The 111,089-nt window shown below is 44.9% G+C and carries 123 protein-coding genes and 1 riboswitch; of the genes, 3 read left to right on the forward strand and 120 right to left on the reverse strand.

From position 1 onward, the window contains the following. Positions 1-176: 176 nt before the first annotated feature. The 110 genes from ACKX14_RS06115 to pta all read right to left on the reverse strand — a co-directional run bounded on the left by ACKX14_RS06115 (position 177) and on the right by pta (position 101,348). Positions 177-2,306 carry an FtsK/SpoIIIE family DNA translocase gene (locus ACKX14_RS06115; RefSeq protein ID WP_422445704.1) on the reverse strand — a complete coding sequence of 710 codons (2,130 nt, stop codon included), beginning with the start codon at positions 2,304-2,306 and terminating at the stop codon, positions 177-179. 85 nt (positions 2,307-2,391) lie between these two features. After that, the gene (locus ACKX14_RS06120; RefSeq protein WP_422445706.1) at positions 2,392-2,604 is read right to left on the reverse strand and encodes a YlzJ-like family protein; all 213 of its coding nucleotides are present in this window, start codon (positions 2,602-2,604) and stop codon (positions 2,392-2,394) included. A 10-nt stretch (positions 2,605-2,614) separates the two neighbouring features. Beyond that, positions 2,615-3,343 carry a ClpP family protease gene (locus ACKX14_RS06125; RefSeq protein ID WP_422445708.1) on the reverse strand — a complete coding sequence of 243 codons (729 nt, stop codon included), beginning with the start codon at positions 3,341-3,343 and terminating at the stop codon, positions 2,615-2,617. Between the two features lie 90 nt (positions 3,344-3,433). After that, positions 3,434-5,101, reverse strand: a complete 1,668-nt coding sequence (locus tag ACKX14_RS06130; RefSeq protein ID WP_422445710.1) for a ribonuclease J — start codon at positions 5,099-5,101, stop codon at positions 3,434-3,436. Between the two features lie 26 nt (positions 5,102-5,127). Further along, a complete protein-coding gene (locus tag ACKX14_RS06135) occupies positions 5,128-5,394 on the reverse strand; it encodes a YlmC/YmxH family sporulation protein (protein WP_422445712.1) in 267 nt (88 codons plus the stop codon). Positions 5,395-5,445: 51 nt separating this feature from the next. Beyond that, positions 5,446-5,895: a dUTP diphosphatase gene (gene dut, locus ACKX14_RS06140; RefSeq protein WP_422445714.1), complete on the reverse strand. Its 450-nt coding sequence runs from the start codon at positions 5,893-5,895 to the stop codon at positions 5,446-5,448. Continuing rightward, entirely contained in the window at positions 5,888-7,084 is a 1,197-nt protein-coding gene (gene alr / locus ACKX14_RS06145; protein WP_422445716.1) for an alanine racemase, read from the reverse strand. The genes dut and alr overlap by 8 nt, the downstream gene beginning before the upstream one ends. A 70-nt stretch (positions 7,085-7,154) precedes the next feature. Next, on the reverse strand, positions 7,155-7,877 hold the full coding sequence (locus tag ACKX14_RS06150) for a polysaccharide deacetylase family protein (protein ID WP_422445718.1): 723 nt from the start codon (positions 7,875-7,877) through the stop codon (positions 7,155-7,157). Between the two features lie 140 nt (positions 7,878-8,017). Beyond that, positions 8,018-10,123, reverse strand: coding sequence for a polyribonucleotide nucleotidyltransferase (locus ACKX14_RS06155; protein WP_422445720.1), 2,106 nt, complete (start codon positions 10,121-10,123; stop codon positions 8,018-8,020). 113 nt (positions 10,124-10,236) lie between these two features. Further along, positions 10,237-10,506 (reverse strand): 30S ribosomal protein S15, encoded by a 270-nt coding sequence (gene rpsO, locus ACKX14_RS06160; protein WP_422445722.1) that lies wholly within the window; start codon positions 10,504-10,506, stop codon positions 10,237-10,239. A 122-nt stretch (positions 10,507-10,628) separates the two neighbouring features. Beyond that, complete coding sequence (locus tag ACKX14_RS06165) at positions 10,629-11,561, reverse strand: bifunctional riboflavin kinase/FAD synthetase (RefSeq protein WP_422445724.1); 933 nt, start codon at positions 11,559-11,561, stop codon at positions 10,629-10,631. A 14-nt stretch (positions 11,562-11,575) separates the two neighbouring features. After that, positions 11,576-12,466, reverse strand: a complete 891-nt coding sequence (gene truB / locus ACKX14_RS06170; RefSeq protein ID WP_422445725.1) for a tRNA pseudouridine(55) synthase TruB — start codon at positions 12,464-12,466, stop codon at positions 11,576-11,578. Next, entirely contained in the window at positions 12,463-13,434 is a 972-nt protein-coding gene (locus ACKX14_RS06175) for a DHH family phosphoesterase (RefSeq protein WP_422445727.1), read from the reverse strand. Before ACKX14_RS06175 ends, truB begins: the two co-directional genes overlap by 4 nt. Before the next feature lies 1 nt (position 13,435). Further along, complete coding sequence (gene rbfA / locus ACKX14_RS06180) at positions 13,436-13,807, reverse strand: 30S ribosome-binding factor RbfA (RefSeq protein WP_422445729.1); 372 nt, start codon at positions 13,805-13,807, stop codon at positions 13,436-13,438. Positions 13,808-13,829: 22 nt separating this feature from the next. Beyond that, a complete protein-coding gene (gene infB / locus ACKX14_RS06185; RefSeq protein ID WP_422445731.1) occupies positions 13,830-15,830 on the reverse strand; it encodes a translation initiation factor IF-2 in 2,001 nt (666 codons plus the stop codon). Beyond that, positions 15,808-16,152 carry a L7Ae/L30e/S12e/Gadd45 family ribosomal protein gene (locus tag ACKX14_RS06190; protein ID WP_422445733.1) on the reverse strand — a complete coding sequence of 115 codons (345 nt, stop codon included), beginning with the start codon at positions 16,150-16,152 and terminating at the stop codon, positions 15,808-15,810. The genes infB and ACKX14_RS06190 overlap by 23 nt, the downstream gene beginning before the upstream one ends. Beyond that, the gene (gene rnpM, locus ACKX14_RS06195) at positions 16,149-16,415 is read right to left on the reverse strand and encodes an RNase P modulator RnpM (RefSeq protein WP_422445735.1); all 267 of its coding nucleotides are present in this window, start codon (positions 16,413-16,415) and stop codon (positions 16,149-16,151) included. Before rnpM ends, ACKX14_RS06190 begins: the two co-directional genes overlap by 4 nt. Next, on the reverse strand, positions 16,405-17,478 hold the full coding sequence (gene nusA / locus ACKX14_RS06200; RefSeq protein WP_422445737.1) for a transcription termination factor NusA: 1,074 nt from the start codon (positions 17,476-17,478) through the stop codon (positions 16,405-16,407). The genes rnpM and nusA overlap by 11 nt, the downstream gene beginning before the upstream one ends. Before the next feature lie 3 nt (positions 17,479-17,481). Beyond that, entirely contained in the window at positions 17,482-17,931 is a 450-nt protein-coding gene (locus ACKX14_RS06205) for a ribosome maturation factor RimP (protein ID WP_422445939.1), read from the reverse strand. A 156-nt stretch (positions 17,932-18,087) separates the two neighbouring features. Beyond that, positions 18,088-22,371: a PolC-type DNA polymerase III gene (locus tag ACKX14_RS06210; RefSeq protein ID WP_422445739.1), complete on the reverse strand. Its 4,284-nt coding sequence runs from the start codon at positions 22,369-22,371 to the stop codon at positions 18,088-18,090. 17 nt (positions 22,372-22,388) lie between these two features. Then, positions 22,389-23,057: an MgtC/SapB family protein gene (locus ACKX14_RS06215; RefSeq protein ID WP_422445741.1), complete on the reverse strand. Its 669-nt coding sequence runs from the start codon at positions 23,055-23,057 to the stop codon at positions 22,389-22,391. Continuing rightward, positions 23,058-23,702 carry a glycosyltransferase family 2 protein gene (locus ACKX14_RS06220; RefSeq protein ID WP_422445743.1) on the reverse strand — a complete coding sequence of 215 codons (645 nt, stop codon included), beginning with the start codon at positions 23,700-23,702 and terminating at the stop codon, positions 23,058-23,060. A 254-nt stretch (positions 23,703-23,956) separates the two neighbouring features. Continuing rightward, on the reverse strand, positions 23,957-25,393 hold the full coding sequence (gene proS, locus ACKX14_RS06225) for a proline--tRNA ligase (RefSeq protein ID WP_422445745.1): 1,437 nt from the start codon (positions 25,391-25,393) through the stop codon (positions 23,957-23,959). Between the two features lie 274 nt (positions 25,394-25,667). After that, positions 25,668-26,747, reverse strand: a complete 1,080-nt coding sequence (ispG, locus tag ACKX14_RS06230; RefSeq protein WP_422445747.1) for a flavodoxin-dependent (E)-4-hydroxy-3-methylbut-2-enyl-diphosphate synthase — start codon at positions 26,745-26,747, stop codon at positions 25,668-25,670. 15 nt (positions 26,748-26,762) lie between these two features. Further along, complete coding sequence (gene rseP / locus ACKX14_RS06235; RefSeq protein WP_422445749.1) at positions 26,763-27,767, reverse strand: RIP metalloprotease RseP; 1,005 nt, start codon at positions 27,765-27,767, stop codon at positions 26,763-26,765. Positions 27,768-27,786: 19 nt separating this feature from the next. Beyond that, a complete protein-coding gene (gene ytvI, locus ACKX14_RS06240) occupies positions 27,787-28,860 on the reverse strand; it encodes a sporulation integral membrane protein YtvI (RefSeq protein ID WP_422445751.1) in 1,074 nt (357 codons plus the stop codon). Continuing rightward, the gene (locus ACKX14_RS06245; protein ID WP_422445753.1) at positions 28,857-29,672 is read right to left on the reverse strand and encodes a phosphatidate cytidylyltransferase; all 816 of its coding nucleotides are present in this window, start codon (positions 29,670-29,672) and stop codon (positions 28,857-28,859) included. The genes ytvI and ACKX14_RS06245 overlap by 4 nt, the downstream gene beginning before the upstream one ends. 13 nt (positions 29,673-29,685) lie before the next feature. Beyond that, positions 29,686-30,426 carry an isoprenyl transferase gene (locus tag ACKX14_RS06250; RefSeq protein ID WP_422445755.1) on the reverse strand — a complete coding sequence of 247 codons (741 nt, stop codon included), beginning with the start codon at positions 30,424-30,426 and terminating at the stop codon, positions 29,686-29,688. 49 nt (positions 30,427-30,475) lie between these two features. Further along, positions 30,476-30,715: a hypothetical protein gene (locus ACKX14_RS06255; RefSeq protein ID WP_422445757.1), complete on the reverse strand. Its 240-nt coding sequence runs from the start codon at positions 30,713-30,715 to the stop codon at positions 30,476-30,478. 20 nt (positions 30,716-30,735) lie between these two features. Then, complete coding sequence (gene frr / locus ACKX14_RS06260) at positions 30,736-31,257, reverse strand: ribosome recycling factor (protein ID WP_422445941.1); 522 nt, start codon at positions 31,255-31,257, stop codon at positions 30,736-30,738. A gap of 42 nt (positions 31,258-31,299) precedes the next feature. Next, positions 31,300-32,013: a UMP kinase gene (gene pyrH / locus ACKX14_RS06265; protein ID WP_422445759.1), complete on the reverse strand. Its 714-nt coding sequence runs from the start codon at positions 32,011-32,013 to the stop codon at positions 31,300-31,302. A 102-nt stretch (positions 32,014-32,115) separates the two neighbouring features. Further along, positions 32,116-32,733, reverse strand: coding sequence for a translation elongation factor Ts (gene tsf / locus ACKX14_RS06270; RefSeq protein ID WP_422445761.1), 618 nt, complete (start codon positions 32,731-32,733; stop codon positions 32,116-32,118). A gap of 72 nt (positions 32,734-32,805) precedes the next feature. After that, a complete protein-coding gene (gene rpsB, locus ACKX14_RS06275; RefSeq protein ID WP_422445763.1) occupies positions 32,806-33,507 on the reverse strand; it encodes a 30S ribosomal protein S2 in 702 nt (233 codons plus the stop codon). A gap of 142 nt (positions 33,508-33,649) precedes the next feature. After that, the gene (locus ACKX14_RS06280; protein WP_422445765.1) at positions 33,650-34,708 is read right to left on the reverse strand and encodes an AI-2E family transporter; all 1,059 of its coding nucleotides are present in this window, start codon (positions 34,706-34,708) and stop codon (positions 33,650-33,652) included. A 288-nt stretch (positions 34,709-34,996) separates the two neighbouring features. Beyond that, positions 34,997-36,088, reverse strand: a complete 1,092-nt coding sequence (gene mnmA, locus ACKX14_RS06285) for a tRNA 2-thiouridine(34) synthase MnmA (RefSeq protein WP_422445767.1) — start codon at positions 36,086-36,088, stop codon at positions 34,997-34,999. 3 nt (positions 36,089-36,091) lie between these two features. Next, positions 36,092-36,469: a Fe-S cluster assembly scaffold protein NifU gene (gene nifU / locus ACKX14_RS06290; protein ID WP_422445769.1), complete on the reverse strand. Its 378-nt coding sequence runs from the start codon at positions 36,467-36,469 to the stop codon at positions 36,092-36,094. Beyond that, positions 36,462-37,652, reverse strand: coding sequence for a cysteine desulfurase NifS (gene nifS / locus ACKX14_RS06295; RefSeq protein WP_422445771.1), 1,191 nt, complete (start codon positions 37,650-37,652; stop codon positions 36,462-36,464). The genes nifU and nifS overlap by 8 nt, the downstream gene beginning before the upstream one ends. 25 nt (positions 37,653-37,677) lie before the next feature. Further along, positions 37,678-38,130 carry an RrF2 family transcriptional regulator gene (locus tag ACKX14_RS06300; RefSeq protein ID WP_422445773.1) on the reverse strand — a complete coding sequence of 151 codons (453 nt, stop codon included), beginning with the start codon at positions 38,128-38,130 and terminating at the stop codon, positions 37,678-37,680. 116 nt (positions 38,131-38,246) lie between these two features. Continuing rightward, positions 38,247-38,534, reverse strand: coding sequence for a hypothetical protein (locus ACKX14_RS06305; protein WP_422445775.1), 288 nt, complete (start codon positions 38,532-38,534; stop codon positions 38,247-38,249). A gap of 9 nt (positions 38,535-38,543) precedes the next feature. Beyond that, positions 38,544-40,067 carry a DUF342 domain-containing protein gene (locus tag ACKX14_RS06310; protein ID WP_422445777.1) on the reverse strand — a complete coding sequence of 508 codons (1,524 nt, stop codon included), beginning with the start codon at positions 40,065-40,067 and terminating at the stop codon, positions 38,544-38,546. Positions 40,068-40,097: 30 nt separating this feature from the next. Next, positions 40,098-40,838 (reverse strand): FliA/WhiG family RNA polymerase sigma factor, encoded by a 741-nt coding sequence (locus ACKX14_RS06315; RefSeq protein WP_422445779.1) that lies wholly within the window; start codon positions 40,836-40,838, stop codon positions 40,098-40,100. Positions 40,839-40,855: 17 nt separating this feature from the next. Beyond that, entirely contained in the window at positions 40,856-41,320 is a 465-nt protein-coding gene (locus tag ACKX14_RS06320; protein ID WP_422445943.1) for a chemotaxis protein CheD, read from the reverse strand. Then, positions 41,307-41,948: a chemotaxis protein CheC gene (locus ACKX14_RS06325; protein ID WP_422445781.1), complete on the reverse strand. Its 642-nt coding sequence runs from the start codon at positions 41,946-41,948 to the stop codon at positions 41,307-41,309. The genes ACKX14_RS06320 and ACKX14_RS06325 overlap by 14 nt, the downstream gene beginning before the upstream one ends. Positions 41,949-41,962: 14 nt before the next feature. Continuing rightward, complete coding sequence (locus ACKX14_RS06330) at positions 41,963-42,418, reverse strand: chemotaxis protein CheW (protein ID WP_422445783.1); 456 nt, start codon at positions 42,416-42,418, stop codon at positions 41,963-41,965. Positions 42,419-42,432: 14 nt separating this feature from the next. Further along, positions 42,433-44,421: a chemotaxis protein CheW gene (locus ACKX14_RS06335; RefSeq protein ID WP_422445785.1), complete on the reverse strand. Its 1,989-nt coding sequence runs from the start codon at positions 44,419-44,421 to the stop codon at positions 42,433-42,435. Positions 44,422-44,469: 48 nt separating this feature from the next. Beyond that, entirely contained in the window at positions 44,470-45,108 is a 639-nt protein-coding gene (locus tag ACKX14_RS06340; RefSeq protein WP_422445787.1) for a flagellar brake protein, read from the reverse strand. Further along, positions 45,109-46,008: a MinD/ParA family protein gene (locus tag ACKX14_RS06345; protein WP_422445789.1), complete on the reverse strand. Its 900-nt coding sequence runs from the start codon at positions 46,006-46,008 to the stop codon at positions 45,109-45,111. Continuing rightward, complete coding sequence (gene flhF / locus ACKX14_RS06350) at positions 46,001-47,158, reverse strand: flagellar biosynthesis GTPase FlhF (protein WP_422445791.1); 1,158 nt, start codon at positions 47,156-47,158, stop codon at positions 46,001-46,003. Before flhF ends, ACKX14_RS06345 begins: the two co-directional genes overlap by 8 nt. Beyond that, positions 47,158-49,188, reverse strand: a complete 2,031-nt coding sequence (flhA, locus tag ACKX14_RS06355; protein WP_422445793.1) for a flagellar biosynthesis protein FlhA — start codon at positions 49,186-49,188, stop codon at positions 47,158-47,160. Before flhA ends, flhF begins: the two co-directional genes overlap by 1 nt. After that, positions 49,185-50,267, reverse strand: a complete 1,083-nt coding sequence (flhB, locus tag ACKX14_RS06360; RefSeq protein ID WP_422445795.1) for a flagellar biosynthesis protein FlhB — start codon at positions 50,265-50,267, stop codon at positions 49,185-49,187. The genes flhA and flhB overlap by 4 nt, the downstream gene beginning before the upstream one ends. Beyond that, positions 50,264-51,043: a flagellar biosynthetic protein FliR gene (gene fliR, locus ACKX14_RS06365; protein ID WP_422445797.1), complete on the reverse strand. Its 780-nt coding sequence runs from the start codon at positions 51,041-51,043 to the stop codon at positions 50,264-50,266. The genes flhB and fliR overlap by 4 nt, the downstream gene beginning before the upstream one ends. A gap of 17 nt (positions 51,044-51,060) precedes the next feature. Next, positions 51,061-51,330, reverse strand: a complete 270-nt coding sequence (fliQ, locus tag ACKX14_RS06370) for a flagellar biosynthesis protein FliQ (RefSeq protein ID WP_422445799.1) — start codon at positions 51,328-51,330, stop codon at positions 51,061-51,063. A 21-nt stretch (positions 51,331-51,351) separates the two neighbouring features. Further along, positions 51,352-52,119 carry a flagellar type III secretion system pore protein FliP gene (fliP, locus tag ACKX14_RS06375; RefSeq protein WP_422445801.1) on the reverse strand — a complete coding sequence of 256 codons (768 nt, stop codon included), beginning with the start codon at positions 52,117-52,119 and terminating at the stop codon, positions 51,352-51,354. Continuing rightward, positions 52,116-52,655, reverse strand: coding sequence for a flagellar biosynthetic protein FliO (locus ACKX14_RS06380; RefSeq protein ID WP_422445803.1), 540 nt, complete (start codon positions 52,653-52,655; stop codon positions 52,116-52,118). Before ACKX14_RS06380 ends, fliP begins: the two co-directional genes overlap by 4 nt. Positions 52,656-52,682: 27 nt before the next feature. Continuing rightward, positions 52,683-53,042 carry a response regulator gene (locus ACKX14_RS06385; RefSeq protein WP_422445805.1) on the reverse strand — a complete coding sequence of 120 codons (360 nt, stop codon included), beginning with the start codon at positions 53,040-53,042 and terminating at the stop codon, positions 52,683-52,685. A gap of 18 nt (positions 53,043-53,060) precedes the next feature. After that, entirely contained in the window at positions 53,061-54,146 is a 1,086-nt protein-coding gene (gene fliY / locus ACKX14_RS06390) for a flagellar motor switch phosphatase FliY (RefSeq protein ID WP_422445807.1), read from the reverse strand. Continuing rightward, positions 54,139-55,134 (reverse strand): flagellar motor switch protein FliM, encoded by a 996-nt coding sequence (gene fliM / locus ACKX14_RS06395; protein ID WP_422445809.1) that lies wholly within the window; start codon positions 55,132-55,134, stop codon positions 54,139-54,141. Before fliM ends, fliY begins: the two co-directional genes overlap by 8 nt. Before the next feature lie 18 nt (positions 55,135-55,152). Continuing rightward, on the reverse strand, positions 55,153-55,611 hold the full coding sequence (locus ACKX14_RS06400; RefSeq protein WP_422445811.1) for a flagellar basal body-associated FliL family protein: 459 nt from the start codon (positions 55,609-55,611) through the stop codon (positions 55,153-55,155). Between the two features lie 14 nt (positions 55,612-55,625). Then, positions 55,626-56,375, reverse strand: a complete 750-nt coding sequence (locus ACKX14_RS06405) for an OmpA family protein (protein WP_422445813.1) — start codon at positions 56,373-56,375, stop codon at positions 55,626-55,628. Continuing rightward, complete coding sequence (locus tag ACKX14_RS06410; RefSeq protein WP_422445815.1) at positions 56,341-57,156, reverse strand: flagellar motor protein; 816 nt, start codon at positions 57,154-57,156, stop codon at positions 56,341-56,343. The genes ACKX14_RS06405 and ACKX14_RS06410 overlap by 35 nt, the downstream gene beginning before the upstream one ends. 21 nt (positions 57,157-57,177) lie before the next feature. Beyond that, positions 57,178-57,366 (reverse strand): flagellar FlbD family protein, encoded by a 189-nt coding sequence (locus ACKX14_RS06415; RefSeq protein WP_422445817.1) that lies wholly within the window; start codon positions 57,364-57,366, stop codon positions 57,178-57,180. A gap of 91 nt (positions 57,367-57,457) precedes the next feature. Beyond that, a complete protein-coding gene (locus tag ACKX14_RS06420) occupies positions 57,458-58,702 on the reverse strand; it encodes a flagellar hook protein FlgE (RefSeq protein ID WP_422445819.1) in 1,245 nt (414 codons plus the stop codon). A gap of 77 nt (positions 58,703-58,779) precedes the next feature. Continuing rightward, complete coding sequence (locus tag ACKX14_RS06425; RefSeq protein ID WP_422445821.1) at positions 58,780-59,163, reverse strand: TIGR02530 family flagellar biosynthesis protein; 384 nt, start codon at positions 59,161-59,163, stop codon at positions 58,780-58,782. Between the two features lie 19 nt (positions 59,164-59,182). After that, complete coding sequence (locus ACKX14_RS06430; protein ID WP_422445823.1) at positions 59,183-59,572, reverse strand: flagellar hook capping FlgD N-terminal domain-containing protein; 390 nt, start codon at positions 59,570-59,572, stop codon at positions 59,183-59,185. Positions 59,573-59,583: 11 nt separating this feature from the next. Next, on the reverse strand, positions 59,584-60,912 hold the full coding sequence (locus ACKX14_RS06435; protein WP_422445825.1) for a flagellar hook-length control protein FliK: 1,329 nt from the start codon (positions 60,910-60,912) through the stop codon (positions 59,584-59,586). Positions 60,913-60,962: 50 nt separating this feature from the next. Beyond that, on the reverse strand, positions 60,963-61,532 hold the full coding sequence (locus tag ACKX14_RS06440) for a MotE family protein (RefSeq protein ID WP_422445827.1): 570 nt from the start codon (positions 61,530-61,532) through the stop codon (positions 60,963-60,965). Further along, a complete protein-coding gene (fliJ, locus tag ACKX14_RS06445; protein WP_422445829.1) occupies positions 61,532-61,987 on the reverse strand; it encodes a flagellar export protein FliJ in 456 nt (151 codons plus the stop codon). The genes ACKX14_RS06440 and fliJ overlap by 1 nt, the downstream gene beginning before the upstream one ends. Further along, positions 61,974-63,311, reverse strand: coding sequence for a flagellar protein export ATPase FliI (gene fliI / locus ACKX14_RS06450; protein WP_422445831.1), 1,338 nt, complete (start codon positions 63,309-63,311; stop codon positions 61,974-61,976). The genes fliJ and fliI overlap by 14 nt, the downstream gene beginning before the upstream one ends. Beyond that, positions 63,304-64,074 carry a FliH/SctL family protein gene (locus ACKX14_RS06455; protein ID WP_422445833.1) on the reverse strand — a complete coding sequence of 257 codons (771 nt, stop codon included), beginning with the start codon at positions 64,072-64,074 and terminating at the stop codon, positions 63,304-63,306. Before ACKX14_RS06455 ends, fliI begins: the two co-directional genes overlap by 8 nt. Continuing rightward, positions 64,067-65,074, reverse strand: coding sequence for a flagellar motor switch protein FliG (fliG, locus tag ACKX14_RS06460; RefSeq protein WP_422445835.1), 1,008 nt, complete (start codon positions 65,072-65,074; stop codon positions 64,067-64,069). Before fliG ends, ACKX14_RS06455 begins: the two co-directional genes overlap by 8 nt. A 13-nt stretch (positions 65,075-65,087) precedes the next feature. Further along, positions 65,088-66,653, reverse strand: coding sequence for a flagellar basal-body MS-ring/collar protein FliF (fliF, locus tag ACKX14_RS06465; protein WP_422445837.1), 1,566 nt, complete (start codon positions 66,651-66,653; stop codon positions 65,088-65,090). 19 nt (positions 66,654-66,672) lie between these two features. Next, positions 66,673-66,960: a flagellar hook-basal body complex protein FliE gene (gene fliE / locus ACKX14_RS06470; protein ID WP_422445839.1), complete on the reverse strand. Its 288-nt coding sequence runs from the start codon at positions 66,958-66,960 to the stop codon at positions 66,673-66,675. Positions 66,961-66,988: 28 nt separating this feature from the next. Then, positions 66,989-67,426 carry a flagellar basal body rod protein FlgC gene (gene flgC, locus ACKX14_RS06475; RefSeq protein ID WP_422445841.1) on the reverse strand — a complete coding sequence of 146 codons (438 nt, stop codon included), beginning with the start codon at positions 67,424-67,426 and terminating at the stop codon, positions 66,989-66,991. A gap of 1 nt (position 67,427) precedes the next feature. Beyond that, entirely contained in the window at positions 67,428-67,814 is a 387-nt protein-coding gene (gene flgB, locus ACKX14_RS06480) for a flagellar basal body rod protein FlgB (RefSeq protein ID WP_422445843.1), read from the reverse strand. Positions 67,815-68,001: 187 nt separating this feature from the next. Next, positions 68,002-68,092, reverse strand: a riboswitch (cyclic di-GMP riboswitch). Positions 68,093-68,185: 93 nt separating this feature from the next. Continuing rightward, complete coding sequence (gene codY / locus ACKX14_RS06485; protein ID WP_422445845.1) at positions 68,186-68,971, reverse strand: GTP-sensing pleiotropic transcriptional regulator CodY; 786 nt, start codon at positions 68,969-68,971, stop codon at positions 68,186-68,188. A 32-nt stretch (positions 68,972-69,003) separates the two neighbouring features. Beyond that, a complete protein-coding gene (gene hslU / locus ACKX14_RS06490; protein ID WP_422445847.1) occupies positions 69,004-70,410 on the reverse strand; it encodes an ATP-dependent protease ATPase subunit HslU in 1,407 nt (468 codons plus the stop codon). Between the two features lie 13 nt (positions 70,411-70,423). Beyond that, positions 70,424-70,954 (reverse strand): ATP-dependent protease subunit HslV, encoded by a 531-nt coding sequence (hslV, locus tag ACKX14_RS06495; RefSeq protein ID WP_422445849.1) that lies wholly within the window; start codon positions 70,952-70,954, stop codon positions 70,424-70,426. 14 nt (positions 70,955-70,968) lie between these two features. Next, a complete protein-coding gene (xerC, locus tag ACKX14_RS06500; protein WP_422445851.1) occupies positions 70,969-71,868 on the reverse strand; it encodes a tyrosine recombinase XerC in 900 nt (299 codons plus the stop codon). A 111-nt stretch (positions 71,869-71,979) separates the two neighbouring features. Further along, entirely contained in the window at positions 71,980-73,296 is a 1,317-nt protein-coding gene (gene trmFO, locus ACKX14_RS06505; RefSeq protein WP_422445853.1) for a methylenetetrahydrofolate--tRNA-(uracil(54)-C(5))-methyltransferase (FADH(2)-oxidizing) TrmFO, read from the reverse strand. A gap of 29 nt (positions 73,297-73,325) precedes the next feature. Beyond that, positions 73,326-75,398: a type I DNA topoisomerase gene (gene topA / locus ACKX14_RS06510; RefSeq protein ID WP_422445855.1), complete on the reverse strand. Its 2,073-nt coding sequence runs from the start codon at positions 75,396-75,398 to the stop codon at positions 73,326-73,328. A gap of 61 nt (positions 75,399-75,459) precedes the next feature. Continuing rightward, positions 75,460-76,548 carry a DNA-processing protein DprA gene (gene dprA, locus ACKX14_RS06515; RefSeq protein WP_422445857.1) on the reverse strand — a complete coding sequence of 363 codons (1,089 nt, stop codon included), beginning with the start codon at positions 76,546-76,548 and terminating at the stop codon, positions 75,460-75,462. Between the two features lie 17 nt (positions 76,549-76,565). Further along, entirely contained in the window at positions 76,566-77,096 is a 531-nt protein-coding gene (cobO, locus tag ACKX14_RS06520) for a cob(I)yrinic acid a,c-diamide adenosyltransferase (RefSeq protein WP_422445859.1), read from the reverse strand. A 139-nt stretch (positions 77,097-77,235) separates the two neighbouring features. Then, positions 77,236-78,768 carry a YifB family Mg chelatase-like AAA ATPase gene (locus tag ACKX14_RS06525; protein WP_422445861.1) on the reverse strand — a complete coding sequence of 511 codons (1,533 nt, stop codon included), beginning with the start codon at positions 78,766-78,768 and terminating at the stop codon, positions 77,236-77,238. Positions 78,769-78,786: 18 nt separating this feature from the next. Continuing rightward, positions 78,787-79,140, reverse strand: a complete 354-nt coding sequence (locus tag ACKX14_RS06530; protein ID WP_422445863.1) for a YraN family protein — start codon at positions 79,138-79,140, stop codon at positions 78,787-78,789. A gap of 1 nt (position 79,141) precedes the next feature. Further along, on the reverse strand, positions 79,142-79,780 hold the full coding sequence (locus ACKX14_RS06535) for a ribonuclease HII (RefSeq protein ID WP_422445865.1): 639 nt from the start codon (positions 79,778-79,780) through the stop codon (positions 79,142-79,144). A gap of 60 nt (positions 79,781-79,840) precedes the next feature. Next, positions 79,841-80,755, reverse strand: coding sequence for a ribosome biogenesis GTPase YlqF (gene ylqF, locus ACKX14_RS06540; protein WP_422445867.1), 915 nt, complete (start codon positions 80,753-80,755; stop codon positions 79,841-79,843). A gap of 37 nt (positions 80,756-80,792) precedes the next feature. Beyond that, complete coding sequence (gene rplS / locus ACKX14_RS06545; RefSeq protein ID WP_422445869.1) at positions 80,793-81,134, reverse strand: 50S ribosomal protein L19; 342 nt, start codon at positions 81,132-81,134, stop codon at positions 80,793-80,795. 97 nt (positions 81,135-81,231) lie between these two features. After that, positions 81,232-81,963: a tRNA (guanosine(37)-N1)-methyltransferase TrmD gene (gene trmD, locus ACKX14_RS06550; RefSeq protein ID WP_422445871.1), complete on the reverse strand. Its 732-nt coding sequence runs from the start codon at positions 81,961-81,963 to the stop codon at positions 81,232-81,234. Then, positions 81,963-82,472 (reverse strand): ribosome maturation factor RimM, encoded by a 510-nt coding sequence (gene rimM / locus ACKX14_RS06555; protein WP_422445873.1) that lies wholly within the window; start codon positions 82,470-82,472, stop codon positions 81,963-81,965. The genes trmD and rimM overlap by 1 nt, the downstream gene beginning before the upstream one ends. 50 nt (positions 82,473-82,522) lie before the next feature. Beyond that, positions 82,523-82,750 carry a KH domain-containing protein gene (locus ACKX14_RS06560; RefSeq protein ID WP_422445875.1) on the reverse strand — a complete coding sequence of 76 codons (228 nt, stop codon included), beginning with the start codon at positions 82,748-82,750 and terminating at the stop codon, positions 82,523-82,525. Between the two features lie 20 nt (positions 82,751-82,770). Continuing rightward, complete coding sequence (gene rpsP / locus ACKX14_RS06565) at positions 82,771-83,055, reverse strand: 30S ribosomal protein S16 (protein ID WP_422445877.1); 285 nt, start codon at positions 83,053-83,055, stop codon at positions 82,771-82,773. A 14-nt stretch (positions 83,056-83,069) separates the two neighbouring features. After that, positions 83,070-84,410 (reverse strand): signal recognition particle protein, encoded by a 1,341-nt coding sequence (ffh, locus tag ACKX14_RS06570; protein WP_422445879.1) that lies wholly within the window; start codon positions 84,408-84,410, stop codon positions 83,070-83,072. Between the two features lie 2 nt (positions 84,411-84,412). Continuing rightward, complete coding sequence (ylxM, locus tag ACKX14_RS06575; protein WP_422445881.1) at positions 84,413-84,772, reverse strand: YlxM family DNA-binding protein; 360 nt, start codon at positions 84,770-84,772, stop codon at positions 84,413-84,415. 74 nt (positions 84,773-84,846) lie between these two features. Further along, complete coding sequence (gene ftsY, locus ACKX14_RS06580; RefSeq protein ID WP_422445883.1) at positions 84,847-85,743, reverse strand: signal recognition particle-docking protein FtsY; 897 nt, start codon at positions 85,741-85,743, stop codon at positions 84,847-84,849. 16 nt (positions 85,744-85,759) lie between these two features. Then, positions 85,760-89,317, reverse strand: coding sequence for a chromosome segregation protein SMC (gene smc, locus ACKX14_RS06585; protein WP_422445886.1), 3,558 nt, complete (start codon positions 89,315-89,317; stop codon positions 85,760-85,762). 89 nt (positions 89,318-89,406) lie between these two features. Then, the gene (locus ACKX14_RS06590) at positions 89,407-89,667 is read right to left on the reverse strand and encodes a stage V sporulation protein S (protein ID WP_120766797.1); all 261 of its coding nucleotides are present in this window, start codon (positions 89,665-89,667) and stop codon (positions 89,407-89,409) included. Between the two features lie 90 nt (positions 89,668-89,757). Continuing rightward, entirely contained in the window at positions 89,758-90,474 is a 717-nt protein-coding gene (gene rnc / locus ACKX14_RS06595) for a ribonuclease III (protein ID WP_422445888.1), read from the reverse strand. Between the two features lie 16 nt (positions 90,475-90,490). Then, positions 90,491-91,729: a beta-ketoacyl-ACP synthase II gene (gene fabF / locus ACKX14_RS06600; RefSeq protein ID WP_422445890.1), complete on the reverse strand. Its 1,239-nt coding sequence runs from the start codon at positions 91,727-91,729 to the stop codon at positions 90,491-90,493. Positions 91,730-91,832: 103 nt separating this feature from the next. Next, a complete protein-coding gene (gene acpP / locus ACKX14_RS06605) occupies positions 91,833-92,066 on the reverse strand; it encodes an acyl carrier protein (RefSeq protein ID WP_422445892.1) in 234 nt (77 codons plus the stop codon). Between the two features lie 66 nt (positions 92,067-92,132). Further along, positions 92,133-92,873 (reverse strand): 3-oxoacyl-[acyl-carrier-protein] reductase, encoded by a 741-nt coding sequence (gene fabG / locus ACKX14_RS06610; RefSeq protein WP_422445894.1) that lies wholly within the window; start codon positions 92,871-92,873, stop codon positions 92,133-92,135. Next, a complete protein-coding gene (fabD, locus tag ACKX14_RS06615) occupies positions 92,873-93,814 on the reverse strand; it encodes an ACP S-malonyltransferase (protein WP_422445896.1) in 942 nt (313 codons plus the stop codon). Before fabD ends, fabG begins: the two co-directional genes overlap by 1 nt. Positions 93,815-93,831: 17 nt before the next feature. Then, positions 93,832-94,773 carry an enoyl-[acyl-carrier-protein] reductase FabK gene (gene fabK / locus ACKX14_RS06620; RefSeq protein WP_422445898.1) on the reverse strand — a complete coding sequence of 314 codons (942 nt, stop codon included), beginning with the start codon at positions 94,771-94,773 and terminating at the stop codon, positions 93,832-93,834. A 40-nt stretch (positions 94,774-94,813) separates the two neighbouring features. After that, positions 94,814-95,647, reverse strand: a complete 834-nt coding sequence (locus ACKX14_RS06625; protein WP_422445900.1) for a DegV family protein — start codon at positions 95,645-95,647, stop codon at positions 94,814-94,816. Between the two features lie 11 nt (positions 95,648-95,658). Continuing rightward, the gene (locus tag ACKX14_RS06630; RefSeq protein WP_422445902.1) at positions 95,659-96,648 is read right to left on the reverse strand and encodes a beta-ketoacyl-ACP synthase III; all 990 of its coding nucleotides are present in this window, start codon (positions 96,646-96,648) and stop codon (positions 95,659-95,661) included. Position 96,649: 1 nt separating this feature from the next. Further along, positions 96,650-97,651, reverse strand: coding sequence for a phosphate acyltransferase PlsX (gene plsX / locus ACKX14_RS06635; RefSeq protein ID WP_422445904.1), 1,002 nt, complete (start codon positions 97,649-97,651; stop codon positions 96,650-96,652). Further along, a complete protein-coding gene (fapR, locus tag ACKX14_RS06640) occupies positions 97,648-98,223 on the reverse strand; it encodes a transcription factor FapR (protein ID WP_422445906.1) in 576 nt (191 codons plus the stop codon). The genes plsX and fapR overlap by 4 nt, the downstream gene beginning before the upstream one ends. Positions 98,224-98,371: 148 nt before the next feature. Continuing rightward, entirely contained in the window at positions 98,372-98,554 is a 183-nt protein-coding gene (rpmF, locus tag ACKX14_RS06645; protein WP_422445908.1) for a 50S ribosomal protein L32, read from the reverse strand. Between the two features lie 17 nt (positions 98,555-98,571). Then, complete coding sequence (locus tag ACKX14_RS06650; RefSeq protein WP_422445910.1) at positions 98,572-99,084, reverse strand: YceD family protein; 513 nt, start codon at positions 99,082-99,084, stop codon at positions 98,572-98,574. A 64-nt stretch (positions 99,085-99,148) separates the two neighbouring features. Next, positions 99,149-100,339, reverse strand: coding sequence for an acetate/propionate family kinase (locus ACKX14_RS06655; protein WP_422445912.1), 1,191 nt, complete (start codon positions 100,337-100,339; stop codon positions 99,149-99,151). A 16-nt stretch (positions 100,340-100,355) separates the two neighbouring features. Continuing rightward, entirely contained in the window at positions 100,356-101,348 is a 993-nt protein-coding gene (gene pta / locus ACKX14_RS06660; RefSeq protein ID WP_422445914.1) for a phosphate acetyltransferase, read from the reverse strand. 219 nt (positions 101,349-101,567) lie between these two features. Here pta and ACKX14_RS06665 point away from each other — a divergent pair, with 219 nt between their 5' ends. Then, positions 101,568-102,824, forward strand: a complete 1,257-nt coding sequence (locus ACKX14_RS06665) for a nucleotidyltransferase (protein ID WP_422445916.1) — start codon at positions 101,568-101,570, stop codon at positions 102,822-102,824. Here the strand turns inward: ACKX14_RS06665 and ACKX14_RS06670 are convergent. Continuing rightward, entirely contained in the window at positions 102,803-103,810 is a 1,008-nt protein-coding gene (locus ACKX14_RS06670) for a YlbL family protein (protein ID WP_422445918.1), read from the reverse strand. The two genes, ACKX14_RS06665 and ACKX14_RS06670, sit on opposite strands and share 22 nt — an antisense overlap. Positions 103,811-103,922: 112 nt before the next feature. Between ACKX14_RS06670 and ylbJ the strand changes: the two genes are divergently transcribed. Further along, positions 103,923-105,182, forward strand: coding sequence for a sporulation integral membrane protein YlbJ (gene ylbJ / locus ACKX14_RS06675; RefSeq protein ID WP_422445919.1), 1,260 nt, complete (start codon positions 103,923-103,925; stop codon positions 105,180-105,182). Between the two features lies 1 nt (position 105,183). Here the strand turns inward: ylbJ and ACKX14_RS06680 are convergent, their stop codons facing one another. The 6 genes from ACKX14_RS06680 to ACKX14_RS06705 all read right to left on the reverse strand — a co-directional run bounded on the left by ACKX14_RS06680 (position 105,184) and on the right by ACKX14_RS06705 (position 109,527). Continuing rightward, complete coding sequence (locus tag ACKX14_RS06680) at positions 105,184-105,630, reverse strand: ATP synthase subunit B family protein (protein ID WP_422445921.1); 447 nt, start codon at positions 105,628-105,630, stop codon at positions 105,184-105,186. Positions 105,631-105,653: 23 nt separating this feature from the next. Beyond that, entirely contained in the window at positions 105,654-106,139 is a 486-nt protein-coding gene (coaD, locus tag ACKX14_RS06685) for a pantetheine-phosphate adenylyltransferase (protein ID WP_422445923.1), read from the reverse strand. Between the two features lie 5 nt (positions 106,140-106,144). Then, complete coding sequence (rsmD, locus tag ACKX14_RS06690; protein WP_422445925.1) at positions 106,145-106,690, reverse strand: 16S rRNA (guanine(966)-N(2))-methyltransferase RsmD; 546 nt, start codon at positions 106,688-106,690, stop codon at positions 106,145-106,147. Positions 106,691-106,950: 260 nt separating this feature from the next. Continuing rightward, a complete protein-coding gene (locus tag ACKX14_RS06695; RefSeq protein ID WP_422445927.1) occupies positions 106,951-107,175 on the reverse strand; it encodes an alpha/beta-type small acid-soluble spore protein in 225 nt (74 codons plus the stop codon). A gap of 318 nt (positions 107,176-107,493) precedes the next feature. Beyond that, complete coding sequence (locus ACKX14_RS06700; RefSeq protein WP_422445929.1) at positions 107,494-109,152, reverse strand: DAK2 domain-containing protein; 1,659 nt, start codon at positions 109,150-109,152, stop codon at positions 107,494-107,496. 21 nt (positions 109,153-109,173) lie between these two features. Further along, positions 109,174-109,527 carry an Asp23/Gls24 family envelope stress response protein gene (locus tag ACKX14_RS06705; RefSeq protein ID WP_422445931.1) on the reverse strand — a complete coding sequence of 118 codons (354 nt, stop codon included), beginning with the start codon at positions 109,525-109,527 and terminating at the stop codon, positions 109,174-109,176. A 237-nt stretch (positions 109,528-109,764) separates the two neighbouring features. Between ACKX14_RS06705 and rpmB the strand changes: the two genes are divergently transcribed. Next, complete coding sequence (gene rpmB / locus ACKX14_RS06710; RefSeq protein WP_422445933.1) at positions 109,765-109,953, forward strand: 50S ribosomal protein L28; 189 nt, start codon at positions 109,765-109,767, stop codon at positions 109,951-109,953. A gap of 29 nt (positions 109,954-109,982) precedes the next feature. On the opposite strand, the gene ACKX14_RS06715 is transcribed toward rpmB, so the two are convergent. The 3 genes from ACKX14_RS06715 to rpe form a co-directional block, all read right to left on the reverse strand. Continuing rightward, on the reverse strand, positions 109,983-110,069 hold the full coding sequence (locus ACKX14_RS06715) for a stage V sporulation protein M (RefSeq protein ID WP_422445945.1): 87 nt from the start codon (positions 110,067-110,069) through the stop codon (positions 109,983-109,985). A 13-nt stretch (positions 110,070-110,082) separates the two neighbouring features. Continuing rightward, the gene (locus tag ACKX14_RS06720; protein WP_422445935.1) at positions 110,083-110,241 is read right to left on the reverse strand and encodes a hypothetical protein; all 159 of its coding nucleotides are present in this window, start codon (positions 110,239-110,241) and stop codon (positions 110,083-110,085) included. Between the two features lie 81 nt (positions 110,242-110,322). Beyond that, complete coding sequence (gene rpe, locus ACKX14_RS06725; protein ID WP_422445937.1) at positions 110,323-110,982, reverse strand: ribulose-phosphate 3-epimerase; 660 nt, start codon at positions 110,980-110,982, stop codon at positions 110,323-110,325. Positions 110,983-111,089: the final 107 nt, after the last annotated feature.

Genomic DNA, 111,089 nt, shown 5'->3' on the forward strand with positions numbered 1-111,089 from the left:
TTGTCTTTTTTACAAAAAGTGAGCTAAATATTTTCCATTTTGTTATTTTTAGGTACTTGACTTTTTACCGCAGGACTTATCTTCTTTATTATTATATTTCCCTGGTAATAGCATATTTAACATATTTTAGATAAGATTCGCTAAACTTTCTTTTATAATTTCGACCAAATATGACGTCAACTGTTAAAATATTTTTCAAATTGCTCTCGGGTAATCAGTATTTCCCTGGGCTTTGTGCCTTCAAAACCACCGATAAAACCTCTCTCTTCCATTTGATCTATCAATCTTGCGGCTCTGGCATATCCGATTCGCAGTCTCCGCTGGAGCATTGAAATGGAAGCCTGCCCGCTTTCTATAACCAGCGACAGGGCTTCTTTAAACAATTCATCGGTGGCTTCTTCTTTTTTATCCGCTTCTATTTCCTTAAAATCCGAAAGAGTCTTTTCATAGCAGGGTTCTTTCTGCTTTTTGACGTAATCCACCAGTTTTTCCACTTCTTCTTCCGAAATATATGCTCCTTGGACTCGAACAGGTTTTGCGGCTCCCACGGGAAAGAACAGCATATCCCCTTTCCCCAATAGTTTCTCCGCTCCGGATATATCCAGTATGGTCCTGGAATCCACCTGCGAAGAAACGGCGAAGGAAATTCGAGACGGGATATTGGCCTTTATAAGCCCTGTTATGATATCCACAGATGGTCTCTGAGTAGCCACTACCAGGTGAATTCCAGCTGCTCTGGCCATTTGGGCAAGTCTGCATATGCTGTCTTCCACCTCTCTGGGGGAAACCATCATTAAATCGGCCAGCTCATCGATTATGATAAGAATTTTTGATAGAGGGCTGTCTGTCTTTATTTCATTGTAACGATTTATATCCCGAACACCTTCCTTTGCAAAGGTCTGGTAGCGATTCTCCATTTCTGAAACCATCCAGTTCAACGCTGCGGCGGCTTTTTTCGGCTCGGTAACCACCGGCGTCAGAAGATGCGGGATGCCGTTGTATACGGTAAGTTCAACCACTTTAGGGTCAATCAACATTAATTTTACTTCATGGGGAAACGCTTTGCACAGGATGCTGGAAATAATCGTATTTATGCATACACTTTTGCCCGATCCTGTGGCTCCCGCTATAAGCAGGTGGGGCATTTCCGAAAGATCGGCCACAACGGGATTTCCACTTATGTCTTTACCCAGAGCGATGGTAAGTTTGGAAGAGGATGTTTGAAACTCGGGCGAGTCAATGACATCTCTTAAAAACACACTGGAAATAACCTTATTTGGAACCTCTATGCCTATGGCGGCTTTACCGGGAATGGGCGCCTCTATTCGCACATCGGGAGCCGCCAGACTCAAAGCTATGTCGTCGGCCAGACTTACAATTCTGCTTACTTTTATCCCCGGTGAAGGCTGGATTTCAAATCTGGTGATGGCCGGACCGCAACTTACCTGTACAACTTTTGCCTGAACCCCGAAACTTTCCAGGGTCTTTTCAAGGATTTGAGCATTGTTTAAAAGCTCCTTTTCGCTGAAAGAGCTTTGTTTTGCGGTATTTCTCCGCAGCAATGAAAGGGGCGGCAATTTGTAATTTGTATCAACACCGTCGTTTCTGTTTAAGACCAGTGGTTCTTCCGCGGCGCCTTTATTTTCGGTTTTTTCCTGTTCTTTAGCGGGTGCGACTTCTGGCTTGGAGATTGTAATGGTTGGCTTTTCAAGATTTACCACTTTGTTTTTTTCGTCTTTTTCTCCGGGCAGTATGCTGATGTTTTTTCCCCGCCGCCCATTTTTAGCCTTTTGAATTAAATCAATTATGGAAATACCGGTTGAGAGGATTATCCCGATGGTCACCAGGGTAAACATGAATATATAGGAGCCTGTAACGCCAAAAAGGTTGAACAATACGGTTACCATTATTTCGCCCAGAATTCCGCCTCCCTGGCCTTTCAGGCCGAGGTCCGCACTCTGTCTTAATCTTTCAATAAAACCGTTTCCCATTATGTTTGTGTGGATTTTTATATGAATCAAGCAAATAAAAACAAGGATTATGGTTATGATCCCAAACAATCTGGGGGTCAGAGAGGGATTTTTCCTGTATGACATGCAGTATATACCCCATAATATCATAAAAATTGGGACGGCTACAGCAGCCAGACCCGAAAAGCCACGAAGGTTTTTATTTAAAAAAATCCCCAAAGCCCCGGCGGCGTTAGTATATATGGAAAAGATTCCTATTATGCCCATGCAAATCAATAGGAGGCCGTAAATCTCCCATCGCATATCTTTTTTTACAGTATGCAGAGTTTTACCCATATAATACACCTCAATGTTTAATTCTCCATTTTTTTTAAAAATCCTTTTTTAAATGAAAAACAGGCCTTACGGCCCGAGTTTGAGTCTATATCTTAAAATGGATTATCCTACCGGGAAAAAAGTTGGGATTCAAATAATCCTGGGGATTTGTGCTGAAAACCCTGACTATCCTGCCCATATTTATGTCGATGGGTTCTATCAAGAGTTTTACATTATCTATTTCTATCTCCCTGAATTCGTACTTCTTATCCATTCCTTCCAAAACCAGCTCCACAGGCATGGTCGTATAAAGCAGCATATAAATCACCCTATCCTGCTAAATTTTTTTGCTGGATGAGTTCCTGCAGTTTTTTAACAGCATGTCCGATTCCACCCACCTCATCTATAAGCCCGTAGTTGACAGCATCGGAACCCACCAGCACGGTCCCGATATCCCGTGCAAGCTTGCCGGTGCTGAACATCAATTCTCTAAACGTGGCCTCATCGATATTCGAGTGCTCCACCACAAATCGTATCACTCTGTCCTGCATTTTATCAAGGTATTCATAGGTTTGAGGGACTCCGATGACAAGCCCCGTTAGCCTGATGGGGTGAATTGTCATGGTCGCCGTTTCGGCTATAAAGGAATAGTTGCTGGCAACGGCGATGGGGACGCCGATACTGTGGCCGCCACCTAAAACCAGCGAAACACTGGGTTTGGTCATGCTGACTATCATTTCAGCTATGGCAAGGCCGGCCTCGACGTCGCCGCCCACGGTGTTTAAAATGATAAGGAGGCCTTCTATTCTTGGATTCTGCTCTATGGCCACCAACTGGGGAATTATGTGTTCATATTTGGTGGTTTTATTTTGAGGCGGTAACACTATATGGCCTTCTATCTGGCCCACAATGGTGATGCAGTGGAAATTGCTTTCAGGTTTGGGCACCTCCAATTGGCCCAACTGCTGGATTGTGTTAACCGACGCCTGAGGAGCGTTCTTCTCGCCCTGGGTTTCGGGTAAAACGGTAGAATTAAATATCCCATCATATGCCGGCATTCGTGTAGATCATCCTTCCAGAAAAGTTTTTCTTTTATATTTTTCGACTATTTGGTGTAAATATACAAAAAAAGTATGACAAAATTGCTGTCATACTTCCATAATTATTGGCAAAATCATGGGCCTTCGACGGGTTTGTTCAAAAAGAAATTTCCCGAGGGAATCCCTTACCTGGGATTTTATGGTGGACCACTCGCTTATTTCTTCTTCCTGACACTTTTTTAGGGCTTGTTTAACTTTTTCTCGAGCCTGTTCCATGAGTTCCTCCGATTCCCTTACATATACAAATCCCCGGGAAATAATGTCGGGACCCGCAACGACTTCGGCGGTTTCCCTGTCTATGGTTACAACCACTATTAAAATCCCATCTTGTGAAAGCTGCTTTCTGTCTCTCAGCACTATGTTGCCCACATCTCCGACACCCAGGCCGTCAACCAGCACCTTGCCGGCTGTAACCCTTCCGGTCATCTTTGCAGTATCCTGGGTAAACTCCAGAATCCTGCCATTTTCAGCTATAAATATATTTTCATCCGGGATGCCGACCTGTTTGGCCAGTTGAGCATGGTGGATCAGATGCCTGTATTCTCCGTGAACGGGAACAAAAAATTTGGGTCTCACAAGGTTCAACATCAGTTTAAGTTCTTCCTGGCTGGCATGCCCCGATACGTGAACTCCCGAAATGGCCTCATAAATGACATTGGCTCCCTGCTTAAAAAGGTGGTCTATGGTCCTTGCCACAAATTTTTCGTTTCCAGGTATGGGAGTTGCCGATATCATCACCGTATCACCCGGCACTATTTCTACTTTTTTGTGTTCGGACATGGCCATGCGCGTCAGAGCGGACATGGGCTCTCCCTGACTGCCCGTTGTTATGATGACAACTCTCTCCTTGGGGAGCCTGGCCAGTTCATCCAGCTCCATCAGGAGGTCTTTGGGAATGTAGAGGTATCCCAGATCAAGGGCGATATTCACCACGTTGACCATGCTTCGACCCACTACAGACACTTTTCTGTTGAACTTGTGTGCCGAGTCAAATATTTGCTGTATCCTGTGTATATTTGATGCGAATGTCGCGACAATAATCCTGCCAGGGGCTGTCCGGAAGATATCTTCTATGGTGTTTCCGACAACTTTCTCTGACATGGTATAACCCTCGCGCTCGGCATTGGTGCTGTCGGACATGAGTACCAGCACACCCCTGGACCCCAATTCGGCAAATTTGTGCAGGTCAGCGGTTCGACCGTCCACGGGAGTTTGATCAAGCTTGAAATCGCCGGTATGGCAAATCACACCAACGGGCGTGTGAATGGCAAGACCAACGGCGTCGGGAATACTGTGATTCACCCTTATAAAGTCCACCGTGAAATTCCCTATCCTGACCGTAGCGGGTGGCTTGACCACATTCATGGCTATATTTCTCTTAAACTTTGTTTCTTTTAATTTACCGTCAACAAGGCCCATGGTAAGCCTTGTCCCGTACAGGGGCGCATTTATCTGCTGAAGCACATACGGCAGTGCGCCTATATGGTCTTCATGTCCATGGGTTATTATAATGCCTCTTATATTTTCTTTGTTTTCCACAAGGTAAGTGATATCCGGAATAACAATATCTATCCCCAGCATTTCTTCTTCAGGAAACATAAGGCCCGCATCTATCACAAGAATATCTTTATCGTACTGCACCACGGTCATATTTTTGCCAATTTCACCTATACCGCCCAATGGTATAATGAGAAGTTTTTGCCCGTTTTTTGACAATAAAAAAACACCTCCAAAAAGTTGCTTTACAGCTTCCACGCCTTTTTCGAATTCTGGTTTTCCATATCGATGATAACTATATCCGGCCCGATTTTTTTTACGGCTTCCCAGGGGACTTCGGTATAGCTCCGTTCGCTCAATAAAAAGAATGCAGGTTTTTTATTTGGAATTAGCATGTAAATGATTTTGCCCGTGTTTTCATCCACCACCAGATCGGTACTGCCTATAATTCCAAGCCGCGCACCATCAAAAAGGTTTACTATTTCTTTTCCGCTCAATTCACCAAGTCTCATCTTAATTACCTCCCCTATATTTTATGAGGGGAAAGGCAATAAAATGCAAGCTTACATTCCAGTGTGGCCGAATCCGCCTTCACCTCTTAAAGTTTCATTTAACTCTTCCTTTTCATTAAACTCCGCTCTGATTACCCTGGATATCACCAGTTGCGCTATGCGATCACCCCTCTTAACAGTGAATTTTTGCTTTCCATGGTTTATTAATATTACCTTTATTTCTCCCCGGTAGTCCGCATCGATAGTCCCGGGGGCGTTTAACAAAGTAACGCCGTAATTGGCGGCCAAACCGCTTCTGGGGCGAATTTGAGCTTCGTAACCCGGAGGAAGTTCGATTATTATGCCAGTGGGAATAATTTTATACTCCCCGGGTTCAATATGCGTTTCTTCAAAAAGGTTGGCGGCAAGGTCCATTCCTGCAGCCTGTGGAGTCATATATTCTGGCAAAGGCAGATCTTCTGCCCCCTTTACTCTTTTAACACCGATTATTATTTTATCCAATTGATATTTCTCTCCTTTTACCGCCTTCATGTTCTTCATATATTTCGGCAAATTCCTGCCTCAGGTCAGTAAAAGTCCGTCCGGCCGTATGGTAGACCCGCGGCAGGTTATAGCGTAAATTAACTTTTCTTGCAGTAATTTCGACTATATCCCCGACGACAATATCTTTTAGGCCCGTGACATCGGCCATGCAGCTCTGCATGCCTATCTTCCCTATAATGTTACAGTATTGCCCGTTTATCCTGACCTTTCTGTCAAGGCTTGTAATGCCTGTACCGATTAATATTTGTTTTATGAATCCTTTCAGGCTCTCCCACAGGCCGCAAGGCTGGGAGACCTGGAGCTCCAGGCCATCGTAATATCCAAAAGGAATTACGGCCACCACAGTGGGCCTTTTAGTTTTAAACCTGTTACAATATCCCACATTATGACCGGCGGGTAACTTTTTAATAAAAACAACTTTTGAAAAAACCCTGGCCGGCTTTTGTATATCCAGAGGATGCGACGGACACAGCCCGTACATTAGATTCCCTATCCTTACCATATCCAGATGCATATCCGGATATTTTAAAGCGGCAGTACTGTTGCATGCGTGCTTCAAAGGGATATTATAACCTTCTTTTTCCAAGCGCTTTAAAACGGATTTAAATATATTAAACTGTTTCCTGGTTATGGTTTCGGAAAAAGCCGACGAAAAATGGGTGTACACTCCTTCTATATATATATTTTTAAAGCTGGTGTCTATTATTTTAAAAAATTCCACCGCATGTTCCGGTAAAATTCCAAACCTTCCAAACCCCGTATCCACTTTCAGGTGAATGCAGGCTTTTCTGTTCAATTTGACCGAGGCTTCGTTGAGGGCTTGTACCACATCAAAAGAACAGACGGTGGCGGTTAGATCATACTGTAACACCGTTTCTGCCTGTTCGGGCAAGATTACATTAAAGATAAGCACGGGAATTTTTATGCCGTTTTCTCTTAATGCAATTCCCTCTTCCAGGGTCGAAACCCCCAAATAATCCACGCCGTTTTCCACGGCACATCTGGCTACAGGTACAAGGCCGTGGCCGTAGGCATCGGCTTTAACCACCGCCAGCAGTTTGACATTCCCAATGTAATCCTTTACAGCTTTGATGTTTTTTGAGATCGCGTCCAGATCGATATCTACCCAGGAAGTTAGATCATGCATTTGTATAACCTTTCTATCATTATTTTATTATTTATTACAAGTATACATGAAATGACGGTCGATTTCAACTTCAAAATTGCTCTCCGAATAACAGTTCTCCGACTGTTGCTACTTTATACCCTTCGCGCCGCAAATTTTCAATTACTGTCGGCAGAGCTTTTACGGTGTCTTCGGTGGGGTGCATCAAAACTATTTTCCCGTTGCCGGCATGTTTCAGAATTTTGTTTACTATGTAGTTTACCCCGGGTTTCTTCCAGTCGATTGTATCGATAGTCCACATGATGACACTGTAGTTTAACGATTCGGCGGCTTTTATGGTGTTATCTGAAAATTCACCGTAAGGTGGTGCAAAAATCGAGGTCTTTTCTCCGGTAATTTTTTGGATTATTTCTTCCGCTTTTTTTATTTCCCGGAGATTCTGTTCAAGTGATAATTTTGCATGGTGAGCGTGGCTGTAGCCGTGGTTTCCAATTTCATGGCCTTTTGAATGAATTAATCTTAAAATCTCCGGGTATTTCTCCGCCCAGCGGCCTTCTATAAAAAAGGTTATCTTTACATTTTTTTCTTCAAAGATTTTCAGCATCTGTGGAATGTATTCGTTGCCCCATGCCACATTGCACGTAAAAGCCACAATCTTTTTATCGTTCGGCCCCTGGTATATGGGATTTGCCCTGTTGAAGGTTTCTACGCTGCTCGGTGTGTAAACCTTAAATAAAGTCCAGATAATTACAAAAAATACAAACAAACCGACCCCGAGGAATTTCTTAGATAATTTAAAGGTATAAAAGCCCATAACAACCGCCTTCCAATCTAAGCTCTAATAAATATTATTTTAAAAATATAAATTTATGACATAATTTTAAGCTCTGTTCGGGCTTTGAGGTGAGGTCATCGAAAAGATCATAAAAAAAACATAAACCGATGTGATTCGGTTTATGCTTCCGCCCGGCTCTTATGCTGTACACCTTCGTAAAGAACATCTTTATGGGATAGGTTTATCCGCCCCTGTTTATCGATATCCGTAACCTTGACAAGGATTTCATCGCCTATTTTAACCACATCTTCCACGCGCTTTACCCGATCCTTCGAAAGCTTTGAAATATGAATAAGCCCTTCCTTTCCCGGCAGGATTTCTACGAATGCGCCAAAATTGGTTATTCGTAAGACTTTGCCCAGATATATCTTGCCCACTTCCACATCCTGCGTGAGTTTCTGGACAATGTCCACGGCCTTTTTGCCTGCTTGTTCATCGGGTGCCGCAATATATATCCGTCCATCATCTTCTATATCAATTTTTACGCCGGTATCGGCAATGATTTTATTTATGGTCTTTCCTCCGGGGCCGATGACATCTCTTATCTTGTCGGGATCAATGGTGATGGTGAAAATCCTCGGGGCATAAGGAGACAGTTGTTTACGGGGTTCCGATATTACCGACAGCATCTTATCAAGAATGAACAGGCGCCCTTCTCTCGCCTGGGCGAGGGCCCTTCTCAGTATATCCTCATCTATTCCCTTTATTTTGATATCCATCTGGATGGCGGTAATGCCTTTTGCGGTACCCGCCACCTTAAAATCCATATCTCCCAAAAAATCTTCCATTCCCTGGATGTCGGTTAAAATTGTTATTTTATCGTCATGCTTTATCAGCCCCATGGCCACTCCAGCCACGGGGGCTTTAATTGGTACTCCCGCATCCATCAAGGCCAGTGTGGAACCGCAAACGCTGGCCATGGAAGTGGAACCGTTGGAGCTCAGGACTTCGGAAACGAGCCTGATGGTATAGGGAAATTCTTCTTCCGAAGGAATCATGGGTTCTAAAGCTCTTTCGGCCAGGGCGCCATGACCTATTTCCCTCCTGCCGGGCCCCCGCAGGACCCTGGTTTCGCCGGTGCTGTAAGGCGGAAAATTGTAGTGGTGCATGTACCTCTTCGACTCCTCAATACCCAGATCGTCAAGGATTTGAACATCTCCCAGTGCACCAAGGGTGGCTACCGTCAGGACCTGGGTTTGTCCCCTGGTAAACAATCCAGAGCCGTGAGTCCTCGGCAAAATTCCGACTTCGCAGGAAATGGGGCGTATCTGCGTACTGGTTCTGCCGTCGGGCCTTATTCCCTCATAGGTGATCATTTTGCGAACTTCTTCTTTTAAAATATTGTACAGGACGTCGGCTATTTCCTTTTCTTTTTCAGGGAAAATATCCTGGAAATGAACAAGAGTATCCTCGTTGATCTTTTCTATAAACGCCTCGCGCTCCTGTTTATCGTATATCCTTATGGCTTTCAGTATCTCCGGTGTCGCAAACTCTCGAACGGCCTTTTCCAGTTCCTCATCAACCTCGCTGATGGGGACTTCCATTTTGGGTTTGCCAATTTTTGCTATAATATCTTCCTGGAATTCCACTATCTTTTTTATTTCTTCATGCCCGAACATTATTGCATTTAACATTTCCTCTTCGGTCACTTCATTGGCGCCCGCTTCCACCATTAGAACCGCGTCTTTCGTTCCAGCCACCACCAGCCTCAGGCGGCTTCTCTCCGATTCGGCAACGGTGGGGTTTATCACGAATTTCCCATCGACAAGACCTACGGAAACAGCTCCAACGGGCCCGTCAAAAGGTATATCCGAAATACAAAGAGCCGCCGAAGCACCGTTTATGGCCACAATATCCGGGGTGTTATCCTGGTCCACCGATAGTATTGTAGCTATGACCTGCACATCGTTTCTGAAACCTTTTGGAAAAAGCGGTCTCAAGGGTCTGTCTATAACCCTTGCCGAGAGAATGGCTTTCTCGCTGGGCTTTCCTTCTCTTTTTATAAATCCTCCCGGTATCTTTCCTACGGCGTATAACCTCTCTTCATAATCCACCGTCAGCGGTAAAAAATCCACTCCTTCTCTGGGCTTTTTTGTGGCTGTGGCCGTCACCAGCACCACCGTGTCACCGTATCTTATTAGAACTGAACCGTTGGCCTGTTGGGCTAGCTTTCCCGTTTCTATAATCAGGGTCCGGCCTGCTATTTCTGTTTTAAATTGTTCCAAGAACGCGTTCCTCCCTTTTAAAAATTTGGTTTGAAAATATAATAATTTTTTATTCTACATCAAAAATATTATTTCCTTCTTTTATATAAATTTGAGCGGGGAGACCCCGCTCTTTATTTTCTCAAATCCAATTTGTCCACAAGGCTTCTATAGCGCTCGATATCCTTATCCCTTAAATAGTTCAGCAATGCGCGCCTCTTGCCCACCATCTGCAACAACCCCCTGCGAGAATGATGGTCTTTCTTATGGAGCTTCAGGTGTTCCGTCAGTTGGTTGATTCTTTCTGTAAGAATGGCAATTTGCACTTCGGGAGACCCGGTATCGTTCTCATGGGTCTTGTATTTTTCGATAATTTCTTTTTTGGCTTCCTTTGACAGAGCCATGGTGATCACCTCCTTACCTTTCAAATCCCCAGTTGCCCAGTATATCGCCGGAGCTTCGATTAACCGAGCAAGGGTTCATTTTACATATTTGATTTTATCATAGCTGCAAAAAAAAGTAAATTTTAAGATGAGAGGTTGTCCAGAATATTTTTCGCCTTAACAAAATCGCTTTTAACCTGGCAAATCAAATCTGAAACGCTGTCGAACTTTACCTCTCTTCGAATGCGGTCTATAAAAAATACCTCAATAGTTTCTCCGTAAATTTTTTGGTTGAAATTAAACAAATGCACTTCCAGAGTCACATGATTTTTGCCGAAAGTGGGTTTGGTTCCGATATTGGCCACGCCTTTAAAAGTCTTTTCCTGCCATTCAACCAACACGGCGTATACACCTGAGGCGGGTAACACTATATCCGGTGAGAAGGAGATGTTGGCTGTGGGAAAACCCAGCTTCCTCCCGACGGCGTCTCCATATACCACCGTCCCCTGGATGCCGAAAGGCCTTCCCAAAAAAGCACCGGCCTTTTTTACATCACCGTTGCTGATCAGGGACCTTATAAGAGTGCTGCTGACTATTCTCCCTTCATAGGTAACAGGAGGTATTACAACCGTATCGATGCCTTCTGCGCGGCAAATATCTTCCAATACATGGGCGGTACCTTCGCCCTTATATCCAAACCTGTAATCAAATCCCACCAATACCACTCTCGCCCTGCATTTTTCTATCAATATGTCATAAATAAAATCTTTATAATTCATTTTTGAGAATTCTCGAGTAAAAGGAACCAAAACCAAATTGTCTATCCCAAAACTCTCTATTATCTTTTCTTTCTGTTTCAGGTTCAAGAGCAGGGGGTCTGCTTTATCGGAACGCAAAATCTTTGATGGATGAGGTTCAAACGTGAGAATGGTGGATTGAAGATTTCTTATTTTTGATTGTTTGACCAGTTCTTTTATCAGTTTCTGATGGCCCAGATGGACGCCGTCAAAATTTCCCAGGCCGCAGGCGGTAGGTGTGGAAATATTTAAAGAGGATAATTCTCTGTAAATGTTCATCTTTTCCCTCAATCCTAAATAAAAGATTTGACAACGCGCACAATCGTTCGCTGATTTTTTTGTAAAACCTCGCCAATCCCCAAAAAACGGCCGTTACCGTAAACCCTGACCAGGTCGCCGGCTTTAATTTTTGCTTGATTCTGATCGACGCTATAAACCTTTCCTTTCGAGAAAAGTCTTTCGTCAATAAACGAAATTTCTATGCCGGGTATACCCTCAAGACAGCTATCGATGGGTTTAATTATTTTATCTAATTCATTGTTCAGCACATACTGTTCAATTTCTTCAAGCGTCAGTGAATTGTTTATACCAAAAGGTCCCGAACCGGTTCTAACCAGGCAGGAAAGGCACGCCCCGCAACCCAGCTCCCGACCTATATCCTCACAAAGGGTTCTTATGTAGGTCCCTTTGGTGCAGGTAACTTTAAAAATTGCTCTATCCCCACGAAAATCAAGCAGCTCCAGGGATTTTATTTCAACGGTTCTGGGCTTTCGTTCCACGGTGATACCTTTTCTGGCCAGCTCATAGAGTTTAACTCCTCTGTAATGTACAGCTGAGTACATCGGAGGAATTTGTTCGATGACTCCTGTAAACTTTTTTAAAGCTTGCTTTATTTTTGGAATATCTACACGTATCTCGCTGGTCGCTACGACATTTCCCGTTGAGTCCCCTGTATCGGTGACGACTCCCAGGATCATTTCGGCCACGTACTCTTTATCGTAATCCTCAAAAAACTGTATGGCTTTGGTGGCCTTGCCTATAAAAACGGGCAGCACTCCGGCAGCGGCGGGATCCAAAGTGCCGCCATGGCCGATCTTCTTAATTCCGATCAGTTTTCTGAGGCGATTTACCACATCGTGAGAAGTCATTCCTGGAGGTTTTAATACATTCATTATTCCCTTCAACCGGATTCCCCCGACAGATGCATGATAATGGATTTCAACACGGCATCCCTGGCTTCCCAAAGAGACGTTTTTAAAATGCACCCCGATGCCCTTGCATGACCGCCGCCGCCAAAATCCTCCGCAATTTTACTTACATCAAGCCATTCGTTTGATCTCAAACCCACTTTTATAAAGTCTCCTGTTTCCCTGAACAGGACGGCCACTTCCACTCCTTCTATTTCCCTGGCGTAGTTTATGATCCCGTCAGTGTCTTCTTCCCTGGCGCCGGAAGTTTCCATCATGCTTTTTGTTATATACATGCTTGCGACTTTTCCGTCCCCGGAAATTTCAAGGGTATCCAGGGCGGATTTCAACAAAAATATGGAGCTCAGGCTTTTTGTCTCGAAAACGCGGCGGCTAACAAAATCCGGCCGAACACCCATTTCCACTAGCTCGGCCAGGATTTTCAGTGAAAAAGGGGTCGTATTGGAGTAACGCGCAGAGCCGGTATCGGTGACAATTGATGTATACAGACATAATGCTATTTCGTAATCTATCCGAGTTATTCTTTTTATAAGACGGTAAACTATTTCACCGGCAGATGAAGCCTTGCTGTCCACCAGATTGATATCCCCGAAAAAGGAATTGCTCTTGTGGTGGTCAATATTTACTACAATATTCCCCAAATCTTTTAATGCTCTTCCAAAACCCAGCCTCTGTGTGTCACCGCAGTCAAGGGATATAACCACATCGCATTTATTTACATGCGCTCTAATAATATCATCGCTCCCAGGTAAAAACTTGTATTTTTCAGGGATGGCATCGTTGATAACCGCAAATACAATTTTCCCCTCTTTTTTTAAAGCCAGGGCCAGAGCAAGTAAAGAACCGACACTATCGCCATCAGGCATTATATGGGAGGTAATGATAAAAGTTCGATTGTCTCTAATAATACGACTTAAAATATCCAGCTCCAAATCCATATCCATTTCAGCCGTCTCCATCCCTTTCGTCGTTTGGACCGGCTATTTCTTTAAGCAGTTTTGAAATGTAAATTCCGTATTCGATGGAGTTATCGATCTTAAACGAGATTTCAGGAAGAAACTTTAGCTGAACTCTGTTAGCCAATTCCTTCCGAATAAAGCCCTCGGCATTTTTTATGCCCTCCATAACCCTGTTTTTGGTTATCTCATCGCCGTACATGCTAAGAAATATTTTGGCATGCCTGAGGTCTCGAGTTACTTCCACTTTCGTTACAGAGATTAAACCGCTTATCCTTGGGTCTTTTAAGTCTTTATTTATTATTTGGCTGACAGCTCTTTTTATCTCCTCTGCCACCCTTTCACTGCGCGAAAAGTCCACTTTATAAGCCTCCTTAAAGCCCTCATCTTTCCACAGGCTTTATTATGAAAGCTTCCAGCACATCCCGTTCCTTTATATCGTTGAATTTTTCCAGGCCTATACCGCACTCAAAACCGCTTACAACTTCTCTGACATCATCTTTAAACCTTTTCAACGAAGCTATCCTGCCCTCATGCACCACAACTCCATTCCGCAAAACGCGTATCTGGGCGTTTCTTGTGATTTTGCCTTCAGTGACGAAACAACCCGCCACGACGCCCACCGTCGGAACTTTGAACAGCGCCCTGACTTCCGCACGCCCCAGAACCACCTCTTCGTACTGAGGTTCCAGCATTCCCTTCATGGCAGCCTGAATATCATCCACCACATCGTATATTATCCTGTAAGTCCTGATGTCGATATGTTCCCTTTCCGCAAGTTTTTTTGCATTGGAGTCGGGCCTCACATTGAAGCCGATGATGATGGCATTAGACGCGGAAGCCAGCATTATATCACTTTCGGTTATGGCCCCCACTCCGCAGTGAATAATTTTTACCTGGACCTTATCTGTGGAACACTTCTCAAGGGCCTGTTTCAAAGCTTCTATGGACCCCTGGACATCGGCTTTCACAATAATATTCAGTTCCTTTACTTCCCCTTTTTGCATCTTTTCAAACAGCTGGTTCAAAGAAATCTTTTGAGGGGTGGTCAATTCTGTTTCTCTGTGAAGCTGTTTGCGGTTTTCTGCAGCTTCCTTGGCTTCTTTTTCACTCGAGACTACCCTCAATATATCGCCGGCATTGGGAACTTCGGAAAGCCCCACGACCTCCACCGGTATGGAAGGGCCAGCGGACTTTATTTTTTTGCCCCGCGAATCAAATAAAGCTCTGACCTTACCGTATGCTGTACCTGCCAGTACAGGGTCGCCGACTTTTAGAGTCCCCCTCTGGATCAGAACGGTGGCGACGGGGCCCCGCCCTTTGTCCAATTTCGACTCTATGATAACACCCCTTGCTTTTGCATTATAATTTGCCTTAAGCTCAGACATCTCAGCCACCAGCAAAATCATCTCCAGAAGGTGGTCGATGCCTTCCCTGGTTTTGGCCGAAACGTTTACAAAAACCGTGTCGCCACCCCACTCTTCGGGAATCAGGCTATATTCGGCCAGTTGCTGCTTAACCCTTTCTGGATTTGCAGTAGGTTTATCTATCTTGTTAATTGCCACTATTATGGGAACTCCGGCGGCTTTGGCGTGATTTATGGCTTCCACTGTCTGGGGCATGACGCCGTCGTCGGCGGCCACCACCAGTACCGCGATATCGGTAACTTTCGCCCCCCTGGCCCTCATGGCCGTGAAGGCTTCATGGCCGGGAGTATCCAGGAAAATAATGCTCTTGCCGTTTATCTCCACCTGAGATGCGCCTATGTGCTGTGTGATTCCACCGGCTTCCTGAGCGGTCACATTTGTTTTCCTTATGGCGTCAAGAAGCGAAGTCTTGCCGTGATCCACATGCCCCATTACAGTAACCACGGGCGGTCTTGGCTTTAAATCTTTGGGGTCGTCTTGTTCTTCGGACAGGATGTTGTCGACGCCCTCATTTTCGCGCTCCGCATCAAATCCAAACTCCTTAGCTAAATTTTTGGCAGATTCAAAGTCTATCTCGGCGTTTATATTCACCATTAAACCAAAATCCATAAGCCTTTTTATAATCTTAACGGGTTCTATGTTTAACCGGCTGCCGAGCTCTTTAACGCTTATTTTATCAGGAAGGGTTATGGTCTTCATTTTGGATTCGATCGGTTCTTCCACCTTTTTCTCTGCCTTTTCAGCTTTTACCGCCACCGCTTCACCTGTCTTGTCGGGTTTCGGTGCGTTTTTGCTGACTTCTTCGTTGATTAAATCTATTATCAATTGCGCCGTATCATCTTCCAGAGTGCTCATGTGATTTTTTACGTTCACATCCAGGTCTTCTAAAATCCAGATAAGCTTTTTGCTTGAAACACCTAGTTGTTTGGCCAGTTCATACACGCGAAGCTTTGTCAATATCCCCCACCCCCGTTAAAAAATTAATGCGCTTCAAAACTTCCTTGGCTAAACCCTTATCGGCAACTCCAACTACCTTACGGTCTTCTTTCCCTATGGCTTTGCCAAGATGGCCGGATTTACCCCATAAAATTACCTGGACTTTGTGGCGATCGCACAAATCAAAAAATTTTTTTCTGGTGTTTTCAGAAGCGTCTTCCGAAATTATTACCAGAAAAACTTTTCTTGAGCCAACGGCCCTTTCCACGGCCTCCTGACCTGAGATTATCTTTCTTGCTTTTTGTGCAATACCCAGAAGGGAAAGAACACCGTCGGCCCTCATGTTTTAGTCAAATCCTCCTTCAGACGGGCTATGATTTCTCTGGTGACATTAAAGTCCAGAGCCTTTGAGAGGCGCTCCTCCTTTAAAGCCAACTCCAGGCATTTTGGGTCCTTGCAAAAATAAGCTCCCCGCCCGGATTTTTTCCCCGTGGGGTCTATTTCTATACGGCCGTCAGGGGTCCTGACTATTCTCGTCAATTCCTTCTTCGGCTTCATTTCCCTGCAACCGAGGCACATGCGATGGGGTATCTTTTTAGGACTCATTTCCATCCCCTCTTACACTTTCTTTTGATGTGTTTTGAGAATCCGAACTTTTGATGTCGATTTTCCATCCGGTAAGTTTCGCCGCTAGCCTGGCGTTCTGGCCTTCCTTGCCTATCGCCAGAGAAAGCTGGTTTTCTGCCACCAGCACCCGCGCGATTTTAGTATTCTCTTCAACCTCCACACTTAAAACTCTGGCCGGGCTTAAGGCGTTGGAAATATATGCCGATATGTTTTTATCCCATTTAATTATGTCTATTTTTTCGCCTTTCAACTCCTCCACAATGGACTGAACCCTGGCACCTTTGGGCCCCACACAGGCACCCACCGGGTCCACATTTTCATCTTTTGAGTAAACGGATATTTTTGTTCTTGAGCCTGCTTCCCGGGCGATACCTTTAATTTCCACTATGCCTTCGTAGATTTCGGGCACCTCAAGCTCAAAAAGCCTTTTTACCAATCCAGGGTGAGATCTGGAAACCGTTATCTGAGGGCCTTTTGTGGTCTTTTTCACCTCAAGGATGTATACCTTTATCCTGTTGCCCGGCGTATACGTTTCAGTTGGAATCTGTTCATTCGGAGGAAGGATGACTTCTACTCTGCCGAGGTCTATAATCACGTTTTTCTTGTCAAACCTCTGGATTACACCTGTTACGATATCGGTTTCTCTGCCGGAAAATTCTTCGAAAATGATATTTCTTTCGGCTTCCCTTATCCTTTGCATTACAACCTGTTTGGCCGTCTGTGCGGCTATTCTTCCAAATTTTTTAGGAGTTACCTCTATGGAGATGACGTCACCTATTTTCGCCGTGGGGTTGATAGCCAGGGCATCGTTTATGTCTATTTCAAGCAGCGAATCTTTGACTTCGTTAGTGACGATCTTTTTGGAAAAAACCTTTACCTCTCCGGTATCTCTATCGATATTTACCGACACGTTTTGGGCAGACCCGTAATTCTTTTTATAAGCGGAAATTAAAGAAGCTTCCAGGGCCTCGAGCAGTATTTCTTTTGAAATACCTTTTTCTTTTTCTATCTGCTCTATGGCTTCAATAAATTCAATATTCATTTTTCACTCCCCGTTCCATTTGAATTTCAATTTGGCCGATGATATTTTATCCCTGGGAATTTTATATTCCTTCCCGTCATCCAGAGTTACGATGCCGTTTGAATAATCTTTTAATGTGCCGTTAAATACCTTTTTGCCTTCCACCGGTTGAAAGGTTTTGATTTCTACGAAGGAGCCCACAAACTTTATAAAATCTTTTTCATTTTTTAGGGGCCTTTCCACGCCCGGTGAAGACACTTCAAGAATATAGCTGCAGGGAATCGGATCTATGATATCCAGCCGCCTGCTTATTTCCTCGCTTATCTCCTGACAGTCGTCAATGGTTATACCCCCGGGTTTATCTATATAATAGCGCAAGTACCAGTGGCCCGCTTCCTTTACAAACTCCATATCCACAAGCTCAAAATTCTTTTTGTCTACCGTTTCCTGCCCTATTTTTCGCAACTTTTCCATCACATTATTTTTTAACAAACATAACCACCTCGACAAATTTCTTTTGCGCACTACAATTGCAATATTAATATTAAAGAGTGGGAATTTACCCACTCTGCGCGATGTTCCACTATTACCTCTTATACATTATAACACAGTAAAATTCCCAATGCAACATTAAAAAAGGCTTATCTGATTTGTCTCTTGAAGATTTTTAAGAACTCCGTTTCGCTTTAACATTTGAATGACGTTTTTTGTCACCCTGGTTCTCTGACGGAGGTCTTCGATTGAAGTGAATTTTCCCTTTTTTCGTTCACGATCGATATTTTGCGCGGCGGCCAAGCCCAATCCCTGCAGTGCGGTAATGGGAGGTAAAATACCGTCTTTTGTGATTTTAAATCTTTTTACGCCGGATTTATACAGGTCGATGGGGACAAATCTGATACCCCTCATGAACATTTCATTGGCAACCTCCAAAATCGTAAAAAGATTTTTTTCCTTTACGCTCAACTCCCTCTCCTTTTTTTCAAAATCCGCCATGACTTCCCTGATTTTTTTGGGCCCCTGTAAAATCAACTCCGCGTCAAAATCATCCGCCCTTACGGTAAAGTATGTGGCATAAAAGGCTTCGGGGTAATGGACTTTAAAGTAAGCTATTCTGAAGGCCATTATCACGTAGGCCACGGCATGAGCTTTTGGGAACAGATATTTTATTTTCTTACATGAGCTTATAAACCACTCGTCTACGTTATGCATTCTCAGTTTTTCTTCAAACTCGGGTTTCAATCCCTTGCCTTTTCTCACATCTTCCATGACTGAAAAAGCTATCTTCGGTTCCACTCCTTTGTTCAAGAGATAAATCATGATGTCGTCCCTGGTGGCGATTACGTCTTTTAATGTGGCCGTTTTGCTTTTAATTAAATCCTGGGCGTTATTAAGCCATACATCGGTCCCGTGCGACAGGCCGCTTATTCGCACCAGTTCGGAGAAAGTGGTAGGCCTGGTATCTTCCAGCATCTGCCTTACAAATCTTGTTCCAAATTCCGGAACCCCGAGAGTTCCCACCGATGTCCCTATATCTTCAGGCTTAAGTTTAAGGGATTCCAGCGACGAAAAAATTGCCATGGTATCCCTGTCGTCAAGCGGTATTTTTTTTGCATCGACACCGGTTTCCTCCTCCAGCATTTTTATTACCGTAGGGTCGTCATGGCCGAGAAGATCCAGTTTCAACAGCCTGCTGCTGATGGAGTGGTAATCAAAATGAGTGGTTATTACCCCTGATTCTTTATCATCGGCCGGGTACTGAATCGGTGTAAACTCAAAAATCTGCATATCCCTCGGGACAACCATCAAACCTCCCGGGTGCTGGCCCGTAGTCCTTTTGACGCCCGTAATACCGGAAACCAGCCGTTTAATTTCATAACTGGAAGCGTTTATATTTTTTTCTTCAAGGTAAGACTTCACAAAACCAAAGGCGGTCTTTTCGGCGATGGTAGAAATTGTTCCGGCTCTAAATACATATTCCCTGCCGAACAGTTCTTCGGTAAACTTGTGCGCCCTCGATTGATATTCGCCCGAAAAGTTAAGATCAATATCGGGCACCTTGTCTCCCTCAAAGCCCATAAAAACTTCGAACGGGATGTTGAACCCTTCTTTTTTCATTGGTGAATTGCATTCAGGGCAGTTTTTATCAGGCAGGTCCGGCCCCACCAGCCCCTCCGCTTTTTCCACAAAAATGGATTTTCTGCACTTTGGGCACAGGTAGTGAGGAGGCAGGGGGTTAACTTCGGTAATGCCGCACATGGTGGCCACCAGTGACGAACCGACAGACCCTCTGGAGCCCACAAGATAGCCGTCATCAATGGACTTTTTGACCAGCTTATGCGCAATTAAATATATTACCGAATATCCGTGATTTACAATGGAATTCAATTCGCGCTCTATCCTTTTTTGAACTATCTCAGGCAGTTCTTCGCCGTAAAGTTCCCGGGCGCGCTTGTAAGTCATATTTACAATTTCACTTTCGGCTCCTTCGATCTTGGGAGGATATAATTCGTCGGGCACCGGTTTTATATCGTCATCAATTTCATCGGCTATTTTGTTTGTGTTTACGACGACCACTTCATGGGCAGCTTCCGGCCCAAGGTATTCGCACTCTTTCATCATTTCGTCGGTGGTCCTTAAATATAGGCCGGATTCCTTATCGGCGTCCTGATAACCCTGGGCTGCCAGCAGTATTTTTCTGTATATTTCATCCCATTTGTTTATAAAGTGCACGTCGCCGGTCATTACAACGGGTTTGTTAAACTTTTTTCCAAGAGCGTAAATATTGATGTTTAATTCTTCAAGCCTCTTGCGGGATTTCACCGTTCCTTTTTCTATTAAAAAAGCGTTGTTGCCGATGGGCTGTATTTCCAAAAAGTCGTAAAACCTCACTATCCGCTCGATTTTCTCCCGGCTGTGGCAGTGGAGTAAGGCTTGATATAGTTCACCCGCCTGGCATCCTGATCCTATAATCAACCCCTGTCTGCGAGAGTTCAGTAAGGATTTAGGAATTCTGGGATGCCTGTAAAAATATTCGAGATGGGCCATAGAAACCAGTTCATACAGGTTTTTCAGCCCTTCTTTGTTTTTTACAAGAATGGTAGTATGGTAAGAGTTAAGATGGGCCGCACTTTTATTTAATTTTAAAATATCATTTATAGATGCAAGATTTTTTATGCCCTGTTCATCCAGTCTTGCCAAAAGCTCCTTCAAAATTAGCGCCGCCGTATTCGCGTCGTCCACAGCCCGGTGATGGGTGCCCATTTTTATGTTCAGCTTTTTGGCCAGAGTGTCCAGCCTGTGATTTTTTATATCGGTAAACATTATTTGAGAAAGGGACAAAGTATCCAACACTCTGTTTTCAAAGGGAATTTTCAGTGTTTCGCACTCCCTCCTTATAAACCCCGAATCGAATTCCGCATTATGGGCTACAAAAACGCCGTCTCCCAGGAATTTCATGAATTCCGGCAGGGCCCGCTCAATAGAAGGGGCTGAGTCAAGCGTTTCCCGGGTAATCCCCGTTAAATTTGTAATTTCCAGAGGCAGGGGTTTCCGGGGTTTTACAAAAGTGGCAAATCGGTCGACAATTTCACCGCCTTGCATCTTAACGGCGCCGATTTCTATTATTTCGTCGCCGTCAAAGGAAAGCCCTGTAGTCTCTATATCCGTCACGACAAAAACCGCATCCGACAAACTGAGGGAGGGGGGGTTTTCCATTACCGGAAATTCGTCATCGAAGATGTATGCTTCGATGCCGTATATCGGTTTTACACCGCTGTTTCTTGAAGCTTCATATATTTCCGGAAAGGCCTGAACCACTCCGTGATCCGTGAAGGCGACGGCTTTGTGGCCCCAGGCTTTAACCGTTTTAATAATATCCTTTGGCGAACATACGGCATCCATGGAACTGTAACGGGTGTGCAAGTGCAGTTCCACCCTTTTTTCAGGATAATTGTCCAGCCTTTCGGGTTTTTTGGCAATATTGACGTCCTGAGCCAAAAGTTCAAATTCGCCGGAAAATTTATTCTTCTCTATTTTCCCCCTGATTTTAAGCCAGGTACCTTCCTGCAGGCTCTCTTCCGCCATTTTTTTATCACCGGGTAAAAACACTTTTACCGCCAAGGAACCTCTAAAATCCGTTAAACCGAAGGTGACAAGGAGGTTCTTATTTTTCGTCTCGCGCTTTTCGATATTGAATATCTCACCCTCGACGATAACTTCCGCGTCTTCCTGCACGGCCTCGTGAAGGGGAATTGGTGTTCCGGAAACGGTCTTTCCTATAACAACTTCGGAATTATTTTCGGACCTGTTCCTGTTATTGGCGGAATCATTTGAGCAGTCTTTGTTATTTTGGCTCAAAACCGATTCAACTATTTTTCTGTCTTCTTCATAAAAGTCATATGGAATGTCATAGGGCTCTTCTTCTATTTTTTCCCTGAAAATCACCTTCAGATTTAAACCTAAACCTCTCAGGTAACGCTCTGCTAATGATGAGATTTTTTTCTTTTGCAGAAATTCGATTCCGTTTTTTTCCACGTATATATACAGGCTTTCTTTTTCCACTTCCCATGAACTGTTCAACATCCAGAGCCTTGCTGACGGTGCATGGGTAAAAACGTGTTTTAATAGACCTGACCAGCTTCTTTTCAATTCTTCTTTTATGTCTTTTTTAACGTCGGAGCTATGCAGGTATAAATTTAGCTTCGAACAGCCGCCGAGATTTTTAAGCAGGCAGTTTCTGAGTTTTTTTAATTCATTTTCGGAAAATTTTTGTTCTGATTTCAAATACACTTCGATTTTGCGTTCTTTAATATCCACCAGTACTCTTTCAATCCAGGCGGTGGAGATGATTTTAATCTCCTCCCCGCCGAAAGCCGTAAGGTCTTTGCTGCTAAGTAGATCTTTTAGATTTATCATATCTCTCCCTCATTTTCCTAGAGGTCGTTTTCAATATCATAAATTCCATCAATCTGAAGCAACCTGGCAATTACGTCGTTTATCGCCACATTGGAAGGGAATCTCACAAAAAGGGAAATAAGCAACTTATCGTCTTCCAGGTTCTGCATTTTTATGCTCCTTATATTTATATTCATTTCTCCGAGAACCGAGCCTATTTTGCCTATCTGGCCCGGTCTGTCCTTTATAACCAGTGAAATTTGTTGCAAAAACCTTTTTTTAATTATGTAGTTTTCAATCCGTGAAAAGGAAATCAATGTCACAAAAGTCAATAAAGTGGCCAGGATCGCTGCAAAATAAAAGCCGCTGCCGACGGCCAGGCCGATAGCCGCCACCGTCCATAAACTGGCGGCCGTGGTCAGGCCTCGAACAGTGGCTCCCTCCCGGATGATAGTCCCCGCGCCTAAAAAGCCTATGCCGCTCACCACTTGAGCTGCTATTCGGGCCGGGTCGGGACTGGCGATACCTCTGAACTCCTCGAAGATATATATGGAAACCAGCATTGTAAGCGCGGAGCCCCCGCAAACCAGGATATGAGTCCGAAAGCCGGCCGGCCTGTTGACACTCTCACGCTCAATGCCTATAACGCCCCCGAGTAAAATGGAAAGTAAAAGCCTGAGGGTCAATTCCACCTGGCTAATGGGCATTTAAAACACCTCTAGTTTGAGTTTTATAACACAAAAGATTATATCACGGTACATCTTCAACCTGGACAAAAACCCCGGGATTACCCCTCTCTTTTCCTCTTTCATCACATGTGTCAAATCCTTAAGATAGACTTGTTTTACTTTTATTTTTTCCCTCTCGGCCATAATGGTAAGGGCCATTTCAAGGCCGTAATCTTTGACCTTATACTTTTCAAGTCTGTCAAACAACTTTCTTTTGACCGCCCTTTGCCCGGAGAGAAAAGGAGTAATTTTTTGCGCCAGGTCCGTAGCCCCACGGCCGTTTTTAAAAATGCCAATGGTCATATCCACATCTCCATTAAGCACCGGCGTTAAAAGCCCGTATATGTGTTCCTCTTTTAACCCAATCAGATCCGCGTCCATCAACAGTATGACATCGGCGCTGGTGCTCTTCACCCCGGCCAAAACGGCGGCGCCCTTGCCCAGGTTTTGGGGGAGCTCCACAACGCGGACTTCAAAAGACTTTGCAACAGAAACCGTATTATCTGTGGAACCGTCGCTCACCACAATGATCTCGTCCACAATTTTTACCGGGATCAATGCCCTGATCACATCGCCTATAGTTTTTTCTTCATTGTAAGCCGGTATTACAGCCGCTACCGACATAAAGCCACCCCTTGATTTTAATTAATATGCCCGGCCATTAAAAATTTACCACAGCCTATAAAAAATATCAACAATATCCATCCGGTCTTCAAGATTCAATCTTTCAGTTGCGACTTCACCAGTACATGTCAACCGCAAGCCTTTCTCAGCTTGCTATAAAAAAGAAAAGGAACCGTTTTAATGAAATAATCTCCCTCACTTATTACTATAATAACGGTTCCTCCCGGATAATTTCGTTAAAATTCTCGTAGTTTTTAATAGGATTTCGCGAAATAAACGGTTTTGCCTGCTTCTCTGCCGCAAACTATACACCTGCCGGGCTTGTACTCCTGGTCAAAAGGTATGCAACGAAGTGTGGCTCCGGTATTTTCCTTGACGTATTTTTCACACTCTCCGCTTTCACACCAGTGGGCTTTAATGAACCCCTTTTTTTCTTCTATTACCCGTTTGAATTCCTCAAAATCATTTACTTCGGTTATATTTTCCAGCATGAATTTTTTGGCCTGCTGGAACATGTTGTTTTGAATGTCCTCCAGCAGCTGCTTTAACCTGGTACGAGCCTCCGATTCTGCTACGGACATTTTCTCGCCCGTATCCCTCCTCACCAGGACAACCTGATTTTTTTCAACATCCTTTGGACCGATTTCAAGCCGGACGGGCACACCCCTCATTTCCCATTCGTTGAACTTCCAGCCCGGGGTGTACTCATCGCGGTCATCGAGTTCAACCCTAAATTCGTTCTTTAAATTGGAATACATTTCCCGCGCCCTATTCAGAACGGTTTCCTTTTGCTGTCCGGAAATAGGCACAATTATTACTTGAATCGGGGCTATTCTTGGAGGCAGCTTTAGCCCTCTGTCATCCCCATGGGTCATAATTATGGCTCCGATAAGGCGTGTGGATACCCCCCAGGACGTCTGCCATACGTATTTTAACTGCCCGTCCCGGTCCAGGAAAGTAATATCAAACACCCTGGAAAAATGCTGGCCCAGGTTATGCGACGTCCCGGCCTGAAGGGCTTTTCCATCGCTCATCATGGCTTCGATGGTATAGGTGCGCAGGGCGCCCGCAAACTTTTCATTTTCGGATTTTCTGCCCTTGATTACAGGCACGGCCAGATCGCTCTCCACAAAATCCCTGTAAACTTCCAGCATTTTCAGGGTCTCTTCTTCCGCGTCTTCTTCCGTTCTGTGAGCGGTATGGCCTTCCTGCCATAAAAACTCCGCGGTCCTTAAGAATGGTTTGGTACTTTTTTCCCATCTGACCACATTGCACCACTGGTTGATCAGCACCGGCAAATCCCGCCAGGATTTTATCCATTTGGAATACATGCTGCAGATTATGGTCTCGGAGGTGGGCCTCACCGCTATGCGCTCCGCCAGTTCCTCCTGCCCGCCGTGGGTAACCCACGCCACTTCTGGAGCAAACCCCTCAACGTGTTCGGCCTCTTTTTTAAGAAGCGTCTCAGGAATAAACAGCGGAAAGTAGGCATTTTTATGGCCCGTGGCTTTAAAGCGGCGGTCCAAAAGCTGCTGCATGTTTTCCCAGAGGCCGAAACCGTAAGGCCTGATGACCATGCATCCACGGACGGGAGAATAATCAGCCAGTTCGGCTTTAAGTATCACATCAACATACCATTGGGAAAAATCCCTGGATTTGGGTGTAATTTCTTTTACAAACCCGTTTTCCATACTTCTTCCCCTTTCTGCAAGTATTAAAAAACCTTCGCGCTGAAGGGGCGAAGGTTTCGCGGTACCACCCTACTTTGGGATAATACTCCTTTAAATAACGGTACAACCGGCATGGCTGCGGACTCGGGAGGCGGGTTCAAAAGCTCTCGACGGTAGCCTTCTCAGCCTTTGAGGTCTACTCTCTTTGCGTCAAGCAGGCTTTTTACTATTCTCCTTCATTATCGTTTAAATCTGTTCTATTTTACGCATATTTTACCAGATGAATTTTTTTTTGTCAAATATGCTGTGAATCTATCATTTTTTGAATTTCACGTAAAAGTTCGTCCGCGGCCTCCTCTTCCGGAACCGTCCTTATGATCTGCCCCTTTTTAAAGATCGAGACTACACCGCGACCGCCGGCGATTCCTATATCGGCTTCTCTTGCCTCTCCGGGGCCGTTGACCACGCATCCCATCACGGCCACCTTCAAGGGGGCTTTGATGCCCTTTAGTTTTTCCTCAACCTTCCTTGCAATACCAATCAAATTGATCTCAGTCCTGCCGCAGGTGGGGCACGAAATAAAGTTTATCCCGTCTTTCCGCAGGTTCAGGCTCTTTAAAATCTCATATCCAACTTTAACCTCATCGACCGGATCCCCGGTCAGAGAAACCCGGATCGTATCGCCTATCCCTCTGTATAACAGCACTCCAAGCCCCACCGCCGACTTGACGGTGCCTGTGAACATCGTCCCGGCCTCGGTTATTCCAAGATGAAACGGGTAATCCACTTTTTGCGCCATCAGCTCATAAGATTTTATGGTAGAAATGACATCGGAAGACTTGAGTGAAATAACTATGTCATAAAAGCTCATTTCCTCCAGAATTTCTATGTGTCGAAGCGCGCTTTCGACCATGGCCTGGGGGGTAGGCTTTTTGTATTTTTCCAGCAGGTCTTTTTCAAGAGAACCGGAATTTACGCCGATCCTTATGGGAACACGTCTTTTTTTGGCAACATCGACAATTTTTTTAACCCTCTCCTTTCCGCCTATGTTGCCGGGATTGATCCTGAGCCCGTCGGCCCCCTGATTTATCGCTTCAATGGCCAGCCTGTAGTCGAAATGCACGTCTGCCACCAATGGAATGTGAATTTGTTTTTTAATCGCGGAAATGGCCCTGGCGCTGTCCAGGTCGGGTACTGCCACCCGGACAATTTCACAGCCGGCTTCCTCAAGAAGCAAAATCTGCTTTACGGTGGCTTCTACGTCACATGTCCTGGTATTGGTCATTGACTGCACGGTAATGGCGCTGTCTCCACCAATTCCAACGTCCTTCAACATCACTTTTCTCGTTTTCCGCCTTTTAATGCAATCCGACATTATCGATCTCCTTCTTTAAAAGATGTTGAATCTCATTATGTCTTTATAAAATATGAAAATCATCAAAATCATGAGTAGAGTGAAGCCTATGAAGTGTATCAATCCTTCTTTCTCGGGTTCAATGGGTTTCCCCCTCAAGCCTTCTAAGCCCAGGAAAAAAAGTCTGCTGCCGTCCAAAGCGGGTATGGGCAATAAATTAAACAACCCCAGGTTTATGCTGATTATGGCCGCCAGGTACATAAGATTAAAGATGCCCACTTTGGCTGCCTCTCCTATCAGGTGGACAATGCCTGCGGGCCCCACCACATCGGCTTTGGTTTTGCCCGTCAGTGCCTGCACAAGGCCGTATAAAACCATTTTTGAAACCAAAAACGTTCGTTGGGCGCCTGACCTGATGCTTTCTGCAAAGGAATGCTTTACTACCACGGACTTGATACCTATTATCCCTCTTTGAGTTTCCGGCTCCACCGCCGTCTTTAAATTATAGGTAAAGTATTTGCCATCCCTCATCACCACAACCTTAATATTTTTTCCGGGCTTCCGGCTTATTATATTCACTACTTCCTCCCAGTTGTTGACCCTGACACCATCAATGGAATAGATCGCATCCCCGCTTTTAATACCCGCATAATAGGCGGGCTCCCCCGGTATTACACTTATTCTGGTGGTGGCCACACCAGCAAAAAAACCTATGGCGGTCATCAGCAGGACGGCCAATACGAAATTCATTGCCGGGCCGGCAAAAATGACCGCTGCGCGGAATAAAACCGGTTTGTTGTTAAAGGCTCTGGGGTCGGTTGTTTTTTCATCCTCCCCTTCCATTTTTACAAAACCCCCCAGGGGTAAAATTCTTATAGAATAATCGGTTTCTCCGAATTTTATTTTAAAAATCGCGGGGCCCATACCAAGGCTGAATTCTCTAACTTTGATATCCGATATTTTCGCCAGTAAAAAATGGCCGAATTCATGGAAAAACACCAGCATCCCAAATACTATTAAGGAAGCAACTAACGTATACAAACTCTTCACCTTCCGTAATTTATGCTCTTCCCTTTACCAGAGGAGGAATAATCCCGGAATGGATAAGTGCCCTGACGATTACCACCGTTAAGGGTCCTATGAACAAGCCCGTAAATCCGAACACTTTTATACCCAAATAAATTGAAAACAGAGTAAGCAGGGGGTCAATTCCCAAATTATAGCCTATAACTTTGGCCTGTAAAATCTGTCTGCTCCCGATCGTTATGACGTAAAGCACCAATAAACCTACGGCAAAACTTATATTTCCCACAATTGCCGAAAATATAATCCATGGGATAAAAATAAGGCTTGGACCGAACAGGGGCAGTATATCCAGGAGTCCGCACAATAGACCGAGTGTCATTGCATAATCGACTTTTAATGCGTAAAAACCAAGGATGGTGATGGCGGTGGTAATTATAACCAGTATAATTTGGGCCTTCAGCAGTCTTAAAAAAGATATAAAAAGCTCCAGCTGAACTTTTTTTACTTTTTCCTGCAATGAAAGCGGCATTACACAGCCCAAAAACTTGATAATTTTTTCCTTGTCTTTTGATAGGAAATAACTAAAGAGAAATGTGAATATCAAAAAAATGAATAAATCTAAAAACATATTCGGGACCATGCTTACTTTATTCATCAATGAGCTGTAAAAAGTGGACAAAAATCCGCTCATGGTAGAAAAAACCTGGTCCAGATTTGTCTTAAAGTAATTCAAGACCTCCTCTGGAATTTTTGATGAGAAATAGAAAAAGTAGGATGATATTTTATCAAAAGCCATATTATAATAGTTATTATAGTGGGGAAGTGTTTTAATCAATTTCCCCAGTTCAAAGGTCAACCTCGTCGCAATCACGGTAGAGAAGTACACCAAAAGACAAAAGATGGATATTAAAATTATTGTAACCGCTACGCCTCTGTCAAGTTTTACCTTTTTTTCCAGCGCATCAACCACCGGCTCGATCATCACAGCAATTAAAATTCCCGCCACAAACGGGAATAAATATTCTATCGTAACGGAAATCAGCATCGTTACTATAATTATTGCCAGGCCCAGGTAAAGAAGGGGTTTATAATCGGTTTTTTCAATCATTTAAAACCACCTTTTTGAAGGAAAAAAATTATATAGTAATACGCCACCGGAAACGAAAACAGGGCGCTGTCAAACCTATCCAGTACTCCGCCATGCCCCGGGATCAGGTTGGAAAAATCTTTTATGCCGCAGTAGCGTTTTATCAACGAAGCGGAAAGATCGCCTATCTGGGAGAAGCATCCAATTAATAAACTGAACGCAATGGCATTGACTACAGAAATTTCTGGCGGCACCAGCCTGGTAAAAATTACGCTTGCCACGGCGCTGAAAAACAGCCCGCCCGCACTTCCCTCCACCGTCTTATGCGGACTGATATGCGGCGCCAGTCTTTTTTTCCCGAAAGCCAGACCGGCAAAAAAAGCGCCTGTATCACAAGCCCAGATTGTAATGAAAATCCACCATACCAGGTAAACTCCGTCAAACAAATTTCTTACCCATATAAAATGCATGAAAAGAATTGAGGTATAGTTAAAGGAAAAAATGGTGAAAACTATGTCCGCAAAGCGATTGTGTTTTTTTTCCGCCACTACATTATATGAGAAAATTGAGATCAAAATTAATATCAAGAATAATGGAAAAAGCTTGTATTGTAAATCCGGCAAAAACTCCACAGTAACCAGGAGGGCCGAGGTGAGTGCAGCGCCAGGCAACAAGGCCACATGAATGTTAATTCTTTTAAAAGCGCTATGTAATTCAAAAAGAGCAATAATGTTCAAAACCAAAATCGCCAAGAAAAAAACCCATCCGCCGGTATTTATAACGTAACTCAATAAGAGTATGCCGATTATTGCGCTTGCTATTCTCTGGAGCATGAATTCACCTGCTTTATTTTAAACCTCCGAACCTGCGGTCTCTTTTTTGAAAGTCCAGCAAAGCCCGGTAGAGGTCTTCCCGCCTAAAATCAGGCCAGTAAACTTCCGTAAACCACAGCTCAGCATAGGCGATTTGCCAGAGCAGGAAATTACTTATTCTGAGCTCACCGCTGGGCCTTATCAAAAGATCCGGGTCGGGTATATCACCGGTAAATAAATACTTTTTAAATAAATCCTCGTTTATTTCATCCGCGGTAATTTTGCCGCACATTGCATCCCGGCATATATTCCTGCAGGCTTTAACAATCTCCCTACGGGAACCGTAATTCAGGAGGATATTTAATATCAAACCGGTGTTATCCCGGGTCAATTTCATACACCTGTCTATTTCATCAATAATCCGCGGGGGAAGGTCGTTTATTTCACCGGTTATCATTATTTTTACGTTATTCCTATGCAATTCGGCGGTTTCCTTTTTTAAATAGTATACCAAGAGGTTTAATATCGTGTTGACTTCTTCCGGAGGCCTTTTCCAATTTTCGGTGGAAAAGGCGAAAACGCTCAAAACCTGAATATCCAATTCGGAACAAAACTTCACTATATCGCGCAGCACTTCCGCACCGGCCCAGTGGCCGGCGATTCTTGGAAGGCCTTTCTTTCGAGCCCATCGACCATTGCCGTCCATTATAATGGCTATGTGGCGCGGCAATTTATCCTTTTTTATTTTTCCAAGGTCTAGTCCGGTGGAGTCCATCTGTGTTCCTCCCATATTTTATCATAAAACCCCCTGCAAAGAGGGGGTTTTAATGGCGTTTCTCTTCCACATCCCCAGCTGGATGCATTTTCTCAATTTCACCCGGAAACCGTGGGAAAAATGCGACCACAAGAGTCACAACGCCTCCTTTGTATTCGTCTATTCTCACGACCCTTTTATCATCGCAAAAATCAGCCGCTCTGGCGGGGCCGGTATACTTAATTTTTTCAACTGCAATGCCCTGCCGATTTAACGCATTAATAACGGTTTCCAGCGGAAAGCCTATCAAATCACAGACGTTTTTAATAGTTATACCTCCATGATGTCTTTTTCCTTATTTTCCATGGCTTTTTCTATTTCTTCAATATACCTGTCGGTCAGCTTTTGAATATCCTCTTGAGAACGCGTTCTTTCATCTTCCGAAATTTCCCCGTTCTTTTCCAGTTTTTTGAGGGTTTCATTATATTCCCGGCGAATGTTACGAATGAACACTTTTGCATCTTCGGCTTTTTTCTTGGCCATCTTTACAAGTTCCTGGCGTCGTTCCGACGTAAGCTCTGGCAAGACAAGTCTTATGACTTTTCCATCGTTGTTCGGGGTAAGTCGCAGATCCGATTTTAATATCGCCTTTTCAATGGCTCCGAGCATTTTTACATCCCACGGCTGGATCACTATCATCTTGGGGTCCGGAACGTTTATTGATGCCACCTGGTTAACCGGTGTGGGCACCCCGTAATAATCAACGAACACTTTGTCCAGAAGAGCCGCCGACGCCCTCCCGGCTCTAATGGCTCCAAATTCGGCCTTGAGGTTGGCCAGCACTTTTTTCATCCGTTCTTCCGCTTCATTATAAATTTTTTTATCCACTTTTTATTAACCCCCCTTGACAAATGTACCGATATTTTCACCAAATACAACCTTTTTTATATTGCCGGGTGTATTAATACCGAAGACTACGATCGGGATATTGTTGTCCATGCAAAGCGAGGTGGCTGTTGAATCCATGACCCCCAATCCTCTATTTAAAACATCTATGTAATCAAGGCTTTTAAATTTCTGGGCATTGGGATTTTTGACCGGGTCGGAATCATATACACCGTCGACTTTTTTCGCAAGTAAAATGACTTCCGCTTCAATCTCGGCGGCCCTCAGAGCGGCCGTCGTATCGGTTGAGAAAAATGGATTTCCCGTTCCCGCAGCAAAGATTACCACTCTTCCCTTTTCCAGGTGCCTGATGGCCCGCCTCCGGATATATGGTTCGGCTATCTCTTTCATTTCTATGGCCGTCTGCACCCGGGTCTGAACACTTCTATGCTCGAGAGCGTCCTGCAACGCCAGCGCGTTGATTACGGTGGCGAGCATACCCATGTAATCGGCCGTTGCCCGGTCCATCAATTCTGAATTTCTACCTCTCCATATATTCCCGCCACCCACCACAATGGCTACTTCAACTCCGCAGTCGTGGACCTCTTTGATCTGGTCTGCGATGGAGTTCAGGGTGTCCTGGTCGATGCCAAATCCTTTATTGCCGGCTAATGCTTCTCCACTTATTTTTAAAACGATCCTCTTATAGACAGGCTTTTGCATCCATAACCCTCTCTTTGCTAAAAAAATAATTCTATATTTTCTTCAAAAATCCTCTTTGTTTTTAAAAAAGAGACACATCAAGTGTCTCTTTTTTGCATGAAACTATTCCGCCGAAGGAGCTTTATCTATCGCCTCTCCTCTTTCATACCGGGTAAACCTGCTGACTGTAATGTTTTCGCCTATAATAGCAATTTTTTCCATAATCAGCTGTGAAACCTTTTTATCCGGGTCCTTGATGAATGGTTGCTCCAGTAGGCAATTTTCCTCATAAAATTTCTCCATACGTCCCTCTACAATTTTTTCGGCTATATGTTCAGGTTTGCCCTCATTTAAGGCCTGGGCTTTCAGGATTTCCCGCTCTTTATCGATTACCTCTTTGGGGACATCATCCCTTGAGATGTACCTGGGATTGGCAGCCGCTATCTGCATGGCTATATCCCTGACAAGGTTTTTAAATTCCTGGTTTCTGGCGACAAAATCCGTTTCGCAGTTGACTTCCACAAGTACACCGATTCTGCCGTTACCGTGTATGTATGCATCAATGACGCCTTCCGCCGCCGTGCGCCCCATCTTTTTGGCGGCTTTTGCAAGCCCCTTTTCCCGCAGTAAAATGATGGCTTTTTCCATATCGCCGCCGGCTTCCGTAAGAGCTTTTTTACAATCCATTACTCCGGCGCCGGTGCGTTCCCTTAACTCTTTTACCTGTTCTGAGGTAACCATGTTTTAAACCTCCCATCTGGTTCTCCACATTATTAAAGGTAAGGGCAGCATAAGCCTCCTTACCTTGAACTTCTATTCTGCAGCCAGTTGTTCACCCTGTTTGCCCTCGAGGACTGCGTCGGCTATTTTTTCGGTGAGCAACTTAACCGCCCTGATGGCATCATCGTTTCCGGGTATTACGTAATCCACCTCATCGGGATCGCAATTCGTGTCCACAATGGCCACAATGGGTATCTGAAGTTTGCGAGCCTCCTGGACGGCGATCTTCTCCTTTCTGGGGTCCACGATGAATAAGGCCTCGGGGAGACTGGTCATATTTTTAATCCCGCCCAGGTACTTTTCCAGGCGCTCCTTCTCGTGCCTTAAATTCAGCACCTCTTTTTTTGGCAAAACCTCGAAAAGGCCTTCTTCTTCCATCTTCTCGAGCTCGTGAAGCCTATCCACCCGCCTGCGAATGGTTTTAAAATTGGTGAGCATACCCCCGAGCCATCTTTGATTGACATAGAACATGCCGCATCTCTGGGCTTCTTCTTGAATCGATTCCTGGGCCTGCTTTTTGGTGCCGACAAAGAGTATGTTGCCGCCTTCCAAAGCCACGTTTTTTACAAATTCGTAAGCTTCCTCCATTTTTTTAACAGTCTTTTGAAGATCGATGATGTAAATCCCATTTCTTTCGGTAAAGATGTATTCCTTCATCTTGGGATTCCATCTTCTTGTCTGGTGGCCGAAATGGACGCCCGCTTCCAGTAATTGTTTCATTGAAACGATTGACATCTCTTTCACCTCCCGGTTTTTTAACCTCCGCCGCTTTCATCTTTCAAAGGAGCCTTTGAGGCACCGTCTTTGAAATTGAGCGGCGTGTGAATTTACCGGAAGTTAGTATATCATAAAAATATAAACGATGCAAGGATGTCTTTTATTTGTGTTGCAAATTTTCCAGGGTCGGCATCAATAGCAATTTAACCAGAGCCGCGGCAGGCACGGCAAACACCAGACCCCATATACCGAAAAACGTCCCCCCCACCAGCAGAGAAAAAATTACAGTAATTGGATGAAGCCCCACGTGTTCTCCAACTATATGGGGTGAAATTATTCCGCTTTCTATCTGTTGAATTATTATGATGGAAAATATAACCCATGGTATTTTTTCCGGGTATCGAAGAAGGGCAATTGCAACGGCCGGCAGCGCTCCGATAAAGGGGCCAAAATAGGGAATTATATTGGTGATTCCGGCCAGAACCCCTATTAATAAAGCAAAATCCACCCTTAGTATATACAGCGCCGCTGCTGTCAACATGCCTATGATGAAACTAACTATCAACTGGCTTCTTATGTAGCGCCCCATGGCGGTATCTATACTTTTCAACCAGTGCAAAATTCGTTCTCTATGAGAGGCGGGCAGGTACATAGCAATGCTTTTTTTAATATCATCGAGATCTTTTAAAATGTAAAAACCCAGGATGGGACCGAGGATAAAACTGAACAAGCCGGAAAACCATCCCATTATTATGTTCATTATATTTTGTAAAGTGTTCAGTAGAATTTTCTCTATCCGGTTTATATTTCTATCGATTATATCCTGCACCCCGGTGGGCAGTGTATTTCTATAATTTTTTTTTAACTCATTTACAAAGTGTTGGGCCTCTTTAGTATAGAAAGGAATTGTTTCGATAAGTTTGTTGAGTTCAAGCAGCAAAACCGGGATTATATATATTAGGGCAACAATAATCGATCCTATCAATATAAAGTATATAAGGCTTACGGCCGCCGCTCTTTTTATTCCTCTACTTATTAAAAATACAACGATGGGATTCAATATATATGCTATCAATATCGCCAGAACAAATGGGAAAAGTATGGCGGCTATTTTCTTTCTCTCGACAATCATAATTATAAGAACTGACAGGACAGTTCCAAACAAAAAAAGCCGGTTTAAAAAACTCCGGTTTAAGAAAGGCTTGAAGATGTGTATCACCTCTCATTTATTTTTTTCCGTGACCACCCCTGCATTGCCATCTCTTAAACCATAAGGAATCAAGCTTCCATCATCTCCAACCTCATACACCGCAATACCATTTTTTTGCACAGAGAATTCCACATAGCAATCCCGGCAATAAAATTGGTGATTGCCCACTTTACCTATGGAATTCCCCCCGCACAAAGGGCAGGATGTCAAAACCCTTCACCTCTTTTATAAAATTAAAAAACTTTATTTGGTATTATTACCAAAAAAATAAAAAAAATACACCCCATGGGTGTATTTTTAATCTAAATCAGACCTTTCTTTAATAATTCCACCGCCCACAACCAGGTCGCCGCTGTAAAAAACCACCGACTGTCCGGGGGTTACGGCTTTTTGAGGCTCTTCAAACACCACTTTGACGAGATCGCCTACGGGATAAATTTCGGCGGGTTTTTCTTGAAAATTGTACCGGATTTTTGCACTCACCTTCATCTTTCCGGCAAGACCGTCAATGGCCACCCAGTTCAGCTGATGTGCTATAAATTCTTTTACATATAGGTCTTCTTCGTCTCCCAGCATCACGGTGTTTCTTTCAGCGTCTATTTTTATGACATAAAGGGGTTTTCCGGCCGATATTCCAAGACCTCGTCTCTGCCCGATGGTGTAAAAGGGTATTCCCTTATGCTCTCCAATTACCTTTCCCTTTTTGTCTATAAAAGGCCCTGGTTTAATTTTTTCCGGGACGCGCTCTCTTAAAAAATCATGGTAATTCGTGTCTATAAAACATATTTCCTGGCTGTCGGGTTTTTTGGCCACAGCAAGACCGGCCTCTTCAGCTATACGCCGGATCTCCCGTTTTGTAAATTCACCAAGAGGCAAAAGAAGGTGTTCCAGTTGAAACTGGGTCAGATTGTAAAGGGCGTAGGACTGGTCTTTAGCCCGATCGACAGATTTTTTCAAAAAATAACGGCCTGTTGACGCGTCGTACCCAACTTTGGCGTAATGCCCCGTGGCAAGAAAATAGGCATCGATTTCCAGAGCTTTTTTTAATAATGCCTCGAACTTCAAATGCCTGTTGCACGCAATGCACGGGTTTGGGGTTCTGCCAGAAAGATATTCACGAATAAAATATTTAATAACTTTTTCGTCAAAACAATCTTTTAAATTGATTACGTAATAGGGTATATCTATTTTATCGGCCACGCGCCGGGCGTCGTAGACGGCACCGATAGAACAGCAGCCGCCCTCTCTCAGCTTTGTTTCTTCAGGGGCGTCCTGCCATATCTGCATGGTCATCCCGATTACCTCATAACCACGTTTTTTCAGCAAATAAGCACATACGGAACTGTCTACTCCCCCGCTCATGGCCACGACGACTTTATTTTTATTCACTTGTTATCCCTGCTTATTCAACTTTTTCTTATAATCTTCTATGGCCGCGTGCAATGCGTCCGCCGCAAGGTTTGAGCAGTGCATCTTGATGGGTGGAAGCCCCCCCAGTGCTTCGGCCACCGCCCTGTTGGTGATTGTTTCCGCTTCATCAATAGGCTTTCCCTTGACCATCTCAGTTACCATGCTGCTGGTGGCAATGGCCGCACCACAGCCAAAGGTTTTAAACTTTATATCTTCAATGACGTTATCCTTTACTTTAATAAAAATCTTCATTATATCCCCACATACGGGGTTTCCAACCTGGCCTACTCCATCGGCGTCAGGTATTTCTCCCACATTACGGGGGTTCGAAAAATGATCCATGACCTTCTCGTTATACATTTTTTAACGTCTCCTTTCCCTCGGCAAAAAGCGGTGACATTTTCCGCAGTTTGTTTACTATCTCAGGCAGCACTTCCAGCACGTAATCCACATCCTCCTCGGTGTTTTCTCTTCCAATGGTTAATCTGAGGGAACCGTGGGCTATTTCATGGGGAAGCCCTATGGCGAGCAAGACATGGGAAGGTTCAAGAGAACCCGACGTACATGCAGAACCGCTGGAGGCGCATATACCTTTCATGTCAAGGTTTAAAAGCAGTGATTCTCCTTCGATATACTCGAAACATACGTTTACATTATGAGGCAGGCGTCTGGTGGGATGACCGTTCAGCCTGACATGAGGGATATTTTCCATTATGCCCTTTATTAATTTATCTCTAAGGTATGTGAGTTTTTCGTACTGTTCTTCCATTTCCTTACCTATAAGTTCGGCGGCTTTTCCAAAACCCACTATGCCCGGGATATTTTCCGTACCCGCTCTCCTCTGGCTTTCCTGGCCTCCTCCGGTGATGAAAGGCTTTATCCTGGTCCCCTTCCTTATATATAAAGCTCCCACGCCCTTGGGGCCGTAAATTTTATGGGCAGAGATGCTGAGGAGGTCTACTCCCAATTTATTTACATCAACCGGTATTTTACCGACGGTTTGAACGGCATCGGTGTGAAAATAAATCTTTTTATCCAGTTTTTTTAAAGCATTTCCTATTTCCTCGATGGGTTCGATGGTACCGATTTCGTTGTTGGCGTGCATTATTGAAACGAGAATTGTATCGTCGGTAAGCGCGTCCATTACATGCTGCGGATTTACCAGACCGTACCGGTCAACCGGTAAGTAGGTGACCTTGAATCCCTCTTTTTCAAGATCCTGGCAGGTATGGAGCACCGCATGATGTTCTATGGAAGATGTTATTATATGATTTCCCTTATCCCTGTTTGCGTAAGCTATGCCTCTTAAAGCCCAGTTATCCGATTCGGTTCCCCCGGCTGTGAAAAAAATTTCTCTCGGATCCGCACCAATCAGTCCGGCTACCTTCTCCCTGCTGTCTTCCAGTGCAGCCTTCGCTTCGCGCCCGTAAGAATAGATAGTGGACGCGTTCCCGAACTTTTCGGTCAGGTAAGGTATCATTTCGTCCACAACTTCTTTTCTCACAGGTGTGGTTCCCGCATGATCCATATATATTCTCTTCATAATAATGTTCAGCTCCTTTTATTGTTTAAATATAATACATATAACCTTGTGAGCGAGCCTTGCGTTTTTCGGCTTCGTCACACATGTCCTTTAGAGTTATGGAGTCCATGGTAGCAATCATGCTGTCTCTTATTTTCTCCCACACTACGCGGGTTATGCAGTCGTCGGCTTTTGAGCATTCTACGGCATCCTGCTCCAGCACGCAGTCAACCAAACCGATGGGGCCTTCCAGGACTCTCAAGACATCGCCAACGGTTATTTCCGATGGCTTGCGCGCTAAAACATAACCGCCCTGAGCGCCTCTGACGCTTTTTACCAGACCCGCCTTTCTCAAGTTTGAAAAAAGCTGTTCAAGATAATGTTCCGAAATTTCCTGCCTTTCCGCTATGCTCTTTAAAGGTATGGGGCCCTTACCATAGTTTAGTGCCAGATCAAACATTGCTTTCAAGCCGTATCGGCCTTTGGTTGACAGTTTCACGGCATTTCTCTCCTAATTCCTATCGTTTTAGTTGGTATTCTGTTAATAATATACTTTATCGCACATCAAATGTCAAGTGCCACAAAAAAAATGGTCTTAACGAAACGTTAAAACCATCATACTTTTATGTCAATATGCCCCGTCGCTTCTGAACGGCGCTGTTTGTCCTTCTTTTTCTTTTCCTGCTGTCTTCTTTCGGATAAATCTTTGGGGGGAAGGGTTTCTATCTTTTCCGATTTTTCCCTCTCGTAAACCCTTTGCTTCGCTGATTGAAGCTGCCGCTGAAACTGAGCGGAGAGCAGACTCTGCTGGGCTTCGCCGCTCTCTTTTAATACCTGCTGCATTTTTGAAGCCTCGGTGGTTTTGGGGATGACTATTTGAATGTCTATCGGTTTTACAGACATAAAGAACACCTAGCCTTCATACGTGCCGAATTTAATCTGGCCCTGGTAATTATAAAAAGTAACGTGTTCTATTTTATCCCTCAGTCTCAAACTGGCGTTGTTTATAATTATGTTTACGCCGGCATAAGCCACATCCGAAGCCGATACCCGGGCTCTTTCCGAATGAGTGAGTAAAGCCTGCAATTTTTCTTTTTGCTGTACAAGTTCCTGCTGCTGTTGTTGCAAGGCTTCCCTGGTCTGCTCTAATTTTGCCAGCATCAGTTTCTTATCAGGCGGTAATAAGTTTTTATCTTTATATTTTTCTAAAACCTGCGTCATCTGAATTATTTTCTGCAGGTTATTTTCTGTAGAAAGCAATTTATCATTTACATCCAGCATGTTTTTCTTATATTTGGGATTTATACCCACTTCTACTTCCGTATAGGTTGACATGTGTGAACCTATAATCTTCGCCGTAAGTTCCTCACCTGCTTTTGAAACGCCGCCAACGAGCAAGCCTTTTCTGCCGTCTATCTTAATTTTTTTACCTGCGGAGATGTTGCTATGCATTACGGCTTCTGAAACAAATATGTTTTGCTCCGCTTCAACGGTGCTGTTTTCTATGTATTTCGCAAAAACGTCCATGTTGGACTTTAATAACCCTTTACCTCTTCCCTGAATACCCCCTTTTAATATTATGTCTCCTCCTGCCTCTATTTCCGCGGCTTCAACCGTCCCGTCAACTTCTACATTACCTTCGGCCTTGATTTTAAAACCGCTTTTTACATTGCCTTTCACCCGGACGCTGCCCAAAAAGTTTATATTGCCTGTGGCGGGACCTACATCTCCTTTGATCTCCAGTATGGGCAGTACGCTGACCCTGTCCTCGCTTATGACCGGCTGGCCGGCTATGCTGGAAAAAAGCTTAGATCCATCTTCGGATACGTACACATTCTTTCCCGTTCTAAATTTTACTTCTCTTCCGTCTTTTGCGGGGATTATTTTTCCTGTAACGGTTTTGCCGGAAATTCCTTTGGTGGGGGGTATGATTTCCGCAAGCAGTTGCCCTTCGGTAACATTTGTTACAAGATCCAGATTGTAAAAATCAACCCTTCCATTTTCGGATACCCTGGGTTTTAGATCCTTCTGGGCTTCAAAATGATATTTTATCCAGCCGTCCTGCCCCGCTACTGGATAAACGCCAGAGGCTATTTCGACCTTTGTAAAAAACACTCCTTGAGCAAGGACCTGTCTTATCTTCTCACGGTTGATACCTTCCGTAACTCCCTTTTTGGCAAGGGCATCAAGAATTTCCTCTTCTGTAATCATTTTACCGCCTTTTGGGGGAATTATATAAATTGTGGCGCTCATTTGATCTTTGGATATCTCTATCTCTAAAGTGGCGTCTTCCGGCTCATTATCCCCATTCATTTGGGTGGTTTTGCCCTCAGACCCCGGACTTTTTTTAAAGGGGTCTTGTAGTTTTTGCTTTTCGATGCTTTCTATTTTCCACTGCAAGTTTTCAGGGGTATTCTGATCGCCCAGGTCTCTCATAAAAACTCACCGACTTTCCTAAAAATTGTTTTATTGAAAATAAGCCCGTTTTCTACTCAGACTACCCCTTAGTCTTAAAATCGCCTTTGTATGCAATTGCGAAACCCTGCCGGCCGATAAATTTAGCACTTCGGAAATCTCTTTTAAATTCAGGCCTTCATAATAATATAAAGTTATTACCAGTTTTTCTTGAGGCGGGAGGCGATCAACGGCTTCCCCCAGCATTTTCTTTACCTCTTCCTTTTCAACGTAAGTGTCAGGCCGCGATGAACCCTCCCGCCGGTCTTCCACCGAAATCAATTCTTCAAAGGAAAGAACCGTTGTAAAAGCCACTTCTTTGTATATAGCTTGGAGTTCCTCAGCAGAGATGTTCAATTGCCGGCATACATCCTGGTCGGTTACCGTTCTCCCCAAATTCTGTTCCAATTCCGCGTAAGCATTTTGTAATTGTTTGGCTTTTTTTCTTACATTCTGGGGGACCCAGTCGAGTTTTCTAAGTTCATCTATAATTGAACCCTTAATCCTTGCGTAAGCATATGTTTCAAATTTTACGCCCCTGCTTGCGTCATAACGGTCGATGGCCTGCAACAAACCAAAAATTCCATAACTTATCAAATCTTCGTAGTCCAAATACGGCGGGAGGCTAATGGATATCCGGTTTACCACGTGTTTTACGAGAGGCAGATAGCTTTCAATTAGTTCCTCCCTGGCTTTTTTATCTTTTGTATCAGAATAATTCGACCACAGCTGCTCCGCTTTTAAAGTCTGCATTGTACCACCCCGGAATCCTATATTACTTTTACGCCGTATCCGATAGTTTTGATGGTAAGTCTGCCGGTTTCACAATCAAATTCAATGGTTCTTCCATAATTGCCCTCCACATCTTCGCCTATAATCCTTATATTCAACTGGGCCAGCCTGTTCCTTACAGCTTCCACATTTCGCCTGCCTATCTGCATTAAGTTGTTCTCCGTTTTTATCTTGAACATCTGCGCCCCGCCCGCAATTTTGCTTACAATTTTTTTGGGGTCTGCTCCCATTTTTACCATATCGCTTATCAGAACATCTATGGCTGTATCGGCGAATTTTCCAGGATTAAAGTCTCTTTTACCGCTCAAACTACTGTCGGGCAGCATAATGTGGGCAAGACCGCCTATCTTTTTGCAAGATTCATAAAGCGCTACTCCAACGCAAGATCCCAACCCCAGCGTGACCAAAACTGCCGGCGATTTTGCGGCTTTATATTCGGCCATTCCCACTCGAACTGTTTCGTTCAATACTGCTCACTCCAATTGCTTTTAAAAGTACTTTCAGCGAATCGTCGTCTGGAATCAGGAAAAAGTGAATTTTCACTCCATCGATGCCTTCTACGAATTCCGTATCTATTAAAAATGCGGTATCCCCCATGTACCCGTAAATACTGAGCGGAAAATTCAATATCGCTCCGGCCATGTCGAATGCGATCCCGGGTACCGAAACTTTAAGTTGAAGCCTGGTAAAATCCGATAGAGCGGAGATAAAGGAACTTGCAACTATATTGCCCATTTCGAGCAATGCCGACTCCTGCATAGCGGAAAGCTCGTTATCGTGTTGCCCTTTTTCTTCATTTAACAGATTTTTAATTAAATTATAAGCGTCTTTTTTGGGTACTATCAACAATATATTTCCGTCTATGTCACCCCAAAACCTCATGAAAATCCCCACAACCAGGTTTTCCGGACCTCCAATGGAATTCGAGACCTCGTCGAAGGGGAGAAGCTTTACCTGGGGTATTTTCATTTGAATCCTTTTGGTCAGCAGCAGAGAAAGAGCCGTGGCCGCATTACCCGCTCCTATATTGCCTATCTCTTTGATGGCGTCTAATTCCAAAGAGGTATACATATCGTTCACCACCTTCACATCTGTGACAGTTCACTGATTTCCTGGGGTTTCAAAACTTTGGCCAGATTTAAAAGTATGAGCAGTTTACCGTTTAATTTCCCCACCCCTTCCAAAAAGCTGGAGTCAATCCCACCTACAATAGTTGGTGCGGGCTCTATGGCATCCTGAGGCAGTTGGATAACTTCGGTGGCCGAGTCTACAATCATCCCCACTGTCAGGTCCTCCACAGTTACAATCAATATTCTTGTGTTGTCAGTTACATCGGTGGCAGGCAAATCAAATCTCTTTTTTAAATCTATAATCGGAACTACCTCTCCTCTCAGATTGATAACTCCTTCCACAAAAGAGGGCGCTTTGGGAACCCTGGTGATTGGCATCATTCTCTCTATGGTCTTGACCTGTAGGATATCGACCCCGTATTCTTCTTCACCCAATTTGAATTCTACAAACTGACGGATATTTTCTGCCATTTTTCATATACCTCCTAAATCAGTGAATTGACATCCAAAATCAAGGCTACCGTCCCATCGCCTAAAATGGTGGCGCCTGCGATAAATTTGATATTTTTCAGGTAGTTGCCCAGGGATTTTATTACTATCTCCTGCTGTCCTATCAGACTGTCCACCACCAGCCCCACGTCTTTGTCACCTTTTTTGGCTATCACCACCGTCAAGTTTTCCGGCTGACGTTCGGGCGGTTTGATGTCAAGTATTTCGTTTAGCCTCACAATCGGTATGACGTTTCCTCTCAATAAAGTTACTTCATTCTTTTGAACTTTTTTTATTTCCCTGGCCGGAATTATCACCGTCTCTTTAATGGCGCTTAAAGGTATCGCATATTTTTCAGGCCCCACCTTTACCATCAGAGCCTGTATTATAGCCAGAGTAAGCGGCAATCTAATCAAAAAAGTGGTACCTTCATCTTTCTTGGTTTTGACTTCAATAGATCCGCTGAGCGATTCTATTTTTGTTTTCACGACATCGAGGCCAACTCCCCTGCCTGAAATATCCGTAATTTCACCTTTGGTGCTGAATCCCGGCTCAAAAAGGAAGGATATGATTTCCGATTCTTTGAGTTTCCTGGCCTGTTCCCTGTCGGTTAAACCGGCATTTATCGCGGTTTCCAGAACCTTTGTTAAGTCTATCCCCCCTCCATCGTCGGAAACTTCAATAACCACATTGTTTCCGTCATGATGTGCATTTAATTTTATGGTCCCCTGCTCAGGCTTGCCTTTTTTCAGCCTCTCCGCAGGGCTTTCAATGCCGTGATCGGCGGCATTGCGTATTAGGTGAATTAACGGATCACCGATTTCATCGATGACAGTCCTGTCCAGTTCAGTTTCTTCTCCCTGGATTAACAGCGTTATATTTTTCGAAAGCTCTCTTGATAAATCCCGGACAACTCTGGGAAATCTGTTGAAAACATTTTCTATGGGCACCATGCGAACTTTCATGACGGCGTCATGAAGATTGGACGTGATTCTTTCCAGGTATTCAATGGCTTCCCTCCTTTTTTGACTTTCGTTCCTTTCATCAAGGTCGTCCAGGCGGGTTTTTATGATAATCAACTCACTTACCAGATTCATCAGTTTATCCAGCCTGTCTATGTCTACCCTTAAAGTTTTACTTGTCTTTTTTATGAGATTTGCGTCTTTTATACCCGCATTTTCCGTTGGGACACCCTCATCCCTGGCGGCAGCGGTCCGGGAATCGTTCTGTTTTTTTGACAGGTTATTTTCTTCAATTTCTTTTATGACAATGGTTTTTAACTCCGAAACCGTATTCAGCGCTTTGGATATTTCTTCCTTATCGTGGGAAGTTATTATGTAAACGGTAAATTCATTGTCAAATTTTTCATCTTCTATGTCCTGAACCACCGGTATAGTCTTTATGATATCGCCCAAACCTTCCAATGTCTTAAATACGAGGAAAGCCCTTGCCGATTTCAGGAGGCAGTTGTCCTCCAGGCGGATGAGAATTTCAAAAGTCCGCAAATTCTTATCCAGAGCCTTCCTGATAAGACGCTCCTCAAATTCATTGAAATCCTGCGCCGCCGCACTCGTATCGCTTTTCTGAACTGTGCCCCCATCCGGTGAAAAAACGAAGTTTTTCTTTTTTAATTTGCTCAATACAGCCTGTATGTCCCTTGTCGTTTCTTCTCCATTGACCGCAATATCTTCCAGTAATTCTTCAAGCAAGTCCACCGATTGCAGGAGAACGTCTATGATTTCCGAATTCACCTGGAGCTCCCCACTTCTGATGTCCTGCAGCAAATTCTCCATCTCGTGGGTTATTTCGGAAATGCTGTGGAATCCCATAGTCCCTGCCATTCCTTTAAGCGTATGAGCGGATCTGAATATTTCATCAATAATGTCCTGCCTTTGGCCGTTTTCCAACTCCAGCAGGTTTTTATTTAAATTCTGGATATGTTCTCTCGATTCCTCCAGAAAAACATCTAAATACTGATTATTCATTGTTTCACCTCAACATTCCAAAATTTGAGATTTAATCATCGTGTTTGATTAAATCAATCCTTTTTTGCGCAACCTTCTTTGTTCCGACAGTAAAAATTTGATTATAAAATCTCTTTGATTGTTATCGATTTCCATGAATTGTACGGCCACGTTGTAAGGATTCACCCTTCTTTCAAGGTCTTTTTCGCTCCTTACTACCAGAGCCTTTAGAACGAGGTCTTCTGAATTTATGGAGAGTCTTACTTCGATTACCTCTCCCTTCTTTATTTCTTCAGGCAGTAACAGCAATGCCCCACCGGCGCTGAGGTCTCTTGTGCGGCCATTTACGCAGTGTTCGCTGCCGGCCACTTTTGCACTGACATCCAGTGAGATTTTGAGGCGAAAGTATTCTCTTCGCTGATTTTTATAAGGCTGTCCCACAAGTTGGGCCGTTAATAGCGGAACCGGGGAATAGGTTTTATTTATGACTTTGCCATCCACACAGTAAAGAAAATCTCCTTTTAAAAAATATATCTTAATGGGTTTGTTAATAGCAATGAAATAGATCATATTTTTTTTCATCGGCATGCTTAAAACCAGTTTTTCCGGTTCCACATCCTCTATTTTTGATGGAAAAAAGCTGTTTTCCTCCTGGCCTTCTACTTCAATGTTAACTTTCATTCCTATTTGAAACAAGTCTTTATTCAATTACCAGCCCCCCCTTAACCTCGCTTCATTTGTTATGTATGACACTAGTTTCCTAAACCAGCTCTCAACGGTTTTATTGCCTTCAGCCGGGATTTGGCCGCCGTAAAGTAATTTTTTACCTATATTGGAAATGCATTTAGAGGCAAGGCCGTTGGGGTAGTTTATGTAAAAGGGAATCTGCTTCATATTGGATAGATAAACAGTTCTGTCTTCCAGTACAAATCCAAGGTAATATACAGTGGTATTTAAAAATTTTTGCGATGCGTTGCATATTTTCTGGGCTGTAAAATCTGCTTCTTTAAAATTGTCAGCCCTGTTCACTATAATGTGGATTCTATCCACACATTTATGGATTAATTTGATTACGGCATAAGCATCGGTAACGGCGCTGGGTTCCGGTGTGGTTACAACAATGGCTTCGTCCGATGATTGAACGAAACTGATAACATTTTTCGAAATACCGGCACCGGTATCGATTATGATTATGTCAAACGCCGTAGCGATGCTTTTGAAGGCCTCAATCAATTGGTTAAGCTCGGCGCCGGTAAGGTTTGCCAGATCGTAAATCCCCGAAGCGCCTGGCAGTATTTTAATGCCCATGGGGCCGTCTATAATTACATCGTTTACCCTGCTGCCCGAATTCACGATATGAGAAATATTATACTTTGGGTAAAGCCCGGCCACAACGTCAACATTGGCAAGGCCCAAATCGGCGTCTATTAGAAGCACCCTTTTGCCAAGGCTTTGGAGTACTATGGCCATATTTACCGACAGGTTCGTCTTGCCCACGCCTCCCTTACCGCTTGTCACCGAATATACTCTGACGCTTGCCGATTTCTGATTTTGCCGGTGAAAATTCTCGTTTATAATCTGCCTTAATTTTGAAGCCTGGTCATACATCGCGGATTTCCCCCAAAATCATGTCGGCAATGGTTTCAGGCGTAGCAACTTTTATATCGTCCGGCACATTTTGACCCGTTGTGATATAAGATAAGGCGCAGCTCGTCAGATTTATGGCATTGAGGATAAGCCCGTAACTTCTGGTTTCATCAATTTTGGTTACTATTATCTTCCTGTAGTTCAGTTCCCTGTAGTTATTCAAAATTTCCTCCAGGTCTTTACTCTTTGTGGTGGCACTTATGACCATGTGAATTTCTGTAGGACAAATATTTTCAAGCAAGCCTCTGATCTTTTTGATTTGCATTTTGTTGTTTGGGCTGGAACCCATCGTATCTATTAAGATAAAATCGTAGCCCTTTAACCTGTTGATTATCCCTTTCACATCTTCCGGCCTGTAAATAACTTCAACGGGAATATCCAGTATTTCTCCATAGGTTTTTAACTGCTCTATGGCACCCACCCTGAATGTATCGGAGGTCATTAGAGCCACTCGTTTTTTGTCATAAAGGGTGAAATTGGCCGCCAGTTTTGCAATGGTGGTAGTCTTCCCAACGCCTGTAGGTCCCACAAAGGCTATTACTGATTGTTCTTTATCGGCCGAACCTGCCGGATTTGTTTTTTCTATATACGATATAATTTCATTTTTCAACGTTCTGGCGATTCTTGCTTTATCATTGAATCCATCTTTTTCTAGACTTCTATGGGCGCTGTCGATCAATTTCTCGACGAGTTCCTCATCCACTTCCATTGATATCATTCTGTCGTAAAAAATTTTAAGGGGGGTAGGTAATTTTTCCGACTGCCTTTTGGTTTGTTGTGTTTGAGCGATATATAGGTCCTTGAGCATATTCCTGACTTCATTCAGACCCGTCTTTATCTCATCAATATTTTCCAGACTGTTTTCTTTAACATAGGGAAGCGAACCGACGGGCGAATTTAACGCGGGCTTTATCGAATCCTTGGCCGACTTTGACGGGGCGTCCAGTTCATTGGCGGCGATAACTTCAACCATGGGCTTTGAAAACAGGCCCAGAAGCCCCCGCCTTCTTATGTATTTGGTCTGCAAGATTACCGCATCCTTGCCCAGGTCGTTTTTTATCTTGTAAAAGGCCTCCTGGACATTTTCTGCTATATATGTCTTTATTTTCATTAAACCACCACCGTCCCTACTGATTTAACCTCAACCCCCGGTTCGAGTTCATTATATGAGAGCACCGGCAGAAAAGAAAAATAATCTTCTATAATTCTTCTGAAATACATTCTTACTAACGGATTTGTCAATACCACCGGGGAAATACCTTTCATGTTTAATTCGTTTATTATCCTGGCAAGGGAATTTCGTATTTTTTGAATAGCAGAAGGCTCCAGCGAAATGAATGTCCCCTGCTCGTTTTGACGGATGGAATCCAGTATTTGTTTTTCGAGCTGGGCATCAAGGGTTATGACCTGGATTTTTTTATCGTTTGCAAAGCGGCTGGTAATAACCCGCTTTAATCTTTGTCTTACATATTCAGTAAGCATGTCGGTGTCTTTTGTCAGGTTGGCATAGTCCCCCAGCGCTTCCAGGATGGTAACCATATCCCTGATGGGAACATTTTCCTTTAATAAATTTGACAGGACTTTTTGAACTTCACCCAGAGAAAGTACTTTGGGAACAAGGTCTTCCACCACCGAAGGGTACTGTTCCTTAAGATTATCCAGCATGTTCTTGACTTCCTGCCTTCCCAGCAATTCGTGGGCAAAAGATTTTATGACTTCCGTCAGGTGAGTGGCAAGTACCGATGAAGCGTCAACCACGGTATAGCCCTGGAGTTCCGCCGCTTCCCTTTTGTCGCCGGTGATCCATTTGGCCTGAAGGCCGAACGCCGGTTCTCTAGTCTCAATGCCATCTATATCTATCGGCCCGCCGGTAGGGTTCATCACCATATAATGGTCGGTCTTTAATTCCCCCCTGGCAGCCTCGACTCCTTTTATTTTAATAACGTATTCATTCGGTTTTAATTGAATGTTGTCCCTCAAACGTATCATGGGCACCACCATTCCCAGGTCAAGAGCACACTGGCGGCGTATCATTACCACCCTGTCCAGCAGATCTCCGCCCTGGTTGACGTCAGCAAGTGGAATGATGTTATATCCAAATTCCACTTCTATGGGGTCCACCTGCAGCAGTGAGAAGATGTTTTCCGGTTTCCTCATCTCCTCCAATTCTTTTTGCTTTTGCATCTGCTCTTTTTTCATATCTTCATGCCTGGATATGTTCTCTACGGAAAAACCCAGGTAACCAAACGCTGCGGCCAGAATCAAAAAAGGTATGTGGGGAAGACCCGGAATAAAAGCAAATATACCCAACACTCCGGAAGCGATCAAAAGCAGCTTTGGATATGATACCAGCTGTTTTACAAGATCTTCACCCAGATTACCGGAACTCGCCGCTTTGGTAACGACTATACCGGTGGCTGTCGATATTAAAAGCGCCGGGATCTGACTTACAAGGCCGTCCCCTACCGCAAGCAGGGTATATCTGTTTGCGGCGGTGGCCAGATCGAGTTGCTGAAAAACCACCCCGGTTATGAGGCCGCCGATGACGTTAATGACGGTAATAATTATGCCGGCAATTGCGTCACCTTTTACGAATTTGCTGGCGCCGTCCATGGCGCCGTAAAAGTCGGCCTCTCTCTGTATTTCCTGTCGTCTCTGTCTGGCTTCGCTTTCGCTGATAATCCCGGCGTTTAAATCGGCATCTATGCTCATTTGCTTTCCAGGCATGGCATCCAGGGTAAATCTGGCCGCCACTTCGGCCACCCTTTCGGCCCCCCTGGTAATGACGATAAATTGCACGACTATGATTATCAAGAATATAATAAATCCTACCAGAACATTCCCCCTGACCACAAAATTTCCGAAGGCTTCAATTACCCTGCCGGCAAAACCGTTGAGCAGGATTAGCCTTGTGGAGGATATGTTGAGGGAAAGCCTGAGTATTGTAGTAAGCAACAACAGCGACGGGAAAATGGAGAAATCCAGAGGCTTTTCCATGTTCATGGATATAAGTAAAATCAACAGCGAAATGGTTATGTTAAAAGAGAGCAGCACATCTAACAGCCATGTGGGCAAAGGTATTACCATCATCACTACAACCATAATTGCCAGCAAAGCCACGGCCATATCTCCGAATCTCATTTATTATATCTCCCCTCCCGCAGCGCGTAAACAAAGGCGAGAACCTCCGCCACAGCATGATAAAGTTCCTCAGGGATCATTTCGCCCACTTCTACCGATTTGTATAATACTTGTGCAAGGGGTTTGTTTTCTACTATGGGTATGTCTGCTTCTTCAGCTATTTCTTTTATCTTCTGGGCTGTTTTATCCCGGCCCTTCGCCAGAACTACCGGCGCCACATTGACCGATGCGTCGTATCCAAGAGCTACAGCCAGGTGAGTGGGGTTTGTAATAACGACATCGGCTTTTTTTACATCCTGCATCATCCTGTTCCTGGCCATCTGCCGCTGTATCTGGCGAATTCTTGATTTTATCTGGGGATTGCCTTCCACTTCCTTAAACTCTTCCCTGATGTCTTCCTTGGACATCATCAAGCCGGATTCATACTCATACCACTGATAAAAATAGTCAAAAACTGATAGTATAAGTAAGGTTATACCGGCCTTAATTCCGATATTGAAGGCCGTATTGCTAAGTACTACAAACGAGGAATTCACATCCATATCCAGCATAAGCGGGAATTCTTCCTTGACATTCATTAAAGCGCCATAGACAACATAACCCACAACCAATATTTTAAATACGGATTTTATAAGCTCAGCCAGACTCCTTCTGGAGAATATACGTTTCAATCCTTCAAAGGGATTTATTCTGTCCAGCTTCGGCAAAATGGGTTCAAGGCTGAAAACATAACCTATCTGAAGGTAATTGGCAAAAATGCCCGCTGCTGTAATCGCCAGGCCCACAGGCGCCGCCACTTTTCCGATAAATTCCAGCATTTTCCGAAAAAGGGCTGATATTTGTAAAACACTGTATAAATCCTCTCTATTTGCGTAGTTGGTCAAAATGTCTTTAAAAAAACCCAAAAGGTTTTGTATTATATAATCCCCAAAGATTTTTAGCAGTGAAAAGGCCGCCAGCAATATAATGGCAGAATTCAATTCTCTGCTGGAGAATACCTGGCCTCTTTCCCGGGCTTTTTGCCTTCTTCTTGGGGTTGCCTTCTCTGTTTTTTCCTGTGCAAACAGCTGAAGGTTCATGGTCCCTTTAACATTCCCCGCAATATTAAAAGAATATTGTCATATGCGCCGTTAAAAATAACATCCAGGGCCACTATAAACATTGGAAAAACAAAAATCATTCCCACAATGCCCACAAATATCTTTAATGGAAGACCCACTATGAAAACATTCATCTGGGGTACTGTTCTGGCGATGATTCCCAGGGCCAGGTCGGTTAAAAATATCATCGACACAACCGGAAAACTGACCTTCACACCGATTGAAAACATGTCCACAAAACTCGATCTAATTGCGCTAAACAAATTGCCTGTGAAAATGGCCTTCCCCAGCGGAACAATTTCAAAGCTCTTTATTATGGCCGAAATTAACACATGATGGCCGTTTACGGTTAAAAAGACGAGTATGGTGACAATATAGTAGAAATTTCCCATCAAAGGCACCTGATTGCTGCTCTGGGGATCTATTACATTCACTATTCCAAAACCCATTTGCATATCTATTATTTCGCCGGCGACATATAATGCCGAAAACATGAGCAATGTTATATACCCTACAGCAACACCCACCGTAGTTTCTTTTACAGCCAAAATCGCAAGGTCCCATAAACCGCCGGTATAAGAAATTTCGGTGGCTAACGGGTAAATGATAAAAGAAAGCAATGCGGCTAAACCTATCCTCGCCTGGACTGGAAACTCACGCCTTCCAAAAACCGGTGTAAGCATTAAAAAGCCCATACATCTGAATAACACCAGCAAAAATTTTATTAACCCCTGTTCGAAAAACCATGTGTTCATGCCGCGTCACCGGTAGTTCAATAGATAAAAGCAGGCAGTTGAGAAAAAAGGTCGAATGTAAATTGTAATATAATATTTAGCATCCACGGCCCAAATACTATCATGGCCACCATCACGGCAATAATTTTGGGCACAAAAGTCAGCGTCTGTTCCTGGATCTGAGTCGTGGCCTGCAGAATGCTCACAAATATCCCCACCAGCATGCCGAGACCCAGAATGGGTGCGGATACCAGTAACGCTACGGTTAAAGCCTGCTGACCTAGATGTAATACCATTTCCTGCGTCAACTTAAATTACACCCCGCTTAATCAACGAAATCCAGCTATAAGTGAATTGATTACAAGGTTCCACCCGTCCACCATGACGAACAGCAGTATTTTAAAGGGCAAAGATATCATTATGGGCGGCAACATCAGCATGCCCATGGACATCAATGTGCTTGAAACAATGATGTCTATTACCAAAAATGGTATAAATATAACAAATCCCATCTGAAAGGCCGTTTTTAGCTCGCTTATGATAAAAGCCGGGATCAAAACATACGTGGGTACGTCTTCAAGAGTTTTAACTTCCTTCTGCAAATTGGCATAGTGCAGGAATAGCGCCAGGTCTTTTTCTCTTGTTTGCCTGAACATAAAATCCCTTAAGGGCTGCTGAGCGCGTTGCAGAGCTTCTTCTGTGGTTATCTCTTGTTTCATATATGGCTGAAGGGCCTGGGTGTTGATATTGCTCCAGACCGGGGCCATGACAAAAACGGTCATAAACAGCGCAAGGCCGATCAGGACCTGGTTGGGCGGCACCTGCTGCATCCCCAGACCGTTTCGAACAAACGAGAGCACCACGATGATACGCGTGAATGATGTCATCATAATCAGAATAGACGGCGCAAGTGAAAGAATGGTCAGGAGAAGTATAATTTGCAGAGTTAGAGCCGTTTGGGCTGGATTTTGGGCTGGCTGAATGAAGTGTATAGAAGGAATCGGCAACTGCGGTGCCGCATATGCCGTCTTCCCATAACTTAACATCAGCCAGCTCGATACTCCCGTTTTTAGCAGCAATTTAAAATATTTTCTCATGCACCCTCACCGTTCTTTGTTTTCCCCAGATGCTCCCTGACTTTTTTTAATATACCGTCCAAATGGCCCGCAAAATCGCCGGCATTCATTAACTTGAAATCTGCTTCCACATCGTTAATCAATTCAGTTTCTTTTTCTCCCAGCTTATCCAGGATGCAAAGCCCCTTTTCCGACGCCCCCACCATTAATAACCCCTGGGGCGCTTTAATAATGTAAATCATGCGATTGTTGCCTAAAGGTAAATGGTCGATGACCTCCATGTATTTGCTTTTAAGCCGCAAATGTCCCTGGTGCTTTGCCAGCCACCTGGTGGTTACATAGGCCAGGAGGCAAATGAGTATGAAAAACAAAAGGTAGACAAAAAGAGTCAGTGCACCGTCAATTATTGAATAATTTTGTATCTGCGGTCTCTGGAGGTTTTCAAAATTGTAATTCTTCAGGTTGTTTACATCCATTGGAGACGCATACCCGCTTATCTCCCCCATGACGAGAATTCCTGCCGAGTGGATTAAAAAAAAGATAATCGATTTTTTCATAAAATATACCTTCTTTTAATTTATCCTTTAACTTAGAGCCTTTTTTACCGCCTCCAGGACCCTTTCCGGTTGGAAAGGTTTAACAATAAAGTCCCTGGCGCCAGCCTGGATGGCATCTATTACCATCGCCTGCTGTCCCATGGCAGAACACATAATTATTCTTGCAGTGGGGTCCAATGCCTTTATTTTTCTTACTGCTTCAATTCCATCCATCTCCGGCATTGTAATATCCATTACTACAAGATTTGGCTTGAACTCCTGGTATTTCTCAACGGCCACAGCGCCGTTTTCGGCTTCCGCAACCACCTGATAGCCGTTTTTAGTCAATATATCCTTGATCATCATCCGCATAAAAGCCGCGTCATCTACTATCAGAATTCCACCCATCAAACTCATCCTCCCAATTTACTGTAAGCTGTTAACTTTTTCCATAGAATTTACGATTTCCGTAATTCTAACGCCAAAATTTTCGTCAATGACCACCACTTCACCCTTTGCAACAAACTTTCCATTTATCAAGATATCCACAGGTTCTCCGGCCATCTTATTCAGTTCCACAATGGTGCCGGGACCGAACTCCAGTATATCTTTTATTGTTTTTACCGTTCTCCCCAGTTCAACGGTGACTTCCAGGGGGACGTCCATAATTAAATCCAGGCTTGCGTTATGAGGAATTGTTTGTTCGGGTTCAAAGTTTTCAAATTGAACCGGGGTAACCGTTACAACTTTCCCCTTTTCATGACCTCCCGTTTTTTGCTCCAAACCCTGCGGTGCAGGCGCCTGTTTTGGTTCAGCAGCAGCGCTTTGCGCCGGCATGGCCGGCTCCTCCACATTTTTTGTATCGCCGTATTGATTGTAAACATATTCTACAAGAGTTTTAGCAAAACCGATGGGCATTAACTGCATAATTTCACTTTTCAGGAAATCGCCGACTTCCATCTTAAACGAAATATTTACTATCTCTTCATTTTCCTCAAAGTACCCCTTTAAAGAATCACTGGCAAAATTGATTTTTACCACTCTCGGCGGCGATATGTTAATATCCTTTTTCAACATTGTCGATAGAGAAGTGGCTGCCGACCCCATCATCTGGTTCATGGCTTCTCCAACTGCGCTAAGCCTCAGGTCATCCAGCTGAAAGTCCGTATTTTTACCATCGCCGCCCATCATGAGATCGGCGATGATCTTGGCGTCCTCTTCTTTTATGATCATCAGGTTGCTGCCATGCAATCCCTTCGTGTAGTCGACTTCCACGACTATGAAAGGCATGGGGTACAACTCTTTTAATTTTTTCATGCTTGTTATGCTCACATGCGGGGTTGTTATGACAACCTTGTTGCGGAGCAGTGAATACAGGGTGGTGGCCGAAGTTCCTATGGAAATATTGCCTATTTCTCCCAGAGCGTCAATTTCTTCTCTTGTCAGAGCGGCCTCGTTTTGACTTCTGATGAGCTCTCTTATTTCATCATCGGATAACAGCTGATCATCCATTGGATTCCTCCCCTTCCGTGACCGATTTTGTAATTTTTACAGCCATCTTATTGTTGTAAATACCTATCATACCCTTAAATTTCAGCCTGTTTTGTACGTAGATGTCCGCTTCATTTCTTACATTTTTATCCAGAGTTATGACATCGCCGGCTTTCAGGTTGATAAAATCCCCCACGGTAATATGCGTTCTTCCTATTTCAGCCCGTATTTCTGCCCTGGTTTTAATCACTTTGCCGCTCAGTGAAAAGATATTTTTCTCAGTGCTGTCTTTTTTGGTGTTCGAAAGCCATATTTTGGTAGACAATTTTGATATGATAGGCTCTATGACAATATGAGGGATACAGATGTTTATCATACCTTCGGCTTTGCCCACTTTCGCATTGAACGTAATCAGAGCCACCGCCTCATTCGGCGACACCAGTTGAATAAACTGGGAGTTTGTCTCAAGCTTGCCTATGGTGGGGTTTATTTCAGTTATATCTATCCAGGCGTCATGTAAAATTTTTGTCATTTTCACAAAAATTTTTTCCAATATGCCGCTTTCTATCTCTGTAGGTTCACGCAGTTTTTCTTTATATTCTCCCATTCCCCCCAGCAATCTATCGACGATGGCGAAAGCTACCGATGGATTGATTTCTATCATGCCTGCACCCTTCAAGGGGGAAAAATCCACCACCGCAATTATGGAGGGATTTGGTATAGAAGAAATAAATTCATTATAAGTCATCTGTTCAACGTAAAATACGCTCACCTGGACCAGGGTCCTCAATTGAGCGGATAAATAAGTCGTCAGGAGCCTGGCGAAATTCTCATGAATCATACTCAGTGTATGCAGTTGTTCTTTTGAAAATTTGTTCGGCCTCTTGAAGTCATAGGTCTTTATCTTTTTGCTGGAATCTTCTTTTTTTATTTCTTCGGCCTTTACTTCGCCCTTGGATAACGCCGCAAGGAGAGCGTCTATTTCACTCTGGGAAAGTATGTCAGACAAGATTTTTTCCCCCTTGATTCAATTTACTATAATGCTTGTAAAAAATACATCTTCGACCTCTCCGCTTGACAGTATGGCGTTAATGGATTCCTTTATCTGCTTCCGCAATTCTTCCATTCCCTTGCTGTCTTTTACGCCGTCGAAATTTTTGGATCTCAGAATTGAAAAAATCCTGTCCCTTATTTCATAGTCCTTGGATTTTATCTCTTTTTCGACTTCTTTGTCGCTTAACAGGTAAACGAGGGACACTTTTATGTAACCTCTGTCAGATAGATTTGTCAAAAAATCTCCTGCAGGGTAGGTGATATATTTGTTTTGGAGTTCAACGGCTTTTGGGCGCCCCTCACTCGATGCGTATCTTGCCACCACATAGGCTATGGATGTAGTAATCAGCATCAATATGAATAAGACGAGTATTACTAAAATTACTTTTTTCAATTCTATTCCCTTTTTTTGCCCCGGCTGTACTGTTGCCATAACCTTTGCCTCCTTTACCTGGGTTCTTCGGATTCGGACACCGATTTTAATATGACGATGTCAACCCTTCGATTCATTGCCCTGTGCTTTTCAGAATCATTGGGGGCGATCGGCCTGTATTCGCCGTAACCCGCCGCCGACAGGATGTACGGCGAAAAATTATGCTTTTCAATAAGGTACCTGACCACGTTTACGGCCCTGGTGGTCGAAAGTTCCCAGTTTGATGGAAACTCCGGAGTATTTATAGGGACATTGTCGGTGTGGCCTTCAACCCTTATCTGTCTATGGCTGTTTTTCAATACGGGCACGATCCTGTCCAAAATACTGATTGCTTCCTTTTTAAGATCTGCTTTTCCCGAGTCGAAAAGCACACCCTCCGTAAATCTCACCACTATGCCCCTTTCCTCCATATTGACCTGGACCCCTTTTATCTGGCTGCGGCTCAGGATTTCCTCCAGATTCTGTTCAAGGTTTTCCATCTGCCTTTGTTCCTGAACCGATTTCAAAGATTCACCCATTTCCCCGGCCCCGACTAAATTCCCCTCACTGACGGCCGGACCGGTTTCCAGTATACCCAGGGACCCTTGCAGGGAAGTGATGGCCAGGTCAAATTTTTTTGTGTCGATGTTGGAGAGTGCAAACAAAAGTGCAAAAAATATTAATATCTGAGTCATTAAATCGCCATAAGTAGTCATCCATAGCGGCGACCCCGGAGCATTTTCTTCGCGGTTATTTTGTCGTCTGCTGCCAGGCAAGATCTTCACCACTTTCCGCCCTGTTGGATGGCTTTAAGTTGTTTCGCTTTTTCGGCGAAAGGAACGCCTTTAGTTTTTCTTCTATAATCCGCGGGTTTTCTCCCGCTTGAATCGACAGCATCCCCTCTATCATTACCTGCTTCAGGAGAATTTCTTCACGGCTCCTGACTTTGAGCTTTCCCGCAATGGGAATGAACAATAGATTGGCAAAGGTCGCTCCGTAAAAGGTGGTTATTAAGGCCACCGCCATGCCCGGCCCAACCGCGCTGGGGTTGTCAAGCTGTTTCAGCATATTAATAAGCCCTATTATGGTGCCTATCAAGCCAAAAGCGGGTGCCAGGGCTCCCATGGTTTCGAAAATGCTCTGGCCCTCCCTGTGCCTCTCTTCCAGAAAGGCCAGCTCAGTCTCCAGTATGCTCTTCACCAGTTCCGGATCGGTGCCGTCTACTATCAGCAGTATGCCTTTTTGCATGAAGTCGTCCTTGAGCTGGTACGCCGCCTCCTCGAGAGCCAGCAGGCCTTCTCTCCTGGCCGTTTCCGCCAGGTTTACGATGGTTTTTATCACTTCACCGGCTTCCATCTGCTTTTCCATAAAAACTATTTTTAAGATTTTAAGCACATCTATCAACTTTGACAGAGGGTAATTCACCAGCGTGGCGGCCAGCACGCCTCCAAAAACAATCAGAGCGGACGGTATGTTGATAAAAGCGCTTAAAGTTCCGCCCATGTAAATGGCCCATATGAAAATGACCAGGCCGCTGACAATACCTATTATAGTTGCGAGATCCATAGCATAACTTCCCTTCAAAGTTTATAAATTGCCGTTGATTTTCCTCCTGTAGTCTATTACTTTATTTACTACCTCTTCCCTCGTCTCCTGGACCACGATTTTCTTCCCCGCGGTCAAAGTTATGATCGTATCGGGAGCGGATTCAATGGTCTCTATCAACTCGGCGTTGAGGACAAATGTCCTCCCGTTTAATTTTGTAAGTTCTATCAACGAACAACACCCCATTTCCCCGGGCCTGACACCCCGTCAAGCCCGGGGCTATTTCATCATCTTTGTCAAATGCGGCAAATTAGATTACGCTTTATCTCTTAAGGTTTACCAGTTCTTGAAGCAGTTCATCAGAAGCAGTGATTATCCTGGAATTTGCCTGAAATCCCCGCTGGGTGATTATCATCTGGGTGAACTCCTCAGATAGATCCACATTGGACATTTCAAGGGAACCCGGAGATACCGTGCCCCTGCCGCCGGTACCCGGCGTGCCGACCTGGGGTTCACCGGAGTTGTTTGAGTAGCGGTACATGTTTTGACCGGCCTTGATAAGCCCGCCCGGGTTGTCGAAATTGGCCAGGGCTATCTGAGCCAGTTCACGGTTCTGGCCGTTGTCAAAGACTCCCGTTATGGTACCCGTGGTATCCAGAGAAATTCCGGTCAGGGTTCCAGCTGGATAGCCGTCTTGAGAAGAAATGTCTATAGAAGTCTCTCTGGCATACTGGGTGACCTGGGTGAAATCCAGGGAAAAAGAAATCTGGTCGGCGCCGGTTATCGTAATATTTACAGGGTTAGTTGGAAGTGAAGCTGGGTCTATACTTCCGTCAGGATTGAATACTAATGTACCCGTGTTGTTGGTAATTGTACCGTCATCTGTATCTATGACGAAATCCCATGTATTTGGGTCGGTGGCAGGATCCCTTCTGGTAAACCTTATGGTCAGATTATGGGGATTTCCCTTTGAATCATATACTTTAAAAGGTAAAGCGTAAGTAGTCCCCCCGGGATCGCCGTCATTTAAATTTTTGTAGAAGCTGACGGCGGTGGTTGCTTTAGCCGGGATCATCATACCTTTTTTTATAACTATACCGCCAATGTTCTGAGGCGACTTGTTTGTCGGCGTTGTACCGGTCAGATCATACTGCCAGCCCAATACCTTTAGTCCATTGGAAGGATTTACTAGATTGCCTTCCTCATCAAACCCGAAGTTTCCTGCTCTGGTATAAAGCTTATCGCTCCCATCGCTCAATATAAAGAAACCGTCGCCTTCGATTGCCAGGTCTGTCATGTTTCCGGTGGACTCCAGGCTGCTCGGAGTGTGTATGGTATCGATAGAGGCAATGGTCATGCCCAAGCCCACCTGCATGGGATTGGTTCCTCCCCGGTTTGCCTGAGGTGACGACGCCCCCCTCATGGTCTGGCTGAGCGCGTCCTGAAAGGTTACCCGGCTCTTTTTGAACCCCACGGTATTTACATTGGCTATATTGTTGCCGATGACATCCATTTTTACCTGATGATTTCTCAGGCCAGTTACGGCTGAAAACATAGACCGCATCATATTAATTAAAATCCTCCTTTAATTTGGTGCCAGCTCCTTCGGTCATTCCGGAGCTTTGAGCCCCCTTGCGGTCCGGCTCATATTATGACGGCACCGTCAATATTTGTAAACACGTTTTCTTTAATGCCGGGACCGTCTATAGCGGTAATCACGGTCCTGTTTTTTATGCTCACCACAAAAGCCAAATCATTCATCAATATGAGCGACTCTTTTACGCCCTTTTGCTCGGCCCTGTTGACGGCATCGGTCAGTTGAGCCATTTGAGCCGAGCTCAAATGAATGTTCCTCATGTTCATTCGCATCTGGGCGTGGTGGGATATCTTCAGGCTCTTCTCGGAAAGCTTTTCCTGCAATATTTCCCGGAATCCTTCGCCCTCCGAGGGGCCATGCTGTCTTTGCACTCCTTGAGGAGCCGGTCGAACCCCGTTAATCCCCGGAGAAAACCTGACATAATCCTGCATATCCTCTTCCATCCCTCATTTACCTGATTTCGTATACGTTTTCCATGGGAACCTTTACTTCATCTTCGCCGATAATCAGCTTCAAGCCGTTCTTTTCAAAAAGTACTCCATTAATTACTCCAGTAACCTCCTTTTCTCCGTCAAACGCCTTTGCGGTTTTTCCAATTACGTTTACCGCCGAAAGGCTCGCCAGTTGAAAATTCAAATTTTGCATCTGCTCCAGTGAGCTGAACTGGGCCAGCTGTGCTATGTATTCTTTGCTGTCCAGGGGCTCCAGAGGATTCTGATTCCGGAGTTCCGTCACCAGAAGCCGGAGGAAGTCGTCCTTTCCCAGGTTTGCCATACCGGCTTTACCGGTTTTTGGTTGTTCCCGCCCATCAATGGAATAATACGTATTTACCTCTACCATCATAACCCTCCCTACACCACATAATTTATGCTGCTGTCGTTTTCTAAGCCCAGGTCATAATTTTTCTCCACTATTTCCTGTATTTTTTCTTCCGAATTCCTAACACCGTATCGGAGTTTCTTCGCGTTGTTAAACCCGCCGTTTCCCGCAAAATCATGTCCAAAGGCGCCGCCGTTTGAGCCTTCAGCCAGCTGATAAACACTTAGTTCCGTCAGCGTATAACCCTGTTGCTGCATCTGATTTTTAAATTCCTGGGCATGAGCCTGAAGAGCTTCCCTCACGTAGCTGTCTTCTATAAACAGCTCCACACGCAAGTTATTCCTTTCCGAAATTACTTTAATAAGTACCTGGCCCAGGTGCTCCGGTTTTAACCGAACGCTTACCAGCCTCTCCTCTCCTTTGTACGCCAGTTGTACTTTTCCGGCTATCTGTTCTATAATTTCCGCTGTCTTGGGAGGCATGTCCCACTTTATTTTGAAATCGGCGTGGCTTTTTGCAGCGTCACCGGGCGATGCTTCATTACCGCGTCTTTCGCTAAACCGGAGAAAATAAGGATGATTGAAAGGGTTGAAAGGGTCCGCCTGCTCCTTGTGCGCAGAGTTTACCGGACTTTGTTGCAATAGTTTTGTTAAATCATGTTCTTGTTCCGAAGTATTAACCGCCTCACCTGTTAACATTCCTCTAACTTTAATGAGTTCATTTCCTCTTTCCGGCTCCGGCAGGAATTCGGTGGATTTGGGGCTTTCGGAAGTTTGCCACGGCATTGTTGAAAATACAGGCGTCTTTGTTTCATCGTATTTTGCGAGAGATCCCGCCGCGGAAACATCCGCACCTTTTTTAACTGTTCCCGCCAGCTTTGTATCTTTGGCTTTAATCAATTCTTCAACCTTGCCGCGAAAAACATTAAAATCCACTTTTGCAAGCTCGGGCATGTATACTTTTAAAACATGATAAAACTTGTTCAGCGTATCCTGGTTTATAATGCCGCTTACATCAAATTCCCGCAGCAGGCTCTGCCAGAGGTTTTTTATTAATTCGCCGTTCGGCTGAAACCCTTCCACCTTTATTGATAAATTATCCCATTTGCGGGTAAGTTCATCCATGGTGGAACCGAGATCCGAGTCGGTGATTTTGCCCGGGATAAGCTGATTAAACAAAAGGAGCAGCCATGCGTTCATATTGATGCCTGAACCGAGAACGCCGCTTCCGAATACGTCTCTATAATCTTCGACCATTTTTCCAAATAATCCGGCCACCCGGCAGCCGTCGCCTTTTGACTTCGGCGGAGTTGTGAAATCTGCATTCAAAAGTTCAACCACTGCCTGAACATCGGCACCCATTTTATCACCTCCTTTCCATGAACTTCTTTTTGGCTGCAATATTATATTCCTCATATTCCGCTCATCTTTTTAGTGATGCGGGCTGCTTTTTGGGGATCCATGTTTGCAAGGATCTGGGACGCCACGTCTTTTTTCATATTTTTCAATATCTGAATGATGAGCTCGTCATCCATGGCTGCTAAAATTTTTGCAGCACTGGAAGGCTCCATCAACTCATAATACTGGGCAATTTCTTTGATGTTTTTTAAATTCATTTCAAGCTGAGATTGTTTTGCGGTAATATCGCTTTCCCTTGATTTTAACTCTTGCTCTCTTTTGGAAAGTTCCGCTTCCTTTGCTTTTAATTCCTCTTTCTGCCTGGCAATGTTCTCCCATTCGGTTTGAATTCTTTTTTGCTCTTCTTCGAACATTTTTCGCTGCTTCTCAATTTCATTTGTTTGGGCGGATTCTTTCAACCGTCCGCCAAAAAACGGCACCCTGGAGGCTATGCTCTTTAAAACCGGGTTTGATGTATCGGCATTTCTCAGTGTAAAAAAGGCGAAAACGCTCAGGAACAGCAAAATTATTATAATAAAGATTATCAAACCGGCAATCACATTCTTGGCGCTGAATATATCCACTATTCAAATTCACCCTCTTTCCGGCAGGCGTTGAGGATGGCCATTTCATCGCTTATTTTTTGCTCCTCCCTGTTTGCATCAATTAAATACAATTCAAACTTTTTCTCTTTAACCCTTTCAAGCACTTTTCTTTCCTTTCTTGATGCAATGAAGGCGAGGCGGGCGAGTTCATACAGCTTTTCGGCCTCCTGCAACTTTTCTCTCTGGCGCTTTATGCGAAAACCTAAATCAGTAAGGTATTCATGAAAAAATGTAAGATCCGCACTGTTTATGAAATCTGCCAGATGGGAATCGAGCTGTGCCCTTACCATCAAATCGGCTTCCTGCAGTTTATTTAAATCCTGTTCTTCCCTCTTTTTGAGGGCGATGGCCTGGGACAATTTTTGTTTATTGGTCTGTTCAATCAGCTGTCTTACTTTGAGAGGAGTTTGGAGCTTAAATTTAAATTTCCTCATGGCCGTCTTCCCCCTCAAAAATGGCCCGCAGGAGGTTTAAAGTTTCCTCGTAACCCACCTTTTCTCCCACTTCCTGCCGCAGGAAACTCCGGATTTTTTCAATATACTTGATAGATTCATCTATACCGAGATTGTTGCCGCGCACATAGGCACCGATATTTATTAAGTCCTCCGCCTCCCGGTAAACGGAAAGGATGTTTTTAACTCTTCCTGAAAGTCTTTTATGTTCATCGCTGACAATATCGTTCATTAACCGGCTGATGCTTGCAAGCACATCTATTGCGGGGTAGTGGTTTCTGTTGGCCAGGGTTCTTGATAATACTATGTGGCCGTCGAGGATGCCTCTTACAGCATCGGATATGGGTTCGTTAAAGTCGTCTCCGTCGACCAGAACCGTATAGACGCCGGTGATGGAACCTCGGGAGGAAGTCCCGGCCCTTTCCAGCAGTTTAGGAAGTATGGCGAAAACCGACGGTGTGTAGCCCCGGGTCACCGGAGGCTCTCCCGCCGCCAGACCCACTTCCCTCTGGGCCATAGCAAACCTGGTGACCGAATCCATCATCAGCATCACGTTTAAACCTTGATCCCTAAAATATTCGGCTATGGCTGTGGCTGTAAAAGCAGCTTTGGTTCTGACAAGAGGCGGTCTATCAGAAGTCGATACGACTATAACGGACCTATGCAATCCTTCTTCTCCCAGATCCTTTTGAATGAATTCATTTAATTCCCTGCCCCGTTCTCCTACCAGTGCGATTACATTAACGTCGGCTTTTGTGTTCCGGGCGATCATCCCGAGGAGTGTGCTCTTGCCCACTCCGCTGCCTGCAAATATACCCACCCTTTGCCCCGCTCCGCAAGTCAAAAGGGCGTCGATGGCTTTTATGCCAAAGGGGAGCGGAGTTCTGATAGGTTTTCTCTCAAGAGGATTGGGCGGGGCATTTACCACCGGGTATTGGTCTTCGGCTTTAATCGGCCCCCTGCCATCTATGGGATAACCCAGGCCGTCCAGCACCCTGCCTAAAAGATCTCTGCTTACCGGGACCGTCAATTTTTTACCGCTGGCTTCCACCTCGCATCCCGGACCCACATTGTCTATTTCGCCAAGAGGCATTAAAATCACGTTTTTTTCTCTAAAACCCACTACTTCAGCCAGGATTTTTCTGTCTTTCTTTTCGGTTTTTATGGTGCAGATTTCACCAAGTTCCACGGGTGGGCCCTGAGATTCAATGGTAAGGCCTACAATCTTGGAAATCCTGCCTTTCGGCCTGATTGTCATGGTATTTTCAATTATTGAATAAACATAATCAAAAATGGAATTATCCATTATCGATGACATCCATTTCCTTCAGTACCTGTCGTATGTTTTCGACCTGAGCATGTATTCCCGCATCTATCTCAAAGTAATCGCTCTCTATTATGCAATCACCGGGTGTAAGCGTCGGATCCCTAATCAGATTTATTTTCTTAACGCCGGGTTTTAAACGGTACAAATCTTTCTTTAACATACTTATCCTTTCAAAATCGCTGTCGCAAAGTCTGATTACTATGTCACGCTCTTCTCCGGCTTTCTGCAGCCCTTGTTTTACAAGACCCACAAGACTATCTAAATCGGTTTCCACCTTTTGGCCGATTACTTTTTCGGCCACAAAAAGGGCTAATTTTACAGCCTCTCTTTCCAGGTAATTCCTAAATTCCCGATTCTGCTCTGTGAGTTCTTGTCTCAATTTGTTGAACTGGGATAATTTGTCCGCCCACAACGCCTCATTCTCTTTTCGAGACAACTCCAGGCCCTTGCGGTACCCTTCCTCATATCCTCTCTCGTAGGCCTCTTTTTCAATCCTTTCCTTATCCGCCAGGGCATTGCTTATAACCCTTTCGGCTTCCTTTTTTGCTTCAGCAACAATCTCCTGAGCACGCTGTACGGCACCTTCCATGAGCTGCGCCTCATACTCCCGAAATTTGCCGTGGATCCACTGCAGTCTGTCTAAAGCGGGTGGGGGGTTTTCGCCCGCCATCCTCTGCCGAAAATCCTTCAATATGAATGGGTTTTCGTTTTTTATCTCGACATATTTTAATACTTTAGACAATTATTTCATCACCCCCGCCCCTGGATATGATGATCTCTCCTGCATCCTCCAGTTTTCTTATGATGTTTACGATCTTTTGCTGGGCTTCCTCCACATCGCGCAGCCTGACAGGACCCATGTACTGCATGTCCTCGTTGACCATTTCAACCTGCCTTTTAGACATGTTGCTGAAGATCTTTTTCTTCACTTCCTCACTGGCGCCTTTCAATGCAAGAATCAGGTCCTGATTATCCACTTCCCTCAAGGTGCGCTGTATGGCCCTGTTGTCCAGACTGAGTATATCCTCAAAGACAAACATTCTGCGCCGGATTTCTTCGGCAAGGTCCGGATCATCAACTTCCAGAGCCTCAATAATATTCTTCTCGGTACCTCTGTCCACGTTGTTTAATATATTTACCACCGTCTGAATGCCGCCCACATTGGTGTAATCTTCGGTAACCACAGAAGCCAGCTGGCGCTCCAGTACCTTTTCCACTTCAAGTATTATGTCCGGGGATGTCCTGTCCATGGTAGCTATACGCCGGGCGATGTCAACCTGCTTTTCGGGCGGAAGCGAAGATAAAAGAGAAGCAGCCTGTTCCGGATTTAAATAAGTCATGATGAGGGCTATGGTCTGGGCATTTTCATTTTGTAAAAAATTCATAAGCTGAGAAGGATCCGCTTTTCTAATAAAGTCAAAAGGCCTAACCTGCAGGGAGGATGTGAGGCGATTGATTATTTCTATGGCCTTTTGAGTGCCCAGGGCTTTTTCCAGTATTTCTTTGGCATAATCAATCCCCCCCTGGGTTATGTAATTCTGTGCCATCAGCATCTGGTGAAACTCTTCGATTATAGCGTTTTTCTCCTCGGAAGAAACCTTTTTTAGGCTGGCTATTTCCAGGGTCAATTGTTCAATTTCTTCCTCTTTTAAAAATTTGTAGATATTGGCTGCTATTTCGGGGCCCAGTGAAACTATTAAAATGGCGGCTTTCTGTTTCCCGGATAATCTCGTCACTGCCATAAACCTAACACCTCTAATCTTCGTTCAGCCATGTCCTGAGAACTTTGGCCACATCCTCCGGCTTGCGGCGGGCCATTTTTTCTATGCTGTTAAAAATATCGCTGGCTTCGGTTTCCTGTTCCTGCATGGCCGCCTGCCGGGCAGCCGCTTGCTGGGCTGCGGCTGTCAATTCCTGTACCATCCGTTCTTCCTCCTGTTTTCTCCTCCTGCGGGCAGCAAAAATTCTAAAGAGCGTCACCGCAAGAACCGCCGCTAAAGCCGCCCCCGCCAAAATCATGTTTCTCTGGCGGGTTCTTTGCTGCTGCTCTTTCGCGCTCATTTCCTGGGCAAAGGCATTGGCCAGATCGTTGTTAAAGGCCATTCCCTCCACAGATATCTGGTCTCTCTGAGGATCATATCCGATGGCATTGCCCACCAGCTGGGATATGGAATTTTTTTCATCGTCGGTTAATTCTCGATTTACCACTACCGATACGGTAAGTTTTTTAACCGCTCCCGGCGAAACGGTTAAATTCTCGCGGGACTCGTTTACCTCGTAGTTCCTCACTGTCTCCGTTTTCTGGTAATTGGAATTGCCGCCGTTTAATTGTTGGTAGCCCGGAACGTTGGAATTAACTCCCGGCTGGCCTTGAGCCGCATTACCCGTTCCTGCAAAATGCTCTCGCAAATCCTGAATGCTGCGCAGGATTCCTTCACCGGTTTCCTGATTTACCGGTGAGAACAGTTTGCTTTCTACGGTTTTTTTATCAAAATCCAGTTGAGCGCTTACCCTGACCACCACGTTGCCCGGCCCGAAAACCTGTTCCAGGAGCGATTGTACACTTTTCTGAAGCTGTTTTTGAAAATTATTTTGGATCGCAAGCTGCGAGTTGACGATTTCCTTTGTATTCTCTTCGGGCGACAGGGGAATATTGGATAGCACTCTGCCGTAATCATCTATGACCGAGACATTTTCCGGTTTCATTCCCTCAACGGAATGAGAAATGAGGTAAATTATGCCTTTCACTTCTTCTTCGGTGATTTCCGCCCCGGGCTTTAACTTTAGAAAAACGGCTGCGGAAGGCTCGGCCTTTGAATCCGGCTCTATGAAAAGGGTTTTTTTGGGCTGGACAATATGTATCCTCGCCGTCTCGACCTGCGCCATTTCTTCGATGGTCCTTACAAGTTCGCCCTCTAGAGCCTGATTGTATTGTATCTGTCTTTCCCAATCGGTGACGCCGAGCCTGGTTTTGTTAAAGACATCGCTAAAACCAATTGTGCCGCCTTTGGGCAGACCCTCTTGGGCCAGCTGTAATCTCGTTTTATAAACAAGCTTGGGGTCTACGAGAATTGACTTGCCACCGTCTTCGATTTTGTAGGGGATTTTCATGTCATCGAGTTTTTTAATAATTTCTCCCGCATCTTTGACATCCAGGTTGGTATAAAGCGGGGCGTACACAGGCCTGCTCACGAAATAAGTTATAAAGCCTATTGCGGCGATTGCAAAAAAAGCGCTTAACAACAGCTTTACCTTTTGCGCCCTATTTCTGCTCTGCCAGAAATCGCTCACCTGCTGCCGTAACTTGTTTATAAACTCCATTTACTTCCACCTTCGCCCGCTATACCTGCATTCTCATGATTTCCTGGTATGCTTCAATCGCCTTATTCCGTATCTGCAGAGTGAGTTCCAAAGAGAGCCTTGCCTTTTCGCCGGCAATTATTACATCATGTATGTTTATTTCATTTCCTTGGATGAGTTCATTCAAAGCCCGGTCGTAGTTTTGCTGCAATGTGTTTGCCGATTCCAAGGCCTCTTTTAAAACGTCCTGAAAGGATTTCTGCCCCTGTTCTTTTATAGCCCCTGCAAAGACGCCTGGCGTAGTTTCGTTGATCCTGGAAATGTTCAAAGGCTCATCTCCCTCCTATTGCTTGTCCTTATACCTTTCCTATTTCCATGGCTTTTGTTATCATGCTTTTTGCGGTATTTATCGCCGTCACGTTGGCTTCATAGCTTCTTGCGGCGGATATCATGTCCACCATTTCGGTTACTATATTGACGTTGGGCATCCTCACGTACCCATTCTGGTCCGCGTCCGGATGAGTTGGATCATACACAAGTTTAAAGGGAGCAGGGTCCTTTTCCACAGCCACAACCCTGACACCTTTTCCCACATCCATAGATCTTGTCAGAATATCTTCAAAAGAAAACTCATTTCTCCTTTCCTGGAAAATCACCCTTTCTCTGCGATAAGGTCCTCCTTCGGGGGTTCGTGTGGTAGTTGCATTGGCTATGTTGTTTGATATGACATCCATTCTGAGCCTTTGGGCGGTGAGGCCGGAAGCGCTGATATCTAAAGAATCAAACAAGCCCAATTTACTTCCTCCCCTCGTTAATAGCGGTTTGCATCAATTTTAACTTTCTCTGAATCTGATCCGCCAGAAGGTTATATGAAAGGGCGTTTTTTGTCAGTTCCACCATTTCCTTTTCAATATCAACATTGTTCTGATCGTTTCTAAACGTGGTTTCGTCTTGTCTTATAACCTCTGGCTCCAAATTATCTAGAGAATTGATTTTTGCAATATGTCTCGGATTGGTCGTCTTTAAATCAAGATTTCTTCCATCAGTTTTATCCTTTATAGCCTGCCTTAGGTATTCTTCAAAATAAACGTCAGACCTCTTAAACCCAGGCGTATCCGCATTGGCTATGTTGTTGGCAAGCACTTGGTTTCGAAGCCATTTTGCATCCAGCAATCTTTCCATCAATGAAATATCTCCGAATAAGTTCATATATAAATCACCTTCTTTTTTTCGACTTTTTTTTACCTTGTTTGCGTATTATTACTAAATTCGCCAAAAAAATGGAAATTCCTTTTTTGATAAATAATATTATGGTGATTTTATAAAAAAAATCTATCCTGCAAAAAGATAGAATCCCCTTTTCTATCCTTTCAGCAGCCTAGCCGGCATAGCGCTTTACGCGCGCCTTAGCCCCACGGCTTTGCGACCTTTCCTTTCGGTAAAGTTTGCCTTTTTAGGGATAATTTATTAATTTGGCTAATATACATTTTAGACAAAAATCGATAAAATCCTCCTTGTTAATAAAAAAAATGCGTGAAATTCTTCACGCATTTTTAAGCCCTTACTTTTTTGAGCTCTTCCAGGAGCTTATCGTTTAAAATCTTTATATACGTTCCCTTCATGCCAAGAGAACGCGATTCAATAACCCCCGCGCTTTCAAATTTCCGTAGGGCATTGACGATGACCGACCTGGTGATTCCAACTCTGTCGGCTATCTTGCTGGCCACCAATAACCCTTCGTTGCCGTCCAGTTCCTCAAAAATATGTTCCACCGCTTCCAGCTCAGAAAAAGACAGTGTTCCGATGGCCAGCTGTACGACGGCTTTTTTACGGGCTTCTTCTTCTATTTCTTCGCTCTTTGATCTCAATATTTCCATTCCCACCACGGTGGCGCTGTATTCGGCCAGCACCAGATCTTCGTCGGTGAATTTTTCTCCGAATCTGGCCAGCACCAGCGTCCCCAATCTCTCGCCCCCGCCGTTTATTGGCACAATGGTTGTCAATTTCTCCGGATGGGTGCATTTGGTGTCATTATCAAAAACGCACTCCAGAGTTTCATGGGGCAAATTGGATCTGGTCTCATGGATTTCCAGAAGCTTGTCGTTGTACTCTTTGGGAAACATCTTCTCCTGCAAAACCTCTTCCTGGACCGCATCACAGTCATAATCTTCCATCAGATAATAGCCCAGGACCTTTCCTTTGCGGCTCGCCACGTAGGCATTGGCGGATAACACCTCTCCAAGGGTTTTGCAAACTTCATTGAAATCTACGGGGTAACCCGCGGATCTCTGCAGCAATTTGTTGATTCTCCTTGTTTTTTCCAGTAGACTTTCACTCATTGTTTTTCCTCCTTTTGGTAATTTATTATAATTTACAAAATATACATACTTAGGTCTTTATCTTTGATTATATGTTTCAGTTTTTCACTGACAAAATTTCTGTCAATGGTTATTTCGCTCTGGGTTAATTTTAATTCCGGAGCGTTAAAAGAAATATCTTCCAGCAATTTTTCCATCACTGTATGAAGCCTTCTGGCACCGATGTTTTCCGACTGCTGGTTGACATATGTTGCCACTTTTACGATTTCATCAATAGCATCGTCTGTAAAATGGATTTTTATACCTTCTGTTTCGATCAATGCAGTATATTGTTTAATTAGAGAATTTTTAGGTTCTATTAAAATCTTCTTTAAATCCTCTTCAGTCAGGCTCTTCAGTTCTACACGGATGGGAAATCTGCCCTGCAATTCCGGTATGAGGTCGGAAGGCTTAGAAATATGGAATGCACCCGCAGCTATAAACAATATATGGTCTGTCTTTACTGGTCCGTATTTGGTCACCACCGTACATCCTTCCACAATTGGAAGGATATCCCGCTGGACACCTTCTCTTGAAACATCCGGACCGTAACTTTCCTTACCCGCTATTTTGTCTATTTCGTCTATGAAGATGATCCCCGTTTCTTCCGCTCTCTTTATGGACTCATTGATCACTTCATCCATGTCGATGAGCTTTTGAGATTCTTCCTGGATTAATATGCGCCGGGCGTTTTCGACGGTGACTTTTCGCTTTTTGCGGCGCTTGGGAAAAAGGCCGCCGAACAAATCCTGAACATTTATTCCCATTTCTTCCATGCCTGAAGCTGAAAATACTTCCAGCATGGGCGGAGCGCTGTCTTCCACTTCTATTTCTATCAATTCCTTTTCCAGTTTTCCCTCCTGCAGGTCTCTAAGGATTTCTTTTCTTCTCTCTCTTACACTCCTTACCTTTTCGTTAAAATCCTCTTCCTCATGATGATGATGATCGGATTTTGACAGGCCGCCGAATATGGCCTCAAAGGGGTTTTTTGCCCCGTGCTTTTCCGGATCAGGACACAGTATTTCGGCTATTCTCTGCTCCGCCAGGACCTTTGCCCTATCCTTTACCTGCTCCATTTTTTCCATCTTAACCATTCTGATGGAAGTTTCTATTAAATCCCTGACCATGGAGTCCACATCTCTACCCACATAACCTACTTCAGTAAATTTTGTCGCTTCAACCTTTACAAAGGGGGCGTTGACCAGTTTTGCAAGCCTTCTGGCTATTTCCGTCTTCCCCACCCCTGTTGGTCCTATCATCAAAATGTTTTTCGGTATGACGTCTTCCTGCATTTCTTCAGGAAGTTTCTGCCTTCGCAGCCTGTTCCTTAAAGCTATGGCTACTGACCTTTTGGCTTCCTCCTGTCCTACTATATATTTGTTAAGCTCCTCTACTATTTTTTTAGGAGTCAAATCCTCCAAAATCCTCACCTCCTTACAGTGTTTCAACGGAAATGCAGTTGTTGGTATAGACGCATATCTCAGCGGCTATTTTTAAAGATTCCTCAACTATTTTTTCAGGAGGAAGATCTGAAAAGCGGCTGAGGGCTCTGGCCGCGGCCAGGGCATACGGCCCTCCCGAACCTATAGCGGCTATGCCGTCGTCGGGTTCAATCACTTCACCGTTTCCTGAAATTATCAATATGTGCTCCCTGTCGGCGGCAATGAGCAGCGCCTCCAGTTTCCTTAACATTTTATCCGTACGCCATTCTTTCGCCAGTTCAACGGCCGCCCTGACGAGGTTTCCATGGCTTTCTTCCAGTTTCCCTTCAAATTTCTCAAATAGCGTTACTGCATCAGCTACCGAACCGGCAAAACCTGCCAGTATGCTGCCGTTATATATCTTTCGTATTTTTTTGGCGTGGTGTTTCATAATCGTATTTTCTCCAAAAGTCACCTGGCCGTCGCCGGCGATGGCCGCCCCTTTTTTATTTACCACCGCCACTATGGTAGTAGCCGAAAACATAAATCTCCGCCTCCTTAAGCGTGAGGGAAAGTCCTGTCGTAGACTTCCTTTAACCTTTCTTTTGTGACGTGGGTATAAATCTGCGTGGTAGACAGACTAACATGCCCCAGAAGTTCCTGAACGGTCTTTAAATCCGCTCCATTGTTTAACATATGAGTCGCGAAAGTATGTCTGAGGGTATGAGGGCTTATCTTTTGGTTTAATGAGGCTGCTTTTACGTATTTGTCTATAATTCTGCGGACGCTCCGGTCGGTAATCCCGGTCCCGTGCCTGTTGAGGAATAAAGCGTCACAGGATATACTTTTCAGCAAAAACGGCCTGCTTCTTTTCAGGTAATCCTCCAGACTTTCAGCCGCTTTTTGCCCAAAAAATACAACCCTCTCGCGAGAGCCTTTTCCAAATACTATTATGTAATTTGCGCCCATGTTCAAATCCTTAACCCTGAGGGAAACCAGCTCTCCAACCCTCATTCCAGTGGCATAAAGCAATTCCATAATAGCCCTGTCTCTGATCCCCAGTGTATCCCCTGATGGAGCCGAAAGCAGGGCTTCTATTTCCGGTGGATATAAAAAGAGCGGCAGCTTCTTGGGCAATTTAGGGCTTTTGACGTAAGCGGCTACATTTTCCCCCACAATCCCTTCCCCGGAAAGAAACTTAAAAAAGCTCCTCACCGCAGAAAGCTTCCTGGCAATGGTTTTTCTCGACAACTGTTTTGCCTTGAGATGCGCTAAAAACCCTCTTATGTCAACGTGATCTATTTTCGAAAAAGCGCGTTCAGATATTTTTTTTTGTTTTAAATATTCGTTAAACTGCATTAAGTCCCCCGCATACGCTTTAATGGTATTTTCGGATTTATTTTTGGTTACTTTCAAGTAATTTAAAAAGCTGTCGATTAACGTTTCGTCCAAATCCATCAGCCTCTCGGTCAACATTCGAATAATATACTACCATAATAGTGTCTTTTATGCAATATTCAATTCTAAATTATTTTTAAATTTATTGTTAATTTTTTTTGATAAAAACTCTCAACTAACCCGAATTTCTTCGTTACGAATAAATTCTCTTAGCGCCTGCAGGGCTCTCCCGGCCATAAGGGCATTTCTCTCCTTTCTTGACTTCACTTTCTGCTCCAAAGGCGGCAATATACCGAAATTCGACTTCATTGGCTGAAAATTTTCGGGTTTTGCCGTGGTGATGTAATGGCAGAGCGCACCTATGACAGTATATTTGGGAAAAACCACAAGGCTTTTGCCTTTTATGAACCTTGCCATGTTAATTCCCGCCACTATCCCGGAAGCTGCAGACTCAATATAACCTTCGACTCCTGTAATCTGCCCTGCGAAAAACAAACCTTTTATCCCCTTCACTTCCAGTGTGGGGTTTAAAAAACGTGGACTTGATATAAATGTGTTCCTGTGGATAAAACCGTAACGAACAAACTCAACGTTTTCAAGGCCGGGAATCATGCTGAAAACTCTCTTCTGCTCGTTCCACTTCAAACTGGTCTGAAAGCCTACAATATTGAAAAGTGTGCCTTCCTCATTTTCTTTCCTCAACTGGACTACGGCAAAGGGCTCCTTTCCCGTACGAGGATCGACTAAGCCCACCGGTTTTAAAGGGCCGAAAAGCAATGTCCCGGGCCCCCGCCTGGCCATTACCTCGACGGGCATGCATCCTTCAAAAAAAACAGGCTTTTCAAATTCTTTTAGTGGATGGGTTTCAGCCCTTATGAGCTCATTGTAAAATCTATGGTATTCTTCCCGAGTCATGGGCAGATTAACGTAATCGTCATCGCCTTTATTGTATCTGGAGCCCCAAAATGCTTTATTCCAGTTAATTGATTCCTTCGTTATTATTGGTGCCGCAGCGTCATAGAAATATATGTATTCCCCGCCGAGAAATTCGGCAATGGCTTTTGAAAGATCCTCCGAGGTTAGAGGGCCTGTGGCTATAATGGCAGGTGGGGATGGTATTGCCTTAACCTCTTCCCTGTGAATTGTCACAAGAGGGTGTTCTTCCAGAATTTTTGTTATTGCCGATGAAAACCGTTCCCGGTCGACGGCCAGAGCCGCGCCCGCAGGGATGCGTGTGGCATCCGCCGCCTTCATGACAATGGAATTCAAAAGGCGCATTTCTTCTTTCAAAAGCCCGGCGGCATTGGTTAGTTCGGCGGACCTGAAAGAATTGCTGCAGACCAGCTCAGCAAGCTTATCGGTATGGTGAGCCGGTGTAGTATTGTAAGGTCTCATTTCAAAAAGTTCCACCCTGATACCGCTGTTGGCTATGTACCAGGTCGCTTCGCACCCTGCAAGTCCACCTCCAACAACCTTGACGCTTTCCATACCTTCCTTCACCTTCGTGACAATAAAAATTAAAGTTTATATCCGCATTCTTTATTTGTACATATTATGGTTTCCCCATTTTTGGTATTTTTTATAACCATCGGGCTTCCGCATTCCGGGCAGTGTCGGTCGCTTGGTTTGTCCCATGAAACGAACTTGCAGCCGGGGTAATTGCTGCAGCCGTAAAAAGTTCTTCCCCGTTTGGATTTTCTAACAACTATGGTACCGCCGCACAGGGGACATTTTACCCCCGCTTCCTCCACCAGGGGCTTTGTATTCCTGCACTCGGGGAAACCCGGACATGCCAGAAATTTGCCGTATCTGCCCCGCTTTATAACCATGTTCCTTCCGCAAAACTCACATTTTTCATCTGTTACCTCATCTTCTATTTTTACTTTCTCCATCTCTTCTTCTGCGATTTTCAACTGTTTTTCAAAGGGGCCGTAAAAAGACTCCAAAACCTTTTGCCAGTGTTCCTCGCCGGATTCTATCCTGTCCAGCTGGTCTTCCATTTCCGCGGTGAAATCTATGTCGACTATGTCGCTGAAAAATTCCTGCATGAGCTGGACCACAATCTCTCCCAGTTCGGTGGGTTTAAATTTCCCCTTTTCCTTCTCCACGTAGCCCCTCTTTTGTATAATATCTATTATGGGGGCGTAAGTGCTGGGCCGCCCTATGCCCTTCTCTTCTAAAGTTTTTACCAGCATGGCCTCCGTATAACGGGGTGGCGGCTGGGTGAAATGCTGCGCCGGTACCAGTTTTAAAAGCTTCAGCTCCTGGCCTTTTTCAAGAACCGGCAAACTGTTTTCGTCGCTTTCCGTTTCTTCGTCTGTTCCTTCAATGTAAAGGGCCATATAACCGGGGAATTTGATAGTCGAACCGGTGGTTTTAAAAATATATTCCCCCGCCTTTATATCGACAGAGACGGTGTCATAGACGGCAGGAGCCATCTGACTGCTTATAAATCTCTCCCAGATGAGCTTATACAACTTGTACTGATCCCGGGTCAGCGAATCTTTAATATCTTCCGGCATCCTTAAAATCGAGGTGGGCCTTATGGCCTCATGGGCATCCTGGATATTTTTTTTTGATTTATGGATGATAGGGGTTTCGGGCAGAAAATCATCACCGAAATTTTTCTTTATATATTCTCTGGCTTCTTTTAACGCCTGTTCGGCTACTCTAGTGGAGTCTGTCCTTATATATGTTATCAGCCCGACGGAACCCTCTCCTTTTACCTCCAGACCTTCATAAAGCTGTTGGGCCAGCATCATGGTTTTTTTGGCCGTAAAGCCCAATTTTCTTGATGCTTCCTGCTGCAGGCTGCTGGTGGTAAAAGGGGGTGCAGGATTCCGCTTCCTTTCGCTTTTTTTAACTTCGATCACTGTAAAAACTACTTTTTCAAGATCCGACAGAATCAGGTCCGCTTCCTGTTTTTTTCCAATTTCGATTTTCTTTTCACCTTTGGAATACAGCTTAGCCCTTACTTGAGAACCAGATTTTTCATCAAATAAATCGGCTTCGACCGTCCAGTATTCTTTTGGAACAAACTCTCTGATTTCTTTTTCCCGATCGCAGATAATTCTTACGGCCACTGATTGGACGCGGCCTGCACTTAACCCCCATTTAACTTTTTTCCATAATATTGGACTGATTTTGTATCCCACAAGCCGGTCCAGGATCCTTCTGGCCTGCTGGGCTTCTACAAGGTGTTTATTAATTTTTCGGGGGTGTTTAATTGATTCGATCACAGCGTTTTTTGTAATCTCGTGAAATTCCACGCGGCACGGCAGGTCTTCCGAAAGTCCCAGAAGATTTGCCAGATGCCAGGAAATCGCCTCACCTTCCCGATCGGGGTCTGTGGCCAGCAAAACACTGTCTGCTTTGGTAGCCTCTTTTTTGAGATTTTCAATCAGAGTGCCCTTGCCCCGAATGGTAATGTATTTGGGTATAAATCCTTCTTCGATGTTGATGCCCAACTGGCTCTTCGGCAGGTCCCTTACATGCCCCATGGACGCCTGCACCCTGAAATTTTTGCCCAGAAATTTGCTTATGGTTTTGGCTTTTGCCGGAGATTCTACTATAATTAGAGATTTGGCCATTATAAAATCACCTTTATTTATATATATGTAATTATAATTCTATAAAGTCGCTTAAAAAAAGTCAAATTTTCATAACAAACCCTCCCGGAAGAGTGACAATAAGACCTTTGAGTTCCAGTCGGGTTAATATAGAGTTCAACTCATGGGATGTCTTTTGGGATTTTGCCAGAAGCTCTTCTACATGCGTTGGTTGAAAGTCTATAAGGCCGAGCACCGATTTTTCCCTGTCAGTGACATTTTGATCCTTCTTGATTTCGTCGGGTCTTGCATCGCCTTCTCCTGCTAAACACAATTCTTCCAGGATATCTGTTACATTCTCCACCAGCTTTGCCCCCTGTTTTATCAGCTTATGAGTCCCCCGGCTGTATGGGCTGAAGATGCTGCCGGGCACAGCAAACACCTCTCTGCCCTGTTCCAGCGAAAAATCTGCGGTTATAAGAGAGCCGCTTTTTTCTGCGGCCTCCACCACCACCGTGCCCAGTGAAAGCCCGCTAATTATCCGGTTTCTGGCCGGAAAATTGCCTGCCAATGGCCTCTGCCCGATGGGAAAGCTGCTTATTATACACCCGCAATTAATAATATTCCTCGCCAGCTGCATGTTCTCCGGCGGGTAAATGATATCCACACCGCAACCAAGCACTGCGGTGGTGGGCCCTCCGGCTTCCGCTGCTCCCTTATGGGCGTGAGAGTCGATTCCCCGGGCCATACCGCTAACCACATTTATTTCGAACAAAGCCAGCTCTCTGGCAAAGTTCTCAGCGACATTTCGCCCGTATGCTGTGGCCTTGCGGGTTCCCACGATGGCTACGGCATTATATTTTAAAGTAGAAATATCCCCTAAAACATATAACACGGGAGGCGGGTCGTAAATCTGTTTTAACAGTTCGGGGTAATCCTCATCCATTAGAGTTATAATTTTAGCTCCTATCTTTTTCGCCCTTGCGGCCTCCTGGTCCGGATTTATGTGAGCTCTATACTTTATTATTCTTTCTGAAAGCTTTTCACTGATTCCCGGGATCTCCATTAACTCTTCCCGGTCGGCTTTTAAAAACCGGGATAAATTCTCAAATCTTCCGGCTATATCCTGTATTCGCCTGGAGCCCAGCTGGGGTATCATGTTTAATGCCACCAGTAGTTGGCTGTCTACCATGGTTCTCCTCCGGAAATTTAATACTCAATACCTGGCTGGGCAGGGACCCCGGCTTTGTAGTGGTGCTTTATTTCCCGGACTTCACTTATCATGTCGGCCTTTTCCTGAATACTTTCAGAAGCATAGCGCCCCGTCAACACCAGGGTTACGTGCTCTGGTTTCATATCCATCAAATTCAGAACCTCCTGTTCCGGGACCAGGCCGAAATCCACCGCTACATTTATTTCATCAAGTATGACCAGATCATGCCTGCCTTCGGAAATGACCTTTTTGGCGAGTTCCAGGCCTTCATGGGCCAATTCAATATCTTTCGGACCCGGATTTCCCTTCTTGACAAAAGTTTCAAGGCCCTTTTGGACCAGCTCAAAGTCCGGCAGGTATTTTTTTATCGCCTGAACTTCACCGTAGTTTTGGCTTCCTTTCATGAATTGTATCATAAAGACCTTTTCCCCATGGCCAATGGCCCTCAGAGCAAGCCCCAAAGATGCGGTGGTTTTTCCCTTTCCATTCCCGGTGTACACTAATATTAAACCCTTTTTATCAAGCATACCATCTCTCCCCTTCTTGAATAAGGCCACATGCCCTCTGTTACTTCTTAGTATTATTTTAAGTGGCAACCAAAACCGTCATACCAGCAGTAATATAAAATCCCAATATAATATAAAAAAATAAAGTATATATATGAGTCTATAATCTTAAATTATTATAATACTTGTCTATATTCCTGTATCTCAACGCTTCCGCTATATGGTTTTCCCCGATGGCTTCGGCTCCATCAAGATCCGCTATGGTTCGTGCCACCTTCAAAATTCTATTGTAAGCCCTGGCGCTTAATTTTAATCTGTGAAAGGCCTCTTTCATGAGCAGCTTTTCGGTCCTGCCCAGCCTGCAGTACCTGTTTATGAGGTTGGGAGTAAGCTGGGAATTATAATAAATGTTCTGGCCCTCGTATCTTTCCAGCTGAATGAGCCTTGCGGCTTCCACCCGCTTTTTTATGGCGGCGGAATCCTCAGTCGATGGTTCCTCAAAATCGGCAAATTTAACGGGAGCCACCTCCACCTGTAAATCTATCCTGTCCATAAGCGGCCCAGATATTCTCGAAAGGTATCTTTGAATTTGATAAGGTGCGCACGAGCACTCATGGAAGGGATCTCCGAAAAAGCCGCACGGGCAAGGATTCATAGCCGCCACCAGCATGAACTTGGCGGGGTACGTGATGGCAGCGTTGAGCCTGGATATGGTTATTTTTCCGTCTTCCAGAGGCTGACGCAAAAGTTCCAGGATTTCCCGCGGAAACTCCGGAAGTTCGTCGAGAAAAAGCACCCCGTAATGGGCCAGGGTAACTTCCCCGGGCTTGGGAATGCGCCCTCCTCCTACCATACCAACCGCCGAAATGCTGTGGTGCGGAGCCCTGAAGGGCCTCTTTTCAATTAAAGACGAATGGGTCGATAAAAGGCCCGCAATGCTGTATATCTTTGTGAGTTCCAGCGATTCTTCAAAAGTCATGGATGGAAGTATTGACGGTATACGCCTTGCCACCATGGTCTTTCCCGAGCCCGGGGGACCGACCATAATCACATTGTGATGCCCGGCGGCAGCTATCTCCAGACACCTTTTTAAATTCCACTGGCCTTTAACTTCCGAAAAATCCCCTTCGTGCGGGAGAGTCTCCCCCTTTCCTGTGCGTGGTTCCACGCTTTTTATTTTTAGTTCGCCCCTCAAAAAACCTACGGCTTCCTCTAAAGTATTTATCCCTATTACATCTATTCCCTGGATCACCGCAGCTTCTTCGGCATTTTCCCGCGGGACCATGATGCCTTTTAATTTTTTTTCCTTGACCTCGATGGCCATAGGCAAAATTCCGCTAACAGGCCTTAATTTGCCATCGAGGGATAACTCGCCCACTGCCGCATATTGTTTTAAATGTTCCGCCGGCAGCTGTTCGGTGGCAGCCAGTATGCCGAGGGCTATGGGAAGGTCAAAATGAGGGCCTTCTTTTTTTATATCGGCCGGGGCCAGGTTCAGGGTAATCCTTTTAACGGGGAAATCAAAGTTCTGATTTTTAATGGCCGCTCTCACCCGCTCCCGCGATTCTTTTACGGCCATATCGGGCAGGCCTACAATATCGAAAGCGGGCAAACCACTGGAGATATCTACCTCCACGTCCACCAGAAAACTTTCCAAACCGTATATGGCACAGCTTTTAACCTGCGCTAGCACAAGCTTTTTCGACCCCCTTCAAAAGGCGTTCACTATGTGAGTGATTTCCGGTGTTTTTTCTCTATTTATCAATATGTCGATCACGTCAAATCTCAGATTTTTAAATGGATGTTTTGATTCATTGAGATAAGCCAACGCTGTTTTTTTTATTTTCTGCTGCTTGTAATAATTTACGGCTTCCATACCCTTCCCGAAATTTTGAGTGCTTCTGGTCTTTACTTCCACAAAAACAATGGTACCTCCGTCCAGGGCTATTATATCCAATTCCCCAAAGCGGCAACGGTAATTTGTAGCAAGGATGCGGTAATTTAGCCTTTTTAAAAACTCGGTGGCAAGCTGTTCTCCCAGTGAACCAAGGATTTTGTTCCCCATTTCATATCTCCAACCCTTTTATCGAAAAGCTCTTGCGGTGAACGGGGCAGAAGCCGTATTCCCGTATGGATGCCACGTGCTCCTTCGTCCCGTATCCCTTATTGCGGCGGAATCCGTATTCCGGGTAAAGCCGGTCGTATTCCCTCATAATTCTATCCCTCTCCACCTTTGCCACTATTGAAGCCGCAGCTATGCATGCGCACAGGCCGTCACCGTGTATTATCGCCTGCTGGGGAATTTTAATTCCCGGGATTTTTAGCGCGTCTACCAGAACGTAATCGGGCTTTATACTTAGCTTTTCCACAGCCCTTCTCATGGCAAGAAGTGTGGCATTTAATATATTGTAACTATCTATGTATTTTTCATCCACCACGTCAAAGGCGTAGGCCAGAGCATATTTTTTTATTTCCCCGTAGACTCTTTCCCTTTTTTTCTCGCTCAAAAGTTTGGAGTCTTTTAAATCCATTATGAGGGTGTCCAGAGCCAGAATAACGGCCCCTGCTACCACCGGCCCCGCCAGCGGACCTCTGCCAGCTTCATCAACTCCGGCCACCAGCTTATACCCTTTGCTCTGCAGCTCTCTTTCGGCATCATATAGCTTTAGAATCCTTTGCCTCTCAAGCTCAGAAATATTTTCCAAATAACGGAGTCCCTCCTATCCCTATATTTTAAGATAGTTCTATTTTTTGATTCGGCACTTTTATTCAAAATCCTGCTTTTTTACATCCGACGGCAAAAAATCCGCAGCCCAAGGTCCTTTCAGCCCGTGTAAGGTCGGCTCCTGCCAGAACTCCTGTTGGTCTGGAATTTCCAGAGAAATTTTCCCCAGTCGGCCCCGGCGAAATTCACTTATTACCACCCTGGCGCTTCTATAAATATCCGGAAAGCCTCCGCTCAGCAAGAAGCCCCGGTTTTTGGCTATTTGTTCCAGTATTTCTCTGGGATTTTTGCCGGGGTCAACTTTATATCTGGATATTAGACCGTCGGGATGGCGGTTTGATAAAAAACCTATTAACAGCATTGAAAGTTCTTCGATGTTTAACAGCTCATCCTTTATACATCCCAGTAGAGCAAGCTTAATCCCCGTAGATCTGCTCTCGATTTTCGGCCAGAGGATGCCGGGAGTATCCAGTAACTCCAGCTTTTTATCGACCTTAAGCCACATCTTCCCCTTGGTCACACCGGGCATGTCTCCGGTTTTTGCGACTTTTCTTCCAACCATCTGGTTAATTATTGAAGATTTTCCGACATTGGGCACGCCGACCACCACGCACCTTGCCGCCCTCCTGAGGTTTTCTCCAGCCGCTTCTTTTATTAAATCAATGAGTCTGTGAAGCCCCCTCCTTCCCGGAGTATCGACTTCCACCGCATTAATGTTCATCTCTTTAAATTTTTTAACCCATAGTTTCGTTATATCCTGATCGGCAAGGTCAGCTTTGTTCAACGCCACAATAATATTTTTCCTGCAACCGAGCAATTCTTCCAGGTCAGGTATATGGGTGCTTAAAGGGGCTCTTGCATCGGTTAGTTCCAAAACCACATCAACCAAAGGCAGGTGTTCCCTGATCATTCTCCTGGTTTTTGCCATGTGACCGGGATACCAGTGAATTTCCACATTTACACCCCCCTTAAAAAAATTTAAGGGACTGCCATCAGTCCCTCTCCTTTATCCTGGCCGCTTTGCCTTTTAGTTCCCTCATATAATAAAGCTTTGCCCTGCGCACCCGCCCTTTCTTAACAACCTCAATTTTGTCTATGCGGGGAGAATGCAGGGGAAAAATGCGCTCTACCCCCACGCCGTAGGAAATCTTTCTGACTGTAAAGGTCTCCCTTAATCCACCGCCTCTTCTGGCGATGACAGTGCCTTCAAATACCTGAATTCTCTCCCGGCCGCCTTCAACAACTTTAGTGTAAACCTTCACCGTGTCTCCCGGCCTGAAATCCGGGATGTCTTTTTTTATTTGTTCCTGTTCTATAGCGGTAAGTAAATCCACTCTTTTCCCTCCTTCCAGTGTCGATAACAAAAGTTATTATAGCATAAAGGTTTTTTCTTGGCAATTAAAATCTGGTTTTTCAAAATCCGAGAAAAAACTACGTCAAGATATCTTCAAGTAATTTTTTGTCCAGCTCAGTGAGATGGAGCTTTCGGAACAAATCGGGTCTTTTTTCATAGGTTCTCCTTAGGGCCTCCCTCCTCCGGAAAAGCTGTATTTCTTTATGATTGCCGGAAAGAAGTACTTCCGGCACTTTGAGGTTTCTGTAAACCGGAGGTCTTGTATACTGGGGGTATTCCAGCAGGCCTTCTGAAAAGGATTCGTTTTCCGGCGACTCTTCGCTGCCCAGTACGCCCGGCACAAATCTTATAGTGGCATCTATCACAGCCAGAGCTGGTATTTCCCCGCCGGTCAGAATGAAATCTCCCATGGAAATTTCATCGGTAACAATTGTTTTTACCCTTTCATCCACCCCTTCGTAGTGGCCACAAATTAAGATGAGGTGTTCCTGACCGGAATATTCTCTTGCAATTTGCTGATTGAACAGCTTTCCCTGCGGGGATAGCAATATTACGCGCTTTTTTTCCGCTTTTACGGCGCTTTCGACGAATTCTACGGCTTCAAATATGGGTTCGGGTTTCATCACCATCCCGCACCCGCCGCCGTAAGGGTAGTCGTCAACCTTTCTATGCTTGTCCCGGGAAAAATCTCTTATGTTTACCAGTTCGATTTTTACCAGGCCTTTTTCCCGGGCTCTTTTTATTATGCTGACATTCAGGGGACCGGCAAAAAATTCGGGAAATAAAGTGAGGATATGGATAATTAGCACTATATCATTCCCTCCATTAACCTTACCGTCATTGTATTTTTCTCCAGATCCACCCCTGTTATCACTTCTTTTATCGCCGGAATGAGAATTTCCTTTTTTTCGTTGGTCTGCACCACATAGACGTCGTTTGCTCCGGTTTTGAGTACATTTGTAACGATCCCCAGGTGCTTTCCGTCTTCACTTAATACGTCCAAACCTATGATGTCGCCTATAAAATAATGATCTTCCGGCAATTTCACCGCATCTTTCCTGTGAATTTTAATATAATTACCCCGGACCCGCTCGGCCTCCTCCCTCGAATTTATTCCCCTTAATTTCAAGACCGCAAAAGCGTTTTTTAAAAACAGCACCGATTCAATGTCGAAGGGAAGCAATTCACCTCTATGCTCGACAAAAACCGATTTTAGATCATTGAATCTCCTTATATTGTCCGTCAATGGTTCCACTTTGACCTGGCCCTTTACGCCCCAGGGAGACAAAATTTTACCCACAATTAAAAAATCCTTCAAAATCATCCCCCTAAAAAAAGGGTTAGGTTTCCCTAACCCCCGGACCTAAATTATATAATTTCCACTACCACTCTTTTGCCTTCTTTAGCCGCCGCCGCTTTTACCACGGTGCGGATGGCTTTGGCGATTCTGCCCTGTTTTCCGATAACTTTCCCCATATCTTCGGGGTCAACTTTCAGTTCCAAAATAACGGACTGCTCGCCCTCAACCTGATTGACGGAAACCTTTTCCGGATGATCCACCAGGGCTTTTGCAATGTATTCCACTAATTCGATCACAGTCATTCCTCCTTCGATTTTTAAGCCTCCAAGCCTGTTTTTTCTGTTTTAGTGCCTTTACCATCAAAAATTCCTACATTTTTAAATAAGTATTTTACGGTATCGGTGGGTATAGCGCCCTTTTTCAACCAATCGGTAGCCTTTTCTATATTTATCTTTATTTCCGCGGGATCGGTAAGAGGATTGTAATATCCTATTTCCTCAATAAATCTGCCGTCCCTCGGCATTCTGCTGTCGGCTACAACGACCCTATAAAAGGGTTTTTTCTTGGCGCCCATGCGCTTTAATCTTATCTTGACCGCCATGACTTCACCTCCTTCTAAAAGCCAAAAAATGGAAATCTTTTCTTGCCTTTTTTAAAACTCTTTTCCATATCGGCCATTTGCTTAATCATCTTTTTCATCTGCTCAAACTGCTTGAGCAGGCGGTTGACATCTTGAATGGACGTCCCGCTCCCGGCGGCAATCCTCCTCCGCCTGCTTCCGTTTATAATGCCGGGATTTTTTCTTTCTTCTTTCGTCATGGAGTTTATGATTGCCTCTACGTGCAATAAATCTTTTTCATCCAACTCGAGCCCCTTTAACTTATGGGTTGAAAGGCCGGGTATCATCCCCAGGATTTGATCAAGAGAACCCATCCTCCTGACCTGCTTGAGTTGGTCCAAAAAGTCGTTGAGGTCAAAGGACTGAGTTTTTATCTTCTGCCCCAGTTCCTGCGCTTTCTTCAAGTCAATGGATGCGGTGGCCTTTTCAATGAGGGTTAAGACATCACCCATACCCAGTATCCTGGACGCCATTCTCTCGGGATGGAAGAGTTCAAGGTCCTCCAGCTTTTCTCCCATACCCACGTATTTTATGGGACAACCGGTTACAGCCTTCGCCGAAATGGCCGCCCCTCCCCTGCTATCCCCGTCCAGCTTCGTCAAAATAAGCCCTGTCAGATTGAGGCGGCGGTGGAATTCATCGGCCACATTGACCGCGTCCTGGCCGGTCATGCTGTCCACCACAAGCAAAATTTCATGGGGTTTGACGGCATTCTTTATGTCGGACAACTCCTGCATCAATTCATCGTCAATATGCAGGCGCCCTGCAGTATCTATTATAACCACGTCATTGTTGTGCCTACGGGCATATTCCAGAGAAGCTCTGGAAATATCAACCGGATTCTCCTGGCCCATGCTAAACACCGGCAGGCCCAGCTTTTCGCCTACCACCTGGAGTTGTTTGATGGCTGCAGGGCGGTATATATCAGCTGCAACCAGAAGCGGCTTTTTGCCCTGCTTTGACAAAAATCCGCCAAGCTTCCCTGCAGTGGTGGTTTTCCCGGAACCCTGGAGGCCTACCAGCATAATTACACTGATGTCCGTATTAGAAAGATTCAACCTGTTCTCCTTTGAACCCATTAACCGAATGAGTTCATCGTTTACGATTTTTATTACCTGCTGGGCCGGAGTCAGACTTTCCATTACCTCCTGTCCCACAGCCCTCTCGCTTATCCTCTGCACCAGATCCTTGACAACTTTGAAATTTACATCGGCTTCCAGCAGTGCCAGCTTAACTTCACGCATGGCCTGCTTTACATCGGCTTCCGACAGTTTGCCTTTTCCCTTCAGCCTTTTAAATACATCGGTCAATTTTTGGGTTAAAGCTTCAAAGGCCACAATTATTCACCACTTTCCTTCACCAACGAGGCGATTTCGTCGTATATTTTTTCAAGTTTGCACCTGTACTCACCGGAAAGGGCCGGTTCCAGTTCCTTTAAAGATTTTAATATTTCTTCCACCTTTTTTTCCAGCCTCAAAAACCTTTTTACCATGCCCAGCTTTTCTTCACATTCAAAAAGAATATCCTGAGAACGGTGGATAATGTCGTAGACGCCCTGTCGGGTTATCCCATAATTCTCGGCAATTTCTCCAAAAGAAAGGTCGTTCAAGTAGTGCAGCTCAAAAATTTCCCTCTGCTTTCCGGTTAAAAAATCGCTGTAAAAGTCGTATAAAAGATTGAGTCTTGTAAGATTATCCACAATGTTCACCTGTAAAGTATTTAACCTTTACATGTCTATTCTACATGAGAAAGCAATTAAAGTCAACCATAAAATTACAATATGGCGTCCACAAAAGCGGACGGATCAAATTCCTGCAAGTCTTCCATGCCCTCCCCGACACCTATAAACCAAACCGGAATGCCCAGCTCCGATGCGACGGCGATGGCGATGCCGCCTTTGGCGGTGCCGTCCAGCTTTGTAAGAATAATGCCTGAAAGGTTTACGGCTTCTTTAAATATCCGGGCCTGGGACAGGGCGTTTTGCCCGGTTGTGGCGTCCAGAACCAGGATGCTCACAACCTGCGCTTCAGGATACTCCTTCTGGCAAACCCGGTAAAGTTTTTTCAATTCGTCCATTAGATTTTTCTTCGTATGAAGGCGGCCGGCCGTATCGCAAATAATGACATCGGCTTTTCTGGCTTTACCGGCCTGCAGTGCATCGAAAAGCACCGATGCCGGATCGGAGCCTTCCTGATGCCTTATGACGTCCACACCTGCTCTCCGGCCCCATATCTCCAGCTGGTCGGCTGCAGCCGCCCTGAATGTGTCGGCGGCTGCCAGGATGACTTTTTTGCCCTTATTTTTAAAATTATATGCGAGCTTACCTATGGAAGTGGTTTTGCCCACGCCGTTTACCCCAACCACCAGTATTACTGCAGGCGGCACAATTATCATTCGCTCTTTCGGAAACAATTCCTTTATTTCTTCTTTCAACGCTGTTCGTAAATCGCCCGCATCTTTGATGTTTTCCTTTTTAACCCTTTCTTTTAAACCTTCCATGAGTTTCCGGGTAACGCTTACCCCCACGTCTGCCGTTATAAGCAATTCCTCGAGTTCTTCAAGGGTTTCTTCATCAACCCTTTTGGTGAACCTTAAAAGGTTGTCGATTTTTGCCGTAAGACTGTCCCTTGTCTTGCTCAATCCCTGCTTTAACCTGTCGATTAATCCCAATTGATTCACCCCTTGACTAAGATTCCATTTTAACGGCCAGCACTTTTGACACGGCCGTTTCTTCCATCGCTATTCCGTAAAGGGCGTCGGCCACGGCCATGGTATTTTTCCGGTGGGTAATTATTATGAACTGGGTGTGCGTGGAAACCCTCTTCAAATAACGTGTAAAGCGATCTATATTGGCGTCGTCCAGCGCGGCTTCGATTTCGTCCAATATACAGAATGGAGTGGCTTTGGTGTTCAAAATGGCAAAAAGTAAGGCGATAGCCGTTAAGGCCCTTTCTCCTCCGGACAGCAGCGAAAGACTCTGAAGCTTTTTCCCAGGCGGTTGCGCAATTATCTCTATGCCAGACTCAAGCAGACCTCCATCCCCCTGGATTACAAGTTCGGCCTTGCCCCCTCCAAAAAGTTCGATGAAAATCTTCTGGAACTCTGAATTGACTTTTTTAAAAGAATTGATGAACATTTCTTCCATGGCCTTTGTTATTTCACGGATCAAATTATCCAGTTTTTCCCTGGCCCGGACCAGGTCTTCACGCTGGGATTTTAGAAAATCGTAGCGGGCCTTTAAACTGTCGTGGTCTTCGATGGCCTGGATGTTTACGGGACCGAGAGATTCTATTTTATCCTGAATCTCGTTCAGCCTGTCTTTCATTTTGTCAAAATCGCCCAGGTCCTTTTTTAGTTTCTGCGCCTCGTCAATCGTGAGGCCGTACTTTTCCATCAGTTTTTCGCCTATCTGCCTTATTTCAATATCTAATGCAGTCTGGGCCAGCCGCCCGTCATTTAATACTCGCTCGCATTTTCTCTGATCCTCTTCTATCTTTTTGAGCCGGTTTTGCGTGTCTTCCAACCTCTCTTTTATAATCTCTCTTTCCTTTTTCAGATTTTCCAGTTTTTTCTTTAATTCCGCATTTAAGTTTGTCACGCCTTCCAGTTCCGCCTGTATATCTGAGATTTTATTCTTGGTAGAAAGCCTTGCATGCCGGTTTCTCTCCAGCTTTTCTTCCAGGTTTTTTAATTCACCGATCCATGACTTCATGTTTTGTTCCAGGCTTTGTATGTTCTGTTTCAGACCTATTTCCTCCTGTTTGCAGGAGGCCAGTTTTACTTTCAACTCGGTAATCTGACGGGCCAGAATTTCTCTTACCGCTTTTTCCTTTGATATCTCTTCCTGCAGAGCCTTCACCATGTGCTGGCTGGACGCGTTTTTACGGTCGATATTTCCTATATCCTTTTCCATCAGGGAAATCTCGCGGTCGATTTCGGCTATGTCCGCCAGGATTTGTTCTCGTTCCAGTTGAAGCCGGTCTTTTCTCTGCTCTCTCTCTTTTATTAGGTTTTTTTTCTCGTTCAGCTCTTTTTCAAGGGCGGCTATTTCGGGCTTTAAACCGTAAAGAGCATCCTTGACGGAGGCAATTTTTTCCTGTTTTTTGTTAATTTCCGATTCCAGCTGTAAACAGTGCTGTTTTAACCCGGTCAATTCGCTTTCCAGTTGCTTTATTTTTTCTCTAAACTCCATAAGCTCCCTTTTTCTCGAAAGTATAAAACTTGACTTCTTTTGACTCCCCCCCGTAATGGAGCCGCCCGGGTTTAAGACCTCTCCCTCCAGTGTCACCACTTTCAGGCTGAAGCCGCTTTTCCTTGCCATGGCCAGAGCATTGTCAATGCCGTCGGCTACCAGCACCCTTCCCAGCAGGTGGGCGACGGCGGGGTAAAATCTGCGGTCGAAATAAACAAGTCTATCGGCAGTCCCCAAACACCCTTTTTCAGATAAAATCGATGTTTCACCGCCGTCCAGACACCGGGGCTTTATCGTGGAGAGCGGTAAAAATGTAACCCTGCCCAGGTTGTATCTTTTTAAAAACTCAATGGCTTCTTTGGCGTTTTCCTCATTGTCGCAAACGATATTCTGAAGCGCCCCGCCCAAAGCCGTTTCGATGGCAACTTCATATTCTTTGCCGACGGTTATGATGTCCGCCACGGTACCGTAGATGCCCAGAGTCTTCAAGCGCCCGCTTTTAAGGCAATTCAACAGATTTTTTACGCCCAACTGGTATCCTTCCAGATTCTCATTTATTTCCTCCAGTGCTTTGAGTCTGGAAATCATCGCCGATAAATCCGACTGTTTTTTTGCGCGCAATTTTTCCATTTCGGCCAGTTCCGCGCTTTTTTGCTGTAAACTTTCAATCAATTCTTCCAGGGCCTTATCGTGGTCCCGGTAAAGGTCTGTTAAACCTTCAGTTCTATTTTTAATATCCCCGATTTCGCAGTTGGTTTTTGCATTTGCTTCTTGAATTTGAGAAATTTCCCTGTCGATCTGGTTTAAACGGTTTTGCAAATTGTTCTTCATGGTATTCATACTTGAAATTTTGTTTTTCTTTTCCGAAGCAAAGTTTAATAAATCGATAACATCACCCTTTAAGTTTTCTACCAGCAGTTCCTTTTGTTTTATAGAATTATCCGAATGGAAAAGTTTCTGTTCTTTATCAGCAATTTCCAGTTCCAGACCGTTTATTGTTTTTATTTTTTGCTCAAGCACCTCTGTTTTCAGATTTAAATCGTTTTTTGCAGCATCGATTTTTTCACGCATTTTAAATAAATCATCGGCGATGCCGGAGCTTTCTTGTTCCAACCTTATAAATTCATCCCTGGCCCACTGCAGATCCCTTTCCAATTCTCTTTTACGGCCGCTATTTTTCAAAAGTTCTTCCTGAGTTTTTTCATGTTCCAGTTCTTTTGATTCCAGCTCCCTACTATCCGTGTGCAGGCTTTCACGGAGAGCAGACTTTTCGTGAAGAATCCTCTCCAATAAAAGGCCGTTTTCCTCCGCAGAACTTTTTATACGCAGCAGTTCTGTTTCCTTTTTTGAAATTTCCCCAAGCATCAGGTTTACATCCACTTCTTTTAGTTGGGCCAACAGATCCCTGTATTGCAGGGCTTTTTCCTTTTGCTCCGCCAGTGGTGCCAGCTGGTATTGTATTTCGGCCAGGACATCGTCTATTCTTACCAAGTTGTTCATGGTCTCTTCCAATCTTTTTTCCGCCTCTTTTTTCCTGGTTTTATGCTTCATTATACCCGCGGTTTCCTCAAAAATTAACCGCCTTTCTTCCGGGCGGCTGGTTAAAATGTCGTCAATCTGGCCCTGGCTGATAATGGAATACCCATCTTTGCCTATCCCGGTATCCATTAATATTTCCTGGATATCCTTTAACCTGCACGGAGTCCTGTTTATGTAAAACTCGCTTTCCCCCGAGCGGAACACCCTCCGCGTAAAACATATTTCCGAGTATTCGACGGGGAGCAAGTTGTCCGAATTGTCAAGGATAATGGAAACTTCAGCCATACCCATGGGCTTTTTTGCATTGCTGCCGGCAAAAATTACATCCTCCAATTTGGCTCCCCTCAGGTTCTTCACACTCTGTTCGCCCAGCACCCACCGTATGGCATCGGTGATATTACTTTTACCGCTGCCGTTGGGGCCCACAATGGCGTTTATACCGGGCTGAAATTCAATCGCCACCTTATCTGCAAAGGATTTAAACCCGTGTAGTTCCACTCTTTTGAGATACATAGGCTTCCTCCTTACCTTTTAAATTCTACCACATAGAAAACAAAATAAAAATACCTGTCTTTTTTAAGACAGGTATAAATTCAAGAAAATCAGCGGGGTTCTACGATAAATTTTATCGCCGTCCGCTCTTCTCCATCGATGTCGATTTCTGCAAAAGCCGGAACTGTTACCAGGTCAATGCCATTAGGTGCCACAAAACCTCTTGTAATTGCAATAGCCTTAACCGCTTGATTCACGGCTCCGGCACCCACCGCTTGAAGTTCCGCCACGCCCTTTTCTCTCAAAACGGCTGCCAGAGCTCCTGCCACAGATTTGGGTTTTGATTGAGCTGATACTTTTAGTACTTCCATTCCATATATCCCCCTTAAAATATTTATTATTTCTTAAAAATATATATTCTATGAGGCGAATAAAATTCCTTCTTTTTAAAATATTATATTTTAATACCCAATACTTAAAACTCGAAGGGCCTCTCTGGCGGCCTCCTGTTCCGCTTCCTTTTTACTCCTGCCCGAACCCCTGCCCAGGACCCTGTTTTTCCACACGACTTTTACATAAAAAACCCTGTCGTGAGCCGGGCCTTCTTCCCTTTCCACCTCATAGGCTATCCTGTCGGGGGCTGTTTTTTGCAATATCTCCTGAAGGGTGGTCTTGTAATCCATAGCCCATTCCCCTTCAACGGCCTTAGAAATTATGGGCTCAAGATTTCTTATAATGAATTCCGACGTGACATTCAGTTTTTTTTCTATATATATCGCTCCAATCAACGCCTCAAACGTATCTGCGAGGATTGAAGACTTTTCGCGCCCTCCCGTGTTTTCTTCCCCTTTTCCGAGGATGAGGAATTCGCCCAGTGAAAGTTCATTCGCCACTCTTGCAAGACTTGGCTCACATACGACCAGGGCTCTGATTTTGGTCATCTGACCTTCGGTTAATTCCGGGTACTTCTCGTAAAGATAATGAGTCACCACCAGCTCAAGGACCGCATCGCCCAAAAACTCCAGCCTCTGATTGTTTTCCTGAGGCGAGGTGGCCTGTTCGTGGGCGTAGGAAGGGTGTATGAAAGCCCTGTTTAAAATTTCCGCATTGTCAAAAAAAATACCTATATTTTTTTGCAATTTCGCAAGTGCATTTAATCTTTTTTCATCGATCCTCATCAGGCCTTAACCTCTTTTAGTATTTTTTTACTATCACGCATGCGTTATGACCGCCAAATCCCATGGAATTTGACAGAGCTATGTTGACGGGTCTCTTAAGGGATTTATTGGGCACGTAAAATAAATCACATTCCGGGTCCGGTGTCTCGTAGTTTATTGTGGGAGGTATCTCATCATTCTGCACCGCCAGCACCGTTGCTATGAATTCCACCGCTCCCGCCGCCCCCAGCAAGTGGCCCGTCATGGACTTTGTCGAACTGACGGCGAGTTTATAGGCGTGGTCCCCGAAAGTGCTTTTTATGGCCAGGGTTTCGAATTTGTCATTTAAAGGCGTTGAGGTGCCGTGAGCATTAATGTAATCGACTTGCTCGGGCTTAATGCCTGCATCCAAAATAGCCGCCTTCATGGCCCGCGCGGCACCCTCGCCTTCCGGCGCAGGCTGGGTCAGGTGATATGCGTCGGCGGTGGTTCCGTAACCTATTACTTCGGCATAAATCGGAGCATTTCTTTTTAAAGCATGATCCAGGGTTTCCATGACGACAACACCGGCCCCCTCCGCCATTACAAATCCGTCCCTGTCTTTATCAAAAGGCCGGCTGGCCCGGGCGGGATCGTCATTGCGGGTCGAAAGGGCCTTCATGGATGAAAATCCCGCCAGTGAAAGCGGAGTAATGGGAGCTTCCGTCCCGCCGGCTATCATGATATCCGCATCGCGTTTCTGAAGTATCCGAAATGCTTCGCCTATGGCGTTGGTCCCGGAAGCGCAGGCGGTAACCACCGTAAAATTTGGTCCCTTAAAATCAAAAGCCATGGAAACCTGGCCGGAAGCCATATTGGCAATCATCATCGGTATAAAGAACGGGCTCACCCTCTTTGGCCCCTTTTCCATCATCACATTGTGCTGTTCCTCCCATGTTTCCACCCCACCTATTCCGGAACCCATTATAACACCGGCTCTCGTTTTGTCGACGGAGGCCATGTCCATCCCGGCGTCTTCCAGCGCCATTTTTGTGGCGGCAACCGCAAACTGGGTAAATCTGTCCAGTCTTTTTAGTTCCTTTTTATCTATATAATCTTCCGGCTTGAAATCTTTTACCTCGCCGGCAAATCTGGTGGGAAAATCCTCACAATTAAAACGTGTTATGAAATCGATACCGGATTTGCCTTCTCTAATGGAATTCCAGAAGCTATCCTTACCTGTTCCCACAGGGGAAACTACTCCTATTCCGGTTATAACAACGCGCTGTGTTTCCATAAGCAATCCTCCTGACTTTAAGATGAGAATCTATAAAAAAGGGACTGCTCCCTGAATGCCATCTAAAGTAAAGTCCCGTAAAAGTTACGGGACTTTTATGAGGCTATGCGGTATGATTTTTTATGTAGTCTATCACATCCTGAACCGTCTTGATTTTTTCAGCATCTTCATCGGGAATCTCCAGATCAAATTCCTCTTCAAAAGCCATTATTAATTCCACTATATCCAGAGAATCGGCTCCCAGATCATCGATGAAGGAAGCTTCCGGAACCACATCATCCTCATCAATACCCAGCTGGTCGGCAATAATCTTTTTTATCTTGTCTAATACTTCCATCCCTTCACCCCCCTTCTTAGTGCATATTATGATTAGTTTTACATATTTTATTCCATATTAAAGATATTATAAAGTAAGGCCACCGTCAATAGCTATTACTTGTCCGGTAATATAAGAAGCCTTTTCCGAAGCCAGAAAAGCTACGGCGCCGGCCACATCTTCCGGTACGCCAAGTCTTTTCATAGGGATCCTGTCCTCCATGGACGGATTTTTATCTATCAGGGACGAAGTCATATCTGTTTTTATAAAGCCGGGAGCTATGGCGTTCACGGTAATCCCACGGCTTCCCAGCTCTTTTGCCAGGGCTTTTGTAAATCCTATAATTCCCGCCTTGGCCGCCGCGTAATTGACCTGCCCCGCGTTGCCGTAAATACCCACTATGGAAGCGATATTGATAATCCGGCCCTCACGCTGTTTGACCATGTACTTTACCGTGCCCTTTGTTGTATTGTAAATGCCTTTTAAATTGGTATTTATCACATCATCCCAGTCCTTTTCGCTCATCCTGAGAAGCAGTGTGTCTCTTGTAATTCCTGCATTGTTCACCAGGACATCTATTTTGCCGAATTTGCCGTAAACGTCATCCGCCATCTTCACAGCCTGCTCGTAATTTGAAACATCGGCTTTATACGCATCGGCTTTTCTGCCCATTGCCCTGATTTCTTCAACCACTTCTCTGGCCGCACTTTCATTGGAGAAAAAATTCACCACGACCGTAGCCCCGGCCTTCGCCAGCTCAATACATATGCTTTTCCCTATTCCTCTTGAACCGCCGGTTACAATACAGATTTTATCGGAAAGGTCCATCAGCTCTTCCCTCCAAAGTAATTCAAGGTTTCGGTCAGCGACTCCACATCTTCCACATTCAAAGTAACCACGTTTTTATCGATTTTTTTTACAAAACCGGAAAGCGCCTTGCCGGGGCCCACCTCCACAAATGTGTCCACCCCGCTGGAAATCATTTTTCGAATACTGTCCTCCCACAGTACCGGTGAACTCACCTGTTTTACAAGGAGCTCTTTTATATCGGTGTTCTCGTCTATAAAATCCGCCGTGATATTCGACACCAGAGGGATTTTGGTATTTTTTATCTCCACTTTCTCCAGTTCCCGCTCCAATTTCTCTCCAGCCGATTTTAGAAGGCTGCAGTGAAAGGGAGCGCTGACGGCCAGGATCACGGCTTTTTTGGCCCCTTTCTGCTTTGCCAGCTCCACCGCCCTGTTTACGGCCTTTACTTCCCCGGCAATGACGATTTGGCCGGGGCAGTTGAAATTGGCCGCTTCAACCCTTCCCTCACCGGATGCCAGTTCACATATTTTTAGAATCTCTTCCCTGGACAATCCCAGGATGGCGGCCATAGTTCCACGCCCCAGCGGTACCGCTTCCTGCATATACTTTCCTCTTTTTTGAACCAGGGGCACCGCCTGACTGAATTCCAGAGCTTCACCCGCCACCAGGGCAGAGTACTCGCCAAGGCTGAGGCCGGCCACCACATCCGGGACTATGCCTTCTTCTTTCAATACGGCAAAACACGCAATGCTGTGAGTTAAAATGGCCGGCTGGGTGTTTACCGTTTGCTTTAGCCTGTCTTCGGGACCGTTAAAACACACATCCGATATTTTAAAATTCAGCGATTCGTCGGCTTTTTCAAAAACCTGTCTGGCGGTGGAAAAATTCTCATACAAATCCTTACCCATCCCTACGTACTGGGACCCCTGACCTGAAAATAAAAATGCGATTTTTCCCATAGCCATACCTCCATGCACTAATAGACGCCTGCCATTTTATTAAGCAGGGCCTTCGCCTCATTCACTATATCATTTATTATATCAGCGGCGGGTTTAATGTCGTCTATCAAACCGGCTATCTGGCCGGCCATGACGGAACCGTTTTCCACATCTCCTTCAACCGCCGCAGCCCTTAACCTGCCTACCCCCAGGGCTTCAATATCCTTTAAATCGGCCCCATTTTTTTCAAGAAGCTCAAATTGACGGGTAAGTTTGTTTTTTAAGACCCTGACGGGGTGACCTGTGGGTCTGCCGGTTACTACGGTGCTCCGGTCTTTGGCATTAATAATGGCGGTTTTATAATTGTCGTGAACTGTACACTCTTTTGCACATACAAATCGCGTACCCATTTGAACCCCTTTGGCTCCAAGGGAGAGGGCCGCAACAAATCCCCTGCCGTCCGCTATGCCTCCTGCGGCGATCACCGGAATCTTTACCGCGTCAACCACCTGGGGGACCAGGGCCATGGTGGTCAGTTCGCCTATATGCCCTCCGCATTCCATACCTTCGGCGATTAAAGCGTCTACGCCGATTTTTTCAAGCCTCTGGGCCAGGGCCACCGATGCAATCACGGGGATGACCTTAATGCCGGCTTCTTTCAACCTGGGTATGTATTTGCCGGGGTTTCCGGCTCCGGTGGTTACAACCGCCACTCTTTCTTCAATGACGACATCCATCACATCGTCCACATAAGGCGACATGAAATAGACATTAACCCCAAAAGGCTTATCGGTAAGGGCTTTGGCCTTTCTAATCTGGGCCCTGACCGCATCTGGCGGTGCGTTGCCCGCTCCAATTATTCCCAATCCGCCGGCGTTTGACACCGCGGCGGCCAGTTCGGCGGTGGCAACCCATGCCATACCGCCTTGAATAATCGGGTACTTTATTCCCAGCAGATCACATAATTCTGTATGAAACATATAATTCCTCCCAGAAAAATAGTTTATATGCCCGGCACAATTAATAATATACTATGCCTACGGTCCCCGGACCGGTATAAGTTCCTATAACCGCCCCAATTGGGTAAATGGTCAATTCCCTGAAATTTAAATTTTTCTCAAAAACCTCTTTATACATTATTGCCTCTTCTTCACGTCCGGCATATGCAACGGCGCCTGTCAAAGGGCGGTCCGCCGCATCTTTAGACACCTTTTCCACCAATTTATCCACGACCTTCCCCTTACCGCGAATCTTTTCGACGGGCGTCACAATACCGTCTTCAATCGCAAGCATCGGTTTTATGCGGAGCAGGTTTCCCAAAAAGGCCGATGCCCTGCCGATGCGTCCGCCCTTATAAAGGTAATCCAGGGTCTCAACTACAAAATAGGCCTTAACTTTCTTTATCATTTCATCGACAATCTTTAATATAGACTCCCTGTCTTTTCCCTGTTTTGCGGCTTTGGCCGCCTCCAACACGGTGAAGCCTATCATCATCGAAGCCCCCCTGGAGTCTATGACATCTACAGGAATTTTAACCATCTCTTTTGCCAGCGCCGCCGACTGGTATGTGCCGCTCAACTTGCTGGAAAGGTGGATTGAAATTATACGGTCGGAGCTGCAGGATAATCTTTCATAACATGCCACGAACTCAGCGGGAGATGGTTGGGAAGTTCTGGGGTGGTGAGGCGACGTCAGAAGTTTTTCGTAAAACCGCTCCGGGACAATATCTATGCCTTCACGAAATTCCTCTTCGCCAAAATATATCTTTAGAGGAACAACATTTATATCGTTATTTTTTATCTGTTGGGGCGATAAATCCGCGGTGCTATCGGTTACGATGCTGATACGGCCCACTCAACCCCCCCCTAAAGTTCCAGACTCCACTCCAGCAGGTTGGCTCCCCATGTGAGTCCGGCTCCAAATCCTACCAGTACCAGCTTATGCCCTTTCTTTATCTTTTTATTTCTATAAGCTTCATCAAGGGCCACCGGTATGGAGGCCGATGACATGTTGCCATATTTATCCAAATTTACAACCACCTGTTCCATGGGAAATTTCAATCTTTTTACAGCCGCATCGATAATCCGTATATTGGCCTGATGCGGAATTATGTAATCCACATCCGCCAAGGTCAAATTGGCTTTTTCCACCACCTTTCTGGTGGCGTCCTCCAGAATTCTGACGGCAAACTTGAATACTTCATTGCCGTTCATCTTGATATAATGCCTGCGGTTGTTAACCGACTCAAGACTGGCCGGTTCCCTGGAACCCCCCGCCGGAAGTGCCAATAATTCTGCACCCCCGCCGTCGGCCCCAAGCACGCTGGATATAACGCCACCCTGTTCCACCTCACTCACCACCGCGGCACCGGCACCGTCGCCAAAGAGGACGCAGGTGTTCCTGTCTTCCCAATCTATTATTTTTGAAAGCACTTCCGTTCCCACAACCAGTACATTTTTGTACAGCCCGTTTTCCACAAATTGAACCGCGCATGTTAAAGCGTATACAAATCCGGTACAACCTGCCTGCAGGTCAAAGGCGGCGGCATTTAAGGCGCCCAGCTTATTTTGAATGATACAGGCGGTGGAAGGGAAAATCATGTCCGGGCTGGCGGACGCCACAATTATTAAATCGACGCTTTCCGGCGAAAGCCCGGCGCTTTGCAGGGCAGTTTTTGCGGCTTCCACGCCCAGATCTGAAGATGAGGCGCCGTCTGCGGCTATCCTCCTGTTAGATATCCCTGTCCTCGTGGTTATCCATTCATCGGACGTATCCACCATCCGTTCCAGGTCGTAATTTGAAAGGACCCTGTCAGGTACATATGAACCTATCCCGATTATTCCAGCTCTTTTCAACCTAAATCTCTCCTTCTAATCCGACATCAAGCGATTCTTTTAATTTTAAATGTATATTCACCTCTGCAAACTTTTTTGCGACTTTAATTCCATTGAATATGGCTTTTCTGTCCGAAGAACCGTGGCACTTGATTAAAACCCCTTCCAAGCCCAAAAACATGGCCCCTCCGTATTCGGAATAATCCATGGCCGACTTTACGGCCTTAAGCGCCGGCAAGAGCATCATAGCGCCGAGTGAATATGTAAACTTTTTTTTCACCTCCTGCTTCAGCCTGTCGAAAACAAACATGCCAAAACCCTCAACGGTTTTTATGAATACATTGCCTGTAAAACCGTCGCATACAACTACGTCAGCGTTGCCTTCGAAAAAATCCCTGGCTTCTACGTTCCCGACAAAATTAACGCCCTTCATACCTTTAAGAACGGAATAGGCGGATTTGACCAGCGCGTTTCCCTTTTTCTCCTCCACGCCGATATTTAACAACCCCACCCTCGGGTTTTCATCATTTAATATTTCTCTTGCGTAGACGCTGCCCATCAGTGCAAATTGTACAAGGTTTTTGGGTTTTGCCTCGCTGTTGGCACCGATGTCCAAAAGCAGAACCGGTTTTTTCCTGGTGGGTATCACTGTGGCGATGGCAGGCCTGTCGACCCCTTCGAAACGCCCCAGGATAAAAAGGCCTCCTGCCATGAGGGCGCCGGTGCTGCCGGCCGAAACCATCGCCTGGCCTTTTAATTCTTTCAAAAGCCCGAGGCCCCTGACAATTGATGAATCCTTTTTTCGCCGGATTGCCAAAGCCGGCGGCTCATCGTTGCCAATAACCTCCTCGGCGTTTATTACCTCGATCCTTTGTGTATCCCGCCGTTTTAATAAAGGCCGAATTCTTTCTTCCCTGCCGACCAGAATTATGTCTATGCCCAAACTTTCGGAGGCCTCCAGAGCTCCCATGACGATTTCGCCCGGAGCATTGTCCCCTCCCATGGCATCCACGATGATTTTCATAAGGCCACCTCACCATCTAAAGATACCAGAATAAATTTCCCCCTGAAAACTTCCTTTTGCTTCACGAAGCTCCTGACAAAAACAAATTTTTTATTGCCCCGAACCCTGGTCACTTCGGCTTTGGCAACCAGTTTCTGGCCGGCGTAAACCGGCAGTTTGTATTTAATGTTGGCCACCCCCATCAACGCCACGTTGGCATCGATGACGGCTATGGCCAGCGAATTTGCCTGGGCGAAAATTATATCTCCCCGGACAACTCTGGTTTTCCCAAAAGTCATGTCACTGTTGGTTTCCAGTATGGAAATGCCTCTTTTATCAAGTTCGAGGTCTACAAGTTCGCCTATTATTTCCTTAGCGTCAATGGATCGGACCTTTGAATAATTCTCCCGGGCCACCGCCCGGATTCTCTCCCTGAGTTCCGGGATTTTGAGCTCCATCCGGTCAAGCCTTATGGTCTGGACGCTGACCTGAAACTTTTCCGCAAGTTCTTCATCGTTCAAAAAAGGGTCACCGTCTAGCAATTCCTTTAGGGCAAGCTGCCTGTCTCTTTTGGATAACCCTTTTTTTGACAATATTATCACCTCAATACATTACTTGCTTTTAGGAGCAGCTACTAAAAGTATATAGTATTCCCGGCTTAAAATCAATATCCCCGATGCCATTTTTTCATCAGGAAAAATAAAAAAGGAAGGGGCACACCTTCCTTAGCTTCATGTAATTTTATTCAGCTTCTACTTTTATCACTTCGCGGTTTCTGTAATAGCCGCAACTGGGGCAAGCCCTATGAGGCAGTTTGGGCTCATGGCACTGGGGACATACGGATATGGCGGGCAAAGTCAACTTCCAGTGGCTCCTTCTCATATCTCTCCTGGACTTGGATGTCTTGCGCTTTGGGTTAGCCATCACAACACCTCCTCAAACTAATCCTTTTTTAGCAACTGCTCTAAAACGGCCATCCTCGGGTCCAAACCCTCGCCTCCGCAGTTACATGTGGTTATGTTTAAATTGGTACCGCAGCGGGGACACAGCCCTTTGCAGTCGGGCCTGCACAATACCCGGGCAGGCCAGTTCAAAATAATCTCGTTTATTATATACGGCTTAAGGTCTATTTCATCCCCCGTAAACAGTATAAAATCCTCTCCTTCAGCCTCAGGATCGACAGGCCTTTCACTGAACTTCAACGAAAAGTCCACATTCAAATTCACCTGCGTTTCGGCAAGGCACCGGTAACACAGGTCTTGTATCGAGGCTTTTACCGTACCTTCGACATGAAAAATTCTATTGCCCAGGTTTTCTACCTGTCCCCTTACCTCAAGCGGTCCCGTAAAACGCAGTTTTTCCCCTTTGAGTTCCAGTTCCTTAACGCATTCGCGAAATTCAAATTCCGCGATATCCCCGGCCGAGCGTTTAACTTTTTCAAGAGAAAGTCTCACATGGTTCACCCCAAAGAAGTCCTCATTAATTATATATGCACCCGATATGTCATGTCAAGCCGATTTATATCAAGGAGACAGTATCCAGAGCGATCATCAGCTCCTCATTCGTTGGTATCACCAGAACCCTGGTCCTCGAGTCCGGAGCAGATATGTCGGCTTGCTTCCCTCTTATATTGTTCTTGGAGGTGTCTATTTTTATTCCAAAATAGTCCATGTCTTTACATATCATTTCCCGCATGGTTATGGAGTTTTCTCCTATGCCGCCGGTGAAAACGATGGCGTCAAGGCCGTTCATGGCGGCCGCATAAGAGCCGATGTATTTTTTTGCCTGATAGGCGAAGACTTCCAGGGCTAGTTTGGCCCTGTGATTACCCTGATTTGCGGCTTCTTCTATATCCCTGAAGTCGCTGCTGACACCGGAAATACCGTATACACCGCATTTCTTGTTCAAATAATCGTTTATCCTGTCGAGGGGAATCCCTTCCTTCTCCATGATAAAAGGGACTATGGCAGGATCAATGCTGCCGCAGCGGGTGCCCATTACAATTCCCTCAAGAGGGGTGAAGCCCATGCTGTTTTCCACCGATTTTCCGCCTTTTACCGCGGAAATGCTTGATCCGTTGCCCAGATGAAGCGTAACCAGCTTTAATTCTTCGATGGGTCTGTTTAAAAATCTGGCGGCCTGCATGGATACGTAGCGGTGAGAGGTGCCGTGGAATCCGTATCTCCTTATGGAATATTTCTTATACAGCTCATAGGGTATTCCGTAAATATAGGCGTATTCGGGCATGGTCTGGTGAAAAGCTGTATCGAATACCCCAACCATGGGTACATTTGGCAGCAGTTCCCTCGTCGCCTCAATGCCTATTATGTTCGGGGGGTTGTGCAGGGGTGCGATGGAAACGCATTCTTTCAACACTTCCATTACCTCGTCGGTAATCCTCACAGAACCCGAAAATTTTTCAGCGCCGTGCACAACCCGGTGACCTACTGCGGAAATCTCGGATATGTCTTTAATGACGCCGTGATTTTCATTCAGCAGGGCGTCTAGCATCATCTTTACGGCGACCCTGTGGTTTGGAATTTTCGCCTGGACTTCAACCTTTTCTCCACCGGCGGGCTGGTGCTTCAGCATACCGCTGTCCAGACCGATTCTTTCCACAAGGCCCTTTGCCAGGACAGACTGGTCTTCCATATTGAAAAGCTGGTATTTTAATGATGAACTGCCGCAATTTATTACAAGGACTTTCAATTCAGAACCCCCCTAATTACATATTTGAGGCCTGCAGGGCTGTGATTGCCACCACGTTCACTATGTCATCGGCGCTGCATCCGCGGGACAGGTCGTTTACGGGCATCGCCAGGCCCTGGCTTATCGGTCCGACCGCTTCCGCTTTCGCAAGGCGCTGAACCAGCTTGTAGCCGATGTTCCCGGCTTCCAATTCCGGAAAGATCAAGATATTGGCCCGCCCCGCAACTTTGCTTTCGGGCGCTTTGGTCCTGGCCACCCTTGGAACGAGCGCTGCGTCGGCCTGCAGTTCGCCGTCCACCACTAAGTCTGGAGCCTGCTGTTTTACAAGCCTGGTGGCTTCCACCACCTTGTCCACCATCTCATGCTGGGCGCTTCCTTTTGTGGAAAAGGACAGCATGGCTATTCTCGGCTCGTCGTCCATCAGGGCTTTCCATGTCTTAGCTGAAGAAATGGCAATTTCGGCCAGTTGTTTTGCATCGGGATTTGGATTAATGGCGCAATCGGCAAAAAGCATGATGCCGTCGGACCCGAATTCACAATTGGGGACAATCATAATAAAGGCACTGGAAACCACGCCTATTCCCGGGGCCGTCTTTATAATCTGAAAAGCAGGCCTAAATATATCCGCTGTAGCCGTTATGGCACCGGCAACCATGCCGTCTACGTCTCTGTTCTTGACCATCAATGTCCCATACCATATGGGATTTTTTACCAGCTCCCGGGCCTTGTCCATAGTCATGCCCTTTTCCTTCCTGAGCTCATATAAAATCGAAGCATACTCTTCGGCTTTGGCAGAAGTTGCCGGATCGATGATCTCGGAGCTGGAAATATCCAGATCTCCCGCCATCTCCCTTATTTTCTTCTCATCTCCCAGAAGGACCGTCCGGGCAATTTTTTCTTTTTGTATTGTTGCCGCGGCCTTTAATGTCCTTTCTTCGGCGCCTTCTGCCAAAACTATGGTCTTGTTTGCGGTCTTGGCGCGTTGCCTTATCCTTTCAATTAAGTCCATTATCAAAACTCCTCTCTATATATAAATTTTTAAAATTTAAATAAGCGTTTTTGATTAGTCTACATCCCTCTGCGGTTAAATATACCACGCAAAAATATATAAATGTGCAACCTATTAACAGCACAAAGTAAAAATTTCTATATAAATATCAAAATTCCTCCTTAATAAAAAAATTTTTTTGTTATATAATAGACTAAATCCCGTTCAGGAGTGAAATTTATGAAAATCGCAGGCGTAATAGCAGAATATAATCCATTTCACAATGGACATCTGTATCATCTTCAAAAGATTAAGTCGGAATTGCGACCCGACGGCATAGTATGCGCCATGAGCGGAAATTTTGTCCAGAGAGGTGAACCGGCGGTCTTCGATAAATGGGCCAGAGCTGAAATGGCTCTGGCGGGCGGCGCCGACCTGGTGTTCGAGCTGCCTGTCTGTTTTTCTACGGCAACAGCCGAAATTTTTGCCGAAAGTGCTGTTAAACTTCTGAGTAAAACCCGGGTTGTAAACATTTTGAGCTTCGGCATCGAGGAATACCGTGAAAATGAGCTTTTCATATTGTCCCGTCTCCTGGCGGAAGAACCCGAACCGTATAGAAACATGGTTAAAAATCACCTGAAAAAAGGCGCATCTTTCCCTCTGGCCCGTGAAAGGGCAGCGGTGGAGTATCTGTCCTCCCAAGGCGCCGATTGTGATGCAGAAGCGGTATCAAAATTGCTAAAAAAACCCAACTCTATTTTGGCTATTGAATACATAAAAGCCATTATCAAAACGGGTTCCAGCCTTACAGTCTACCCCGTTATAAGGAAGGGTGCGGGCTACCATGACAAAACCCTTGGCGGCACCTTCCCCAGCGCGTCGGCCATAAGACACGCCCTCTCGTCAACAGAAAACCCCCTGCAGCAAATAGCGGGAAACGTCCCCCTTTTTACCTTTGAAATCATTAAAAAAGAAATGGAAAAGGGTAGGGGGCCTGTGTTCTTAAAAGATTTTGAGACCGTTCTGCTCTTTTTGTTAAGGCGCATGGCAGTGCAAGATATGACGGCTTTTTTTGATGTAGAGGAGGGCCTCGAAAATCGCATATTGAGGGCGGCCAGAGAAAGCGGCACCCTTGAAGAGCTCATCGCCGGAATAAAATCCAAAAGATACCCCGCCACCAGAATCCAGAGAATCCTTATCCACCTACTTCTTAACATAGACAGGGAAATCGTGATATCGAGAGACCCCCTTTATCTGCGGGTCCTCGGCTTTACGGAAAAAGGATTGAAAATATTAAAGCAAATAAAAAAGGAGTCTTCCCTGCCCATTTTAACGAGGGCTTCCGAAGGTAAAAAACTTGACCTACGCGCAAGGAAGATGTTTGAAGCAGATCTTTTTTCATCGGATATTTATTCACTGGCCTTTAAAAGCGGCCCGGTGCGAAAGGGCGGCACCGACTTTTCAAAAAGGGTTGTTTATTTGAGCGCCCTTAAATAGTTGAGCATATCGTCGAGCTTTCTCACAGGGACCACTTTTATATCCAGACCCCTTGCCGCCAGCATGGCGTCGCCGGCATTTCCCTCGGGGACGAAAAAGATTTGGGCGCCGTCGCGATGTGCAGCAATTACTTTCTGCTGCACTCCCCCGATTTCTCCGATTTGTTCGTCAAGGCTTATGGTCCCCGTCCCGGCAATCTTATAGCCCTTTGTGAGGTCTTCCGGTAAGAGCTGATCTAATATTTCAAGCGCAAACATGCTACCCGCCGATGGCCCCCCTATTTCTCCAGTATCAATATTTATGTTAACCGGCAGCACCGGCTTCCAATTCAAAGTGGTAATGTAAACTCCTATAACCGCCTTACCTCTCTCAGTTTTGCTTTCAATTGTGGGGACCGTTATGTTTAAAATGCGTCCTTTTCTCTCCACTTCCAGGTTTACGGTTTCGCCGATTTTATGGCTTGTCACGCCTTTTACCATTTCATCAGCGAGGTTAACCCGCCTTCCATCCACTTTCTTGATAATATCGCCAGGAAACAGTTTTCCCCTGGCCGGGCTGTCCGTCATGATTTCCACCACCTGAGCACCGTCGCCACGTATTTCCGGATTGTAGCCGGCCTTCCTCAATGCCACAACTTCAGCTATCTTCTGACTTTCCTGCATCCACTGTTTTGTATACTCGATGTACTTTTTAATGTCCCAGCCGGGTGGAATCATCTCTTCCTTTGGCTCAATATTTACATAAGGATCTATCGCCGCGTACAGCAGAAGGGGGATGTTTAAAGTCCTGCTGGAAACCGTCGTCAAAAAAAAAGAACCTTTTGCATCTTTGTTTCCATTTTCCACCGTCACAATGTCTTTAAGGTCAACCGTAATGCCCGGTGCGATAACTGTAAATTTAAGGCTCAAGTAGTAATTAAAAACAATTAATAACAATATGATAAACAGACCTGAATGCCAGCGCTTTTTTAAAAAATGTCTGCTCATAGTTATTACCTTCCTTTGTCTTTTCTTGACCCCCCCAACCAAGAATATTAATTTTCCTTTGACAATATATATTATATAAAAATAAAAGATTATTACACTGGGAGGCCTGAATATGAAGTTGAAAATATCCTGTTACAAGTTATCGAAGCTTTATCAGTTATTCCTGCCAGCCGTAGCGGTAATCATTACCATTTCAATAGTTAGATTTCCGGATGAGGCTTTTAAATCAGCCGTTGAAGGCCTTGATGTCTGGTTCAATATAGTACTCCCCGCTTTACTCCCATTTTTTATAGGATCACAGCTTCTGATGGGATTGGGAGTGGTTCATTTTATGGGCGTTTTGCTGGAACCATTCATGAGACCCTTATTTAACGTGCCCGGCGTCGGCTCTTTTGTAATGGCCATGGGGCTTGCCAGCGGCTATCCTGTTGGAGCCATGCTCACCGGGAAGCTTGTCAAAAAAAAATTGTGCACCACCTGGGAAGCTGAGCGCCTGATGTCTTTTACAAACACCGCCGACCCCCTTTTTATGGTGGGCGCCGTCGCCGTGGGCATGTTCAAAGATGTCAGGCTGGGGGCCGTCATAGCCCTGGCTCATTATATTTCCGCCCTTTTACTGGGGGTAATAATGCGTTTTTATGCTAAAGACAGGGAAACAACACCTCAACTGGCAGCCTCCAAAAGACGGGAAAGCATTATGCTGCGAGCCACCCGCGAATTGCTCAGGGCACGCAAAGAGGACAACAGACCTTTCGGGAAGCTGCTGGGGGATTGTATAAAAGATTCCATAAACTCCATGCTCCTCATTTTGGGATTTATTATACTATTTTCGGTTATAATCAGAATAGTTACCGTTGCGGGCTTTGTAGATATGATATGCCCGGCGATAAACGTGATATTGAAACTCTTCGGCATTAATGAAAGTTTATCCAGCGCCATAATCAGCGGTCTTTTTGAAATAACGCTCGGCACAAAGCTGGCAAGTAGTGCAAGCGCCCCGCTGATGCAACGGGTGATAATAGCCAGCAGCATAATTGCGTGGAGTGGGCTTTCTGTCCACTTTCAGGTCATCAGCATGGTCAGCGACACAAATATCAAAATCGCCCCGTATATATTCGCAAGATTCCTGCATGCCGTACTGGCCGGAGCCGTTACATATATACTGATGATCATGCCCATAAACAGCTTTAGTCCCCTTGTAATGCCTGCCTTTGCTTTGTCTCCTCAATCGACACCCAAAAGCTGGATTTCCATCTTTAAAGTTTCCAGTCAGGCTTTCATCTTTATTTTTAGCGCGGTGCTGTTTTTTTCCGTAATAGTACATATGCTTAGAGGTTTCGAGATAATCGGTTTCAAGGTGGTAAAAAAATAACTTATCTATTCGTTTTTAACTCCTCGCGGCCTTTTTTTACGGTCTCTAAAAGCTTTGTCAGGTGATCTTCCAATTGCCCGAGGACTTCATCGGCGTATTCATTGGCCCCCGCACGGATTTCCCGGGCCGTTTGTTTTGCATGTGAAATGATCTCGTCGGATTTTTCACGTGCTAGTTTCGTTATTTCATCCTGATTCACCATTTTTTCTATGTGGGTTCTTGCTTCTTTTAAGATCATTTCCCCTTCTCTCTGGGCTTCGATGAGAATCTGCTGGCGGTCTTCCAATATCTTTTGGGCTTTTTTCAGATCATCGGGCAAAATCCTGAGAATCTCGTCAATCAAATCCAGTACCTGTTCCTGGTCGATGATAACCTTGTTTGAAAATGGAATTTTTGAACCTGAATTGACTAAACTTTGCAGCTGTTCCATAAGCCTGTAACACTCCATACGCCAACCCCCAATATTAAACTTTATGCCATTTTACCGAATTTCTTCTTCAATTGTTTCTCCACCACCGGCGGAACCAGGCTGGCCACGCAACCGCCGAAACTTGCCACTTCTTTGACCACGCTGGAACTCAGATAGGAATACCTGCTGCTGGCCATGATAAAAATGGTTTCAATATCAGTGTCGAGTTTTTTGTTCATCAACGCCATTTGAAGTTCATATTCAAAATCCGAAACGGCCCTCAGGCCCTTTACAATAACTTTTGCCTTTTTTAACCGGGCAAAATCTACAAGTAGCCCGTCAAAATTCTCTATATCAACATTTGACACATGTTTTATGGATTCGCGGATCATAAAAATCCTTTCTTCCACCGTAAAGAGAGGTTCTTTTCTCGGATTGGTCAGAACTGCCACAATTAAGCGGTCAAAGAGTTTTGAACTCCTCTCAATAATATCTATATGGCCGTTTGTAATAGGGTCAAAACTCCCGGGGTAAATGCCTATGTTCAAATTGTTCACTCCCTGGTAAAAAATGTTAACATCGTCCTTCCGTATCTTCTCTTTTTTATGCAGCAAAAACCAGCCTGTTCCACCTTTTCGTCTTCGGAATGTTGGACTATCACGACACCACCGGCTTTGATCAAACCCGAATTTATAAGGTGCGTCAAACAGCAGCCTGTCATATTTTTATGGTAAGGAGGGTCCATAAAGATTATATCAAAAGAAAGACCGTTTTTCTCAAGTTTTTTTAATCCCTCCAGTGCATCGCTTTTTATGACTAGAGCTTTATTTCGGAGGCCCAAATTTGCCAGGTTGTCCTTGATCAACCTGCAGGCAGCCGCATCTTTTTCGATAAATGCCGTAAATCTCGCCCCACGGCTCAACGCTTCCAAACCGACCGCGCCGGTGCCGGCGTATATATCGAGAAACACGCTGTCGGCCACAACGGGGCTGATGATGTTGAATAAAGCCTCCCTTACCATATCGGGAGTTGGTCTTGTATCCGTGCCCGCCGGTGATTTGATTTTTCTGCCCCTGTAAAAGCCGCCGATAATCCTCATAATTTGTCCACCTTTTCAAAAACTACAGCTATATTCTAACACATCCCCAGCAGGTTTTGAATAAAATATGGAATAAAAAATTATTTTGAATGAATATTTTTCTCTGTTTTGTAGATAATATGAATGTAACAAAATTTCCCCATAAGCTCTTCCTCCGGTTTCTCCTCTCCCAATGCCGGCAGCGTCAGTTGCCGGCATTATTTATTATTTTATAAAAAAAGAACAGACTCATTGCGAGCCTGTTCTTTTTTTATTTATTTCTATTGAGTTGTGCCTCCACCACTCAAGCGTCTCTCGTAGTCTTCTATCATTTTCCTGACCATATGGCCGCCCACCGCACCGTTATCTCTGGAAGCGTAATTTCCCCAGTAGCCATCGGCAGGAGCCTGAATTCCTATTTCCTTAGCTACTTCAAGTTTAAATTGTTCCATAGCTCTGTGAGATTCCGGAACCACAAGTTTATTCCTTTTTTGACCCAATGCCATTCTGTTTTCACCTCCTTTTATCTTCGTACTTATAATATAACCCGAGAAAATGTCGATATGCTAGAACAATATGCCTCACAAACCAATCCATAACTCAAAGACTTTGCTTCACAGAAATTTAGCCTTAATTCAACACTCCAGTTAAATTTTCGTATTCGCGCGATGAATCACAGCCTTTGTCTATCAAGCTCATTTGTGTTATTTTTGTAATTTTGAGTATTTTTTATATTTCTGCAAAATTTGCTGGTTTCAATTCATCATATACGTTTTGATTATATTTCTTCGGATGTGCTCAAAAAAATTTCCACCTGCCCGTAGTTATTCTACAGAAACTATATAATAGTACAAGCTCTGGCCTCCGCTGTAGCACTCCACATCGAAGCTTTCAAATTTTTTCGAGAGCTCTTCAGCGATGTTCTTTGCCGACGAATCATCGATATCCTTTCCATAATAGATGGTTATTATGCCATTTTGTCTGCCCGCCACCATCTGTCCGATTAATTCCCTTAACACTTCCTGCTTGTCATTGCCGACAATTAACAATTTACCGTCTTTAATACCCAGCACATCACCCTCTTTAATTGGCGTACCGTTCCACCGGGTATGTCTTACGGCATAGGTCACTTCGCCGGTAACGACATTTTCGAAGGCCCGGCTCATGTTGTTTAAATTTTCCTCCACCGAAAGAAGGGGATTAAATGCCACCAGAGCTGAAATACCCTGCGGTATGGATTTTGTGGGCAAGACAAATACTTTTTTCCGGGTTATGTGTTTTGCCTGTTCTGCAGCCATGATTATATTTTTGTTATTGGGGAGAATAATTATGTTTTCACCGGTTTGCTTTTCTATGGCTGCCAGTATATTTTCCGTGCTCGGGTTCATGGTCTGGCCGCCTTCCACTACATCGGCACCCATGCTCTTAAAAATCTCATTTAAACCCTGCCCCTGGGATACTGCGACAACCTTCACCTTTTTTTCTTCCATGTCATCTTCCTGCTTTTCCTTTTCGCGATGGCCCGGTTCGGCGGATTTACCTTCACTGATGAGTTGCTGGTGCTGCATCTTCATATTGTCAACTTTAATTTTCGACAGCTCTCCCCATTTTACGGCTTCTTCCAGTACTTTTCCAGGATTGTTGGTGTGGACATGGACCTTTACAATGTCACGGTCGCCTATGACCAGGAGCGAATCTCCCAGGAGTGAAAGCCTGGTTTTTAATTCACCGGTGTCTATTCCCTTTCCCTTGATAAAAAGTTCGGTGCAATATATGTATTTTATTTCTTGAGGAATTTCCCGCCTTTCGACACCCGTCTCTCCCGTTTCTTCTTTTTCTACAACGGTCGTCAAATCCATTTGCGGATTTTTAAAAACTTCCAAAAATCCCGAAATAATAAAAATAAGGCCTTTACCCCCGGCATCCACAACCTTCGCATCTTTAAGTACTTTGAGCATCTCCGGGGTTTTATGCAGTACCCTTTCACCATAATCCAGCACACTGGCTAAAATTGCCGCCATATCGCCCGTTCTTCTGGCCTCGGCCATCATTTTCTCCGCGGTTTCCCTGGCTATTGTCAGCATGGTTCCTTCCACCGGCCTCATCACGGCGCGATAAGCGGCATCAACTCCGCTTTTATAAGCCTGAGCGAACTCTTGAGGCGAAAGACTCTTTTTACGCGGCGTTATGCTCTGGGCGAAGCCTCTGAAGAGCTGTGATAAAATTACACCGGAATTTCCGCGGGCGCCCATGAGGGACCCCCATGCCGCGGCATCGGCAACCTTTTTCAAATCATCGGATGAAAGCTTCAGCACTTCGGCCGCCGCCTGGTCCATAGTCAAAGACATATTTGTACCCGTATCTCCATCGGGCACAGGAAAGATGTTCAACGCGTCTACAATTTTTTTGTTTTGCCTTAGAACCGCAGCCGAGTGGATGATGGCTTTTTTTAAAACGGTTCCGTTTATTCTATCAATACTCAACACCAAAAACCTCCCAGTCTTTTACTTAACCCTTACTCCGTGGACTATGACGTTTATCCTGTCGGGGCTAAAGCCAAGCATATTGCTTAAGTTGAAATGCACTTTATCTATAACGTTGCTGGCAACTTCATTGATTTTTGTGCCGTACTGAACTGTAATGTAAAGGTCAATGTAAAGCTTATCATCGATTAAATTTACTTCCACACCTTTTCCCAAGTTCTCCCGGCCGAAAAGCTCTGTAAGACCATCGCTCATTTTACGGGAAGCCATCCCTACAAGGCCATAGCATTCCATAGCTGCATTTCCGGCAAGAATCGCGATAACTTCTTTTGAGATTTCAACTTCACCCAGCGCGTTTTTTATGATATTCTTCAAATCGCTTCCTCCCTTCCGTTAATTCTGTATCATGATGAAGCAGCATAGCTTAAACCCGCGGTTCTCATGAATATTATACCGCATTATACCGCAGAGTCGACTTCATCGGCTTTTGGCTTTTTCTACATTCATTATAATACATTTTTATTATTTTTTTAACATATATAAGCCGGATTTGTTGCGGACCTTTTATTTGTATGGTAAAATAGCTTTGTATGAAAAGGAGGTGCTGACAAATTGGCAAAGTGTGAAATTTGCGGTAAAATTCCAAGAAAAGGCATCCAGTTAAGCCATTCCCATATAAGGACAAAAAGGGTGTGGGCTCCCAACATTCGCAGAGTAAAGGCGGTAATCAACGGCAGCCCAAAAAGGATAACCGTCTGTACCAGATGCCTTCGTTCGGGAAAAGTTCAGAGGGCTGAATAAAATTAGCGTGCCATTAGCACGCTTTATCTTTATTCCGTCCGGTGGCCAAACAGGCTCAATATCTTTTTGACAATGCGACCGATGCTTTTGGGCAACTTCAAAACATATATGCGCATATATGTTCCCCCTTTACCGGTTCGTCGTGTATAACAACCATCCAAACCAGATCAGAAATCCCCCCAGGGCCATCATCCATATCCAGGAAGGTAAATTTAAAATCAGCACGGCCGCTCCGGATATGGCCGCCACAATACCCAGGATCTTCTTAAAATCGATTCGCCCCCCCACTGAACCACCCCCTGTACGGCCCAATATTCCTCATATGATATTATATTCAAAAGGATTTTTTTGTGACACTAAAAAACCCCTTTAACAAGGGGTTTTTAATTCTTTTATTTTCTTGATGACCGCCGAAGGATCTTCAGAGTTGTAAATCGCAGAACCGGCCACAAGGATGCGGGCACCGGCTTTAACTATATCCCCAGCGTTTTCCTGGTTGACTCCGCCGTCCACTTCGATGGGGATATCGAGGCCTCTGGATTCAATCATGGTTTTTAACGCCTTTATTTTCTCCAGCATCCGTGGGATAAACGACTGCCCGCCAAACCCTGGATTGACGGTCATTATTAAAACCATGCCCACATCTTCCAGGATGTACTCCAGGCTGGTCAGGGGTGTCGAGGGATTCAGGGCCACCGCGGGTATCACCCCGTGATTTTTAATCGTATTGATGGTGCGGTGAATATGCACGCAGGATTCCATGTGAACAGTCAATATGTGAGCACCAGCGTTTATGAAATCGTCAAGGTATCTATCAGGATCCTCTATCATCAGATGTACATCCAGCGGTAGCGTGGTCTTGCCTTTCAAACAGGAAATAACCGGAGGCCCTACGGTTATGTTCGGGACAAAACGGCCGTCCATTACGTCTATGTGCAAGAGATCCGCTCCAGCTTTTTCTACTCTCTTTACCTCATCGTAAAGAAAAGCGAAATCCGCCGACAAAATAGACGGAGCTACCTTTATCATTTCCTTTCCCCTTTTCCCGAATTATTAAATATTGATTCTAGTGTAGAAACCCTACTTTTTTACTTCTTTTCCCGAACCTTGAAAATTTCATAAGGAATGTTTTGGAA

The organism is Thermorhabdus hydrogeniformans (assembly GCF_049310025.1).
GTDB lineage: Bacteria > Bacillota > Thermosediminibacteria > Thermosediminibacterales > Tepidanaerobacteraceae > JBJYKD01.

Coding starts and splice junctions, on each gene's coding strand:
- fliR (WP_422445797.1), bottom strand. CDS start 51,043: ATGAACACATGGTTTTTCGAACAGGGGTTAATAAAATTTTTGCTGGTG.
- ACKX14_RS06245 (WP_422445753.1), bottom strand. CDS start 29,672: ATGCTCCAGAGAATAGCAAGCGCAATAATCGGCATACTCTTATTGAGT.
- flgB (WP_422445843.1), bottom strand. CDS start 67,814: ATGGAAAGATTGCTGGATGCAAAATGGCTTCGAAACCAAGTGCTTGCC.
- ACKX14_RS06120 (WP_422445706.1), bottom strand. CDS start 2,604: ATGCTGCTTTATACGACCATGCCTGTGGAGCTGGTTTTGGAAGGAATG.
- ACKX14_RS06665 (WP_422445916.1), top strand. CDS start 101,568: ATGAAAATCGCAGGCGTAATAGCAGAATATAATCCATTTCACAATGGA.
- ACKX14_RS06385 (WP_422445805.1), bottom strand. CDS start 53,042: ATGGGTGGAATTCTGATAGTAGATGACGCGGCTTTTATGCGGATGATG.
- ispG (WP_422445747.1), bottom strand. CDS start 26,747: ATGTCGGATTGCATTAAAAGGCGGAAAACGAGAAAAGTGATGTTGAAG.
- ACKX14_RS06435 (WP_422445825.1), bottom strand. CDS start 60,912: ATGGGTGCCGATGTTCAGGCAGTGGTTGAACTTTTGAATGCAGATTTC.
- ACKX14_RS06250 (WP_422445755.1), bottom strand. CDS start 30,426: ATGGACTCCACCGGACTAGACCTTGGAAAAATAAAAAAGGATAAATTG.
- ACKX14_RS06680 (WP_422445921.1), bottom strand. CDS start 105,630: ATGGAGTGTTACAGGCTTATGGAACAGCTGCAAAGTTTAGTCAATTCA.
- rnc (WP_422445888.1), bottom strand. CDS start 90,474: ATGAGGATCGATGAAAAAAGATTAAATGCACTTGCGAAATTGCAAAAA.
- ACKX14_RS06715 (WP_422445945.1), bottom strand. CDS start 110,069: ATGCGCATATATGTTTTGAAGTTGCCCAAAAGCATCGGTCGCATTGTC.
- ACKX14_RS06125 (WP_422445708.1), bottom strand. CDS start 3,343: ATGCCGGCATATGATGGGATATTTAATTCTACCGTTTTACCCGAAACC.
- ACKX14_RS06530 (WP_422445863.1), bottom strand. CDS start 79,140: ATGGGGAACAAAATCCTTGGTTCACTGGGAGAACAGCTTGCCACCGAG.
- ACKX14_RS06670 (WP_422445918.1), bottom strand. CDS start 103,810: ATGAGCAGACATTTTTTAAAAAAGCGCTGGCATTCAGGTCTGTTTATC.
- rpe (WP_422445937.1), bottom strand. CDS start 110,982: ATGATAAAGGTAGCTCCGTCTATTTTGTCGGCGGATTTCGCTTTTCTT.
- dprA (WP_422445857.1), bottom strand. CDS start 76,548: ATGGTAGACAGCCAACTACTGGTGGCATTAAACATGATACCCCAGCTG.
- nifU (WP_422445769.1), bottom strand. CDS start 36,469: ATGTATAACGAGAAGGTCATGGATCATTTTTCGAACCCCCGTAATGTG.
- ACKX14_RS06695 (WP_422445927.1), bottom strand. CDS start 107,175: ATGGCATTGGGTCAAAAAAGGAATAAACTTGTGGTTCCGGAATCTCAC.
- ACKX14_RS06165 (WP_422445724.1), bottom strand. CDS start 11,561: ATGAACATTTACAGAGAATTATCCTCTTTAAATATTTCCACACCTACC.
- xerC (WP_422445851.1), bottom strand. CDS start 71,868: ATGGATTTGGACGAAACGTTAATCGACAGCTTTTTAAATTACTTGAAA.
- ACKX14_RS06410 (WP_422445815.1), bottom strand. CDS start 57,156: ATGGATCTCGCAACTATAATAGGTATTGTCAGCGGCCTGGTCATTTTC.
- cobO (WP_422445859.1), bottom strand. CDS start 77,096: ATGCTTGATAAAAAGGGTTTAATATTAGTGTACACCGGGAATGGAAAG.
- alr (WP_422445716.1), bottom strand. CDS start 7,084: ATGCATGATCTAACTTCCTGGGTAGATATCGATCTGGACGCGATCTCA.
- ACKX14_RS06115 (WP_422445704.1), bottom strand. CDS start 2,306: ATGGGTAAAACTCTGCATACTGTAAAAAAAGATATGCGATGGGAGATT.
- proS (WP_422445745.1), bottom strand. CDS start 25,393: ATGGAAAACGGGTTTGTAAAAGAAATTACACCCAAATCCAGGGATTTT.
- smc (WP_422445886.1), bottom strand. CDS start 89,317: ATGTATCTCAAAAGAGTGGAACTACACGGGTTTAAATCCTTTGCAGAT.
- fliG (WP_422445835.1), bottom strand. CDS start 65,074: ATGGCAGTGACGAGATTATCCGGGAAACAGAAAGCCGCCATTTTAATA.
- ACKX14_RS06175 (WP_422445727.1), bottom strand. CDS start 13,434: ATGGATATGGATTTGGAGCTGGATATTTTAAGTCGTATTATTAGAGAC.
- rsmD (WP_422445925.1), bottom strand. CDS start 106,690: ATGAGGATTATCGGCGGCTTTTACAGGGGCAGAAAAATCAAATCACCG.
- nifS (WP_422445771.1), bottom strand. CDS start 37,652: ATGAAGAGAATATATATGGATCATGCGGGAACCACACCTGTGAGAAAA.
- rpmF (WP_422445908.1), bottom strand. CDS start 98,554: ATGGCTAACCCAAAGCGCAAGACATCCAAGTCCAGGAGAGATATGAGA.
- frr (WP_422445941.1), bottom strand. CDS start 31,257: ATGAAAAAAGTGCTGGCCAACCTCAAGGCCGAATTTGGAGCCATTAGA.
- topA (WP_422445855.1), bottom strand. CDS start 75,398: ATGGCCAAATCTCTAATTATAGTAGAATCTCCGGCAAAAGCCAAAACC.
- ACKX14_RS06425 (WP_422445821.1), bottom strand. CDS start 59,163: ATGCAGGATTATGTCAGGTTTTCTCCGGGGATTAACGGGGTTCGACCG.
- fabK (WP_422445898.1), bottom strand. CDS start 94,773: ATGTTTCATACAGAATTATGTGATCTGCTGGGAATAAAGTACCCGATT.
- ACKX14_RS06220 (WP_422445743.1), bottom strand. CDS start 23,702: ATGTCGGTAGCGGCTGTAATACCGGCTTACAATGAAGAAAAAACTATA.
- ACKX14_RS06335 (WP_422445785.1), bottom strand. CDS start 44,421: ATGAATAATCAGTATTTAGATGTTTTTCTGGAGGAATCGAGAGAACAT.
- fabD (WP_422445896.1), bottom strand. CDS start 93,814: ATGGGAAAAATCGCATTTTTATTTTCAGGTCAGGGGTCCCAGTACGTA.
- fliF (WP_422445837.1), bottom strand. CDS start 66,653: ATGGAGTTTATAAACAAGTTACGGCAGCAGGTGAGCGATTTCTGGCAG.
- rpsP (WP_422445877.1), bottom strand. CDS start 83,055: ATGGCGGTCAAGATAAGATTAAAGCGCATGGGCGCCAAGAAAAAACCC.
- fliJ (WP_422445829.1), bottom strand. CDS start 61,987: ATGAGGAAATTTAAATTTAAGCTCCAAACTCCTCTCAAAGTAAGACAG.
- nusA (WP_422445737.1), bottom strand. CDS start 17,478: ATGAATATTGAATTTATTGAAGCCATAGAGCAGATAGAAAAAGAAAAA.
- pta (WP_422445914.1), bottom strand. CDS start 101,348: ATGGACTTAATTGAAAGGATAAGGCAACGCGCCAAGACCGCAAACAAG.
- ACKX14_RS06135 (WP_422445712.1), bottom strand. CDS start 5,394: ATGAGACTTGGTGAATTGAGCGGAAAAGAAATAGTAAACCTTTTTGAT.
- ACKX14_RS06325 (WP_422445781.1), bottom strand. CDS start 41,948: ATGTATACCTCTTTGGAATTAGACGCCATCAAAGAGATAGGCAATATA.
- rpsO (WP_422445722.1), bottom strand. CDS start 10,506: ATGGCTCTGTCAAAGGAAGCCAAAAAAGAAATTATCGAAAAATACAAG.
- ACKX14_RS06215 (WP_422445741.1), bottom strand. CDS start 23,057: ATGCCCATTAGCCAGGTGGAATTGACCCTCAGGCTTTTACTTTCCATT.
- ytvI (WP_422445751.1), bottom strand. CDS start 28,860: ATGATTGAAAAAACCGATTATAAACCCCTTCTTTACCTGGGCCTGGCA.
- trmFO (WP_422445853.1), bottom strand. CDS start 73,296: ATGGAAAGCGTCAAGGTTGTTGGAGGTGGACTTGCAGGGTGCGAAGCG.
- fliI (WP_422445831.1), bottom strand. CDS start 63,311: ATGGATAATTCCATTTTTGATTATGTTTATTCAATAATTGAAAATACC.
- fabG (WP_422445894.1), bottom strand. CDS start 92,873: ATGGACCTTTCCGATAAAATCTGTATTGTAACCGGCGGTTCAAGAGGA.
- plsX (WP_422445904.1), bottom strand. CDS start 97,651: ATGAAAATCATCGTGGATGCCATGGGAGGGGACAATGCTCCGGGCGAA.
- ACKX14_RS06320 (WP_422445943.1), bottom strand. CDS start 41,320: ATGGCCGAATATAAAGCCGCAAAATCGCCGGCAGTTTTGGTCACGCTG.
- ACKX14_RS06420 (WP_422445819.1), bottom strand. CDS start 58,702: ATGATGCGGTCTATGTTTTCAGCCGTAACTGGCCTGAGAAATCATCAG.
- ACKX14_RS06345 (WP_422445789.1), bottom strand. CDS start 46,008: ATGTATGACCAGGCTTCAAAATTAAGGCAGATTATAAACGAGAATTTT.
- fliY (WP_422445807.1), bottom strand. CDS start 54,146: ATGGATGATCAGCTGTTATCCGATGATGAAATAAGAGAGCTCATCAGA.
- ACKX14_RS06210 (WP_422445739.1), bottom strand. CDS start 22,371: ATGATAAATCTAAAAGATCTACTTAGCAGCAAAGACCTTACGGCTTTC.
- ACKX14_RS06380 (WP_422445803.1), bottom strand. CDS start 52,655: ATGAAAAAATCGATTATCTTTTTTTTAATCCACTCGGCAGGAATTCTC.
- flhA (WP_422445793.1), bottom strand. CDS start 49,188: ATGAGATTCGGAGATATGGCCGTGGCTTTGCTGGCAATTATGGTTGTA.
- ylbJ (WP_422445919.1), top strand. CDS start 103,923: ATGAAGTTGAAAATATCCTGTTACAAGTTATCGAAGCTTTATCAGTTA.
- codY (WP_422445845.1), bottom strand. CDS start 68,971: ATGAGTGAAAGTCTACTGGAAAAAACAAGGAGAATCAACAAATTGCTG.
- rpsB (WP_422445763.1), bottom strand. CDS start 33,507: ATGTCAATCGTTTCAATGAAACAATTACTGGAAGCGGGCGTCCATTTC.
- pyrH (WP_422445759.1), bottom strand. CDS start 32,013: ATGCAAAAGCCTGTCTATAAGAGGATCGTTTTAAAAATAAGTGGAGAA.
- ACKX14_RS06315 (WP_422445779.1), bottom strand. CDS start 40,838: ATGCAGACTTTAAAAGCGGAGCAGCTGTGGTCGAATTATTCTGATACA.
- ACKX14_RS06430 (WP_422445823.1), bottom strand. CDS start 59,572: ATGGTAGAGGTAAATACGTATTATTCCATTGATGGGCGGGAACAACCA.
- ACKX14_RS06330 (WP_422445783.1), bottom strand. CDS start 42,418: ATGGCAGAAAATATCCGTCAGTTTGTAGAATTCAAATTGGGTGAAGAA.
- ACKX14_RS06590 (WP_120766797.1), bottom strand. CDS start 89,667: ATGGAAGTACTAAAAGTATCAGCTCAATCAAAACCCAAATCTGTGGCA.
- ACKX14_RS06150 (WP_422445718.1), bottom strand. CDS start 7,877: ATGGGCTTTTATACCTTTAAATTATCTAAGAAATTCCTCGGGGTCGGT.
- acpP (WP_422445892.1), bottom strand. CDS start 92,066: ATGGAAGTATTAGACAAGATAAAAAAGATTATTGCCGACCAGCTGGGT.
- rnpM (WP_422445735.1), bottom strand. CDS start 16,415: ATGAGTCCTAAAAAGATACCCCATCGCATGTGCCTCGGTTGCAGGGAA.
- fliP (WP_422445801.1), bottom strand. CDS start 52,119: ATGAGAAAATATTTTAAATTGCTGCTAAAAACGGGAGTATCGAGCTGG.
- flhB (WP_422445795.1), bottom strand. CDS start 50,267: ATGAACCTTCAGCTGTTTGCACAGGAAAAAACAGAGAAGGCAACCCCA.
- ACKX14_RS06190 (WP_422445733.1), bottom strand. CDS start 16,152: ATGAGGGCCGACGGTGTTCTTTCCCTTCTGGGTATTGCACAAAAAGCA.
- ACKX14_RS06305 (WP_422445775.1), bottom strand. CDS start 38,534: ATGTCTGTAAAACCGATAGACATTCAAATAGTCATCCCCAAAACCACC.
- fabF (WP_422445890.1), bottom strand. CDS start 91,729: ATGGAAACACAGCGCGTTGTTATAACCGGAATAGGAGTAGTTTCCCCT.
- ACKX14_RS06400 (WP_422445811.1), bottom strand. CDS start 55,611: ATGGCAACAGTACAGCCGGGGCAAAAAAAGGGAATAGAATTGAAAAAA.
- ACKX14_RS06205 (WP_422445939.1), bottom strand. CDS start 17,931: ATGGAAAAGTTGCGAAAAATAGGGCAGGAAACGGTAGACAAAAAGAAT.
- tsf (WP_422445761.1), bottom strand. CDS start 32,733: ATGGTTACCTCAGAACAGGTAAAAGAGTTAAGGGAACGCACCGGCGCC.
- ACKX14_RS06310 (WP_422445777.1), bottom strand. CDS start 40,067: ATGAGAGACCTGGGCGATCAGAATACCCCTGAAAACTTGCAGTGGAAA.
- flhF (WP_422445791.1), bottom strand. CDS start 47,158: ATGAAAATAAAGACATATATAGCAGAAAATGTCCAGGAGGCCTTTTAC.
- hslV (WP_422445849.1), bottom strand. CDS start 70,954: ATGTTTTCGGCTACTACCATAGTGGCGGTGGTAAATAAAAAAGGGGCG.